This window comes from Roseovarius sp. B08 (assembly GCF_051417955.1).
In the GTDB taxonomy this organism is placed as follows: Bacteria; Pseudomonadota; Alphaproteobacteria; order Rhodobacterales; family Rhodobacteraceae; genus Roseovarius.
The window spans coordinates 4,081,595-4,189,634 of sequence record NZ_JBPRLW010000001.1 but is presented as its reverse complement, the minus strand read 5'-3'; the positions used below and the strand labels follow the sequence as shown (position 1 = coordinate 4,189,634).

Sequence of the window (108,040 nt, the reverse complement as noted above, 5' to 3'; positions counted from 1 at the left end):
AGTAGGCGGGTGACTGCTTTCACGAGTTGCAAATGGCGGCTTGGCTAGGCTTAAATCGCAGAAAAGACCTTTATGCTTGCAAGGCGCAGGTCTGCTCCGAACTCAATTTGCCGAATGTTGCACTGCGCACGAATGTCCGCTTTATGCATCGCAGCAGATGGTTTATCATGTGTTGAAATCCGATCCATAGCGGAGGTCACTCACATGCGGCAGCTTGTATCGAATGGAAACCCTATGGAGGAAATCGTCGGGTTCAGTCGCGCAGTTCGCGTAGGTCCCTACATTTCGGTAGGTGGAACTGCTCCAGTCGATGCGGAAGGTAAAACCGTAGGCGTCGGAGACGTATTTGCGCAAACGACCCAATGCTTTGAAATCATCAAAGCCGCTCTCGAACAGGCTGGCTCCGGTATCCACGATATCGTGCGGACAAGAGTTATTCTGACAGATATAGAGAACTGGAAAAATGCCATTGAGGCGAGAAAGAGATACTGCCTCGAAGCCCGGCCAGTGGATACGATTATGGCTGTAACCCGGTTTGTAAATCCGGAATGGTTAGTTGAGATTGAAGTTGACGCGGTAGTTTCAGGCGACACGGCAGAGTCGTGACCACATTGTCGTGTCTGAGCGAATAATCCAACGAGTTTGACACCAAATTAAGGCCGCCATTGGAACGGATAAAGCGATATTCCGGTCCTTCCCCTTCCCCAACTTTGGCTGGGGCGGCAGCAATCTCTTGGGATGAGCCCTTAGGGCTTTGATACAGAAACCGCTGACTCACCGGGGTTAATCGCTCCACGGTCATCCGTTCGGTGTCACGCACCCAAGTCTCTGAGGAAGCACGGGATGCCATACGTGGAACGGACCTTGATAAGGGGACGGTGCTGGACGAACTTAAGAAGGCAGAACCTGGAAGGTCAGCTAAGGCATCTCCTGCCGTTGAAAAACAGCGATAGGCGGAAAATGGTTCGAACAGTCTGCAGGATCGGGAGGCAATTGGCGCGACTCAATTTTTTATGGTACTCGTCGACCAAAAGATGCTGCCATGAAACATGCTAGTATACTCATTCTTGAAGACGAGCCCGTTATTGCCCTCGGGTTGGAAACGGCGTTGAAAGACTACGGCTGTAAGAGTGTGGTAGTCTGCAATTCAATTCGGGACGCCATCAGCGAAATCAAGGGCCATGTTCCAAAAGGCGCGATCATCAATTTGATTTCGGATGGGAGCGCTTCAAGTGTTGACGTTGCCCAGTGGTTGGTTCGGCAGTCTTGCGGTGTTGTATTCACGGCCGATTTCAAGGAAGAAGCCTGGGACGACCTGCCCTATAGGTTGCAAGACTGCGACGTTATTGAGAAGCCATACCGGGTTGAACACGTAATCGAAAAGCTTGATGAGATTGTCAGCCTCCCGAAAAAGGCGAATGCAAAGACTCTCAATTCGGCTTGCGGTTCGAAAGGACAGTTTCAGAACACTCCGAACCCTTATTCCCCTGCCATTTCGCGAAGTAGTCCCTGGCTTCGTCACTGAGGCCGTATTTCGCCGCGTATGACGCCAGGATCCGCTCTGCTTCTTCCAGTCGTTCTTTGGTCATCTGCGGCTCTCCTGTGCAGGACTGTCGCATCGAAAGGTTAATAAACCGTTAGCCTGGTGCACGTGTATCCTCATCCAATTGGCAATTGCTTGTGGAGGGCTGGAGAATGGCACGTGAGTTTGATCGGGAAGCGGAACGAATGGCGACAGTTGTGAAGCTGGCCGACATATCCAAGAACCACCGCGATGAACTGATACGAGAGTATCGAGAACGCTCTGAGGCTGCCTTCGCACCGACCACTCTGCGCAACTTTCGCCAGATCACTCACAATTTCCAGGTATGGTGCCGCGAGCATGGCTTCGACCCGGAGCCTCCCGTCGATCCGAGAGCCGTGGCCGAGTACGTGGATTCCCTCGGCGGCAAGGTTCGGTGCACCACCATTGAAACCAGGCTCTGGGCCATTTCGGAAATGCATCGAGCGGCGTTCCAACCGACGCCGTGTCGCCACAGGCTCGTTGAACTCGCCTTGAAGGGCGTGAAGCGGAAGTATGGCGCATGGGTGCGTCAGGCTCCACCACTGTGCAAGGCAGAGGTTTACCAGGCCATCGATAAACTGGGAAATTCCAGGCTCGAAACCCGCGACAAAGCGGTTCTCTGGATTGCTACGGATAGTTGGTGTCGTGCGTCGGAAATCATCGCCCTCAAAGTCCGCGACTTGATGCGACAAGACGATGGATCCAGTTTGCTGTTCATCGCAAGATCCAAGACCGATCAATTCGGGCACGGTGCATATGCCTACCTTTCGGAGGCGGGCACACAGGCAGTCCTCGATTGGATAGAACTCGCGAAACTCAAGAACGATGACCCTCTGGTCACCAAGCACCAGGCAAACGCTCAGGTCGGCCCGATGGACGCGGCCACGATTTCCCGGATCATCAAGCGCTGCACCGGACGCAAAGACGTCTCTGCTCACAGCATGAGGGTTGGCGGAGTACATGATGCCTTCCGCATTGGCTGCGACCTGTCCTCGATCATGGTGGCCGGGCGGTGGAGTTCACCTGAAATGCCAGCGCGGTATGGCAGAAGAATACTGGCCAGCAATTCGGCCGCCGCTCGGGTTTCCCAGGTCCTCGGTGCAAAACGGCAGCCGAAAGGCTAGGTCGTGCGCTTGACGTCCCTGAGGCGCTGGCTCGGGGTATCGTTCGAGGCACGCGCCCTGATAATGGCGTGTCGATGGGCCGCCGTTGCAGAGCGTCACCAAGCCGAGTTTGCACAGCAACCCCGCAGTATGGACAGCGCCGTTAAAAAGCCGCCGAAGTCTGGGGACGGACAACGGCGGCTCTAACCACAGCCAATCTTGGTATTCGGCAATGGATTCGGGATTGTTAGTGTCGGCCTTGGGAAGCCAGTTCAAGCCACCGACCGATTGAACAAGATATAGTCAAAATCCGACAACGTTCAGAACGTCTGAGGCATCGGGAGTACGAAACGTTCCGTCAGGGTTGGGCGAGACGGGAGTTCCGTTGCCCAGAACGTAGCGCTGCTCGCTTCCGTTTGACTGTTTAATAACGGTAAGAAGAGATCCGTTTCCAGATTCACACTCCAAGATTTGAAGGTTCGTCCATTCGGTCGACATGTTGCACTCCTAACATGATGAGTTGCTACTGCCCTCGTACCCTCGTGTACTTACAGCATTCATGATTCTCCATTTTCTCGCAAGGATCGGTTCTCGCAGTAGTTGTATGCAGCCAAAATTTGCTTACCCTGACCGCTGGCCCTTTAAGGAGTACCTGGGAACAGTTCCTGGTGACCAAAGGCATTCACGGCAAGGCCTAGGCCAATGCCGTTTTGCTTGGAGTTATGCCAATGTTCGTCAGCCCTTGTCGAACAACTTGCGAGTAGACTTTCTATTCTGGGCTATGACCCGACGGTTATGAACTGAGATTTCTTTCTCGCTCATCTCACAAGAACGCTTCACTTGCTTTTTCAATTGCTTCGCAAACCGTTCATCATCGTTGTCAGTCTCTAGCTGTTGGGTAGCACGTTTGAACTTGGCGCGTTGAGCCTTGTCGTTTTCCATGGGGCGAAGGTACCCCATCACGTCAAACATAAGAAGGAGCGGACTTCGAGCTGCCAGTGTTTAGCATCAATCCGCCGTGCCGCTTAGGGGCAACCTCTGCGGATGCAGATCCAGTCTACGGAGCCAGTTTGCGCTAAAAAGAGCGACCGAGACACGCCCGGTCGCAGTTATAAGGAGACAGGTGAGGCGGATTAAAATCCTCACCTATAAGTTTCCCACTATAGAATTTCTAAGCGGTGCGCCAGCCACTCTAGGTTGATAGCTGGTTTCCTTCGATGGCGTGGCAAGGCCGCAATTTTGTTTAATTGCTTTTACCTTCTACCCCCATTACTCTTCAAATCGATAACGCTTTGCGTTGAATTTGGTAACGGAAATGTTGAGCGGACATTTTCAACAAATCTGTTACCGCTCCACGTAATTTCCGTACTAGCACTCAGCTTCGAGCAAGGTTTGTCGATATGTGGAACGGTCTAGTGCCAGGCCGCTGACAAAGCGGCCTGGCGCACCTTGTATCTCCACTCAGTTAGCCGTCGTTCGCGCCGGTTGTAGCTTCTGCACCGGCCCGCGCCTCCAATTGAGCCTGGATGGTATCGCGGAAGTCTTGAGCAGCAATGCCGATGGAAACACCAGCCTCTGAACCGGCCTGCAGTCCAGCTGCGTCGACCGCAACCTGGTCAACTCCCAGGCCGAGAGCGGGATTTACGTTGATCACGGCTTGGGCAGTTCCCGTGGCGCTCGTGCGCGTGTCAGCAATGGTACCGATGGACTGACCGTCTGAAGATGCGACTTCAGCACCGACATCCACACCAGCGGCTGCGCCGTCAGTTGCAGGGTTGGAAGACGCGCTTGCGTTGGAATCAACACCGACATTTGCGCCGTTGGTGCTTGCGCCCGCGCCTACACCGGTTTCTGCGCCAACCCCACCGACACCTGCATCGGCATTTGCGCCAATGCCAACTCCGCCGACGCCAGCGTCTGCACCTATGCCTTGTGCATACATTGGCAGGGCGAGGGTCGAGGCCAATGCTGTGGTCAATGCGACTGTCTTGAGTTTCATCGTGCTAACCTTTCGTACTTTTCCAAGTAGCAGGCCAATCAAGTGGCTTGCTGCTCTAATGAATATGTACGCTTACGAGACTTTCGAGCACCTTGCGAACACTGACTGCCTGGGCAGCAGAAAGCTGCTTTTTCGTAGGGGAGTAACGGCAATTAATTGCAGAGCGAAAGGATCGGTCGAAACTTCTAATGCAGGTTCGCGGGCAGACTTCTTATCAAGCCGATTGCTGGCTCAGGCAGGAAGATTCTTTTTTCAAATGGGCGGATAGCCCCGGTCAGCGTGATACAATGTGCCTATCGTCCCAGAAGTTTTTGAGGTCTTCTGCGTAACGTCGGCTTTCGTTTTCGGCGCTTTGATGCGCGGCTGACAGGGCGTTCATTGCGCTGTCTCCACTTTTCCACACCAATCGGATGACATCGCCAGCAGACACTTTGACAGACATCGGCCTGCCGTCATTGAAATAGAGCCCTAGGTTGTGAATAGCTATATTCACCTTGTCGGCCAAAGCTTCTGCATCCGGTTGCCATCCGTCCTCAACAATGCATACAAAAGTGCCGTTCCCGGCATGAGATATCAAATGTGGATGTTCACTCAGACACATTGTGATGGCCTCGGCAACATCAGCCACGAGACATTCGTATTCATAGCGCGAGGTTTGTTGGAACAGATTTTCGATGTCGCGAATGCTGAACGCAAACACAGCCGAACCGAACAGCTTCTTGCGTGCCATTAGGGAAATGTAATTCTCAAGCGCCAGGTAGTCGATCATCCCGTTAACATTGCGCACGTGGAACGGTTCATGCAGGGCCAGTGGCGCGTCGATTTCGCTCGCACCTGTGTTACTCAAATCTGGCTGTTGTTTCTGCTTCTTTCGACTGACGACAATCTCTTCCATCAGTTTGATCCGCCCGCGCACATCATCGATTTCGAATGGTTTGGTGATGTAGTCAGTGGCCCCAGCCGAAAAAGCCCGGTCGATGTAAGACTTGTCCGACATTGCCGTCAGCATCAGGACTGGCGTGTTTTTGTGATCATGCCGACTGCGCAGGATCTTGCAAAGCTCAATGCCATCTGTTCCGGGCATCTGAATATCCACCAGGAAGCAGTCAACGGGCTCGGCGTCGGGCTGTGCCAACAAGTCAAGTGCATCAACTGCACATTCTGCAGTGGATATCGTGTGTTCTCCACTGAACTGAACCAACAACTCGATGAGTTGAAGGATTGCCGGTTCGTCATCTACAACAAGAAGGTGCATTTTTCCTCCCACAACTAGATACTCTTTGTACAGCGCGGTCAGATACGCTTCACGTGCGTCCTGCCCTCTCGGAACAACTGGAAGGAGAACTCGGCGATATTGTGACGACGAGTGGGAAAGAATGCAGCAAACACTTCCGTCCAGCCCTTACTCAGGACTGCGGTGCTCTAAATTTTCCGGCTTCACATCTGAAGACGTGGCTCTGTAGCTGCGATCAAGGCTTAATTCTCGCGCTCCGCCAAGCATGCATTCGCACCCTCGATCCGACCCGCGCTGTACCCCGTCGAATAGGCTGAGCTATCCCAGTCACCTTCTACGAGCGTGGCTCGGATCTCACAGGTGGTGTTGTAACCCTCAGCGTAGCCATCGCTATATCCGGTGTCGTAGCGTTCATCTTCGTCCTCGCGACAAGCGGCGACAACGAAGAAGACGCTTAGAGCAACAGCAACACGTAACACTATTCGATTTCCCGAAGCGCGACACCTGGCCCAGTAGCAACTTGACCGTCATCGAGGAATTGGATGCCCTGGCTTTCCAGGGTCTTTCGAATTGCCTCGGCGCTGGCATGTTGAAGTCCACCCTTCTCAGTCTCAAAGCGACTGATTGTCGTGAACGAAACTCCCGCCATTTCTGCTAGTTCTCGCGTGCCGATCCTTAAAGCATTTCGGGCCATTCTCAATTGCGCTGGCGTCACTGCTAACCTCGTATGTTATTTTGCATACAGGGTATTGACATCATGATGACCCTGTACCTATATTTATAACACAGTAAGCAAAGTCGCAACAAGGTAATCGAAATGCATTACGACCGCGCAGAAATCATGAAAGCCACCTGGGTCATCGTTCGTCGCTTCCAAGGAAATGGCGAGCCTTTCAATTCGCTGATGGCGCGCGCGCTTGTCTCCGCGTGGTTCACGGCCAAGCAAGAGGTTTCTGTTGCCCGTCGCGTGGAGCAGTCACGCCGAGAGGCTGAAGCGCTGGCCGCACGCCCTGCAGTCGAACTGGCTGCAGAAATTACCGGCCTCGAAAACCGTAGCTACCTTGGCCATGAAGGTCAGGAGAAGCTGCGAGCTCTAAGGACCGCCCACAAGGCCGCATCTGAACGTGAGGCGCAGGAGGACAAGCGCGCGATTATCGACAGCGCCAAGGGCCGGTTCGCTTCCGTCACCTTTACGAAGAAAGACGGCACAGAGCGTGTCATGCGCGTACAGCCCGCCACGCTCAAGTTTCACGTGAGGGGCGCTGCAGCCTCTGAGGCCGCTCAGAAAGCCGCACAGGCCCGCGCAGAGCGCCACCCGCACCTGATGCCTGTCTGGGATGCAGAGGCCCAAGCGCCGCGCTCTGTGAACCTCGCAACCATTTCTCGGATCGCAGTCAACGGTGCGGTCTACAACTTCGCAACCTAATGGAGGATAAAATGGAAAATGGAACTCGACCCGTTACCAACTGGGAAAACCAGAGTGTTGGAGGCATCGCGTTGTGCTCCGAGAGTCTCTTTCTTGATCATGTCGAGGATGCAAAAAGCTTCGCGAAAGACAGGCGCAGTACGAGGCGAGCCTGCCAACGGAGCCTGATGAAGCCATCCATTCTGCCCTACGGCTTTTACACCCGAACGGTGGCAACTACCCCGAAGGAGTCGAAGAAGCGCTGCAGCTTTCATGCGCACTTGCAGTGATCGTGAGACATGGCGATTTGGAAGTACCTTCGCCTGAAAGGGACGCGGCACTCTACCTGGCCGAACGGCTTGAAGATGCCACGCGCAAGGCGGTGGGGAAGCTTGATCGATTGTCAGATGTCCTATCCGCCAAGAGCCGACAGGAGCGTAAAGAAGCCGAGCGGCAGCGCTTATGGGAGCGTGAAGTTGCCTCGCTTCTTCAAGGTTTTGACAACGAAGAAACAGCAATGCTCCGGGAAGCACTCACTACAGCTGTAGAGGATGGCGGAAACCTCGAGCAGGAACTGGAAACGCTCAAAGCCAAAATCGAGGCCAAGCGAGCAAAAGAAGGCGAAGCGGTGGCTGAGAAGGGAGGTGAAAACTGAGGCCGCCCTTTTCCTTGTCGTCGGAGGCAGCCCGCAATCTTGGGCTGCCTTTCCATTAAGGCTATTTCAAACATGACATTTCAGTATGACATTAACCGCCAGTGGTCTGACCAGTTCATACCGCAGATCAAGAGCATCGTGGGCAGTCACCTGTTGCAGGCGGCTCCCGATATGCTCGACATGACCCAAGCTACGGATCTGGTGATGCTGGACGCTCGCGACATGCGGATTGCGGCACGGGTGCGCAGGCCGGGATATGCTGACCGTTACCCCTATCAGTTCACCGTCCGCTCCCGGGTTCCCTCAGGCGCAGAGACGGAGCTTTCCAAGATAGTGAACGGCAAGGGCGACTGGCTGTTCTACGGCCACTCAAACGCCTCTCAGACGGCTGTAGAGCGATGGTATCTGATCGACCTTAACGCCTTCCGGGCAGCGCTGATCCGGCAGGGTGCAGAGGGACTGGCTTGGGGTAACAAGTGCAATCCAGACGGAACGCGGTTCACCTGGTTTGATGTGCGCAGCTTTCCAGCTGATCCACCTTTGGTGCTGGCGAGTTCCTAACAGAAACCTCTCTACAAAGTAATCAGATACTCCCGTAGACTTACAATCCGATAGGTTTGTCTTCCGAATTGCCAAAATACGCCAAAAATTGGGCATAGTGGCACTTTGCGGTCACAATTGTAATTGCCAAAATTATCAGCATAGCAAGTGAGATTATTCGAATCACTTTTGAAGTCTGTGGCAACCTCACATGGGGGTTGCCACATTTGTAACAGCACGACTGTGTTGTCCGCTCGAGTATTGGAGGGGCGCAAGTGCACTGGAAAGAATGCGCCCGATTAAGGGATGCCGAAACTACGGGATCGCGGTTGAGCTGGCCATCGAACGGTTGGAACGGTTTCGACTGCCAACATGAACTCACCATTTCTGACGTGTGGGGAGGAATCTCGTGGCTTTGGACATGGCCGGGAGACTGGATCCTGTCGAGGGAGCCCCTGACGACTTTCTTTGAAATTGAAACGTCCACCGCCATTGGTACGAATGCATCCACAGCGCTGACCTGGATAATACTGTATTGGGCATTTTCACCCACCATCAAAGTTCTTGTAACGCAAAATCGCAGCAAAGCTTAAAGCGTGAACGGCCGTTGCGTAGGGTGGACTAAAAGGTGGATAGAAAATAAGTAAAATCGCACAAGCGACTGTTTTTGAATGGTTATTCGTGAAAAAGTGGTGCCGCTGAAGGGACTCGAACCCCCGACCCCATCATTACGAATGACGTGCTCTACCAGCTGAGCTACAGCGGCCCCGTGGAGCGCGGCTATAGCACTCCAATCCGTATCCGAAAAGGGCTATTTTTCGGTCTCTTCGAGGCGGGTATCCTCGACGATCTCGGCATCCGCGACCTCGGACTCGTCGGCCTCATTCGTGCCGGTCCTGTGCGTGTCGACCCCGCTATCCAGCGTATCCGCCGCGTTATCCGGATGGGATCCGACGATCAGGGGCAGCATCTCGATCCCGGTGGCGGAGGATACGGACGAGGCCGGCGGCGCCCGCCAGCTCAGCGTGTCGAAGGCGTTGCAATTGTCGCAGGACGGAGCCCACTGGGCGTGGATGTGATGGCAGTTTTCACACACCCATTGCGGCCCGCGCGGCGCCGACAGGGCGCGGGCGAGCCAGCCCTTCACCACGCTGTCCGACGCGCCTTCGCCGCGTTCGATGGCGGCCATTATGGTCAGCGCGCGGGCATCGGGGTCGACCTCGGCAAGATCGCCCAGCGCACGGCGGGCGGTGGGGAAATCCTCTGCGGCGAGGTGCAGTTCGGCATCGATCAGGCGAGTCTCGCGATGATCGGGATGGATTTTCAGCAGCTTGGAGAAGCGCTTGATCCGGGCCTGCGGCGTCTCTTCGGGTTCGATCTCGGCGAAGGCGGCGGCAAGGTCGGGATGAGGCTGGGCATCCCATGCCTTTTTGATCACCCGGGTGGCATGGCGCTTGTTGCCCTGTTCGATATAGCCGCGGGCGGTCAGAACGGCGGCCGGCACCAGGTCGGGCGAGAGCTTGTTCGCGGCGATGGCGGCCTCGCGGGCCTCGATGCTTTTGCCTTCGTCCAGAATGTCGCGCGCCTCGGACAGGGCCAGCACGGCATCGCGGCGGCGGTGAACGTCACGCGGCAGGTTGCCGGATTTCAGCTTGGCGCTGAGCGTTTCGCGCGCGCCCTTCCAGTCGCCGGTCTGGGCTTGCAGTTTCAGCAGCGTGTCCTGCACTTCCTCGTGTTTGGGTTTGAGCGTGAAGGCGGTCTTGGCGAGCTTCAGCGCGGTTTCGGTTTCACCATCGGCCAGCTTCTGGCGCAGGATGCCGCGCACGCCGACGAAGCGGGTCTTCTCGTTCGTCAGCAAACGCTTGTAGGTTTCCTCGGCCTTGCGGCGGTTGCCCGACATCTCGGCGGCCTGCGCGGTGATCAGGTTGGTGAGCGCGGGCTTGTTGAGATAACGTTCGGCCTTGCCAGCCTTGGCCATGGCCACTTCGCCCTCGCCGGACGCCAGTGCCATCATGCCCTCGGACAGTGCCTGATAGCCCTTTTCCTGCCGGTTGCGCTGGAAATAGCGCGACAGCGCGGTGTCATCGCCGTTGATGAAGTGCAGGACGGCAACCAGCAGCGAGACGATCTTCAGGATGAGCCAGACGGCAACCACCAGCAGGACAAGCGCGATCACCGCCATGAGCGGGGTCAGGTTGAATTCCTGTCCGGCCATCACGATGCGCACGCCGCCGTCGAGTTCCAGCAGATAGATCGCCCCCCAGCTGGCCGCGGCGACGAGGCCGATGAAGAGGACGATCTTGATTATGGACCACAACATTCTCTGACTTCCCCTGGCGTTTAATTCAATGTCTCGCTCAGCGACTGGGCCGCGCCCAGCGCCTCGCGCCGTTGTGTCGCCCGTCCGGCCCAGTCTGACAGCTCGGCGCGGCCTTCTTCGGGCAGGGCCTCGATCTCCGCCAGGGCGTCCTGCAGCCGGCCGTCGCGGATCGCCGCCTCGGCGCGCGACAGCACCGCGTCCGGGTCGCTGCCCTCACGTGGTTCGAGCGAACGGACCCCCAGTTGATTGCGGAGAAAGCCAGACAGGCCGGTTCCTTCGCCGGTCACGTCACGGGAGGCTTCGAGCGCCGCCCGGGCCGCATCGGGAAAGCTTTCCTGAAGGCTGGACAGCGTGGCGACACCGGATTCGGCGGTTGAGACGAGAATGTCGGGAACCTCGACGTCGGTATCCTGCAACTCGGCCACGGCCCCAGCGAAACCCGAGCCGTTGTCGAGCGCCGCCAGGATACGGCTGATTGCGGCGCGTTGCATCGCCGCGACCGCGGCTTCGTCTGCGGCGGTTTCGGTGTTCATCGCCTCGTCGATCAGGGCCTGCAATTCTTCGCGCTGGGCAGCGAGTTCCTGGCGGGCGGCGTCGAGTTCGGCCTCGTAGGCCGCGACGGCCGCGGAATCGGCACTTTCTGTGACCGGGCCCTGTTCGACATCGCGCAACCGCGCATCTAATGCCTCCAGCGTTTCCTCGGCCTCGGCGACGCGTTCGGACAGGGTGCCGAGCGCCTCGACCTGAGCCTCGAGCGCGGCGTCATCGGTGTTGGTGATGCCGCCGACCTTCTCGGAAAGGGATTTGATCGTGCCGGATTGGGCATCGACCCGGCGGCCCAGGTCGCTGACTTCGCTGGCGAGCGCCTCGTCGCGCAGAGGCTCTGTCTGCGCGAGGCCGAAATAGGCCGCGGCAAAGCCGATGGCGCCCGCGACGATGCCGCCCAGGACCAGCGCTGCGGCGCCCGGGCCCTTTGCCGGCTGCCGGGTGGTCGCGGGAAGCGCCGTGGCCGTGGTCGTGGTCGTGTCGGTGGTGTGATCTTCCGTACCGCTCGGTGGAGGCGCATCCTCGGGATCGGTCTTTTCGGCGGCTGCATCCGGCGCGACATCCTGAGCGGAGAGATCTTTCTGCGCGCTGGGGTCATCTGTGGCAGCCGGCTCTTCCTTGGCCGGGTCTTCGGATGACGTGACGTCGGCGGCAGTCGGGGCGGTGTCCGTCTTGCCTTCCTCCTGTGCCGTCTCGTCGGAGCTTTCGGTGGCTTCGCTCTTTTCTTCGGAAGTTTCGTCCGTTTGCGACGCATCCCGGTCGAACGTGTTCTTCGCCTTGGACGATGGTTTCTTTGCCACTTGAAAACCTCTTTCGAATCTTGCCGCTAATGCCCGGTGAGGCAAGCTTACTGTGGGCCGGTACTGCCCTCAAGCCGGTTGGCCTGAGACCATAGTGTTGCAACACAGGCGAGCATGGCCTGCCTGTCGGGTGACTGCGCGACCTCGATCCGGGCCGCATTTTCCGGGGCAAAGACCCCGGCCGCGGCATCGCTGATTGCCGCGATATGCAAGTTAGTGCCATTTGGAAGCGCATCTAGCAAAAGCTGAGCACTGCGCGGCGAAAAGACAGGTGCGATGACGGTTTCCGCCTGCGCGATCCGGGCGCGGGCATCGTCCGGCAAGGGGACCGCAACCTGCCGGTAGACCGTCGCCTCTGCAGTCTCTATTCCAGCGGAACTGAGGTGTCGGGCGATATCGAAAGCGATGTGGTCGCCGCGCAGGTGAAGGCAAGGCGTCGCGGGGGCGTCGTGACGGATCCGGGTTGCAAGCTCGCGCCCGGTTCCGGGGCCGACACGCGGAGACAGGCCGCAATCAAGCGCTTTTTCGGCGGTTGCCCTGCCCACGGCGTAACAGGTGAAATCCCGCGCCGATGTTGCCTGGGCAAAGCTGGCGACGGCATTGGCCGAAGTGAAGATCAGCGTGGGATAGCGCGTGAGGTCGGGCAGGTCCGTCAAATGCTGGGTCTCCAGCAGCGGGGCGATGCAGATGTCGGCCCTGGGTCCCAGTTCCGCCCGCACCGTGTCGGCGAAAGCCTTCGCCGCGTCGGCGGGTCTGGTGATCAGGATCAGCGGCGACATGCACGCTCCGGAGTTGTTTGTGCGTCCTTGCGGTGTTACCTGCCACGAAGGCGTGGCGCAACGGGCGTGAGATGACCGACAACCTGGTGATCCTTGGATTGGAAAGCAGCTGTGATGACACGGCCGCCGCGCTTGTGTCCGTCACTGCACGAGGCGCCGAGATCCTGTCGTCGGTCGTGCTGGGGCAGGACGCGCTGCATGATGCCTTCGGCGGCATCGTCCCCGAGATCGCCGCCCGCGCCCATGCCGAAAAGTTGGATATCGCGGTAAGACAGGCTCTGTTTCAGGCGAAAATGTCTCTGGCAGACGTGACGCTGGTGGCCGCGACGGCAGGCCCCGGTTTGATCGGTGGCGTGCTGTGCGGGGTGACGACGGCCAAGGCGATCGCCGCGGCGCGGGGGATTCCGCTGGTCGGGGTCAACCATCTTGCCGGGCACGCGCTGACTCCGCGTCTGACCGATGGGTTGCCTTATCCCTATGTCATGCTCCTGGTGTCCGGCGGGCACTGTCAGTTTCTTCTGGTCAAAGGCTGCGACGACTTCACGCGCCTGGGCGGTACGATCGACGATGCGCCGGGCGAAGCGTTCGACAAGTCCGCCCGCCTTCTGGGCCTTGGCCAGCCCGGCGGTCCGGCCATCGAGCGCGCGGCACGCGATGGCGACGCGGCGCGGTTTCGATTTCCTAGGCCCCTGCTGGATCGACCGGGATGTGACATGTCGTTCTCGGGTCTGAAAACCGCATTGTTGCGGGCCCGCGACACGGTGGTTGCGGAAAAGGGCGGACTGACGCGGCAGGACCGAGCCGATCTGTGCGCCGGTTTTCAGCGGGCGGTGGCGAACGTCTTGCAAGAAAAGACGCGCCGTGCTCTGACCGAAGCGGCTTTGGAACTGCCGGCGCCCCCCGCCCTGGCGGTTGCCGGGGGGTGGCTGCTAATGCCGAGATCAGGGCCGGATTAGAGACTGTTTCAGGCGAATTCGGCGTGCGGTTCGTCGCGCCTCCCCTTGCTCTATGCACCGACAATGCCGCGATGATCGCCTATGCGGGCGGGGAACTCTTCCGTTCCGGACGCATTGACGACATGACGCTGGCGGCGCGGCCGCGCTGGCCACTGGATCAACACAGTCCCGCCCTTCTGGGTGGCGGAAAGAAAGGGGCCAAGGCATGATCGCGGTGATCGGCGCCGGTGCGTTCGGCACCGCTCTGGCAGCATCGCTGGCACGCAACGGCCCGGTTGTTCTTTGGGCACGGGATGCGCAGCACGTCCAAGAGATGCAGGCCACGCGAGAGAATGCGCGACGGTTGCCCGGAATCACCTTGCCGACGGCCATCACCATTTCTGCGGATCTCGACGACGTTTCGGACGCGGACATCGTTCTGGTCTCTGTTCCGGCGCAAAAGCTGCGTGCATTTCTTGAAACCGCTGGGCCGCAACTGGCTGGCAAGCCCGTGGTGGCCTGTTGCAAGGGCATGGAGCGCGGCACAGGGCTGAGGCCGACGCAGGTGATCGCCGAGCACGTGCCGAAGGCCGCTACGGCGATGCTGACCGGCCCGTCCTTTGCGCAGGACATCGCAAAGGGCCTGCCCACCGCGCTGACCCTGGCCTGCGCGGATGACGCCATGGGCGGATACCTGCAAAAACGGCTGACAACGCCCAATATCAGGCTCTATCGCACCACGGATGTGACCGGCGCGGAACTTGGTGGCGCGCTGAAGAACGTGATCGCCATCGCCTGTGGCGCGGCCATCGGGGCCGGGCTGGGCGAAAGCGCGCGCGCCGCGCTGCTGACGCGCGGGTTCGCCGAACTTGTGAAGGTTGCACAAACGCATGGCGCCAGGGCAGAGACGCTGGCCGGCCTCTCCGGCTTTGGTGATCTGGTGCTGACCTGCACGTCGGCGCAATCGCGCAACTATCGCTTTGGCGAGAGTATCGGCGCGGGCGAGAACTTCGACAAGGGCGTGACGGTCGAAGGTGCGGCAACCGCGCAGGCGCTGGAGGAGATGGCGCGCCAGGCCGGGCTGGACCTGCCGATCACACGCGTCGTGACAGGACTGGTGCGTGGCGAATTGAACGTGCGCGACGCGATGGATATGCTGCTGCAACGGCCATTGAAGGAAGAATGAATGCTGATTGCCCTGATTGCCCGGGACAAACCCGGCGCCCTGCAAACCCGTCTGGATAACCGCGACAAGCACGTGGCCTACCTGAAGGACAGTGGCGTCGTAAGCCAGGCGGGTCCGCTGCTGGATGCTGATGGCGGGATGATCGGCTCGCTCGTGGTGCTGGAGGTCGAGGACATGGCACAGGCCGAGGCCTGGGCGGCGAACGACCCCTACAAGGCGGCCGACCTGTTTGAGAGTGTCGAGCTTATCCCCTGGAACAAGGTGATCTGAGCGATGCGCTATTGGCTGTTCAAATCCGAGCCGTCGACATGGAGCTGGGACCAGCAGGTTGGCAAGGGTGAAGCGGGCGAGGAATGGGACGGCGTGCGGAACTACCAGGCGCGCAATTTCATGCGCGAGATGGCGGTGGGCGACCGCGGTTTTTTCTATCACAGCCAGACGGAAAAGGCGGTGGTCGGCACCGTCGAAGTGATCGCCGAGGCCCATCCCGACAGCACGACCGATGACGACCGTTGGGAGTGCGTGGATATCAAGGCGCTCGAGGCCGCCAAGGCGCCCGTCACGCTGGACATGATCAAGGAGGATCCGCGTCTGGGGGAAATGGTGCTGGTGCGCAATTCGCGTTTGTCCGTACAGCCGGTCGCCGAGGATGAATGGAAAATTGTCTGTGAGATGGCGGGTCTGACGCCGTAGGCAGCGCCGCGTTCGGCCAGAATCTCATTAAAATTCGGACGGAGGGTACCTGCGCGTATCGACCGATACCCTCCGTTGCCCCACGTGCTCCCTACGCACCACACGTGTCTCTGGAATTGGTTTCGGCCATACTGGCGCGACAAGGTTGCTTCTAGCATTTCCGTCCGCGTTTGACAAAAACAGAGTGCCCTGCATTTTACTCGAATGCCTAGGGTTCCGGCCGGGCGCGGCCCGGTCGATTAAGCGGACAAGTTGATCTGTTAACGGTCGAGTAAGACGCCGTCTGCTAACGATTGTTTCGGGTGAGTGAATAGGTGGTGAGATGAGTGCGTCTGGTGACAATGCCGCGCCAGTCATCATTAAACGGAAAAAGGTCACGGGCGGCGACGGGCACCATGGCGGCGCCTGGAAGGTCGCAATAGCATAGTCCTTTTTCTGCGGCGCTTTTGCGCCGATACACGTTCACCGCCCTTGGCGGTGGTTTCAAAAGTCGTTCTGACGTTTGCGATGCACGGTCTCGGCATCGCGCCATCCGCCCTGGGACGCAGGCCGAGAAATGCCGGGAAAGTGCTAAGAGAATCCTAAATTCGACGGCCCGTATGACCGGCATTTAAAACAAATGCGCGTCGACCGCGTTGGAAGGCTCACGCCCGTTTTTCCAGTTGCCGCGTGATCTGGGCGTCGATCGTTCTCTTGCGCCCATCTTCGCCGTAAGTCTCCAGCGAGCGACGGACCTTTCTGACGGCGGACAGCCGCGCAGAGGCCTGCCGGATGCCCTGCAGGGCGCCATCGAGCAAAAGCTGGTTGCGCGACAGCTTGTCCTGGATTTCCGATATCATGGCGGCATCCGCCGCATCGAACTGGCTCAGCTGATCGATCAGTGCTTCCTTGCGCTCCGTCAGGCGCGACATCTCGTCGAGCTTGCCGTTCAGCACGGCCTTGCGTTCGGAGTCCAGAAGGGCATCCAGTTCATCGACCACCGCTTGCGCGGGGGAGTCACTCATTTGTCTTCTCCATCATTGATCTCAGGAAATGCTCGGCAAGGCCGATACCGCCGGCTGCCGCGATCTTGTCCGCGATTGCCTGGCGATGGAACGACGCGAACTGGTCCTCTCCCTCGCCACCGGAAAAGGTGTTCACCTGCTTGCCGAAACCGGCGGCCTTTAGCATCTCGGCAAGGAAGGTCGCCTCGAGCGTCTCGGCGGCCCTGCGCGCCGCCTCCGGAGAGGTCTGCGTCAACATGCGTGGCGCAGGCATCGAGCCTGCCACCGGTTTGATGGGTAAATGATCGGTCACCAGAATCCCTCTAATGCTGCGAACTTTCCGGTATCTGACAGCAAAGCGGTAAAGAACTGGTAATCACCGTCTGCGAAGTTCGATGAGCGAGGAAGAATCCCGGAGCTCTGGAATGCAGCACATGTTCACAAGCGAATTTGCCACGCCACCAACCGGCAGGCGCATGGCCGTGAAAACCGAAGCTGCGGCCACAGGCGACAAAGCCGATGGCAATCCGACCCGGCCGAGCTTTGCGACCGTTTTCGCGGAGGCCCGGTCGCGGCAGGCTTCGACGACCGATTCAGCGGCCGTGGAGCCCGAGGTCGAGCGTCCGTTGGAAGATGCGGAAATGCCCGGGGATGGGGCCGAAAGCGGCGCAACGGTGGCGCCTGAGACCGCTGGCGAGGTCGCGGACGACGATCCAACTGATGTTTCGGAAAGTCTTGTCGTTCTGGCAGAACCTCACGAGTCCGAAATCGCTGAACAGGATCGGATACTCCGAGGGGGTGGCGTGCAGGAGGATCAGCGTCCCGACGGCCCCTCGTTGTTGAAGAGAACGGAAAACGACGTGAGCCGGAAACCTGACGTGTCAGTCGATGTGGCGGCGACACGGGTAAAAGACGCAGCGGCCAGCGGTGACGTCAAGCGTCTGACCCTGCCCGCGTCCGAGACGCCGGCGACACTCCGACCTCCGCAAACGGTTCAGGACGGAACCGCCGAACGTGCGATCGCACAGGGTGCGGGCAGGTCTGAGGAGGCACCGCAAGCCCAGCCGCGTCCGGCGGTGGCATCGGTAGAAAGATCCGCCGCGGCGCCCCCGGCAACCGGGCGCGTGCCGCCATTGGCCGAAGAACTCCTTGCATCTGCCGCCCTGCCGCAAGGCGACCCCGGTCGCGCAGGCCGCACCGCGCCGGAGGCGCTGGATACCATCACCAGGTCGGACAGCAAGGTGATGAATCCCACGCAAACAGTCACAGGCGAAACCCGCGTCGATCAAACCGGCGACCTGCCTGCCGGGGTGCGATTTGTTTTCAGATCGAACCCTGCCGCGCAGCCGCAAGGACAGCCCCGCGCCGGTGATCGCAGATCGGCCCCGGTTTCGACGCAGGATATCCCGCCTGCTATACTTGCGTCCGGTCCGCACGGTTCCGCAAACCAACCTGCCCTTGAGAACCCTCCGACCGCCATGGCTTCTACGGCGCGCGTGATCTCGGACCCTTCCCCGGCCCGCCAGCCCAAGATGACAACAACGAAGGCAGGCGAGGACACAGCCCGCGCGATCGTTCAAACCTCCGGACAACAAGATCTGTCGCGGCCTGACGTGCCGCATCCTGAAGCGAGGTCTCGGGCACCCGCCGAACGGCCAATGATCCATGTTCCTGCCTCTCCTTCGCTGTCGCGGTCCGAGGCGCCAGGCCCGGCCACCGGGCCCGCAACGCACGGAATGGCGACATTGGCCCACATATCCGGCGCAAGCCGTGTCGGCGAGGAGTGGGTGCGGAGCATCGAGGCCGAAGTCGGCCGCTTTACTGCGGCCGGTGGCTTTGCCAGTCAGGTCGAGACCAGCGCACCGGTGCGCCCGGCTGCGTCCCTGACATCGCTGACGCCGGATTTGCCACGCCACGTGGCGGAGCAGCTGGCGAACGGGTTTCGCGGCGCCGTCGACAAGAGCGCCGAAATCATGTTGAATCCGGCCGAGCTCGGGCGTGTCCGTATCAGCCTGCACACCAGCGAAACCGGTGTCATCGTGACCGTGCTGGCCGAAAGGCCGGAAACCCTCGACCTGTTGCGCAGACACAGCGATAGCCTTGCCCAGGAATTCCACGAAATCGGCTATGGCGCGGCGGAATTCTCGTTCGGTCAGGGCGGTGACGCACAGACGGATCAGGGCGGCGATGACGGCCGCGAGACGTATCGTCCTGACGTGACCGTGTCCGAAAGCGATGCGCCGATGGGCGCGACACCCAGCCCGCCGTCGACGCGGATCGCGCTTGACCGTGTCGACATTCGTCTCTGATCAGCCCGAAAAGGACAACTTTATGGATTTCTCCACTCTTTCCGCGACCGCCGGTGGAACCGCCGCACGTGGCGCCGCGTCTTCGGCGGGCGGTTCATCCGTCCTGAGCTCGGATTTCGAGACATTCATCCGAATGCTGACCGTGCAGATGGAAAACCAGGATCCGCTCAACCCGATCGAGTCGACGGAATTCGCCACACAGCTGGCCACGTTCTCCGGGGTCGAACAGCAGGTCAAGACCAACGATTTGTTGTCGGCCCTGGGCGCACAGATGAGCCTGTTGGGCGTGTCGCAAATGTCCGGCTGGATCGGCATGGAAGGTCGCGCGATCGCGCCCGTCATGTTCGACGGCGCTCCGGTGCCCCTGACCATCTCCGGCGACGGTCTCGCCGACCGGCACGAACTGATCGTGCGGGACAGCAGCGGCAACGAAGTTCAGCGCCTTGCCGTTTCAGGCGACCGCGAAGAGATTGCCTGGCTGGGCAGTGACCCTGACGGAACACTGCTGCCGTCCGGAACCTACGACATCAGCGTCGAGTCCTATTCCGGCGACGAGATCGTGGCATCGACGCCCGCCCAGGTTCACGGCAGAATCATCGAGGCAAGGACGGAGGCAGGCCAAACCCTGCTGGTCATGGAAAGCGGTCAGGAGGTGGCGGCATCGGCCGTGCTTGGGCTCCGGTTGCCTCGATAAAGCGTTTCAACTCGGGCTTGAGGCATAAAGTCGAAATGCGCCTTTCGTTCGAACGCCGCGCGAGCGTCGCGAACAGCCCTGCCTCAGGCGACTTGGAAGGCTTCTGGTGAAAGATTCGGCGTAATGGCCACAGCAAAATAATAAACGCCGGATTCTTCGCCATCTGCTCAGATTGGGTTTTATTTTGTTCAACTTTATGGGATAAGCCACGTGAACAAGGTGCTTCGGCATCGTGCAACCTTATGACTTGGAGACTGTCATGAAGAAACTTACGACACTCATCGCAGCAAGCGCTGTCGTTGCAGCTTCGGTTGCGCCGGCCGTCGCCCAGAACGCCCCCGCGACCAACGATCCTTTCGTTTCGACGCAAGCGCAAGGCTCGCTGCTGTCCATCGGCGGCGTCACCTACGTTGTCGTCGGCGTCGTCGCTGCTGGCCTGATCGTGGCGCTGGCAGATGGCTCTTCCACCACGACGAGCCTCGTGCGCAACTGATCCGATCAAATATTCGATTAGACTGGCGGGCCTTTCGGGGCCCGCTTTTCTTTGGAACAAGGCGAAACTGGAAGGCGGCTGCAGAGAAAGCAACTGACTGCCGCCAGTGCCCGCGCCGAAGAGTTCGAAGTGCCGCGCTCAGCGCAGATGGCTCAGCGTGAAGTACCCCAGGCCCTCGCCAAGCCAGGTGCGCGCTTCGACGATCCGTCCGCCGTCGCTCACCAGATAGTAATTGTCGAACGTACCGGTGTCGGTCTTGCAAAAAACGTCGACGCGCGTCACCTGAAGCCGGAGCGCGCCGCCTTCGTAGGTCTGGCGCCCATCCGGGGTAAAGGCGCAATAGGCTTCGGTTTCCTCGACCTGGTTTTCGCCGTCCAGATGCCGCAGTACCTGTCGTTCGATCCCGTCTTCACGCCGCGACAGCATTCCCAGCAAACCATTTACGCTGGACGACATAAGGTCGGCGCCCAGTCCGCGGGTCGAGGTGATCACGCCGCCGCGTGTGGACACGCTGCGCCTTTCGGACGTTCCCCAAGCCGCCCAGGTGTTGTAGGGGCCATTGGTTTCGATCACACGGAGGACGGCGACGCTGCCGGTTTCCTCGATCCGCATCAGCGCAAACGGGCCGTCGCCGGACTGCAACGCGCGCTGCACCTCCCGCTGGACCACGCTGTCGGCGATCTGTTGTCTGGGCTGGTTCTGGTTGCGGCGGGAATCGATCAGGGTCTTGCCGACGGTCAGAAGCGAAACGCCCTGCCTGGTGTTCGTGCAGCCTGTCAAAGACAGCGCAGCCAGAACCCCGACCGCGAATAAAAGCGTCTTGCTCGGCCTCATCTCCAGTATTTCCCCCAGCTCTTGGCAACTTCCGGCCGGTGTGATCCGCGTACGGTTTCGTAAAGGCGCCCGTCGACTTCCAGCCGCTGACCGCCGTCACGGGTGAGCGGGCGCAGGACGCCGCTCGCCTTTTGCCTGGTCGGCTCGCCCACCAGCCAGGAAAACGGCACGGTAAACCGGATGCCCTTGTCAAAGGAGCCCTCGCCGAACTGGCTGGCGGACACGTCGGTGAAGGTGGCGAACGCGCCGACCTTCCAGCCGTTGGCGAATTCACGGTCGATCGTGATCGTGCCGCCCCAGTCGCCGGCCAGATAACGCCCCGCGTCGATCTGGCCGTGAAAGCCGTTCCCGAAATCGTAATAGGCCGACACGTGACCATTGAACTCCGGAATCGTGCCGCCCGGCGTCACCCGGGAACGCAGGCCGAACTGTTGGTCGAAGTCGCGCGGATGCGTGTAGTTGATCTCGGCGCCAAGCGCGAAACGGCTGTCCACCGGCTTCCACAGGACCTCGCCGGAGACGCCCGCATACATGCGTTCCAGATATCCTGCCGTGACACGGCTGTAGAAATCGGGCCAGAGGCGCCCGTATTTTGCCACGGTGAGATTTTCGAGGAAGGGTTCGTCGGTTCTGTTGTAGCGGGCCACGTCCGAGCGCACATGCGGCAGCTGCGAGTTGTTGGGTCGGACGGCCTCGTCGAGATTGCCGATCACCTTCTGGCCGAGAGAGCCGGCAACGACCCACCCGGATCCAAGGTGATACTTGGCCTTGGCGCGAATGCCGACATCGCCGCGCAGCGGGTTGCCGGGATCGAACAGCGAGGTGCGCAGGTAGGGGCCGATCGTCCATTCGAACCGCGGATAGGTCTCCGGGAACGGATCGGGATAATCGCCAAAGCGCAGCGTGTCGGTAAAGCGCGCGGCGGCAAGCGCCTCGCGTGCCGGCCGGTGCTCCAGGCGCTCCAGGTCGGTGCGGCTGAACGAGATTGTGCTCGCCGGGATGCCGTTCTCGATCAGCGTCACATGCAGCATCTCGACCGAGGGCGGCAGTTCGCGGCTCATGCTCCGCAGGGTCCGGCCCAATGCCTGGGAGGTGGCGTCATACTTTGCGTTGCGGATCCGCACATGCGCCGAGCGTCCGTTCAGGGTCAGCCCCTCAAGGTCGAGCTCGGATTGCTGAAGACTGCGATCCAGGGACGCGGTAATCGCCTCTTCCCGGCCCGGTTGCGTGGTCCAGCCCAGGTCTTCGGCGCTACGCGGACCGCGCACCGCGACGGGCAGCGGCGCCAACTCGGCCCCGCCCTTGACCGACGGGTTCTTCGGATTGAGGTTGAAGGTCAGCGCCGCGCCAAATTCTTCGCCATGCAGAGCGAAGGCCCGCAGCGATGTGTTCCGATTTAGCTGGTACGTCACGGCAAAGTTCCACGGGATCGACCGTTTCAGAATGCCGGCGGATTGCGCGGTGTCGTAGTTGTCGGAAGAATACTCGGCGCTCAGCAAAAGCTTGTCGGTCGCCTGATAGCTGGCCCCGCCAAAAAGGCGTAATCGCCCTGGAACCAGTCGTCGATATTGAACTGTCCGCCAGTGCCGCCTTGGGCAAAGCTGAACGGGGTGCGTGTCCCGAAGCTGCCGTCACTGGCATAGCTGCCGAATCGCCCGAAGCCCAGACCGCCGGTCACGCGCAGGCGGTCGCCGATCGACTTCGTGGCGACGATATATTCGCCGGACAAAAGGCCGGTCCCGACGAAATCCTGCAAACCGACCGAAACCGCGGGGGTGAAATCGGTCTCGTCGAACAGGCGGAACCGAAGGTCGAAACTGCGGTCGTAATAGGTCGAGAAGGCCGGGGTGATATCTTCCGTTCCGGCATAACGAAAGCTACCTGACAGCCGGTCGGTGATCTGGAAACTCAGCGTCGTGCGGAAGAACCCGTCGAAATAGGTGATGTTGGTGCTCAGCTCGCCATCCGGCGCCGTTTCCGCCGTGGGCATGTCGATCAGGCCGCCGGGCGTACCATAGTTGTTGGTCGTCAGCGTCGTAAGATCGTCGGCAATTGCCAAGGCCGGAAGGCCGAGCATCCCGAACGTGACCAAAACGCGTGTCGATTTGCGGATCACTGCGGGTTTCCCTCCATTGACGTCCCGTCGACGTTAGCCAACGCCACGCGATTCCGACACCGCCTGACGCGTCGTGACTTTCGATAGACGGCAGGAGTCACATCAATACCACGTCTTCAGAGAAATACCGATGCCAGCAAGGTCGTCATGGCACCCAGCGTGATGCCCAGCACAAGCCATAGCACGGATTTCCAGCGCAGGCCGCGCGTCGGTTCCGGTTCGGGCGAGGATTGGCGGATCAACGCGCTTTCGACGATCTTCGGCAGGCGCGGACCGTACCGCGACAGGACCATCAGCGTACGGCGCAGATCGCGCAGTGCGGCGCCGGGGCCGATGTTCTTGCGGATGTAATCCTCGACCACGGGCTTGGCGACCTGCCAGATATTGGTCTGCGGGTTCAGGCTTCGGGCGACACCTTCGACGACCACCATCGTGCGCTGCAGAAGGATAAGTTCGGTGCGGGTTTCCATCCCGAATCTCTCTGTCACCTCAAAGAGATAGCTCAACAGCCCGCCCATCGAGATCTTCGAGGCGTCCATGCCGAAAATCGGTTCGCCCACGGCCCTCAGGGCACGGGCGAACTCGTCCACGTCGCGGTCGGGGGGCACATAGCCCGCTTCGAAATGCACCTCGGCGACGCGTTGGTAATCGCGCCGAATAAAGCCATACAGGATCTCGGCATAGACCCGGCGGGTGTATTCGTCGATATGCCCCATGATCCCGAAATCAAAGGCGACGATATCGCCGTTCGGCGCAACCTTCAGGTTGCCCTGGTGCATGTCGGCGTGGAAGAACCCGTCGCGCAGGGCGTGCTTCAGGAACAGCTGCAGCACGCGCTCGGCAAGCTCCGCGCGGTCATGGCCCGCGGCATCGATCGCGGCGTTGTCGCCCATCGGTGCCCCGTCGGCCCATTCCATCACCATCACGCGCCGACCGGACATGTCCCAGTTCACGGCCGGAAGGCTGAAGCCCTTGTCCTCTGCGGTGTTTGCGGTGAACTCGCTGGCCGAGGCGGCTTCGAGGCGAAGGTCCAACTCTCCGATGACCACGCCCTCGAAATGGGCGATCACGTCGCGCGGTTTCAGGCGGCGGGCGGACGGGGACAGCACCTCGATCATGCGCGCCGCGAAATAGAAGGCGTCGATGTCCTTGCGGAAAGCCCGCTCGATACCGGGCCGCAGCACCTTGACCGCCACGTCCTGCCCCGTCTCGCGCAGCCGTGCCTTGTGCACCTGCGCGATCGAGGCGGCGGCAATCGGGTCGCTGAACTCCGAGAAAACGGCGTCGACCGGCTGGCCCATCGAGCTGGCGACACTGGCCTTGGCGACCTCCGCATCGAAGGGCGGCAGCTTGTCCTGCAACACTCGCAGTTCCTGCGCCAGCGCATCGCCCACGATGTCGGGCCGGGTCGAAAAGACCTGCCCGAACTTGATATAGGCCGGTCCCAGCGCCGTCAGCGCACGCAGGGCCGGCGGCATGCTGGTGTCGCCCTTGTAGCCCAGCCATTGGAACGGCCAGGCTAGGAACCGCATGGTCCCGCGCACCAGCGGCGGCGCGTCCATCGCATCCATGATCAGACCCATGGCGCCGGTGCGTTCCAGCGTGGCGCCCGTGCGGATCAGGCGCAGGAGGTTGTGCGGCCCGCGCATGGCTCAGATCTTCCAGCCGGAATGCAGACAGGCGATTCCCATGCTGAGGTTGCGGTACTTGGCCTGCTCGAACCCGGCCTGGCGCACCATGCCCAGGAACGTTTCCTGGTCCGGGAACTTGCGGATCGATTCCACAAGATACTGATAGCTGTCGCGATCCCCGGCAATCACCTGTCCCATCTGGGGAATGATGTTGAAGGAATAGAGGTCATAGACCTTCTGCATCAGGTAATTGGGGATCTGGCTGAACTCCAGCACCATCAACCGCCCGCCGGGTTTCAGCACGCGAAAGGCCTCGTTCAGGGCCTCCTGGGGGCGCGTCACGTTCCGGATGCCGAAGCTGATCGTGTAGACGTCGAAACTGTTGTCGGCAAAGGGCAGCGCCATCGCGTCGCCCACCACCCAGTCCAGACTTGCGGCCATCTGTTCCGCCTCGGCCCGCTTGCGGCCCTCCACCAGCATCGGCTCGGTCAGGTCCAGAACGGTGGCGTGGCCCGAGCCGGCGCGTTTCAGGAACCGAAAGGCGATGTCGCCGGTGCCGCCCGCCACGTCCAGCAGGCGCTGGCCCGCGCGCGGCGCCAGCCAGTCCATCATCGCGTCCTTCCAGATGCGGTGGATGCCAAAGGACATCGCGTCGTTCATCACGTCGTATTTCGACGCGACCGAGCCGAACACGCCGCGCACGCGGCCCGCCTTCTCCTCCTCGGGGATGTCCTCATATCCGAAATGCGTTGTTTTCCCGGTCATTTATCCCCGCGGCCTTGCCGTTTGATCCTCAAGTCCTTCTTATAGGTCGCCGGGGGCGGGTTACAATGCGCCCGTTTGGTCGCAGAGGGGGCGGAATGCCGGAATTGCCAGAGGTCGAGACAGTGCGCCGCGGGCTGGAGCCCGCGATGACCGGCGCCGTGATCGCGTCGGCACAGGTCAACCGCCCCGACCTGCGCTGGCCTTTCCCTCCGGGCATGGCCGACCGGCTCACCGGACAGCGTGTCCTGGGCCTGCGGCGGCGGTCGAAATACATCCTTGCCGATTTGTCGTCGGGCGAGACGCTTCTGATCCACCTCGGCATGTCCGGCCGCATCCTGATCTCGGGCGATCCGCTGGGGCAGTTCGTGCACGACCATCCCGCGACGGAGAAACATGACCACGTGGTGCTCGACATGGCCAATGGCGCCCGCATCACCTTCAACGATCCGCGCCGCTTCGGCGCGATGGACCTGATGGCCACTGCCAACGCCGAGGCGCATCCCCTGCTGGCCAAGCTGGGCCCCGAACCCCCTAGGCAACCAGTTCGACGAACCCTACCTGGTCGCCGCGCTGGCGGGAAAGAACACGCCGGTCAAGTCGGCCCTGCTGGATCAGCGAATCGTCGCGGGGTTGGGCAATATCTACGTCTGCGAGGCGCTTTTCCGGGCCGGTATATCGCCCCTGCGCCGCGCCGGTCGCATCGCGGCCAGGCGGGCCGCGGCCCTGGTGCCGATCATCCGTGCCGTGCTGAACGACGCGATTCTCGCCGGCGGATCCTCCTTGCGCGATTTCCGCCAAGCCGATGGAGAGCTTGGATATTTTCAGCACAGCTTTGACGTCTACGACCGCGAGGGCGCCCCCTGCCGCCGCACCGGTTGCCAGGGAAATGTGCGCCGTGTGGTGCAATCGGGCCGTTCCAGCTTCTATTGCGCGACTTGCCAAAGATAACCTTGATCCGACTGCCTCAAATGGTAATGACTCAACTCTGACAGAAACAAGCGAAAGCAGATTTCATGGCCTATGAGACGATCATCGTCGAAGTAGAAGACCACGTCGCCAAGATTACCCTCAACCGCCCCGATGCCCTCAATGCCCTCAACGACCAGTTGCTGGGCGAGCTTGTCGATGCGTTGCAGGATGCCGAGGGCAACGACAAGGTGCGCTGCATCGTGATCACCGGCTCGGAAAAGGCTTTCGCCGCCGGTGCGGACATCAAGATGATGGCCGAGAAATCCTTTGTCGACGTGTTCTCGGGCAACCTGTTCGGCTCCGAGGCGGACGCCATCGTGCGCATCCGCAAACCGATCATCGCCGCCGTGTCGGGGTATGCGCTGGGCGGCGGGTGCGAGCTTGCGATGATGTGCGATTTCATCATCGCCGCCGACAACGCCAAGTTCGGCCAGCCCGAGATCAACCTCGGCGTCATGGCCGGGATGGGCGGCAGCCAGCGCCTGACCCGGTTCATCGGTAAATCGAAATCCATGGACATGAACCTGACGGGCCGGTTCATGGACGCCGAAGAGGCCGACCGCTCGGGTCTCGTCAGCCGCGTCGTTCCCGCAAAGAAACTGATGGAAGAGGCCATGGCCGCCGCCGGCAAGATTGCCGAGAAGTCCATGATCACCGTCATGGCGGTCAAGGAAGCGGTCAACCGTTCCTACGAGGTGCCGCTGGCCGAGGGGCTCTTGTTCGAGCGCCGCGTCTTCCACTCCCTCTTCGCGACCGAGGACCAGAAGGAAGGCATGGCGGCCTTCGCCGAGAAACGCGAAGCGCAGTTTCGCGACAAGTAGAGCCGAGGGGCATCCTGCCCCCGGCCCCGTTTCAGATCACGAAATGCAAGGTGTCGAACCGCTTGCGTAACGCTTGAGTCCGCGATGCGACGGCCTCCGCGTCTCCGGTCAGGCCTTTGTGTATCAACGCCGCAAGTGCCGGCGCGTCCCCTGGCGTGACGCCCCAGCGCACCAGTTCCGGCGTGCCGATGCGCAGACCGTTCATATCGCCCGGCACCTCCGCGATGGGCAGGCCGATCCCGCAGGCCAGGAACCCGGCCTTGCGCAAGGTCTTGGACGCCGCTTGACCGCCGCCGTACCGTGCCGCCTCGACCGCGAACTGATGCGAACCGGTGTATCCCTGCGGCGTCTCGAACACCGGAATGCCGTGTGTCGCCAATGCCTCCGCCAGAGCCTTGGACAGGTCGATCATGGCCTGCGCGTAGGCCTGCCCGTGTTCGCGCCAGTCCAGCATCGACACCGCCAGCGCCGCTGACTTGGAGGCGTCGAAATTCGCGGTCATGCCGGGGAATGCGATGGCGTCCAGCCGTTCGGCCAACTCCGCCTCGTTGGTCACGATCACACCGCCCGCCGGGCCACCAAGGCTCTTGTAGGTGCTCATCGTCATCAGATGCGCCCCTTCGGAAAGGGGATTCTTCCATGCTCGACCGGCAATGATCCCGCATTGATGCGCGGCGTCGAACATGACCTTCGCGCCCACGCTGTCGGCGATGGCACGCACATCGGCCACCGGATGTTCGAACAGGTTCAGCGACCCGCCCACGGTGATCAGCGCGGGTTTGTGCTGTTGTGCAATGTCGCGCAACGCGTCCAGATCAATCGTGTATCCATCCGCATTGACCGGCGCCGGTACGGTGCGCAGGCCGAACAGGCCGGCACATCCATCGGCATGGTGGGTGACATGCCCGCCGATGGTGGCCGGTGGGGCGATGATCGTATCTCCCGGCCTGCAGGTGGACATGAACGCATATAGGTTCGCCAACGCCCCAGACGGCACGCGGATCTCGGCAAACTTCGCCTGAAAGACTTCGGCGACCAGCTCGGCTGCGATGACTTCGATCTCCTCGATGGCCTCCAACCCCATCTCATACTTGTCGCCCGGATAGCCCAGCGACGGGCGCGAACCGATGCCCGACGCCAGCAGCGCCTCGGCCCGCGGGTTCATGACATTCGTCGCCGGGTTCAGGTTGAAGCATTCGCGCTCGTGTATTTCGCGGTTCTGCGCGGCCAGCGCCTCGATCCGGGTGGCAATCGCAGCGCTGGTTTCCGAGCCTGTCCGGGTCGCGATGGTCTGAACCAGCGTCTCGCATTTCGCTGGCACCCAGTTCCGGTGGGCAAGGGTCATATTGGTCTCTCCGGTTACGTCGGTCGGATCATGCCGGGCGCACAGCGCGGGCGAAAGCGGTTTTCATCGATTCCCGCTTTGCTTTTGCGGCATTTGCCGCTATACGCCTGCGCCATACATGCGCGTGCGGCCCGCTCTGGCCAGAATCATTCCGGCCCCTGGCCTGCCGGAACGGGCTCGTCCGCGTGCAGATCTGAAACGTAACGACAGACCCGAAAAGGTTCACAGCATGGCCAATACTCTCCAGTCCAAGAAGCGCGCGCGCCAGAACGCCCGCCGCCTCGATGTCAACAAAGCGCGCCGCTCGCGGATTCGCACCTTCCTGCGCAAAGTCGAGGAAGCCATCGCGTCCGGTGACAAGGAAGCCGCACAAAATGCACTCCGTGCCGCGCAGCCCGAACTGATGCGCGGCGTTTCCAAGGGAGTGTTTCATAAAAACACCGCTTCCCGGAAAATGTCGCGACTGTCTTCGCGGGTCAAATCGCTGGGCTGATCCGCCAACCTAAGCTATTGAAGGAAAAGGTGCCGAATCGTCCGGCACCTTTTTTTTATGGCTATGAACGACTCGGGTCCGCGCGATTTTTTAACGGTAAAGAATGTGTCAAGCGCTAAGAACAGTTGCCGCCGCGCGGACTCAATTGCTAGTTTATCCGAGCGATTCACGCTTGGGGGGACAGGCGCCCGAACCGGAACAGACGATCTACTGCTCTGATCGTCCCGGTGCATCCGACTGGTGTCGGAGGGCATATTGTCCAACGGAATTGGCGCGATCCATGCGGCTTGCCTTACGATTGTGGGGACGACACAGGGCCAGCGCATGGGGGCGTCCTGACAACGGCCAGCAGGCTTCCCGCCCGGTACATCTATCGGGCGAAGGGGTGTGGCTTGTCGATTCTTGACCGAACCGGGAACGCATACTTGTGGGTGCGCCAGTCGAGGGCGTGCCGGGGCGAAACGACAAGACCGCGGAACGGGATAAAAATGACCAAAGATCAATGGGGCCAAATCAAGCAAGACCTGCTGAAGACCGTAGGCAAGAACAACTTCACCAACTGGATCGAACCGCTCGAACTGACCGCGATCGACGATGACGTCGTGACCTTCAAGGTTCCGACGACGTTCCAGGGCAACTACGTGTCCCGCAACTTTGGCGAGCTGATCCTGTTCAAGGTGAACGGATTTGCCCCCTCGATCCGCCGGATCGATTTCCAGGTCGCGGCGAATTCGTCGCAAAAACCCGCCGCCACCGCAAGCACTGCACCGGCCCCCACCGCCGCCGCCCCGGCGCGGCCGACTGCGCGCCTGTCGGAAGACGTGCTGTCCTCCGCCCCGCTCGACGAGCGGTTCACATTCGACCGGTTCGTCGTGGGCAAGCCCAACGAGCTGGCCCATGCCGCGGCCAAGCGCGTGGCCGAAGGCGGCCCGGTCACGTTCAACCCGCTGTTCCTCTACGGCGGCGTCGGACTGGGCAAGACGCACCTGATGCACGCCATCGCCTGGGACCTGCAGGCGGCGCAACCCGATCTGAACGTGCTGTACCTGTCGGCCGAACAGTTCATGTACCGCTTCGTCCAGGCCCTGCGCGACCGTCGCATGATGGATTTCAAGGAACTCTTCCGCTCCGTCGATGTGCTGATGGTCGACGACGTGCAATTCATCGCAGGCAAGGACAGCACGCAGGAGGAGTTCTTTCACACCTTCAACGCGCTGGTGGACCAGAACAAGCAGATCGTCATATCCGCCGACCGCGCCCCGGGCGAGATCGCCAACCTCGAAGAGCGTATCAAGTCGCGCCTGCAATGTGGTCTGGTGGTGGATCTGCATCCCACCGATTACGAACTGCGCCTCGGCATCCTGCAATCCAAGGCCGACCGCTTTGCCGAACAGTATCCCAGCCTTGAAATGGCTGATGGCGTGCTGGAATTCCTCGCGCATCGCATTTCGACCAATGTGCGCGTGCTCGAGGGCGCGCTGACCCGGCTCTACGCGTTTGCCTCGCTCGTTGGGCACCAGATCACGTTGGAACTGGCCCAGGACTGCCTGGCTGACATTCTGCGCGCGTCCGAGCGCAAGGTGTCGATCGAAGAGATCCAGCGCCAAGTGTCCGAACACTACAACATCCGTTTAAGCGACATGATCGGGCCCAAAAGGGTGCGCACGTTTGCCCGCCCGCGCCAGATCGCGATGTTCCTGTGCAAGCAACTGACGTCGCGGTCCCTGCCCGAAATCGGCCGGCGGTTCGGCGGTCGCGATCATACCACGGTGATGCATGGCGTGCGCCGGATCGAGGAACTCAGCTCGCAGGACGGACAGCTTGCCGAAGACCTCAAGATTCTGCGCCGCGCGCTCGAGGGCTGAAGGGCAATAAAAGGCTTGAGCATAAGGCGAAACTTGCTAACGTGCCGGTCCCGGTGCCCGTCAGAGGCACGCACGCAGGGAGCGAGGGCATGAAACTCAGCATCGAACGCGGAACGCTGCTAAAGGCGGTCTCGCAGGCGCAGTCCGTTGTCGAACGGCGCAACACGATTCCGATCCTTGCCAACGTGCTGATCGAGGCCGAGGGCGACGCGGTGCATTTCCGCGCCACCGACCTCGATATCGAGGTCGTCGACAAGGCCCCGGCCCAGGTCGAGCGCGCGGGCGCCACGACCGTCTCTGCCGTGACCCTGCACGAGATCGTGCGCAAGCTGCCCGACGGGGCGCTGGTGACGTTGACCGACGATGGTGCCTCGGGCCGCCTGACGGTCGAAGCGGGGCGCTCGAACTTTTCACTGGCGACCCTGCCCAAGGAAGATTTTCCGATCATGGCGTCGTCGGAATATTCCTGCAATTTTTCTGCCAAGGCGCCGGTGCTGCGCCGGCTGTTCGACAAGTCGAAATTCGCGATCTCGACGGAAGAGACGCGCTATTACCTCAACGGCGTCTACATGCACGTCTCGGACGCCGAGGGCGGCAAGGTGCTGCGCTGCGTGGCGACCGACGGCCACCGCCTGGCCCGGATCGACGCCGACCTGCCCGAGGGTGCCGAGGACATGCCCGGCGTGATCGTCCCGCGCAAGACCGTGGGCGAGCTGCGCAAGCTGCTGGATGACGACGACATGGCCATCGCCGTGTCGGTCAGCGAGACCAAGGTGCGCTTTGCCACGCCCAGTATCACGCTCACTTCCAAGGTGATCGACGGCACGTTCCCCGATTACACGCGCGTCATTCCCCAGGGCAACACCCGCAAGATGGAGGTCGACGCCAGCGAGTTCGCCCAGGCTGTCGACCGTGTGGCCACCGTCAGTTCCGAACGCTCGCGCGCCGTGAAACTGGCGCTGGACGAGGACCGTCTGATCCTGTCGGTCAACGCCCCCGACAGTGGTGCGGCCGAGGAAGAACTGGCCGTGGCCTATGGCGACGAACGGCTGGAAATCGGCTTCAACGCCAAGTACCTGCTGGAGATCGCCAGCCAGGTCGACCGCGAGAACGCCGTTTTCATGTTCAATTCCTCGGGCGATCCGACGTTGATGCGCGAAGGCAATGACACCTCGGCGGTCTATGTCGTCATGCCGATGCGCGTGTGAGGCAGGCCTTTTGGGCCTTAAGTTTCATCCCAAGCAAGGTTCAGTCGTAAGGGTTAGCTTCGACGCGGCATTCAAAGCGCCTGAGATGGTGAAACCGCGACTCTGCGTCGTGGTGTCCAAACCGATGAAGCCCCGTGCGGGCCTTTGTACTGTCGTCCCCCTCAGTACGACAGCTCCCAACCAGACCATGCCCTATCACTGCCAGCTTGATATTACTTTCGAACTTCCACCGCGCTGGGGTCGCAAGCAGCGTTGGGTAAAGGGTGACATGATCTATGCCGCCGGGTTTCACAGAATTGATCTACTCGTGCTCGGCAAGGACCACAGCGGAAAACGAATTTACCAGACTGAAACCATTCCGCATGATGATTTGCGCCGAATCCAACGATCCATTTTGAATGGTCTCGCGTTGCCAGAATTGACAAAACAGATCTGAACGCACATATATACGCTGTCGCGGCTCTGGAGACATCCGCATTAAGACCCCACCAGGGGCCATCAGGTCCTCCGGCGAAGCCAAGCCGCGGCCTGATGCTGAAAACCCCGCTTCGTTGCGGGGTTTTTTGTTGATCTCGTGTTCTTCAGGCCGGATTACTGAATTCAATGCCGCTATACCTGTCATCGCTCAGCCTGTCGCATTTCCGGTCGCACAAGGGCGTGCGGATTGAGGCGGATACGCGGCCCCTGGCGCTCTACGGGCCGAACGGGGCGGGCAAGACCAACATCCTGGAAGCCGTCTCGCTGTTCTCACCCGGGCGCGGCCTGCGTCGTGCGGCGGCACAGGACATGGCGCGGCGGCCGGATGCGATCGGCTGGAAGCTGACAGGGGTTCTGCGGTCGATGCACCAGGTGCACGAGATCGAGACCTGGTCCGAGGAGGGCGGCGCGCGGCAGCTCAGGATCGACGGCAAGGCCGCGTCGCAGGTGGCGCTGGGCCGTGTCGCGCGTGTGCTGTGGCTGATTCCGTCGATGGACAGGCTGTGGATCGAGGGGGCCGAGGGACGTCGACGTTTTCTCGACCGCATGACGCTCAGTTTCGTGCCCTCCCATGCCGAGGCGACGCTGGCCTATGAGAAGGCCATGCGAGAGCGCAACCGCCTGCTGAAGGACCAGGTGCGGGACGGGCACTGGTACGTGGCGCTGGAGCGGCAGATGGCCGAGGCGGGGACGGCGATCCACACGAACAGGGTGACGGCGCTGGAGCAACTGGCAACGGCGCAGGCGCAGGCCGAGACCGCGTTTCCTGTGGCCGAACTGGAACTGACCATGACCGAAGGCGAGATGCCCTGCACCCGGTCCGATTTCCGCGATGCCCTGTCCGAAAGCCGCTTTCGTGACATCGCCGCCGGGCGCACGCTGGTTGGCCCGCATCGGGCCGATCTCTACGGCGTATATGCCGCCAAGGGGGTCCCGGCGGCGGAGTGCTCGACGGGTGAACAGAAGGCGCTGCTGGTGTCGCTGATCCTCGCGAACGCGCGCGCGCTGGCTCAGGATTTCGGTGCGCCGCCGATCCTGCTTCTGGACGAGGTCGCGGCCCATCTGGACGCCGCCCGCCGCGCGGCGCTCTACGACGAGATCTGCGCCTTGGGCGCCCAGGCCTGGATGACGGGTACGGGGCCGGAACTGTTCACGGAACTGGGCGAACGGGCGCAGCTGTTCGAGGTGACCGAGGATGAAATGAGCTCGATCGTTACCCCTCGCTGAAACCGGAAAATCACACCGACGCGATACCACCCGGATACCGACGTGATACCGATATTAAGTTCCTGATCGTGAACCACAAAATCTTGTGCCTATTGCGTGACATTCCCCGCCGGAAATCGTATAAAATACGAAAATGAACGAAGGATAATCTGCATGGCAGAGCCCGCTGCGTCCCCCGAAGAATATGGCGCCGATTCCATCAAGGTTCTCAAAGGCTTAGAGGCAGTTCGCAAGCGCCCGGGCATGTATATCGGTGACACCGATGACGGCTCTGGTCTGCACCACATGGTCTACGAGGTCGTCGACAACGGCATCGACGAGGCTCTGGCTGGCCATGCGGACCACGTAAGCGTTTGTATTCACGGAGATAGTTCAATCTCGGTCAGCGATAACGGCCGCGGTATCCCGGTGGAAATGCACGAGGAAGAAGGCGTATCCGCCGCCGAGGTCATCATGACCCAGCTGCACGCAGGGGGAAGTTCGACAGCAATTCCTACAAGGTTTCCGGCGGGTTGCACGGCGTCGGCGTGTCGGTGGTGAACGCGCTGTCCGACTGGCTGGAACTGCGTGTCTGGCGCAGCGGCAAGGAGCACATCGCCCGCTTCGAGCGGGGCGAGACGGCCAAGCATCTCGAAGTGGTCGGCGACGCGGATGGCAAACGCGGCACCGAGGTGCGTTTCCTGGCCTCCCTCGATACGTTCTCGAACCTCGAATACAGCTTTGAAACACTTGAAAAACGCCTGCGCGAACTGGCTTTCCTGAACTCCGGCGTGCGCATCATCCTGCGCGACGAGCGCCCCGCCGAACCGCTGCAGACGGAACTTCATTACGATGGCGGCGTGCAGGAGTTCGTGCGTTATCTTGACCGCAGCAAGTCCCCCCTGATGACCGATCCGATTTTCGTCACCGGCGAACGGGACGATATCGGCGTCGAGGTGGCGATGTGGTGGAACGACAGCTATCACGAGACGGTTCTGCCTTTCACCAACAACATCCCGCAGCGCGACGGCGGCACGCACCTTGCCGGGTTCCGCGGGGCGCTGACGCGCGTTTTGCAGAAATACGCTGCCGAAAGTGGGATCGCGAAGAAGGAAAAGATCACCTTCACCGGCGACGATGCGCGCGAAGGGTTGACCTGCGTGCTGTCGGTCAAGGTGCCCGATCCGAAATTTTCCAGTCAGACCAAGGACAAGCTGGTGAGTTCCGAGGTGCGCCCGGCAGTGGAAAGCCTGGTCAACGAAAAGCTGTCGGAATGGTTCGAGGAGAATCCGAACGAGGCCAAGATGATCGTCAGCAAGATCATGGAAGCGGCGATGGCGCGCGAGGCGGCGCGAAAGGCGCGGGAGTTGACCCGGCGCAAGACAGCGCTCGACGTCAACTATCTCGCCGGCAAGTTGAAGGATTGCTCTGAAAAGGATCCGTCGAAGACCGAGCTGTTTCTTGTCGAGGGTGACAGCGCCGGCGGCTCGGCCCAGACCGGGCGGGACAGATCCACCCAGGCGGTTCTGCCCCTGCGCGGCAAGATCCTGAACGTGGAGCGCGCACGGTTCGACCGGATGCTGTCAAGCCAGGAGATCGGGAACCTGGTCATGGCGCTCGGCACGGGAATCGGGCGCGATGAGTTCAACATCTCGAAGCTGCGCTACCACAAGATCGTCATCATGACCGATGCCGACGTGGACGGCGCGCATATCCGTACGCTGCTGCTGACATTTTTCTACCGGCAGATGCCGGAGCTGATCGAGGGCGGGTACCTCTACATCGCACAGCCGCCGCTGTTCAAGGTGAGCCGAGGCAAATCCGAGGTGTATCTCAAGGATACACCGGCGCTCGAAGATTACCTGATTGCGCAGGGAACCGAGGATGCGGTCCTTCGGCTTGGTTCGGGCGAGGATATCACCGGGCAGGATCTTGTGCGCGTGGTCGAGGAGGCGCGGCAGGCAACGCGTATCCTAGACGCGTTTCCAACGCATTATCCCCGGCATATCCTGGAACAGGCGGCAATCGCCGAGGCGTTCGAATCGGGCCGCGTGGACGCCGATGTCCAATCGGTTGCCGACAGTGTGGCAAGGCGTCTGGACCTCATTGCGCTCGAGTACGAGCGGGGGTGGCAGGGGCGGCAAACCCAGGATCACGGTATTCGACTGACGCGTATCCTGCGCGGTGTCGAAGAAGTGCGCACGCTTGACGGTCCGATTTTGCGTGGTGGCGAAGCAAAGCGTTTGGGGCAACTTACCGAAGGGCTGCGCGAGATCTACAACGAGCCTGCGACCCTGCACCGCAAGGAGCGGTCACAGGCGATCTATGGCCCGCTCAACCTGCTCGATGCGATCCTGAAGGAAGGTGAAAAGGGCCTCGCCTTGCAACGCTACAAGGGCTTGGGCGAGATGAACCCCGATCAACTGTGGGAAACGACGCTGGATCCGGAGGCGCGAACGCTCTTGCAGGTGAAAGTCGATGACGTGGCCGAAGCGGACGATCTTTTCACGAAGCTGATGGGCGACGTGGTAGAGCCGCGTCGAGAGTTCATTCAGCAGAACGCATTGAGCGTCGAAAACTTGGATTTCTGATAACCGTTCATTCCGCGTATGGTCTTGTACACGGCGTCGGTGCGCACGGGCCCGGCATGGGTGACCTTGTCAGAACGATCAGGTCGGCAAACTCGATCTGGTCAGAAGGTGGCCCGCGTGCACTCGTCCTACTCGTCGAGGTCGCTCAGTAAGTCGTGGCCGGCATGGTCGTTCAGCAGTTTCACCGCGTCGCAACCGTCACCATTGTGTCGAGACGCGAGACGCCTGACAGGCTCGCGCCTGCTTTGTCGCGAAACCAGAAGGTCTTGCAATTCGGGCCGCCACGTGAAAGGCGTAGGATCAGGCAGCCAATCATCCGCTACCCAGGAAAAGATCAAATCTACTGGGGAATGGATATGCGCACTGTCACGCCGTATGCGTCGGCTATTTTCATCATCGGCACCGGGAGCGCGTTCGCGCAAGCGCCCGAACCGTTCGTTCTGGGCACGATCTATATCGGGTCTGACGCCACAACTTCCATCGGGATCGACAATGAGGACCTGACGCGCACGACGCCGAAGGATCTGCAGGAGGTCTTCAAGTCCGAGCCGTCGGTGTCGGTGGGAAGCTCGCTGCCGATCTCGCAGAAGATCTATGTGAACGGCGTCGAGGAGAACAACCTGAACGTCACCATCGATGGCGCGCGGCAGAACAACCGGATCTTTCACCACAGCGCCACGACCTATATCGACCCCGAATTGCTGAAGGCGGTGCGGGTAGATCCCGGCGTGGCGCCGGCGGATGCGGGGCCGGCGGCGATGGCCGGTGCGATCGCGTTCGAGACGAAGGACGTGGGCGACCTGCTGGAGGAAGGGCGCACGTTCGGCGGGCGGTTCATCACCGAATACCAGAGCAACGGCGATGTCTTTACCAACAGCCTGGCGCTCTTTGGCGTGTCGGGGCGGTTCGAATACCTGGCCTTCGGCAAGTATGCGGATGGGGGCATCCGCGAGGACGGCTCCGGCATGGATATCACCGGGTCGGGTACAGGACTGACCAGTGGCCTGGCCAAGGTGGCGTTCAATGCCGAAAATGGCGGGCGGCTTGAACTGGGATACGAGATCGTGCGCGACGATGCGCTGCGTCCCTTGCGGGCGGATTTCGCAGGCTTGCGCGGCGTGCTGGACACCCGGACCTACAGGCTCGAGCGGCAGAACCTGGTGCTGTCCTACGCGTTCGGGAATACCACCGCGATGTGGAACCCTTCGGTGCAGATCGCCTATAACTCGACCGATCTTTATACCGGGCCGATGCCGGGTGCGACCGACGCCTATTCGGGCGAGACCACGAGTTTCACCGGCAAGATCCAGAACGAGTTCCAGGTGGGGAATGGCACCGTGAATGCGGGCCTCGATTTCTACAGCGACGTGGCGGATATCAACGGCGAAGGCACGGCCGTGTTCTTTGCCGAGGAGAAGGCCACGAATATCGGCCTTTTCGTACAGGCCGAGCTGGACCTGACGGAGCGGTTCCGCCTGTCCACGGGCGCGCGCTATGATTTCCAGGAGTTCGAGGGCGTCGACGGCACGACCTATGACAATGACGGGCTCTCGGCGAATATCGCCGGGGATTTCGATGTCACCGATGCGATCACGGTCAGCGCCGGGGCCTCGCGCGTGTGGGGCGGTATCGCGCTGGCGGAAAGCTTCCTGTTCGATCCGGCCTGGGCATACCCCGCGTCGATCGAGCCGGTAACTTCCGAGAATTATTACCTGGGGGCGAATTACCGGGTGGGCAACTGGGACTTCAACGCCAAGCTGTTCAAGACCGATATCGACAACGCGCGCACCCTGCTGGACCCGACCACGGGTCTCTTCAATGGCGGGCCGGGGCAGGTTTCGGATCTCGACACCGAGGGGTATGAGATCGGCGCGGCCTACACGTGGTCGAGCGGGTTCGCCCGCATCGCCTATGCCGATATCGACACCAGGATCAACGGCGGCCCCGCCGACAGCTACACCGGGCGGTACCTGACCACGCCTTTGGGTGACAATCTTGTCTTCGAGGTAGCGAACACCTGGGATCGGCTGGGCCTGACGCTGGGCGCGGATGCGCAGATCGTGTTCGACAAGTCGGCGGCGGGCGCGCCGGGGGGCGAGATCGACGGGTTCGAGGTGGTCAATGCCTTTGCCGAGTATACGCCGCGCCGGATGGAGAACCTGACCGTGCGGGCGGAAATCGACAACATCTTCGACGAGACCTACACCGAGCGGGCGACCTATGGTCAGGAATTCGCGACGGTGACGCCGCTGCGGGAGCCGGGCCGGTCCTTCAACCTGCGGGCAACGCTGCGGTTTTGAACGACGTTCTGCCCGTGGGGGCGGGGTCCGTGAAAGGCGTGTTGATGATCGCGACCGTAAGGGTCGCGGTCATCGAAGCGCGTAGGTCTGATGGAGCTATTTGCGAGACAAAGGCGTCGCGCCCCCAGCCGGTTAACAGCCGCGAAGCGGCCCGGCCATCGTCAGCCCCTCCCATGGGCTGGCGATTTGGCGGAAGTTGGGCGCACCGATCATTCCGTGGATGTATTTGGCAGGCATAAAGTGCTTCATGATTACCGTCGGATCGCCACCCCAGGGGCTGACGATCGCCTCCGTCTGGAACGGCAGCAAAGTCCGCTGAGCGGACAGCCGTTGGGGGGGCGCGGCGCAGCACCAGGATCAGGCCGCGGCCCATTCCATGCCTTCGATCTTTTCGCGGTGCGCGAAGGTCACGAGGTGGTTGTCGATCACGCCCTTGGCGGCGGGCACGTTTTCGTCCTTGTCCACTTCGAAGCGGATCGTCAGGCCCTGCGGGTCGGCCTCCATGATCGCGGGGCCAAAGACGAAATCGGCCCGGCCGTGGTTGCCCTCCCAGGTGGCGTCGATCTTGTGGGCGAAATGTTTGCAAAGCTGGGCAAGGTATTTCGCGCCGTGCTCGGTTTCGATGCGTCCGATGAGGGTGGGCATGGCTGCTTCCTTTTCGTGATATGTTGGGCGTAGACTCTTCTTTTCCCCGCGGTTAAGCACAGCGCAACAGCGCCTGCAAAGCCAGACTTCCCAGCCATGCAGGTTTTTCAAGACAGAGGGAAGACATGCTCCGAATATTCGCTTTTGCGCTTTGCCTTGCGGCAGGGCCCGTGGCCGCGCAGGACGTCACCGTCGAGACGTACCGTGGCCCGGTTACCGTTGCGCAGACCCCGGAAACCGTCGCCGTATACGACATGGCCGCGCTCGATACGCTGGAGGCGCTGGGTGTCGAGGTCGATGGTACGATTTCCAACGTCTACCTGGACTACCTGGAGGATGTGGCGGAGGGCGCGGCGCGGATAGGCACCCTGTTCGAGCCGGACATGGAGGCGCTTTACGCGTTGCAGCCGGACCTGATCATTGCGGGGGGCGCAGCCATGACAAGGTGCCGGACCTTGCCAAGATCGCGCCGACGATCGACATGACGATCCATGTCGAGACGCTGGCGACGGGGCTGATGCGGCTGGAGGCCTACGGTGCTATTTTCGGCAGGCAGGATGAGGCGGCGGCATTGGCCGACAAGTTGACCCGCAAGCAGGCCGAAGTAACCGAGGCCGCCGCAGGCGCGGGCCGGACGCTGATCGTGATGACGAACGGGCCGAAGGTGTCGGCCTATGGCCCGTCCGGGCGGTTCGGCTGGCTGCACACGGCCTTCGGGCTGGAGGTGGCCGCAGAAGAGGTGAAGGGCTCGGACCACGGCGAGGCGATCAGTTTCGAATTCATCCGGCAGGTCGATCCCGATGTGATCCTGGTGATCGACCGCAGCGCCGCGATCGGCGACGTGGAGACGGCGACATCGACGCTGGACAATGTGCTGGTGCGCGAGACGAAGGCCTGGCGCAACGGCCAGGTCATCACCCTCGATAGCGCGCCGATCTACATCGCGGCGGGCGGGGTTCAGGCCCTCAATGCCACCATGGACCAGTTGCTCGCCGCATTTTCCGGAAGCTGAGCGATGGGCAAGATTGTCCTCGGGGTGGTGGCGCTGCTGGCGCTGTCGGTCGTGTCGCTCTTCATAGGCGTGATCGACCTTCGACCGGCTGCGCTGTTGCAGGACCCCGCAGCGCTGCAACTGATCGCGGTGAGCCGGGCGCCGCGCCTGTTCGCGGTGCTGATCACCGGGGCGTCGCTGGCGGTGGCGGGGACGGTCCTGCAGATGCTGGTGCGCAACCGTTTCGTCGAGCCGATGACGGTGGGCAGCGGCGAGGGTGCCGCGTTGGGCATCCTGCTGGTCACGCTTTTAGCGCCGGCGGCATCGCTCTTTGCCAAGATCGCGATGGCGTCGGCGACGGCGTTCGCTTCGACCGCCGGTTTCCTGGTCATCGCCCGGCGGCTGCCGCCGACGCAGCCCTACATGGTGGCCCTTGTCGGGCTGGTCTATGGCGGGGTGATCGGGGCGGCTGTGACCTTCGTGGCCTACCAGAACGACCTGTTGCAGATGATCGGCGTATGGGTGACCGGAGAGTTCTCGGGCGTGTTGCAGGGCCGCTACGAGACGTTGTGGCTGGCCGCCGTCGCTGCGGTGTTGTGCTTCGTGGCCGCCGACCAGTTCTCGATCCTGGGGCTGGGGCATGTGGCCAGCATCAACCTCGGCCTCAATTACCGGCAGGTGATGCTGTTCGGGCTTCTGGCCGTGTCGCTGGTCAGCGCGCTGACCGTTGTGAGCGTGGGGATCATTCCGTTTGTCGGGCTGATCGTGCCCAACATCGTGTCGCGTATGATGGGCGACAACCTGCGCCGCACGCTGCCGGTGATCGCGATGATGGGCGCGGTGCTGGTGCTGGTGGCGGATATCGTGGCCCGCGTGCTGCGCTATCCGTTCGAAATGCCCTCGGCCACGGTGCTGGGGGTCGTGGGCGCGGCCGTTTTCATCTGGCTGCTGTACCGTCCGGCGCGCCATGCTCCGTAGGCGGCTGATCGTTCTTGCGGTGCTGTTCGTGGCGTCGGCGGTGGCCTACATGACGGTCGGCGCGCGGGGCAACTGGGGCTTCGTGCTGGAGTTTCGCGGTGCGAAACTGGCGGCGCTGTGCCTTGTGGCGGTGGCGCTGTCGACCTCGACCGTGCTGTTTCAGACGATCACGCAGAACCGCATCCTGACGCCGTCGATCATGGGCTTCGACGAGCTGTTCGTGCTGATCGTGGCGATCGGCGTCTTCGTGTTCGGGATGACCGATTACCTTGTCGTCACGTCGTGGGTTCAGTTCGTCGTGTCGCTGGTGCTGATGACCGGCGCGTCGCTGCTGCTGTTCGGAACGCTTCTGCTACAGGAGCGGCCCGACCTGATGCGGATGATCCTGACCGGGCTGGTGCTGACCGTGCTGTTCCGGTCGCTGCGCACGCTGCTGGTGCGGATGCTGGACCCCAACGAGTTCAGCGTGGTGCAGGTGTCGTCCTATGCCCGGTTCCACCAGATCGAGACCGGCCTGCTGGCCATCGCGGCGGCGACCATCGGCGCGGCGCTGGTCGGCGCATGGGTCATGCGGCACCGGCTGGACGTGCTGTCGCTGGGGCGCGAGGCGGCGATAAACCTGGGCGAGGACGTGCGGCGCGGCACGTTGCAGGTGTTGTTCCTGATCGGCGTGCTGGTGTCGGTGGCGACAGCGCTGGTCGGGCCGACGGCGTTCCTGGGCCTGCTGGTGGTCAGTATCGCCCACGTGGTGACGCCTACAGGGCGGCACGCGGTGCTGCTGGTCTCGGCCGCGCTGATTTCGGGCACGACCCTGGTCGGGGGCAGGCCCTGCTGGAGCGCGTGTTCGGTCTGGTGACGCCACTGACCGTGGTGATCGACCTTGCGGGCGGCGTGCTGTTCCTGGTGCTGGTGATGAGAGGATTGAGACGATGATTTCCGTGACGGGCGTGAGCCACGAATTGGGCGGCAGCACGGTGCTTTACGATATCGACCTGGAGATTCCCAAGGGCAAGGTCACGGCGCTGATCGGGCCGAACGGGGCGGGCAAAAGCACGCTGCTGTCGTTGATTGCGCGGCTGGCGCGGCATCGCACGGGGCGGATCATGGTGGACGAGCTGGAGGTGGGAGTCTGCGCGTCGAACACGCTGGCGCGGCGGCTGGCGATTCTGCCGCAAAGTTCCGAAATCGCGCCGCGGCTGACTATCGAAGAGCTGGTGGCGTTCGGGCGCTACCCGCACCACCTGGGGCGGCCGGGCAAGCACGACCGCGAAAAGATCGCCGAGGCGCTGGCCCTGTTCGACCTGGACGCGCTGGCGCAGCGGACGCTGGACACGGTGTCGGGCGGGCAGAGGCAGCGGGCGCTTCTGGCCATGATCTTTGCGCAGGACACGGATTACATGCTGCTGGACGAGCCGCTGAACAACCTTGATATCGCGGCGTCACGGTCGCTGATGGCGCTTTTGCAAAGGCTGGCGCGAGAGCACGGGCGCACCGTGGTGATCGTGCTGCACGACATCAACTATGCCTGTGCCTATGCAGATCATATCGTGACCATGAAAGGCGGGCGAATCGGCCCGCAGGGGGATGCGACCACCCTGGTGGACGGCAGGCTGATGCACGAGGTTTTCGCAACCGACGCCGTCGTGCACAGGATCGGCGGGCGGACCTTCGTGGGGGTCTGAGCCTTCGGCACGGCGACATTGATGCAAAAATGCCAGACCGGCCTGTGCTTTGCACGGGATGGTGCTTGCACTTTGCGCGCAGGGGCTTAAACGTCGCCGGATCACCGCCAGGGAAGCATGACTGCACGTACCCAGCTTCGACACGATTGAAATGGGACACAGTCATGAACCTCTCTCGCCTCGGCATTCTGTTGATCACGACCGCTTTCCTGCCCGTGCCTGCCGCCTTTGCGCAGGACGCCGAAGGCGCCACTTTCCTCGGGACGATCCGCATCGGCTCGCCGGAAGCGCAGGCGCTTCTGGGCAACGACGAGATCTCGGAAGAAGAGATCGAGCAGCGCAATCCGCAATCCCTCCGCGACGTGTTCGACGGGGAAACCTCGGTCACCACCAGCGGCGGGGCGGCGATTGCCAACAAGGTCTTTGTCAACGGCATCGAGGAAAGCCTGCTGTCGGTCACCATCGACGGCGCGCGGCAGAACAAGTCGGCGTTTCACCATACCGGGAACGTGCTGATCGACCCTGCGCTGCTGAAGTCGGTCGAGGTCAGCAAGGGGCTGGCGCCGGCGGATGCGGGACCGAACGCGCTGGCCGGTTCGCTGGCCTACGAGACCAAGGACGCCGCCGACCTTTTGGAGGATGGCGACAATTTCGGCGGCATGACGACGCTGACGTTTGGTACGAACGAGGACCGGATCCGCGCCGGGCTGACGCTGTTCGGGCGCAGCGGCGGGTTTGAATACCTGCTGAGCGGCACGCGGTCCGACAGTGGCAGTTACGAGGACGGCAGCGGTGTGACCGTTCCCGGCTCGGGGGCGGATCTGACCAGCTACCTGGGCAAGTTCGCCTATACGTCGCCCACGGGGCACCGCCTGGAATTCGCGGCGTCCCAGACCGAGGACACCGGCCTGCGGGCCGGACAGGCGGGACCGGGCGGCATCATCTTCATCCGGCCCGACTTTGCAGGCGTCACCGGACGGCCCAGCGTTCTGGTGCCGGCGTTGTCGAAGCGCACGTCCTATACGCTGACCTATACCAAGGACAGCGCCACGGACTGGTTCGATCCCTTCTTCCAACTCAGCTATAACGAACAGGAAATCGACGCGTCGGGTGTCTTCGGCACGAACGAAAGCTTCAGCGGGACGTTCAAGAACCGCTTTGCCATCGCCGGAGGGGACCTGGCGGTCGGTGTCGATTTCTTCGACGAGTCCGCCTCGGGCTTCGGTCGCGGTCCGGGCCCGTTCGGCAGTTCCGGGCGCGAGGATCATTGGAACATCGGAATTTTCGCGCAGGCGCGGCAGGATGTCGGCGAGCGGGTGTCGGTGTCGTATGGCGCACGCTATGACTGGCAGGAGTTCGAGGCCGCCAACGGCCAGACCTTCAAGGATGACGGGTTCAGCGCCAATGGGTCGGTCGATTACAAGATCACCGATGCGCTGACCCTGAACGCGGGCTACGCCCATAGCTGGGGCGGGTACGAGCTGGGCGAGGCGGCGCTGATCAATTTCGGCGGGGCGTGGACCTATAACGGGTTCACCACGTCGCGGTCGGATGCGGGCCGGATCGGTCTGCGCTACGAGCGGGGGCCATGGCAACTGAGCGGTGCCTATTTCGAGACCTACGTGAACGACATCAACGCCGTGCTGCCTACAGGCGGCGACCGGGGTGCTATCGCCGACCTGTCCTCGAAAGGTTGGGAGGCATCGGTCGGCTACACCTGGGCCAATGGGTTCATCCGGGCCAACTACACCGATGCGGATGTGGACCTGAACAGCACGACAATCGGCTCGACCGCCTATTACCTCGGCCGCCCGGTCGGCAAGGCGATCGCACTGGAAGGCGCTGTCGATGTCACCGACGAGTGGACACTTGGCGGTACGGCAGAGATTGCATTCAAGAACCGCGACACGCCGGTACCGCTGTCGGGCTACGAGGTCGCCAACCTTTACGCGACCTATACGCCAAGCAGCTTCGACCGGTTGCAGATGCGGCTGGACGTGCGCAACATCTTTGACGCGACCTACACGAGCCGCTCGTCCGACGGGGTCGGGCTGGGGAACGTGATCGCGTTGACGGAGCCGGGGCGCTCGGTCAGCCTGACGGCAAACCTCGCGTTCTGAGACGCGTTCGTTTGCATGAAAGGCTGCCGCTACTGGCGGCGGCCCTTTGCATGAGGCTTAGCGAGAGAACGTCCTCCCCTTCACGGCCGATAAGGGTCGCGCAGCGCATGGCTGCATCCGCCCATGCTGTTAAACGAAGGTTCAGTTGATTGTGCCTGTCAGACCTTCGGGTTGTCCTGTCACGACAAACGTCAGCTTGTCGGGAAGAAGCCGTTCACGGGCAACGCGATTGATGTCCTCAAGGGTGACAGCATTCACCTTATCGTTGCGGTTGGCGATGTACTCGGTGCCCAGTCCGTCCATTTGCATGCCTACGGCAATGTTGGCGATCGTCCCGTTGCCGTCAAAACGCAGCGGGTAGGCGCCGGTAAGATATGTTTTGGCATCGTCCAGTTCTTCCTGGGTGACACCGTTTTCGCTAATCCGCTTCCATTCGGCTGCAATGACTTCGACCGCCTCTGCGACGCGGTCATTGGCGGAGGCCACGCTGCCCATCCAGACCTGGGCGTCGTCCCGGTCCGCGAGATAGGAATAGACACCGTAGGTCAGGCCGCGTTTTTCACGGACTTCCGTCATGAGACGGCTTTCGAAACCGCCACCGCCAAGGATATGGTTCAGGACGAAGGCCGCGAAGAAGTCCGGATCTTCGCGCTCCAGACCGGGTTGGGCGAACAAAGCAACGGATTGCGGCGTGTCGTAATCGACAACCTTAACCCCCCGGGCAGATTCAGTGTGGCATCCTCGGGGAGAGGAGCGCCGGTTTCAGGCAGATCAGACAAGAGCTCGTCCAGCAACGAAGACAGCTCTTCGGCTGTGATGTCGCCGGCGGCGCTCACGTAGAGCCGATCCCGCGCGATGGTGTTCTCATGTGCCGCAAGAATGTCCTCGCGGGTCAAGGCGCTAACCGTTTCCACCGTGCCATTTTCGTCGCTACCGTAGGGGTGATCACCATAGAGCAGAGAGGAAAAGCTCGCGCCGGCAATTTCCTGCGGATCCTTTGCGTCCGATTGGATAATGGAAATCACCTGCGCGCGCACACGCTCGATCGCTTCTTCGTCGAAACGCGGATCGACGAGCGTATCTTTCAGAAGGTCCATCGAAGCTTCCCGGTTCTCGGTCAGGAAGCGGGCTGAAACGCCCAGCGAATCCGGACCGGCGTCGTAGGAGAATGTGGCGGCCAACCTATCGGTCTCACGGGAAAACGCCCGGGCGTCCAGGTCGCCGGCGCCTTCTTCGAGAAGGGCTGTCATCAGGTTGACGGCGCCGCGCTTGCCCGGAGCATCCAGGGACGTACCGCCGCGAAAGCGCAACTCGAGGGCGACGAATGGAATCGAATGATCCTCGATCAGCCAGGCGTCGATACCTCCTGGCGTGGTAATTTCCTCGATTTCGACTTCGGCGCGGGCCGGGAGCGCGGCCAGCAAAAAGATGGCGGACAGGATGAAAGCGGTCAGGCGTTTCATTGGGTCACCTCCTTGGCGGTGATGTAGCCGGTGACGGAGTTGTTATCCTGGGCAAAAAGTTCCCGCGCGGCGTTCATGACGTCCTCTGAAGTGACGCCTTCCAGGATATCGGGCCAAGCTTGGATATCTTCTACTGTGAGGCCCTGGGTCAGTCCCCTGCCGTAGCGATTGGCGATCGAGCCGACATCGTCACGCGCGTAGATTTGCGAAGCACGGATTTGATTCTTGATACGCTCGAGGCGTTTCGGCTCGAAGCCCTCGTCAAGAAAGGTTGCGATCACTTCGTCCATCGCGGTTTCTGCCTGTTCGAGCGTTATGCCGGGAGCGGGGACGACTGTAAGGTTGAAGGTGGTGTCGTCGAGTGACGTGCCGCCGTAGTACGCGCCTGTATATACAGCGGTGCGTGTATCAAACTGCAACTTTTCGTTCAGGATCGAGGTCGTGCCATCTCCAAGAATGTCAGCGAGTATCGTCAGCGCCGCGGCGGTCTCCTGGTCCCCGGAATCCCGCTCCGGCGCCAGGTATGAACGTTGCAGGTACGGTTGCGCGACGCGGGGATCCTCGTAATAAACGCGGCGTTCGGCCAACTGACGAGGCTCCTGCGGCCGACTGCGTTCCGGCAGGTTCGGGTTGGCCGGGATCGGTTCATAGTATTTTTCGGCCAAGGTACGAACTTCGTCTGGCGTTACGTCACCCGCAACGACCAGGATGGCGTTGTTGGGGGCGTAGTAGGTCTCGTAGTAGTCCAGCGCGTCGGCAAGTGACAGATCGACCATCTCGTGCTGCCAGCCGATGATAGGGACGCCGTACCGGTGATTGAGATACTGTGCCGCGCCCTGCTGCTCGCGGAAAAGGGCAGAAGGATTGTTCTCGATGCGTTGGTTGCGCTCTTCGATGATGACATCGCGTTCGGTCAAGATATCCTCTTCGTCGAGCTGGAGGTTGACCATGCGATCGCTCTCCATCTTCATCATCAGTTCAAGGCGATCCGCGGCGACGCGCTGGAAATACGCTGTATAGTCATAGCTCGTGAACGCATTGTCCGAGCCTCCGTTGCGGGCCACGGTGGAAGAAAACTCTCCCGGGGCCATGTTTTCCGTACCTTTGAACAGTAGATGTTCAAGGAAATGCGCCACGCCCGAAACGCCGGGTTTCTCGTCGGCGGAGCCGGCGCGGTACCACACCATGTGCACAACCACCGGAGCGCGGTGATCCTCGATCACGACGACTTCCATCCCGTTCTTAAGCGTGAAGCTGGTAACCATGTCATCAGCCACAGCTGTGGTCGCACCAATAATCAGTAGGCATAGGCCGGATAGCCAATTGCGCATAAATTTCTCCCCTGCAGTCAGCATAACGTTGCACTGAAGATACGCTGCGCCAAAGGCGATTCAACTGTTCTGACTTTGTTGTGAGCGCGCGAGTGGCGTCAGCGGCGTCCAGCGTCCGGCGGGTACGAGGGCGTCGGAACCCCGATCCGGCGCAGTCGGGTCGCCTCGGCGTTCGAATCCAGCCACTGGCGTCTGTACGCAAGGTTGTAGTCGTCGTTCCTGCCGATGTTCAGGATGTTGACGCGGCCGCGCTGGCGGCGGATCTCGACATCTTCGCGGGCAAGGGTCTGACGAATGCCCGGCACCACCCCAAAGCGGTTGGCATAGTTGACAAGCCCGCCATCGGCTTGGCCGATCCCGGTATTGGCAAGCGCGGCGGGATTGCCGCCAAGCGCGGCCACGCCATCACCTCGGGGGTCGGATCGGTGATATTGCTCCCGCCGGGCGTGGGGGCGGGCAGGGTCGAATAGCTGTCGGGCGCCTGAAGGGGTTTTCCGGGGACGATGTTGAACTCCTCGGGTCCATTGCCCGTGTTCTTGATCCGCGAAAGCGTGATGTCCCTGTCGCGTCCACCGCAGGCGGTGACCGCCATCGCGAGGGTCAAGACCAAAATCGCCGGAAGTTTCATTATTCACTCCTGCTTCGTTCCGTCAGCCATATCGCATTCGGCTTGGAACGTCACGCCGCCTTTTTGCTGTCCGCGCTGAAGATTACCATGCCGAAGGCGCCTATGAAAACGGCGATATCTGCAACGTTAAAAGAGGTCGGGTTGGTGAAACCGCAACATGACATGTTGAGGAAATCAGCAACGGCGCCATAGATCAGGCGGTCGATGACATTGCCCAGGGCGCCTCCCACCAGGAGACCAGCCGATATCTGTTGCCATCGGCCATGCGGGTCAGACCAGACCCACCACAGCACGGCGGCAACAATCACAAGTGCCACGGTGATCCATATCCAGGGGCTGGCTCCCGCGAACGCGCCAAAGTTGATCCCCGTGTTCCAGGCCATCTCGAGATTGAGGTAAGGCGGCAAGACCTCTATCGAGCGGACGGTCTTGAGGTCGAGCACCTGAACCACCCAGTATTTCGTGATCTGATCGATCACGAAGATGAAACTGGCTACCCAGACTAAGGTGCGCATGCTGCTCTCCTTCAGGGTCAGCTTGTACCCGCCAACCGTATTTTAATTAGATCCTTAGTGCCGGAAATGGCGCATACCGGTCAAGACCATCGCCAGGCCGGCCTCGTCAGCGGCGGCAATGACCTCATCGTCGCGCATTGAGCCGCCTGGCTGTATGACCGCGGTGGCCCCCGCCTCGGCCGCGGTCAGCAAGCCGTCGGGAAAGGGGAAGAACGCGTCGGAGGCAACCACGCTGCCCTGGGTCAACGGTGTGGACAGTCCCAGTTCGGCGGCCATATCCTCGGCCTTGCGGGCGGCGATGCGGCAACTGTCCACACGGCTCATCTGGCCGGCGCCGACGCCCACGGTCGCGCCGTTCTTTACGTAGACGATGGCGTTGGACTTCACGTGTTTGGCCACTTTCCAAGCGAAAAGCATATCGGTCATCTCCTGATCGGTCGGGACGCGTTTGGTCACGACCTTCAGATCGCCTGCCGATATCTGTCCGCTGTCCTTGTCCTGCACCAGATAACCGCCCGAAACCTGCTTGAGCATCAGCGCGGCCTCTGCCGGGTCGGCAATGCCATCGGTGGTGAGCAGGCGCAGGTTCTTTTTATTGGCAAACACACTCATCGCGTCGTCGTCTGCCCCCGGGGCGATCACGACCTCGGTGAAGATGCCAGCGATCTCTTCCGCTGTGGGCCCGTCAAGCGGCTGGTTCAGGGCAATGATGCCGCCAAAGGCGGAGGTACGGTCACAGTCGAAGGCGCGCATGTAGGCCTCTTTCAACGTACCGGCGCGGGCCACGCCGCAGGGATTGGCATGCTTGATGATTGCACAAGCCGGGCCGTCCGATGCCGCAAATTCGCTGACTAGCTCGAACGCTGCATCGGTGTCGTTGATATTGTTGTAGCTGAGTTCCTTGCCTTGCACCTGCCGAGCGGTGGCCACACCGGGGCGGGCGGAGCCATCGGTGTAGAATGCAGCGCTCTGGTGCGGGTTTTCGCCATAGCGGAGGGTCTGGGCAAGCTCTCCGGCCACAGCGCGGCGGCGCGGTGCGGGCTCGTTCAGTGCCTTGGCCATCCAGCCCGAGACAGCGGCATCATAGGCGCCTGTGCGGGCATAGGCACTGAGTGCCAGTTTCTGGCGGAAGGCATAGGTCGTCTGGCCGTCATTGGCATTGAGCTCGGCCATTAGCGCCTCGTAATCCCGGACATCCACTACGACGTTGACGAAGGCGTGGTTCTTGGCCGCCGCGCGGATCATGGCGGGACCGCCAATGTCAATGTTCTCGATGCAGGTGGCGTAATCCGCGTCCTTGGCGACGGTTTCCTCGAACGGGTAGAGGTTGACGACCAACAGGTCGATCGGTGCGATCCCGTGTTCCGTCATTGATGAAAGGTGCTCGTCATTGTCGCGCAGTGCCAGAAGGCCACCATGCACCATCGGGTGCAGCGTCTTCACCCGGCCGTCCATCATCTCGGGAAAACCGGTCACTTCTGCAACATCGCGCACGTCGAGACCCGCGTCGCGCAACGCTTTGGCGCTTCCGCCGGTCGACAGAAGCTCGATGCCGCGTTCAGCCAGGGCACGCCCCAGATCGACCAGTCCGGTCTTGTCGGATACGGAAAGAAGGGCGCGGCGCACGGGGGCGAGATCGGTCATTAAGCAAGTCTTCCTTGTGGCAGTCTTCGGGTCAGGTCAACTGAGAGCCACCGGCGTTTGCCCGTCCTCTGCCAGATCGCGCACGCCGATCGGAGAATCCTGCGGCTTGGCCAGTGACCATCTCGTACGCGTCGCATACTCCATCGCGCGACCGGATAGAACGATTTGTTTGGTCGCACGTGGCTTCAGCCGTCCGGTTTCAAGGTAAACGCTTGTTTCGACAGAGAGGCTGGCGGACCCATCACCGCGGAAAATCCAGATCTCGCCGCTTTTTAGGGCCATGGAGACGGCCGTTCCGCCCAAATCGACCGAGACGTCTACATCAGGATGCAGGTGAAACCGGATGTCGAAGGGTATGCCTCGCAGCTTCATACCGTCGAGTGCACGGTCAAAGCGCCGTTTGTGGGCAGCGTCCAGCGCCAGAAGCATGTCTTCGCCCGCGATGCCGCGACCGTCAAACGTCATCTCCAGCTTTCGCACGTGGGTCAGGCCATATCCATTGACATAGCCGTCATGCCCGCCTTCGAACGTTAGACCGTCCGGCGCGTGGTTGACGCGAATTGGGACGTCAGACGGGCCGTCGACCAGCAAATCCTGCTTCTGTGGCCCCTTTCCAAGGCGGCTGCTGGATTGACCGTTCAAGATCAGGGTGGAATGCGAAGGGGTCGCCCGTCCGGCACGCCGCCACGCGGCGCCGAAACTGGCGCCGGCGCCGCAGTTCACGATCAAAGGTCGGCGACCCGCCGTCAGTTCGAACGCCAGAGTAGAAGCATGGGCATTGCTGGAGGCCTTGCCCTCGGGCGGCACGGCCGCGTCTACGATCAGAGAGCTGCGCCCGGCGCTCAGCCGCGCGAACCCCATGGAGAGGCCGCTGGCGTGGCGACCCTTGATCTGACTGGCGGCGAGTGCCGCATCGAGACGCCCGTCCAAGCCGCGCCCACCGCCATGGAACCGCGCCAGTCCGCCATCGGAATGGCGCAGGGTTCGCAGCGTTGGACTTATCCGTTCGATCGCGGCCCAATGCGCCGACAAGGGGCTTTGTCCGGCCGCGGTCAGGGTTTCTGCGGCCCAGGTCAGCAAAGTAAATACTTCGAGCAACTCTTCGGGGTTGCGGGTCGCCAAACCACCCTGATCGTCGATCTGACGGGCGCATTCCCGGGCCAAGGCGCTCGACGCGGGGCCGACATGCGCGGACATGCCTTCAAGCGAGAGGCCTGCGTATACCAGACCGGTCAGTGCCTCGAACCGGGGCAGTCCGGGTGCCGTAGCCCGCCAACGACGCGCGAGAAACAGTGTCTGCTGTGAGAGTGAACGCAGGAATTGATCCGATTGGGCCTGTGTACGGCCCGCCAGCATAAAGATCGCATGGTTGATCCAGCGAATGATGCGCCGGCCTGCCAGATCTGGTGTCCAACCGGGGCCGCGTCCGCGTCCATAAAGCTCGATCCAGCGCCAGAGCCAATCCTGCGCACAGGTGCGTGCGGTGGTGTCACCGGCAGCAGCGAGATCATCAAGCCAGGTGAAGCCATGTACTTCGCGTGAGAAAGCGGCGTCGGCCGGGGGAATATCCCATGGGGTCTTGCCGGGGTCGCGCACGAGATGCCCCGAAAACAGGAAGTTTCCGGCGCATAGCTGCCGGCCGCGGGCGAAACTGCCGATGGTGCGGGGGTCGGGCTGTGAGACGAACGAGGTCACCCGGCCGCCGAACGTCGCCCGACGCGCAGCGAGACGGTTCAGAAACCGCGTGACGCGCGGTAGATCTTGATTGGGTGTCGACATCGAATCCCGGCCTCGGCACGCTCTTCCTGGCGTTGTAGGCGCAGTATACTCCGCCCTGCCGTTCAAGTCACGGCGGAACGCGAACAGCATATCATTCCCGGCGCAGGACCGCGATATAGAACCCGTCCATTCCGCCGAGGTCCGGCCAGTAGTCTGGCCGCAGGCGCAGCCCGCCTTCCTCGGTGCGCCAGGCCGGGTCGACCCCGGGCAACTCGAGCGCCGTTATGTCGGTCCGCAGGCCGACATGGCGTGCTAGCGCCTCTTCGACCTGTACCTCGCCCTCGTCTGGCAGGAGCGAGCACGTGCAAAAAACCATCCGACCGCCCGGCGCCAGAAGGGTGAGAGCATGGTCGAGCATCTGTGCCTGCAAAGCAATCAGCGCCCCGAAATCCGACCCATCCTTTGCATAGGGCAGGTCGGGATGGCGACGGATCGTGCCGGTCGCCGAACAGGGCGCGTCAATCAAGACAGCATCGAAAGGGCCGCCTTGGTAGCCGAGGCCGTCGGCGACGACGATATCTGCGGACAGGTTTGTTCGGGCGAGGTTTTCCGTCACGCGCTCCATGCGCTTTTCCGAGATATCGAGCGACGTGACGGAAGCTCCCGCCGCAGCAAGTTGCAACGTCTTGCCCCCCGGCGCGGCGCAGAGGTCCAGAACACGCTCCCCCGTCCTTGGCGCGAGAATGCGCGCCGGCATGGCAGCGGCTGCATCCTGGACCCACCAAGCGCCATCCGAAAAGCCGGGCAGGGCCGAGATCTGCCCGGACTCCCTGAGGCGCAGTGAACCGGTCGGCAAGGCGACCGCGCCAAGGCGGTGCGCCCAATCTCCCGGGTCCTGGCCCGGCTTCAGTGTCAGATCGACGGGAGCGCCGGCAAACTGCGCTTTCTCCATCGCCGAGACGGCGCCGTTTCCCCAGGCCGAGACGAGTGGCTCACGCAGCCAGCCGGGCATGCGGGGAACGCGCAGGTCTTTCCATGGCTTTCCGGCGTCGCCTGCCATCTGGCGCAAGATGGCGTTCACGAGCCCCCGCAGCCGTTTGTAACGTGGATGGGCGCCGACGAGAGAGACCAATTCGTCGACCACTCCGTGGGCGTCGCCACCCATGCAAAGTTCGACGGTGCCGAGGCGCAGGATGTTCATCACATGCAGCTGCGGCGTCTTTCGAAGTTGTCGGGACAGCAGGCGGTCCGCCCTGTCCAATCCACGCAGCGTGTCACCTGCCAACCGCAAGGCGCGTGCGCGATCTGCCGGTGCAAGACGCGACAACGGCGCATTGAGTTCTGAAAGAAGACGGCCTTCACCCAATACCTTGTCGAGCAGGGCCACGGCAGTGCTGCGGGGAGTGGGCGCGGGCATGGGCTTTCCTTGGCCTTTGGACAGAACGCGCCTATATCAGCCTCATTCAAACGAAGGAAGCCCGACGATGACGGATGACCACAAGGAATTGCCACCGGAAGCGATCCGCGCTTTGGCCGAAGCCGAGGAACGGCGCAAGGCCGCCGAACAGCTTGAAATGCCCAAGGAACTGGGGGGCCGCAAAGGTCCCGAGCCCGTCCGCTTTGGAGACTGGGAAAAGAAGGGCATAGCGATCGACTTCTGAGGCACGCCCCAGCCTTGGCTGCTATTGCAACCTCAGGTCGGCATACTCGCCAGTGCCCTGATCCGAAATGAAACGGACAGTAGAGCCCTGAACCCTGACCGCTTGGCAGTTCGGGCCAAGATTGCGCTGACCCCAATAAAGGTCGCGACAGAAATACCCCGATTTCCACTGCCATGCACCCGTCACCGGGCGCCCAAAGGCCTTGCCTTTGATCTGCCCGGAAGGCGTTACAGTCAGATTGATGCCAAGCCTGGTAAGGTTCCGGTCGGCCACGACCGACAGAAATTCTGACTTGTCGTCAATCTGGTTGAATTCCTCTGCAATGGCAGGGCCACCGGCAATGGCGGCGATAATCGCGAAAACAGTCAGGCGCATTTTCTGGCTCCCGTTACAAACAATACCTGTTACGGGCCGCCGGAGCGAATGGATCAGTTTTCGTTAAGGCCGAGTACGTCGAGCATGTCGTATTCGCCGGGTTTGCGCCCTTGTCCCCACAAGGCGGCCTTGAGCGCGCCGCGAGCGAATACCGCGCGGTCAGAGGCGATGTGACGCAGGATGATACGCTCGCCCGCCGTGGCGAACATCACGTCATGTTCGCCCACGATATCGCCCCCGCGAATGGCCGAGAACCCGATATGGCCGGCAGTGCGGGCGCCGGTGATGCCGTCTCGGCCCCGGTCCGAGTATTGTTGAAGTGACACGCCGCGTCCATCGGCAGCGGCTTGTCCCAGCATCAGCGCCGTCCCGGAGGGCGCATCGACCTTCTTGTTATGATGCGTCTCGATCACCTCGATGTCGTAATCCTCGTCGAGGGCGGCAGCGACCTTCTTGGTCAACTGGACCAGAAGATTGACGCCCAGGCTCATGTTGCCCGCACGGATGATGGTGGCATGGCGCGCGGCGGCGTTTATCTTCGCCAAGTCCTCATCGGCAAGTCCAGTGGTGCCGATCACATGGACGCAGCGGGCTTGGGCCGCCAATGACGCGAAATCGACGGTCGCGGCGGGCGCAGTAAAGTCCAATACGGCGTGCGCTTGCGAGATTTGTTCCAGCGGATCGTCCGATACAACGACACCGATCGGCGCGCCTCCCATTGCCTCGCCGACGTCGGCGCCGATCCAGGCGTGACCGGGTCGTTCCAGAGCACCGATCAGCTGCGCACGTTCCGAAGCTGTCACGATCTCGATCAGCATACGTCCCATGCGCCCGGAGGCGCCGGTTACCACAATCCCCGGCAGGTCGGTCATGTCACTCTCCGTTTTCCTTTCCGAACTCCATAACCCGGTGATCATCGCTTGGCAAAGACATGCACAGGGCTTAGATGCTGTGACATGGCAAAGAACAAGTTTCATGATGGGCCCGGACCCTCTCAGCGGCAGTTGCGCGTCGGGGAACTGATCCGCCGCACGCTGGCCGATGTGCTGGCGCGCGGCGACATTCACGACCCCGAACTGAACCGGCTTTCGGTCACTGTGGGTGAGGTGCGCACCTCGCCGGATCTGAAGGTTGCGACCGCTTACGTTCTGCCGCTCGGCGGTGAGGGGAAGGGCGACGTGCTGGAGCTACTGGGCCGCAACAAGGGCGAGTTGCGCCGGATCGTCGCTAAGAAGGTTGGCCTGAAATTCGCCCCGGAGCTGAGGTTCCGGCTGGATGAAACCTTTGACCAGCTGGACGAGACACGACGCCTGTTCGCGCAGGATGCCGTTCGGCGCGACGTCGAGAACTGAGCCCATGTGGCGGGGGGTCCTTGTGGCACTGGTGCTGTTGGCGGGGCCCGCTGCGGCGGTGGAGTGCCAGCAAATCAGCTATGATGGCGCGCGCTACACGACTTGCAAGGTTGACGTGAACAGAGAGAAGCTGCGGCTGTTTCTTAATGACCCGATGACCGGCAAGCCGTTGGGAAGTTTTTCCAGCGTAGAGCGCCAGGTGCGCGGTGAAGGCGGCGCGTTGCTGTTCGCAATGAATGCCGGCATGTACCATCAGGATCGCAGCCCGGTCGGCCATTATGTCGAGGCCGGCAGGGAGACGAAATCGCTGGTGACACGAGAAGGTCCGGGCAATTTCGGATTGCTGCCAAATGGCGTCTTTTGCGTGCAGGACGATAGGGTCGACGTATTCGAGACGCGGCGCTTCGAGAAGGACGAACCTTCGTGCAATTTCGCAAGCCAGTCGGGGCCGATGCTGGTGATCGATGGTCAGCTTCACCCACGGTTTCTGGAGAATAGCGACAGCCTGTATGTGCGCAACGGCGTGGGCACCTCGGCGGACGGGCGCACGGCCTGGTTCGTCATTTCAGAGGATAGGGTTAATTTTCACGCTTTTGCGCGCGTCTTTCGCGACGTGCTGAAGACGCCGCAGGCGCTCTATTTCGATGGAAATATCTCGCGGCTTTATGCGCCGCAGTTGGGCCGGCACGATGGCGGCTTTCCGATGGGGCCGATCGTGGGCGTGGTCGCGCAGTAACAGAGCGGTGCTGAATTGACTTGTGCGGGGCGCTGCGATACGCGGCAGCCTTTACGCACGAGAGGGACGACAAGACCATGGGGCGCAAACGCAAAGGACGCGATATCTCAGGCTGGTTGATTGTCGACAAGCCGGCCGGAGTGACGTCGACCGCAGTCGTCAACAAGGTGCGTTGGGCGTTTCAGGCCAAAAAGGCCGGACATGCCGGAACACTGGACCCCGATGCGACCGGCGTGCTGGCGATCGCTTTGGGAGAGGCGACGAAAACCGTACCATTCATCACCGATGCATTGAAATCCTATCGATTCCTGATGCGGTTGGGTCAGGCGACCAACACCGATGATGCCGAAGGCGAGGTCATCGCAGAAAGCGCTGAACGGCCGTGCGACGAAGATATAAAGAATGCGCTCTCGGGCTTCGTGGGCGATATCCAGCAGGTGCCGCCGAAATTTTCGGCGGTAAAGATCGACGGCGAACGCGCCTACAAACGCGCCCGCGACGGCGAGGATTTCGAGGTCTCCGCCCGGCCGTTATGGGTGGAGGAGTTGCTGCTGACCGATCGACCGGACGCGGACACTGTCGAACTTGAGCTGGTCTGTGGAAAGGGCGGGTACGTGCGATCCGTTGCTCGGGACTTGGGCGAAGTGCTGGGGTGTTTTGGCCACGTTCTGTCGCTGCGCCGGGTCTGGTCCGGACCGTTTCGTGCCGATGATGCTGTGTCGATGCAGCAGATCGAGGCGTTGGCACATGATCCTGCGCTGGACGCGTATTTGCGGCCGCTGGAAGAGGGGCTGAGCGATCTGCCGTGCGTCAGTTGCAACGAGATGAGTGCCGCGCGCCTTCGGCACGGAAACCCGGCGCCGGTCATCGGCGGAGATGTCGAATACGGTGAAGAATGCTGGGCCGCAGTGAAAGGTCAGGCCGTGGCGGTTGGACATTTTAAGGGCGGGGAGCTTTATCCCAGCCGAGTCTTCAACCTGGCTCCGCAATGACGCAAACAGCGCATGATCCGGGCGGCAAGGTGCGGCTACGGCTGCCTGACGGGGTGGTGGGCGGAGCACGATTTTCCAAATGCGGACAATACCGGCAAGCCCTGACGCGAGACTGGACGCCAAAGGGTGCAGCGCCTCGCACCGTTCTGTTCGTCGGGATGAACCCGTCGGTGGCAGACGCGGCAGCATCGGACCCGACATGTCACCGCGAACTGATGTTTGCGCGTGACTGGGGCTTCACCCGCTATCTCAAGGGGAATGTCTTGGATTGGCGCGCGACGTCGCCCAAGGATATCCCACACGATCCCGCGATAGCGTGCAGTGCCGAGAATATTCCCGAACTGGTCGAAATGGCGCAACAGGCGGAATTGGTGGTCTTGGCTTATGGCAAGCTCCACCAACGCTACGCCGCCTTGGTGCGGGAGGCGGTGTCTGCCATCGCGTCGACGGGACGGCCTTTGAAATGCTTGGGATTGAACAAGGACGGATCGGCCAAACACCCGCTTTACCTGCGCAAGGACACACGCTTGCAGGATTTCCCGATGCCTCGCTGAACGGGGGAGAGTTGGTACGAAAACGGGCGCTCTATCCGAGCGCCCGTTCGGCTTTCGATCTTTTAGCCCGCTTTACTCGGGCTCGTCTTCCGACGCTTCCAGCGACAGCGCGACGAAGCGCGGCTCGCCAGCCCGGCGGACGAGAAGCAGGATAGACTTGCGTCCCGCTTCCCGCGCATCTTCGATCCGGGCTTCGAGATCCGAAATGCTGGACAGTTTTTGCTGCCCTGCCTCGGTAATCACGTCGCCGGCGCGCATGCCTTTCTCGTAAGCTTCGGACAGATTGTCGATGTCGGACACAACCAGACCGCTCGCATTGTCGTCCAGCTCGAGTTGGCTGCGCAGATCATCGTCGAGCTGCGTCAAGGTCAGACCAAGGATCTCGGTCTCGGACGGCTCTTCGCTCTCGCCCGGCTGGGCTGCCGGAACCACACCCTCGGCGGCCTCGCGGCGACCAAGCGTGACGCGAAGCGTCTGGGTCTTGCCTTCGCGGAAGACGACAACGCGGACAGTCTTGCCGACCTCAGTATTCCCGACGCGGCGTACGAGCGTCCGCGTATCCTCGACTTCGTAGCCGTCGAATTGCGTGATCACGTCGCCCGCCTGCATGCCGGCTTCTTCGGCAGGTCCTTCGGGAACGTCGGTAACCAGGGCGCCGGCGACTTTCTCGAGGCCCATGGCCTCGGCCACGTCATCGGTCACGTCCTGGATGCGAACACCGAGCCAGCCGCGGCGGGTTTCGCCGAATTCCTGCAGCTGATCTACAACGCGTGTCACCACGTTGGACGCCATTGAGAAGCCGATGCCGATCGAGCCGCCATTGGGCGACAGGATCGCGGTGTTCACTCCGACGACCTGACCGTCGAGATTGAACAGCGGGCCACCCGAGTTGCCACGGTTGATGGCTGCGTCGGTCTGGATGTAATCGTCATAGGTGCCAGAAAGCTCGCGGTTGCGGGCAGATACGATCCCGGCCGAAACCGAGAAGCCTTGGCCCAGCGGGTTGCCCATCGCAATAACCCAGTCCCCGACGCGCGCAGTGTCGCTGTCGGCAAAGCTGACGAAGGGGAGCGGCCCGTCGGCCTCGACCTTCAACAGAGCAATGTCGGTCTTCGGGTCGGTGCCGATCACCTCTGCCTCGAGCTCGCGGCCAGAGAAAAACTCGATAATGATCTCGTCGGCGGTTTCGATAACGTGGTTGTTGGTGACGATGTAACCGTCTTCGGAAATGACGAAGCCCGAGCCGAGCGCGGATGTGCGGCGGGGCCGGTCACCATTGTTGTTCCGATCCTGGAAGTCCCGGAAGAAATCCTCGAACGGAGAGCCTTCGGGCACGATGGGCGAGGGCCCGGTGCCTTGCGCGACGACGGTCGAGGTGGTGATGTTGACGACGGCCGGGCTGACCTCCTGTGCCAGATCGGCAAAGCTTTCGGGCCGTGCATTTGCGCTGATCGCCTGAGCGATCAGCAGAGCCATCGCCAAGGCCGTAAGCCAGAGCGCACGGATCGCGGCTGCCGGCGTCAGATGTTGTGAGAGAGTTTGTGCTTTCACGCGAGACCACTCCTTGATCGGTGTCTGAAATAGAGAGGCCTGCCGCTTGCGCGAGCGGCCTGCCCGTCCTGGTGCTTATTTAGGGACGCCGTACGCAAACGCCAAATTCACAACAGGATGTCACGTCCATGTGAACGTTTTGTGCGGCAACGTGCAATAGGGACGCGTCACGCCCCCAGCATTTTCGCGCACCACACCAGCACGGCGCCGAACGCCAGCGCCGCAAGGCCGATCAATCTGCGCTGTTCCTCTGGCAGGGCGCGCAGTGCGGCGAGTAGCTGCTCGACAAGCGAAGGGGCCAGTGCGTACACCAGCCCCTCGACGATCAGAACAAGCCCGAGGGCAAGGAACATCGTTGCAATCAATTTGTAACGTCGTCGCTAACGGGATCATCGTCTTCCGTCGTGATATCCTGAGGCGCATCTTCTGTTGGCGCCTCTTCATCAGGACTTTCGTTCTCGGCCTCTTCCTCTTCGGCCGCCGCTTCGGCCTCTTGACGCGCTTCCTGTTCGGCGGCGTCTTCTTCCAGGCGTTGCCGCTCGCTCTCCGGCAAGTCTGGCGAGATTTCCGTTTCAGGCGCCATCTCGCGCAGGCGTTCCATATCGAACTCCTCCAGCGCGACCTCTCCCAGACCGTCGGCACGCACGGCCTCGAACATCTGTCCGAGGAACCCGCTTTGCGGCGAGAAGACGATCGTGGAGTTCTCTTCGTTCATCGACCTTTCCAGTGCGGTAAGCGAGCGATAGAATGCGAAGAAATCCGGGTTGTTGCCGAATGCTTCGGCATAGATGCGATTTCGCTCGGCATCGGCCTCGCCTCGTGTGATCTCTGCTTCGCGTTCCGCGTTCGAGACGGTCTCGACCACGGTACGATCCGCCGCGGCACGCACACGTTGCGCGGCCTCGTTACCACGGGCAATCTCGTCGGCAGCCTCGCGTTCACGCTCTGCCCGCATCCGTGCAAATGTCGCCTCGAGGTTCTGCTGGGGCAGGTTGGTCTGTTTCAGGCGGACGTCGACGATCTCCAACCCCAGGCCGGCGGCACTGGCACGGGCCTGCTCCAGTATGCGTACGGCGAGGTCACGCCGCTGTGGCGAAAGGATCGTGTCGGATGTCACCTGATCGGCACCCAGCACCTCACGGATCTGGGCATTCAGAACCGAGGCGAGGCGATCTTCGGCAACGCGTGTGCCGCCAATACCCACGGCCTGCCGGAACTGGACGACATCGGCAATACGGTAGCGCGTGAAGGCATCGACCACGAGGCGGCGGTCATCCGAAGGTGTCACCTCGATCGCATCGGTATCGAGCGACAGGATCCGGCGGTCATATCGTACCACATCCTGAATGATCGGGATCTTGAAACCAAGACCCGGCTCTTCGACCACTTTCTTGATCTGGCCGAATTGCAGCACCAGCGCTTTCTCTCGTTCGTCCACGATATATAGCGACGACAGAAGGCCCATGACCGCAACGGCCAATACGGGAAGAAGAAGGGCGGATTTACGCATCAGTTCGATCCTCCGTTTCCGGACTGGCCAGAGCGGCGCAATTGGTCGAGGGGCAGGTAGGGCAGTACGCCCTCGCCGGACGCCCCGGTGGATTCATCAAGGAGGATCTTCTCCATTTTGCCGAGCGTACGTTCCACGGTTTCGAGGTACAGGCGACGCTGTGTAACTTCCGGTGCCTCGTTAAACTCCTGTGCCACGGCGATGAAACGGCTAGCTTCACCGATGGCTTCGTTGACAACGCGTGCGCGGTAGCCCTCGGCCTGTTCCAGCACTTGCGCAGCTTCACCACGAGCCTCGGCCAGAACGCGGTTGGCGTAGGCGTCGGCCTGGCGTTGCAGACGATCACGCTCTTGTTCGGCGGCCTGCACTTCGCGGAAGGCATCAATCACCTCGCGCGGCGGATCGGCGGTGTCGAGGTTGACCCGGACGATGTTGATGCCGCTGTCGTATTCGTCGAGCGTGGACTGGATGTTCTCACGCGCGGTATCGGCGATGATGCCACGGTCCCGGTTGAGGATCGGCGCCAGGTTCGTCGCCGCGATGATCTCACGCATGACGGCCTCGGACACGGCCTGAACCGTCAGTTGAGGGTCACGAATGTTGAATAATAGCTTGGCGGGATCGTTGATGTTCCACACGACCTGAAAGTCGATGTCGACGATATTGGCGTCGGTGGTCAGCATAAGCCCGTCGCCGCCTGCGGCACTGCTGCGCCCGCTTCCGATATTCTCGGTGCGTTCAGAGGTGACGTTCACGACCTCGGCCGACACCAGTGGCCACGGTGCGAAATTCAAACCAGGGTCCCCGGTCGAGTAATATTCGCCAAGAAAGAGTTCCACGGACTGTTCTTCCGGCTTGACGGTATAGAAGCTCGCGGCTGCCCATAGCGCCACGGCAATCAAGGCACCGATCACAATCGTGCCGCGGCCAAATCCGGGTCCGCCGCCGCCATCGCCGCCTACGCCGTTCCCGCGGCCCCGGCCGCCGCGACCGCCCATCAGAACGCGAAGCTGGTCCTGACCCTTGCGCACCAGCTCGTCGATTTCGGGGATCTGCGAGCCGCCTTCGGGCGGGCGCCGGTTGCCGTTGCCGCGGTTGCCGCGATCGTCGTCACCGCCACCGCCCCGGTTGCCTCCACCGCCGCCCCACGGGCCGCCAGAATGTCCAGCCATGAAATCTCTTCCCTTCATCCAAACGCGCAGAGCGCCATCCCTGTGTCATAACTGTGCACAACAGTCAAAAATTCAACCGCTCCGCATGGGGTCCCGCATCGTCACGATCTCTTCGGACATCGTCGGGTGTACGGCAACGGTGCGGTCAAAATCGGCTTTCGTCGCACCCATCTTGACTGCGATGCCAGCCAGTTGGATCATTTCGCCCGCATTCGGTGCGACGATGTGGCAGCCCATGACCCTGTCGGTTTCCTTGGAAACCACCAACTTCATCAACACCCGGTAGGGCTGTCCGGCAAACGCCGTGCGCATCGGGCGGAACGATGTGCAGTAGACGTGCACGGGTTCTTGCTCCTGGGCTTCTTCCTCCGTCAGGCCCACCGTGCCGAATTCGGGTTGGGTAAACACCGCCGACGGTATCAGTTCGTGATCGACCGGCGTCGGGTTGTCTTTGAACACGGTCTCGACGAATGCCATTCCTTCGCGGATCGCGACGGGGGTCAGATTGACCCGGTTGGTCACATCCCCGATGGCGTAGATCGAAGGGACAGACGTCTGACTATACTCGTCCACGACGATTTGACCGCGGCGACCCAGTTCGACGCTCGCCTCCTCCAACCCCATGTCCATGGTGTTCGGAGCGCGGCCGATGGCAAAAAGGACCGCGTCGAATTCAGCTTCCTTGCCGTTGGTGGCCTTCACCCGGATCGGGCCCTTATAATCGTCCGGAACGTCGGCTTTATGTGAAAGCTCTCCTGCCGGAGCCCCCATCGAGGCTTCCGATTCGGTGAATTCAGTCTCAGCTGGGCGATCCTCGCTTGCTGGCGCCATTTCCACGATATTGGTGCCGAAATGTAGGTCAATGCCTCTCTCGCTCATGCCTTCTGCGATAATGCCGCGCGCCTCTTCGTCGAATCCGCGCAGGATCTGCGCGCCGCGATAATACAGCGAAACGTTCACCCCGAGCCCGGCCATAACGCAGGCAAATTCACAAGCGATATAGCCGCCGCCGACGATCAGGATGGACTTGGGCAGCTCCTCCATATGGAAGATGTCGTCGGACACTATCCCGAGTTCGGCATTGGGCAGGTCCGGGCGTATAGGGTGACCGCCCGTGGCAACGAGGATATGTTTCGCCGTAACCTCCTCGCCCGTAGACATGATGATCGTGTTGGCATCCTTGAGACAGGCGCGACCGTCGAACATCGTGACGCCGGAATTTTCCAGAAGGCTGCGATACACGCTTTCGAGCCTGTCGAGTTCGCCGTGCAGGCGATTGCGGAATCCGGGCCAATCGAAGGCACCCAGCTTCATGTCCCAACCATAGGCTGCGGCTTCGGCGGGGAAGGTCGAAAACTCCGATGCGAAAACCATCAGTTTCTTGGGGACGCAACCGCGGATCACGCAGGTGCCGCCATAGCGGTCCTCTTCGGCCAAGGCGACTTTGGCGCCGCTGGCGCTGGCCACACGCGCCGCCCGGACGCCACCGGAGCCGCCGCCGATGACGAAAAGATCAAAGTCGAATGCCATCGCCATTGTGCCCTCAGTCCTGCAAGTCGGTGAAAAGGTTGTCGGTCTCTATAAAGTCTAGCCGATCTTCCTCGACCGTGCCTTCGTTGATGTCGCGCGTTTCAACACGCCCGTCGCCGTAGCCGAGTATAACGACGTCGCAAATGTCGATGAACAGGCCATTCTCGACGACACCGGGCATCTGGTTCAGAACCATTGCCAATTGATGGGCGTTCCCGATGCGACCGAGGTGAAGATCAAGAATGTAGTTGCCCTCATCCGTAACGTAGGCGCTGTCGCCGTTCATGCGCAAGGTCGTGTCCCGGCCTAGAACATCCATCGAAATCAGCATTTCTTCGATCAGTGACTTGGTTGTCTGCCATCCGAAAGGAATGACTTCGACTGGCAAGGGGAAGGCGCCGAGTTTTTCGACCTCCTTGCCGACATCGGCGATGACGATCATCTGATCCGACGCCGTCGCCACGATCTTCTCCTGAAGGAGCGCTCCGCCGCCACCTTTGATGAGGTTCAGGTTGCCGTCGAATTCATCCGCCCCGTCGATGGTCACGTCGATCCAACGAGCCTCGTCGAGGCTGATGACCTCGATGCCGACCTCGCGCGCAAGTTCAGCCGTTCGCGTCGATGTCGGGACACCGCGGATCTTGAGGCCGTCTTCCCGAACAAGTTCTCCAAGACAGCGTACCATCCAGGCCGCCGTGGATCCGGTTCCGAGCCCGACGCGCATGCCGTCCTCGACATAGTCGACGGAGCGTTTCGCGGCCACGAATTTGGCTTTGTCGATCGGTGACAGCTCTCCGGTCATGCGCATCTCTCCATCAGGCAGGCATTGTGGCCCGCGTTATAGGGAGTTTGCGCGTCAGGGGCGAGGGGTCATTTCAAGACCAAGGCAGTTCGCCCCTATTGTGTCCGGATCGTCGCCGGATCCGAAGAAATCGCGGAAGGAAAAGTTTTCGTACTGGTCGACTCGCCGCCGAAAAAGACAATGACGCCTGCGGCGAGAAGTAGGATGAACCCTGTTGTCTGCATTTCCGTGCTCCAAAATCGGAGTGAACGTGATGTTTTAGCGAACGTGTCAAACCGTTCGTGGTTCCACTATGACGTGAGTCGGTTAACTGAACGTGAAATTAAACACGGCAATGGCGTGGATTGCCGGACCGGCGTCGGTTTTGGGCGGCTTCGGATATGCGATGCATCCTAGTGATCGCTTGGGCGAGGGCCCCGAATGTTCTAGGTTCGCAGCCATGTTTCTCTCTGTATTTGATATGTTCAAGATCGGAATCGGTCCGTCCTCCTCGCACACGATGGGGCCTATGGTGGCGGCCGCCAGATTTCTGGACCTGATGCGCGCCTCACCATTTAAGTTTCATGGCCTGCGCGCAAGCTTGCACGGATCGCTCGCCTTTACCGGGGTTGGACATGCAACTGACCGCGCGACGATCCTCGGCCTCGCCGGGTTCCGCCCCGAAACATATGACAATGAAGAGGCCGAAGCGGTCCTTGCGGAAATCCGCGAAACGGGCACGGTGACGCCGCCGGGCCTGCCATCCCTACATTTCCATCCCAAAGAGGACCTTCAGTTTGATTTTGGCCCGAACCTGCCCGGGCATGCCAACGGAATGATCCTCATGGCGATCGACAGACAGGGCGACGTGATCCTGCAAGAGACATACTATTCGGTCGGCGGCGGGTTCGTCCTGACGGCTGATGAACTCGCCGCAGGTCGTGATACCGACGATGGCCCGCCGGTACCCTATCCTTTCAAGAGCGCGGCCGAAATGCTGGAAATGTCCGAAACCAGCGGCAAAACCATCGCCGAGATGAAAAGGGCCAACGAGATCTCGCGCGGCGGCTCCAAAAATCTGCAAAGCGGCGTGGCGCGCTTGTGGCAGGTTATGGACGACTGCATCGAACGCGGTCTCGCCAATGACGGAATCCTGCCCGGAGGTCTTAAGGTGCGTCGCCGGTCCAAGGCCATCTACGAGGCGCTTCTCGCGGAGCGCGGCACGAACCTGAACGCGCCACACAAGATCAACGACTGGATCAGCATCTATGCCATGGCCGTGAACGAGGAAAACGCCGCGGGAGGGCAGGTCGTGACAGCGCCGACCAACGGCGCGGCAGGGGTTGTGCCGGCAGTCATCAAGTACTGGCTGGAGCATGTGCCTGGGGCCAATGAACGCGACATCGAAACGTTTCTTCTGACCGCAGCGGCGATCGGCGGCCTGGTGAAGTTCAATGCGTCGATCAGCGGTGCCGAGGCAGGTTGCCAAGCCGAAGTCGGCAGTGCGTCCGCCATGGGCGCTGCTGGGCTGGCTGCGGTGCTGGGCGGCACACCCGCTCAGATCGAGAATGCGGCCGAAATCGCGTTGGAGCACCACCTTGGCATGACATGTGACCCGGTGAAGGGGCTGGTGCAGGTACCTTGCATCGAGCGTAACGGGCTTGGTGCGATCAAGGCTGTAAGTGCCGCGAGCCTGGCCCTCCGCGGTGACGGGGTCCATCTTGTGCCGTTGGATGCTTGCATTGAAACGATGCGCCAGACTGGCGAGGACATGAGCGAACGTTACAAGGAAACCTCGCTGGGCGGTCTTGCCGTCAACGTGCCGAATTGCTGAACGGGCCCGTCTCTAGAAAGCTGTCTGCTGCGGTTAAGGGCTTGACGCCGCATCATTTCTGACACGCACTAGCGCCTGTTTCGCGTGAGGCGGTGACGCCTCTCAATCCGATAGGTCTTCATGTCAGAAAACGCTCCCAGAACAACGCTCGGAATCCTGCTAATGGTGGGGTTTTCATTGATCGCGCCCGCGATGGATGCGTCGGCCAAGCTGATCGGCGATGCGTTGGCCGTGGGCCAGATCGTTGCGGCGCGGTTCGGCATACAGGCGGCGATACTCTTACCGCTGGCCCTGTCCATGGGGTGGTTGCATCGCCCCGGGTTCGGCGAAAGCGCTTTGCATCTTGTGCGCGGGGCCTTGATCCTGCTGGCGACTGCATGCTTTTTTCAAGCGCTGCGGTTCATGCCCATTGCGGATGCAATCGCGGTGTTCTTTGTCGAGCCTTTCATTCTGACACTTTTGGGTGGAATCCTGCTTGGTGAGCCAATCGGGCCGCGGCGCTATGCGGCGTGCGCTGTCGGGTTCGTAGGCGCGCTTTTCGTCATTCAGCCTAGCTTCAGCGAGGTGGGGCCGATCGTGATGTTGCCGTTGGTCACGGCCGTCTGCTTTGCCTTCTACATGATCCTGACCCGAAGGATGGCGGCCCGGATGCATCCGATTTCCATGCAGGCCTATACCGGGCTTGTCGCGCTGCTTCTTGTGCTGCCGGTCCTGTGGATATTCGATGGCTCCGGCGTCGCGCCGTTGGACCCGTCTTGGCCCGGACAGCGCGAAATGCTTTTGCTCGTTGCGGTAGGGCTTATCGCGACGGCCAGTCACGTCTGTATCAGCTTCGCGCTGAAGCTGGCACCCGCATCCGTGCTCGCGCCTATCCAGTATCTCGAAATCGTCGGTGCCAGTGTTCTGGGCTATATCATATTCGGCGATCTGCTGGATGCCACGACGCTATTCGGTATCGCGCTGATCGTTTCGGCAGGGCTTTACGTCTTCGTTCGCGAAAGGCGGCTGGAGCGTCGCCCTATGCCGGCCCCCTGATATGTCATGCAGTGGATGCCGTGGCCGACCAGGTGGCGGCATTCTGCAGGAGCACATCGACAGCCGCTTCGAAAGCTGTGGCGGGCAGGATCAGCAGCATTTTCGGTGCGGTGACGTGAAGCGAAACGGGGCCCGTCGCTCGGTTGGATGTTCCGACACGACCATCCGGGGTGAATGTCAGCCCCGAGATCGGCCATTCCAGCCCTTCTGACATCCCCTCCACTATGCCGAGCGGAAAGAGGGACACAGGTGTGCCCGGGGGAAGATCCAGGGCAATGGAAGGTGGCGCGAGGAACACGATGTCGGTGCCGTCCAGCAGAATGCAGCGGCGGTGCGGATAGCGTACCAGCGCATTGAGGTTGGCCAGGTGGTGGTCGATGCGGCGACCTGTGAACCCGACACCAAGGATCAGCGGCGCGTCGACGTTGCGCAAGCATTTCTCGAAATCGGTGCTGTCCTGCTCAGAAATGTGATACAGTCGGTCTGGCGACAAAGTGGCGCGCGTCTCATCGCTCAACGAATCGAAATCGCCGATTACGGCGGAGGGAACCAGGCCCGCTCGTTTGACGCTGTCAGCACCACCATCTGCTGCAACGACATGGTTACCGACGGCGATGGCGCGCTTCAGATCGTTTTCGCCAAGCTGGCCACCTCCCACCAGCGTAACAGGGTTCAATTGGTGAACAATCACGATGAATTTCCGACATTAACCACTATTTTGGAAACAAGACACATTCTGGCCTCGAAATGATACGGTAAAGTTCTAAGAATCGGGCCGCTTTCGTCGCTGCGATCATGGTAAAAATTATGATTGCAGGCAAAGTAGAGCGAGCGAAAAATGGTAAGTACAAGCAAAATTCTGACCGTATCTTACGGCACGTTCTCGTGCACGTTGGAAGGTTTTGACGATTCGTTCGAAACCATGAAGGCGATTGCAGAATATTTCCGCGACTTGGCCGCTGACGACAGATACTTCGGAGCAGAGCCGCCGACCCCGGACGCAGAAATGCTCGCCCGCATTGCCGAGCGCGAGATTTCCCGCCGCGTAGAAGCCCGGGAAGAGCAAGGACAAATCCATCTGCGCGCAAATGAAAGCCAAGGCGCCGCCGAGGCTCTGACCCATGCCGCTCCGGTCGCTGCGCCTGCAACGGAGGAACCAGCCCAGACCGCGCCTTACGCGGAAAGCGCTCAGACTGAGGAAGAATTCGCGGCCAAGAAAAGCCCCGAGGCGCCAGAAGCTCCGGTGAACGATGCCTCCGAAACGGACTCCGAGACTCCGGAGATGGCGAAAGACCTCTCGTCTGCCTCCGAGGAGCCTGACGAGGAGGTTTCCCAAGAAGCGATGCAGTCCGACCCAGAAAAAGAGATCGCGTCGGAAGAAGATGACCCCACGTCTGAATTTGCGGATGAAAGCGAAGCGAAAGAAACCGAAATTGCTTCCGAAACGGAAGAGGTTCTCGCCGGGATCGAAATAACGGACGAGGCGCTTCCCGATGTTGAGGAAGCCCAGGCTGATCATTCCGAAGATGGCTCGCAGGAACACGCCCGGCAGGTTCCGCAAAATGAGGTTGGAAATCAAACTCCTGTGGAGTCAGGAGCAGAGGAAGCCTCTGAACAAGAAGACGATTACTCGTACGATGCCGACCTCGAGGCGTTCATAGCCGATGCCGCTGTTGACGAGGCTGGTGCCTCGATGCCGGATGAGCCCGGGCAAGATGAGAATTTTGCCGCTTCGGTTGTCGATGAAGCCGCCAATGCCGCCGCTGAGGCGGATGCCCCCGATATTTATAAGGAAGAAAAAAAGCCGGACGCGGAGTTCGATGGCGAGTTTGTCGAAGCTCCGGTCGTCAACGACGATACTGACAGCGTGGCGGAAAAGCTTCGCCGGATCCGCTCCGTCGTGTCGCAAAGCCAATTGGACTACGGAGCGTCCGAGTACAGCGAGGACGAGCACGCCTACGGCACGATGGGCAGCGCGTCCGACGAGCTGGATGAGTTGCTGAAGGGGCCCTATGACGAAAGTTACGAAGAGGCTGACGACGCTGCTCCGACGGATGTGGCAGTCTCGGTGAAAGACGCTGGTGACGGTGCGCTCGAGCCTGAGCCCGCGTACGATGACGCCTCGGAGCATACTGTCGCCAAAGACGGCAGCGACGCAGCGGCCCATGAAGATCTACCGTCGGAAAAAGCCGACACGTTGCAGACGTTTGTCGAAGATGTGGCTGATGACGACCTCACCGACGAGGATGAGGCCGAAGATATGCTGGAAACGGACCTCGACGCCGCTGTGATCGTGGATGACGACACTCTTTCGCAACTGCTGGCGGATGCCGCGCCCGAGGGACCCCGGCGCGCCGAAGTGCCCGGCATTGCAGAGAATTTGGAAGACTCCCCTGCTGAAGTTATCGAAGACGGCAACGCTCCGGAATCTCTTTTCGCCGACCTTGATGACGCGCTCGAAACACATGTTCCTGCATCGGCAGACAGAGGTGGGGCGCCGTTCGTTCTGGGCAATGACGCCCGTGTCGCAGAGCGCGATGAGGAAACGGCTTCGCGACCGCTGAACGCTCGCGTACTCAAGATGAAAAAGTCCGAGTTTGAGACGGCGGTCACGCAAGGCATGATTGTGGAAGAGGTCGAGGCGGTTGAAGCCACCCACCTTGGCGACGAAGCAATCCTCAGCCCCGAAGAAGAAGCTGATCTGCAGCGCGAACTGGCCGAGGTCGAGGCGGAACTGGCCGAACAGAACCCGCAGAGCGACGGCGATGCGAAAGACGATCTGTCGAACGTGGCGCACGCGGAAGAAGCCCAGGCAGACGAGGATGATCTTCAGGACGAGCAAGGCCCGAAAGATGCCGCTTCAGACACCGTCGATGACGACATTTTGACGGATGAAACCTCCGCATCGGAAATTCGGGCAGAAGCCTCGACTTATTCTGAAGACGAGCAATACGATGCGCTGCCCGCCGCCGAAAACCGTGTAGCATTCGACGCGCTGGACGAGACTGAAGCAGTCGATGAGGAATTCCCTGCCGACGACACCCGGACCGAAGAGACGGCAGACAAGCCCCGCCGCGGACTGTCGCGCTTCCTTGGAATGGGAAAACGCGCCCCTGAGGACGAAAAGCGCATATTCGAGGAAGCCGACAGCCAGATGGGCGACAAGGATGCCAGCATGCGGCGAACCGCAATTCAGCATCTGCGCGCTGCCGTAGCCGCGACCAAGGCCGAAAAAAGCGCCGGGGTCGACGTTGACCTCGGAGTAGACGAGACGCCTTATCGCTCTGACCTGGCCGAAGTGGTTCGCCCGCGCCGCCCCAACACAGCAGCGCCAACAACCCGGTCGGCGCGCCCGAACGAACAACGCCCCGCACCGCTCAAACTGGTGGCCGAGCAACGTGTCGATACCGAACGTGCCCCCGTGCGTCCGCGTCGTGTCGTTTCAGTGCCCGCGTCGATGCCCGCGGCAAATGAGGGTGGCTTCACAGCGTTCGCGGAAGAGATGGGCGCGACCGGACTTTCCGATCTGCTCGAGGCGGCGGCCGCCTACATGTCTGATGTCGAGGGCCATTCGGAATTCACCCGACCAATGCTCATGGGTAAGCTAAAGGAAGTGAACCGCGGCGATTTCAGTCGCGAAGATGGCCTGCGCTCCTTCGGCCAGCTTCTGCGGCAAGGGAAGCTGCGCAAGGTTCGGGGCGGACGTTTCTCTGCCACAGACGAGACCGAGTTCCGGGCCGAAGCCAGAAACGTCGGCTAATTGACTCCAAACTTGTCGTTGAGGGCCCCCGGTCCATCTGCCGGGGGTTTTTCCGTATCAGTGAATGCCGTGGAACGCCCGTCGCCGTACATCGCAAGGGGGCTCGCCGTACCTTCTTTGGAACCAACGTTTCATGAGGGTGACGTTGGAGAAACCGCATGCAATGGCGATTTCGCCCAAAGGCAATGCGGTTTGTGTCACGAGGTCATGGGCTCGGTCGAGACGCAGGTCGCGATAAACCTTGAGCGGAGATCGCCCCAGCTTCTCGGCGAAGCCGCGTTCGAGCTTGCGGGCTGAAATGCCGATAATGTCAGCGACTTGCGAGACGCTCAGGGTATCCTCGATGTGGTCCTCCATGATCTGGAGCGCATCAGAAATCATGTCGCACCCTTCGGCCCGCCGGTGCAGGCGCCATCGTTCGCCCGAGCAGTTACTGTCCTGCGTATCAGGGCTTTGAATGCCCAGATCGCGGGCCAGTGCAGCTTCGGTGAAATTCCCTTCTCGTGCACCGATCAGTTCGACCATCATGCGGATCGCCGCCGCCGGGCCGGTGGCGCTGCTGAGCGCTTTGTGATGGCAAGTCGTGTCGCTGTGCAACTCCAGACTGGCGCAGGTTTCCCGTACGGCCGCATGGAATGCGGCGTGGACTGACAAGCGTTTGGCCCCCAGCACGCCCGTTGCCAAAGGCACAAAAACGGCACCCCCAACCACACAAACCCGCGCGGCGTTCCTGATCGCGGCGCGCAGCTTCGATACTTCCGACCTTGCGGGTCTCCAGGGCATGTCCACGCCGCCTACCAGCACCAGCACTTCATCCGGTGCACAGCTGAGTGTTGCCCGCCTCGAAACCGTGGCATCAACGCAATTCCAGCTATAGATTTCTTGACCCAGAATACTATTGGCGCGTCGCAGGACATGGATGCAAGTTTCCGCGACGAAAGCGTTTTCTGCATTCTGCACGACGAAAACGAACTTGTCCGAAAGGCTGCGCTGGTCGCGCAGCGGGCGCGGGTCGGATGTACCGACGGGATCGAGGTTTGAGAGGTACATGTCTTGATTGACTTTCCCTGTTGCGAACGGATCCCTGAATTCCGTGCTTGATTTCTGACCTTTAAGTTACGTTGACGAGCGAGGTTTCGACCGCGTGCAGAAAGGACCCTGCCGAAGAGGATGCGGAGAGGAGAAGATAGGCGTCTGGGCCAGTACGAAGGATCAGTACGCCAAGATGTTCCATGACCGTGCGCGCGGCGGCACCTTCGACAAAGGCGTCGGGGTGCAGGTCGATCGGACAGATACGCTCCAGCGCGGTGCGAGCCAGCGGACCGTCGAGGACGAGGCCGGTCCAGACGTCAGTCTGGTCGGTCGTGTAGGCTGCGCCTTTCAGCAGGGTCTGCACATGCGGTTCGGCATCCGGCATGGTGCGTGTGAAGATCGCGAAGGCCTGATCTGTGCCGAGGCGTACAATGCGGGTGTCATCCTTGCCCATCACGGACTGACCAGGTGCGGGCAGATCGGCGTCGAAGGCGGTCTTGATCGCCCTGAGCGCGGTATCTTCTCCGCCGAGCGGCAGCGCGATGGACACGATCGCCAGATCGGCGGGCGCGTATAGCCGCGTCTCGCCGAAGCTGTGGTCGAAGCCCTTGAGGGGCGGTTCGGCAGTGAGGATGAAATCAGCCACGCAGACGCTCTCCTTCCGGGTCGACGAAATGGGCCGAAACGATTTCGACCTCCATCTCGGTGCCGTGCACGGGGCTGACCGCGCGGACGATTTCGCCCATACGTTCGTGCCCGCTCTTGATGAAGCCCAGGCCGATATGGTGGCCGAGGTTGGGCGAATAGGCGACAGAGGTCATCCAGCCCTGGTCATGCTCCATGTCGGCGGGGGCATGCTTGTTCAGGAAATGCGAGCCGGCGATCAGTTTCCTGTCGCGGTCGACGGGGCGGAAGCCGACCAGCCGCACGGCGTCTTCGCGGGTCAGTTCGGGGCGTTGCGCCAGGACCTGGCCGATGCATTCCTTCTTCTGGCTGACCATCTTGCCCAGCCCGATATTGTGGGCGGTGGTCTGGCCGTTCAGCTCGTTGCCGGTGCAGTGGCCTTTCTCGATACGCATGACGCCCAGCGCCTCGGTTCCATACGGTGCCGCATCGAACTCCTTGCCGGCCTCGTTGAGCACCGCCATCATGGAGTTGCCGTACCGCGCGGGCACGGCGATTTCATACGCCATCTCGCCCGAGAAAGAGATTCGGAAGAGCCGCGCGGGCGTGCCGCCGCAGACGGTGACGTGACCGCAGGCCATGAAGGGGAACGCCTCGTTCGAGATGTCGTGGTCGGCGTCGATCACCTTGCGCAGAAGGTCGCGGGATTTCGGCCCGGCGACGGCGAACTGCGCCCAGCCGTCGGTGGTGGAGATCAGGTGCACGTCCATGTCGGGCCAGAAGCACTGGCGCGCGAATTCCAGACGGCGGAAGACCGTGACCGCGTTGGCGGTGGTGGTGGTCATCACGTAGTGGTTTTCGTCCATCCGCGCGGTGGTGCCGTCGTCGTAGCAGATCCCGTCCTCGCGCAGCATCAGGCCATAGCGGATCCGGCCGACCTTGAGGGTCGAGAAGGTGTTGGCATAGACCTTGTCGAGGAAGGCGCCGGCATCCTTGCCCTGGATGTCGATCTTGCCCAGCGTGGTGACGTCGCAGATGCCGACACTCGTGCGGGCCGCCCGGGCCTCGCGGTCGACGGAATCGCGCCAGCCCTTCTCGCCCGGACGCGTGTACCATTCGGCGCGCAGCCAGTTGCCCACGGTGACGAAGCTGGCGCCGTTCTCCTCGGCCCATTTGTGGCTGGGGGTCAGGCGGTAGGGGCGGAAATCCTTGCCGCGCGCGCGCCCGGCCAGCGCGCCGATGGGCACGGGCGTGTAGGGCGGGCGGAAGATGGTGGTGCCGACCTCGGGGATGGTCTTGCCACGTTCCTCGGCCAGGATCGCAAGGCCGGCGATGTTCGAGGTCTTGCCCTGGTCGGTGGCCATGCCCATCGTGGTGTAGCGCTTGAGCAGCTCGACCGAGCGGAAACCCTCGGTGTTGGCGAGCTTGATGTCCTTGACGGTGACGTCGTTCTGCAGGTCGACCCAGGCGCGGTGCCTGCTTTGTTTGACATGCCAGAAGGCGGCGGCCTCGCGCGGTTCATCCTCGGCCTGCGGCAGGTCGGTGGCGTTGGGTTTGATCCCGAGCGCATCGAGCTGTGCGGTGGCCTGGGCCTGCCCCTCTGCCAAGGCGGCGGCGAGGGTCATGGCGCCGTTCGCCGCCCCGGCGACGGCCATGCCGACGGGCAGGTCGCCGCCCGGCACGAAAGCGCAGAGGTCGTCGCGCCACGTGGGGCGGCCGCGTTGATGGCAGGTGAGGTGCACGTTGGGGTTCCAGCCGCCGGACACGGCCAGCGCGCCGACGGGAATGACCTGGCCGTTGGTGAGGGTGATCGATTTCACGCCCTTGCGCCCGATGGTGTTCATCACCGCCTCGCCCGCGACGTGGCGCACGCCGGGCAGGTCGATGGGGGCGGGCCTGTCACGGCTGTCGACGACGACGGGCACCTCGACGCCCTTGGCGATCAGGTCGGCGGCGGTGCGCCAGCCGTCATCGTTGTTGGTGAAGACGGCGACGTGCTTGCCCGGGGTGGCGGCATAGCGGTTGGCATAGCTGCGCACGGCGCCGGCCAGCATGATGCCGAGGCGATCGTTGTTGCCAAAGGCGATGGGGCGCTCGGTGGCGCCTGCCGCCAGAACGGCGCGCCTGGAATAGATGCGCCACAGGACCTGGCGCGGCTTGCCGGCGCCATCGGCAAGGTGATCGGTGCAGCGTTCGAGCGCGCCGTAGACGCCGTGATCGTAAGCACCGTAGACGGTGGTGCGGGGCATCAGGCGGACGTTGTCCATCGACGCCAACTCGGCGGCGGTCTCTGCCGCCCAGTCGGTGCCGGACATCCCGCCCAATTCCAGCGTCTCGGAGTTGAGGCGGCCGCCGGGGCGGAAATCCTCGTCGGCGAGGATCACGCGGGCGCCGGAGCGCGCGGCGGTCAGCGCGGCCATCAGGCCCGAGGGACCCGCGCCGATGACCAGCAAGTCGCAATGCAGGAAGCCCTTGTCGTAGGTGTCGGGGTCGTCCTTCATCGACAGGCGGCCAAGGCCGGCGGCGGAGCGAATGATCGGCTCGTAGAGCTTTTCCCAGAACGCCTTGGGCCACATGAAGGTCTTGTAGTAGAAACCCGCCGACAGGAAGGGCGAGAAGAAGTCGTTGACCGCCAGCAGGTCGTATTCCAGCGAGCCGCGATGGTTCTGCGAGGTGGCGTTGAGACCGTCGAAGAGCTCGACCATCGTGGCGCGTGTGTTCGGCTCCTGATAAGCGCCGTCGCGCAGGTGGACCAGCGCGTTGGGTTCCTCGGAGCCGTCGGTGAACACGCCGCGCGGGCGGTGATACTTGAACGAGCGGCCCACAAGAAGCTGGCCGTTGGCCAGAAGCGCCGAGGCGAGCGTGTCGCCCGGGTGGCCACGGAACCACTTGTCGTTGAAGCGGAACTTGATTTCTTTCGAGCGGTCGATCAGGCCGCCTTCGATGCGGTTCGTCCCTGTCATTTGCCGCGTCCCCGTTTGCGTGCCACGTCGCGGGCCAGTTCGACCGCCGTGATCTCGTGCGTGAGGGTGTTGCGCGTGACCACCAGCCACGAGCGGTCACCCTGTTCGTGGTACCATAGCTCCTCGTGCTGGCCTGCGGGGTTGTCGCGCAGGTAGCCGTAGCTGTGGAACTGTTCCATCGCGTCGTCGGCCTGCCAGTCGGGCCGGTCGATGAGGGCGGCGTCGCCGAGATAGACGAATTCGGCGGCGTCGCGCGGGCCCAGAAGGGGATGGTCGATGATCATGTCTGTATGCCCCTCAATGCAGGTTGGGCTGGTTGCCCATGCCTTTTTCGTCGATCAGGTTGCCGGTCATGAACCTATCCAGCCGCATTTGCGTGGCGGTGGGGTGCGGCTCGTCCCTGGCAAGCAGGTGGGCATAGCAGAAGCCCGAGGCGGGCGTGGCCTTGAACCCGCCATAGCACCAGCCGCCGTTGAAATAGAGCCCGTCGATATGGGTCCTGTCGATGAAGGGCGAGCCGTCCATCGACATGTCCATGACGCCGCCCCACGACCGCAGCAGGCGGGCGCGGCCGATCATCGGCATGATCGCCATGCCGCCCTCGCAGACATCCTCGACAACCGGAAGATTGCCGCGCTGGGCGTAGGTGTTGTAGCCGTCGATGTCGCCGCCGAAGACCAGCCCGCCCTTGTCGGACTGGCTGACGTAGAAATGGCCGGCGCCGAAGGTGATCACGCCGGGGAGCGTCGGCTTCAGGCCCTCGGACACGAACGCCTGCAATACGTGTGATTCAATGGGCAGGCGCATGCCGGCCATCGCGGCGACACGGCCGGAGGAGCCGGCGACGCACATCGCCACTTTCTTGGCGCGGATGGGGCCGCGCGAGGTCTCGACCCCGAGGCAGCGGCCATTCTCGATCTGAAAGCCGGTGACTTCGCAGTTCTGGATGATGTCGACGCCGCGGCTGTCGGCGCCGCGGGCATAGCCCCAGGCGACGGCGTCGTGCCGGGCGGTGCCGCCGCGGCGCTGGAACAGGCCCCCCTTGATGGGGAAGCGGGCGTTGTCATAGTCGAGGAACGGCAGTTCCTTTTTCAGCTGCGCGGCATCGACCAGTTCGGCATCGGCGCCGGCCAGGAACATCGCGTTCGCGCGCCGCACGAAGGCGTCGCGCTGGCCGTCTGTGTGGATCAGGTTCAGGATCGACCGCTGCGAGACCATCGAGTTGTAGTTCGTGTCCAGCTCGAGGTTTTCCCAAAGCTTCATCGAGAATTCGTAGAACGGCTCGTTCCCTGGCAGCAGGTAGTTGGAGCGGATGATCGTGGTATTTCGCCCGATATTGCCCGAACCCAGCCAGCCCTTTTCCAGAACGGCGACATTGGTCAGACCGAACTCCTTGGCGAGGTAATAGGCCGTCGACAGGCCATGCCCGCCGCCGCCGATGATGACGATGTCGTATTCCGCCTTGGGCTCGGGCTCGCGCCAGACGCGCGTCCAACCCTTGTTGCCGGTCAGGCCTTCCCAGAGGACCTTGAACCCACTGTAGCGCATAAGATGATTTCCCACGGTTGCTGTAATCATTTTGCGGTATTCGCGGTGAATGGACTTTTCCAAAAAAGACGGATAGTTTCCGATTGTGGACAATATTGGTTCAAATTTGGATGCTTCCCGCCGAATCGGGGTCCTGCCGATTCCGGGGTTCGCGATGATGTCCTTCGCCGCGCTGACCGAACCGATGCGTGCGGCGAACCTGCTGGCGCGGCGGGAGCTTTACCACGTAATTACCGTAGGAAGTGACCTGGATCCGGTGCCGAGCTCCGGGGCGGGCATGGTTTTGCCCGAAGTCGAAGTGGGAGAGACCGACGTGTTCGATTACCTCTTCGTCGTCGCGGGTGGGGATCCCACGCTTTATAACGACCGCGCGGTGCTGAACTGGCTGGCGCGGCTGGCGCGGGCGGGTGTGCCACTGGGCGGGGTTTCGGGCGGACCGATCATTCTGGCGCGGGCGGGGCTGATGAACGGGCGTCGCATGACGGTCCACTGGGAACATGCCGGTGCGCTGGCAGAAATCTCGCCCAGCCTGGTACTGGAACGCTCCCTTTATGTGATCGACCGGGACCGGGTGACCTGTGCGGGGGGAACCGCGCCGATGGATTTGATGCACGCGCTGATCACACAGCATCACGGCGCGCATTTCGCCCGGTTGGTTAGCGACTGGTTCATGCATACAGAGGTTCGCCCTTCGGCCGGGCCGCAGCGGTCGGGGTTGGTGGAGCGTGTAGGGACGACGGTGCCTGCAATTCTGGACGCAGTAGAGGCGATGGAGGCGAACGTGGCCGATCCGCTGGAGCTATCTCGGCTGGCGCAGGTGGCCGGGCTGTCGCCCCGGCAGTTGAACCGACTGTTTCACGACAAGCTGGGGAGGTCGGTGATGCGCTATTACCGCGAATTGCGGCTGGAGAAGGCGCAGAGCCTCTTGCGCAACTCACCGTTGAGCCTGACCGAGATCGCTTTGGCCACGGGCTTTGCAAGTTCAGCGCATTTCTCGCGCGCATACAGTGCACGCTTCGGGCAGCCGCCTTCGGCCTATCGCTAGGTTTGCGTCACGTGGTGTTCGGTTTGCGCCCGATGGCTTGTCATGGTCGCGCGGCACGTTAAGGTTCGGCAAAGCAAAGGTGAGGGTCCCAATGCATATTCTGGTCCTGCAACATGAACGCGTCGAGCATCCGGCCGTTTTCCGCAAGTTTCTCAAGGAAGACGGTCACACCTGGGATGCGATCGAGTTGGACGAGGGCGAGGCGTTGCCCGAGAGCATGGACGGCTACGATGCGCTGTGGGTCCTTGGGGGGCCCATGGACACGTGGCAGGAGGACGAGCACCCTTGGCTGAAAGCGGAAAAGGCTTTCATCCGCGAGGCGGTCGAGGGGCAGGGCGTGCCGTATCTTGGCCTTTGCCTCGGCCATCAGCTGCTGGCCGATGCGCTTGGCGGCGCCGTTGGCCCGTCGAAGACGCCCGAGATCGGAGTGCTGGACGTGCAATTGACCGAGGCTGGGGCAAGCGGCGTGTTCTTCGATGGGCTGCCCGAGGTATTTCAAGCCTTGCAATGGCATTCGGCCGAAGTGACCGCGCTACCCGAGGGCGCTCAGGTGCTGGCCACGTCCCCTGCCTGCCCGGTGCAGGCGATGAAATGGGGAACGCGCGCCTTTTCGATGCAGTTCCATATCGAGATCGAACATGACACGGTGCAGGCTTGGGGTGAAATTCCCGAATACGCCCAAGCTCTGGAAAAGGCTCTGGGTCCGGGTGCGCTGGACGCGTTTCAGGAAAACTGCTCCAAGCGCATGGGTGAGTTCAACGAGATGGCTGAGCGTATCTACATCAACTGGCTACAGGCGACGGCGCGCACCTGAGTCGGGTAATACAATGAACTCGTAGAGCCGGCGAAACGGCGGCTCAAGGATCCTGGCCCCACCCCTCGGATTGCATTTCGCGCAGGCGGCTTGCGGTACGTTCGAACTCGAAACTGCCCTCGCCCTCGACATAAAGATATTCGGGCGCTGCGGCGGCGGAACAGATAAGACGCACCTTCGCCTCGTAGAGTGCGTCGACCAGGGTCACGAAACGTTTGGCCTCGTTGAAATTCGACCGGCCGAGTTGTGGGATGTTCTCCAGCACAAGCACGCGGGCCGCCTGGGCGAGTGCGAGGTAGTCCGCAGGCCCCAAAGACCGACCGCACAGGTCATAGAAAGTGGCCCGCGCAACACCGTTGTGAAAGGCGGGTATCTCGACCTCGCGTTTGTTCACCACCAGGGTCAGCGGCTGACTTTTGCCTTCGGTCAGATCCTGCCAGATCGCGTTGATCTTGGCGCGCGCTTCGGGGTTGTTTGGTGTGAAATAGGTCGGACTGCCAGCAAGGCGCCCCTGCCGGTGATCGGTGGGGCTGATCATTTCGTGGATGACCATCCTTTCCTTTAAGTGCTCGATGAAGGGCAGGAAAAGTTGCCGGTTGAGGCCATCTTTGTAAAGGTCGTCGGGCACGCGGTTGGAGGTTGTCACCACGGCGACGCCGGAATCGAACAGCGACTCGAACAATCGGCCAACGATCATCGCGTCGGTGATATCCGTGATCTGCATTTCGTCGAATGCGAGACAGCGCACCGAATCGGCGACGGACTTGGCCACCGGGGCAAGCGCATCCTCCTTCACTTCGGCGCGCGCCTTGTGCATGCCGGCATGAATTTCTTGCATGAAGGCGTGAAAATGCACGCGGCGTTTTGGGACCGTCAATGTGTCGACAAACATATCCATCAACATGGATTTGCCGCGGCCGACGCCGCCCCAAAGGTAAAGGCCCTTGGGAGCTTCCACCTGCCTGCGGAAAAATCCCTTCTTCTGAGGTTGCGCAAGGTCGGCGCGAAGCCGTTCCAACTCTTCCACCGCGGCGACCTGTGCTTCGTCACGCTTCAGAACGCCTTCGGACACCAAACGCTCATATCTGTCGGGCACAGTCTCCATGCACTCTGGATATCGAAGCGGCGCAGGCGTGGAAAGCACGAAGCAGATCGCGAAACGGAATTGTGTGCATCACAATCCATAAATTGACGGCGGGTCGGGCTCGGGTAAATCTGCGCGGGTTGTTCGGAGGATGCGATGCAGAAAGCGGCGCCACTTTTCACTTCTGTCCTTGTGGCGGGCTGCCTGATCATGCTCGTTTCGTTCTCGATCCGGGCAGCCTTTGGCGTGTTCCAGATCCCGATTGCCGAGGAATTCAACTGGCTTCGCGTGGAATTCAGCCTGGCCATCGCGGTACAGAACCTTGCCTGGGGCATCGGCCAGCCAATTTTCGGCGCGATTGCCGAGAAAGTCGGGGACCGCAAGGCGATCGTGCTGGGCGCGTTGATGTATGCCGCGGGGCTGGTCCTGTCTTCCTTTGCCACGACGCCGCTGGCGCACCAGCTTTACGAAGTGCTGGTGGGCTTCGGTATCGCGGGCACCGGATTCGGCGTGATTCTGGCCGTGGTGGGGCGGGCCAGCAGCGACGAGAACCGCTCGATGAGCCTTGCCATTGCAACGGCGGCCGGATCGGCTGGGCAGGTGTTCGGCCCGCCGATTGCGGAGTGCCTGCTGTCGATCATGGGCTGGCAGTCGGTCTTCCTGATCTTCGCGGCGGCGATCCTGGCGGTGCTGGCCTGCCTGCCGCTGATGCGGGCGCCGGAGCCTGTCAGCACGGCGGAGCTGGAAGAGACGATGGGCCAGATCTTGGTCAAGGCGTTCCGGGATCCGAGTTACACGCTGATCTTTATGGGCTTCTTTTCCTGCGGCTATCAGTTGGGGTTCATCACGGCGCACTTCCCGGCCTTCGTGACGGAGTATTGCGGGCCGATCGCGGCCGGCAGCGTGTTGCACAACATGGGGGTGACCACGACCTCGGCGCTAGGGGCGGTGGCCATCGCGCTGATCGGGCTGGCCAATATCGCGGGGACGCTGACGGCGGGATGGCTGGGCAAACGCCATTCCAAAAAGCTGTTGCTGGCCGGAATATACACCGGGCGGACGCTCGTCGCGGCGGCCTTCATCCTGTTTCCGATCACGCCGACCAGCGTGCTCTTGTTCTCGGCGGCGATGGGGTCCCTTTGGCTGGCCACTGTGCCTCTGACCAGCGGGCTGATCGCGCATATCTACGGTCTTAGATACATGGGCACGCTTTACGGGATCGTTTTCTTCAGCCACCAGTTAGGCAGTTTCCTGGGTGTCTGGTTAGGGGGGCAGTTGTATGATATGTATGGCAACTATTCGCTTGTCTGGTGGATTGGCGTAGGAGTGGGCGCATTCTCGGCCATCGTACATCTTCCGGTGAAAGAACGAGTCCTGCCGCGCGGTGCCTTGGCCTGACGGCAGTCCTTTTTCTTGCTGCGGTGGCTGTCCCTGCCGCGGCAGATGTCGACAGCTGGATCGCAACCCAGCCCGAACGCTATCGGGCCGCCCTTCAAGCGGGACAGGACGACCCGGTCTTTGCCACCTATCGGGATCAATGCCCGGCGGACGTCTACCGGACCCCTGAACAGGACACCAGCGGTACGCGGGATTGCACGGATCGGCCCGGATGGTGCATGGCTTTGTGTCGCGCGGGGCAGGCAAAGGCGTGTTTCGGGCTGGCGCGAGCGGTCGAGATCGAACTTGACGTCGACGGTCAGGCCAATGTCAAGTTCCCCTTCTTCATGGCAGCCTGTGCCGCGGGCGATGCCAACGGCTGCACCAATGCCGGGGCGACCGCGAAGAAAGGCAACTGGATTCAGAACACTCGCCCCGATGCGGCCGCGACATCGCATTGTCAGGTCCGAACCTATGAAACAGCCTGCGATGCCAAAGCGCCTTGGGGGTGCTTCATGCTGGGGATGGAGTACGAAAGCAGCGGGGCAGAATCCGGCAAGACGCGCGATGCGTTGGAGCGGGCGTGTGATGTCGACCCGGATGGCAGCGCCTGCGATGCCGCAAGGGCACGGCTGGGTCAGCTCTCCGAGTGATCGGCCACGCGAAGACTGTCCAAAATGGCGGTCACTTCGGAGACGTGAGTGTAGGCCAGCGCATGACCCGCCCCGGATATGACCACGTTGCGGGCTGACGGGTTCAACTCCGACAGCCGGTCGCGGCCCGAGAGGGGGATCACATCGTCTTTTTCTCCCCATATTGCGATCGTGGGTATTCGCGCCTCGCCTATGGTCCGGTGCGCAAGTGTCATATCCTCGTCCATGATGCCGCGCAGCGAGGCCATGACGGCTGGCGCAAAGCCGTGCTTGCGACTTTCTGCGATCTGCATGTCCACCATATCGGGAATGGCTGAGGGCAAAGCGCGCTCGGCGTCCAGCGCGCGACGGAGACTGCGGCCATAAAAGCCCAGCATCATCCACCGGCCAAGTGCGGGGTGGCTGACAGCCATATCTGCCACCGGCCCAAGATCGTGGCCCAACCCGGCCGGTGCGATGAGGCAAAGCTGGCGCAGACGGTCGGGGTGACTTGCTGCAAAGCCGGATGCGATGGCGCCGCCCATCGAATACCCCAAGACCGTTATGTCACCTTCAACGCCCTCGTGATCGAGCAGCGCGAGGAGCTGGGCATTGAAAAAGCCGCTGTCCTGCACCCCCTTCGGACGCGCGGAAAGGCCCCGGCCATGAAGATCATAGACCAGAACGCGAAACCCCATATTCGTCAGGTGCTCGGCGATTGGCCCCCAGACGAAGCTCGGTGTTGTTAGCCCGTGAATACAGACCGCGACCGGACCATTCTTCGGTCCCTGCCAACTGAAGAATGTCGCGCCGCACGGCAAATTTGCCGTCTGGCCAGAGGCGACGGCGCGGTGTCGATCGCCGACGCGGGAACGGACGGCTTCGGCCGCGAAGGGTGCCGCCGCGATTGCGGCGCCGGCGGCAACAAGCGCCCAGCCGATCAACCGCCGGCCTGCCAGGCGTCGAGGATGTACCGGCTGGTCATCAGGTCCAGATGCGCGCCTCCGCCATTCTTGAACAGCGTGATCTCGTCTTCGCAGCGCCGATTGAACAAATTGGGCTCGTAATAGTCGGCCACGAGGTGGCCACGGTTGATCGCACCGGCCTCGAGCGGGATCTTGATCTCGCCGATATGACCGACCGTTGTGTCATAACTGTCGACGAAGACGCGGGCGCGTTGCAGGGCGGCGTCGTCGGCCTCTCGCATGTCGGGGCGATAGGCGCCGATCAGGTCGATATGCTGGCCGGGTTGGAACCAATCGCCCTTGAGCACCGGCTCGGTGGACATGGTGGCCGAGGTGACGATGTCAGCGGCGCGCACGGCGGTCTCCAGGTCGTCCGCGACGCTCAACCCGGGGCAATCTTCGGCCATAGCCTCGGCATTGGCACGGGTGCGGTTCCAGACGGTGAATCGCGCGTCGGGAAATCCCGCGCTGTAGGCCTGAAAGAGCGAGCGGCCCACGGTGCCTGCGCCGACGATCAGGATATTGCGGCTGTCGGGCCGGGCCAGGCGGCGGGCGGCAAAGAGGCTGTCGCCCGCGGTTTTCCACTTGGTCACGAGGTGGAAGTCGATGACCGCCTCCAGACTGCCAGTCGTATCGGAAAACACGCTGACCGATCCGTTGATCATCGGTTGGCCCATGTCAGGGTTGCCGGGAAAGATCGTGGCGGATTTGACGGCCAGACCCATACCGTCGATCCACGCGGACCGGCTGAGCAGCGTGTCGGGGTCGCGGTAGAGGAACGTGTCGCCGATCTCGGCCTTGGGGCGCATGTGCCCGGCTTCGAAGGTGTCGCACAGTGCCAACCAGTTCAGTAGCGCCTCGCCTTCGTCGAAGGGAATGATGGAAATGCTCATGGGGGCGCTCCTTGCTGGTTGTTTCGCAAGGTATGCGTGCTGGCGCGGTTGGCGTCAAATAGTGCGGCTGTCAAAGGTGGCGGGGCTCATCGCTGGCGACGATCTGGTCCTTTCGGGATTCGCGCCAAATCAAATAGAGACCGGAGCCGAGGATCAGCGCGATGCCGATCCACGCGGTACGGTCCGGCCATGTTCCGAACACGGTGACGCCCCACATGATGGCCATGGGCATGGCGACGTATTCGAAGGGTGCGGCGAACGCGGCCTCGGAAATGCGGTAGGCCTGGCTGATGAAGAAGCCGCCCGTGACGCCGCTGACACCCAGCATGATGAGGATCCACCAGTCATGCGCCGCGATCGGCCCCCACGCTCGGAAAAGGAAGGCCAGTGACGCGTGATCCTGTTGGGCGAACTTGCCGTCGCCGATGGAGAGGCCGATGAAGGTGCAGGCAATGATGAAGGTGATCTGGATATAGACCGCCATGGTGGCCGCGGATTCCGTGCCGCCGACCTTGCGGGCGACCATGTGGATCACAGCGTAAAGGACCGCGGCAGCCATGGGTAGGAGGGCGGCCACCTGGAAGGCCGAGGTGCCGGGTTTGACGATCACCAGAACGCCCAAAAATCCCACGGCGATGGCGGCCCAGCGGCGGGCGCCCACGGTTTCGCGCAGGAAGATCACCGAAAAGACGGTGATAACCAGCGGCGAGATGAAGAACACCGCCACCGCGTCGGCGATAGGCATGGCCGCCAAGCCGAGGAAGAGGCAGGAGTTGGCGCCGACCACGCAGACCCCACGCAACAGGTGCGCGCCGGGGCGCCGCGTGCGTAGCACCCGCAGCCCGTAGAGAGGCAGGAAGATCACCGCGAAGGTCAGCAGCCCGATGGCTGACCGGAAGAATACGATCTGGTGCAAAGCATAATCGTCCGACAGGAACTTGATGCCCACGTCGTTCAGCGAAAAGCATATGACAGCCAGTAGAGCACAGCCCGCTCCGGCAAGGTTCGTGCGCGACACGCTCATCCCTGCGCTGCCTGGCGGACCATGCGTTCCAGCGCGTCTAGAAAGCGCGAGCGGTCGGCTTTGGTAAACCCCTTGCCGCCGCCCTGCCGGAACGGATCGGCGGAGCGCAGGTCGCTCATGAGGTCGCGGGTGGCCAGCGCGTTGCCGATATTGGCTTGGGTCAGCGCCTCGCCGTTATGTTTCAGTACCAGCGCGCCGGCCTCGACGCATTTGGCCGCGAGGGGGATGTCGCCGGTGATGACCACGTCGCCCGGCCCGGCACGCTCGGCGATCCACATGTCGGCCACGTCCGGCCCGTCGGGCACGATGATGGTTTCCACCAGCGGATTGCGCGAGGGGCGCAGGCCGCCGTTGGAGACGATGAAGATCTTCTGCTTGTGACGGGTGCCCACCCGCTCGACCTCGTCCTTGACCGGACAGGCATCGGCATCGACGTAAAGCGGCATGGCCTATTCCGCCGCCTTGGCGCCGCGCGCGACCTTGTATTCCTCAGGAATGGGCATGCGGTTGAACGCGTCGAGACCGGCGATCTTGTAGGCCTCGGCCAGCGTGGGATAGTTGAACGTGTTCTGCACGAAGTAATCCACCGTGCCCTTCAGGTTCAGCACGGCCTGCGCAATGTGGATAAGCTCGGTCGCGCCTTCGCCGACGATCTGGACGCCCAGCACCCGGCGGGTCTTCAGCGACACCAGCATTTTCAGCATCCCATGTTCCAGACCCATGATGTTGCCACGGGATGTTTCGCGGAAGCGGGCGATGCCGACCTCGTACGCGATGCCGCGCTCCTGCATTTCCTCCTCTGACATGCCGCAGGTGGAGATCTCTGGCACGGAATAAATGCCGTACGGGAACCACGGGCTTTCGGGCAGGGTGGGCGTGTCGAGCGCGCGGCAGGCGGCAATGCGGCCTTGCTGCAAGGAGGTCGAAGCGAGCGAGGGGTGCCCGATCACGTCGCCCGCGGCGTAGATATGCGGCACGCTGGTCTGGTAGGTCTTGCGATCGACCTCGAGCCGGCCGCGGTGGTCGGTGTTCAACCCGGCTTTGTCGAGCCCCAGCCGATCCGTGGCGCCCATGCGCCCGGCGGCGAAAAGCAGCATCTCGGAGCGGACGTGCCGCCCGTTGGCCAGCGTCGTCTCGATATGCTCGCCCGCGTCCTCGATCGTCTCGATGGCCGAGCCGAGCCGCAGGTCGACGCCGTTCTCGCGGATCTGGTGGGTGAAATCGTCGATCAGGGTCTTGTCGATGAAATCGAGGAAACTGTCGCGCGGTTCGATCAGGGTCACGCGCACGTCGAGGGCCGAGAACATGGTGGCGTATTCAACGCCGATAACGCCCGCCCCCACTACCACGAGGCTGCGCGGGATCTGACCCAGTTCGAGGAACTCGTCGCTGTCCACGACCGTATTGCCGTTGAAAGGCACGTAGTCGGGGCGATAGGTCTTGGTGCCGGTGGAGATCAGGAAGCGGTCGGCGGTGAGAGACATGGTTTCACCCGCCTCGGTTGCAACATCCAGCGCATTGGGCCCCGTAAAACTCGCCATCCCGTGGAGGGTATCGACGTGGTTGCGGTTGAACTGGTGCTCCAGGACATCAACCTCGTAATCCAGCGTCTTGTGCAGTCGCATCTTCAGGTCCTGCGCGCCGATATCCTCTTTCACGCGGTATGAGCGGCCATAAAAGCTGCGCTCGCGGTAACCCGAGAGGTTGAGCACGGTCTCTCGCAGAGTCTTGGACGGGATCGTGCCGGTATGCACCGACACGCCACCCAGCCTGTCCTTGCGGTCCACGACCAGCACCCGGCGTTTCAGCTTGCCCGCCTGGATCGCGGCAGAGCGTCCGGCGGGGCCGGAGCCTATGATGATGAGGTCGTAATGGCTCATGTCTTACCCTGCGTAGAGCGCTTCGGCGTGGAAGGCGATGTGTTCTTCCATGAAGGAGGAAACGAAGAAATAGCTGTGGTCGTAACCGGGCTGCATCCGCAGGATGGATTGCTGGCGTCGGGTGGCGCAAGCCTTGGCAAAGCTTTCGGGCATCAGCAGGTCCAGAAACTGGTCCGAGGTCCCGGTATCGCACAAAATCGGGCCATCGAAGCCCTTTTCGTTCATCAGAAGCGTGGCATCATGCTTGGCCCAGAGGCTTTCGTCCGAGCCCAGATAGGCGCCGAACTGCTTGCGCCCCCAGCTGCTTTGGGTGGGGTTGACGATGGGCGAGAAGGCCGAGACCGAGGCGAAGCGGTCGGGCATGTTCATCGCGATGGTCAGCGCACCATGCCCGCCCATGGAGTGGCCGGTGATGGCCTGCCGGGCGCTGTCGATGGCGAAGTTTGAGGCGATCAGCACTGGCAGTTCCTCGGTCACGTAGTCCCACATGCGGAAATGCGGCGCCCAGGGGTCCTGCGTGGCGTTGACGTAAAAGCCCGCGCCCTGGCCCAGGTCAAAGGCGTCGTCATTTGCCACGCCCTCGCCCCTTGGCGAGGTGTCGGGGAAGACGAGCGCGATGCCCTGTTCGGCCGCCCATTGCTGGGCGCCGGCCTTGGTCATGGCGTTCTCATGGGTGCAGGTCAGGCCAGACAGGTACCACAGCACGGGGACGGTGCCCCATTTCGCCTCTTCCGGCAGAAAGAGGCCAAAGGTCATGTCGCAATCGCAGGCCTTGGATTTGTGGGTGTAGACACCTTGCGTGCCGCCAAAGCAGGCATTTTCCGAAACGGTTTCCATCACGATCTTCCTTCTGTCCTTAACGCGGTGAGGCGCCGGGTCGGCATTATCCGGCGACTTTCGCGCGGACCGTATCATGCCCAGCCCTGCGGCCAACCGCGAATTTGCTCGGCGCCGGCATAGCGCCAACAGGTTTCAGTTTCACAAATGCCAGTCTGCGGGCGCGGCGCTACTGGTAGAGACCGGTGACCCAGCCAATGACGATCGACACGGTAATGACCGCTACGGCGGTCGAGATCAGGATCGAGGCCGAGACCCGCTGGGGCGCGACGCGGTAATGCTCGGCCAGGATGTAGACGTTACCGGCCACGGGCAGGGCGGCGGCGGTGATCATCACGGCGGCCGGGTAGGGGTCGACCGGGAAAAGATAAAGCGCGGAAAAGGCGACGAAGAGCGGATGCAGGATCAGCTTGTTAAAGCTGAGCCAGCCAGCGACGAAGGGGCGTTCGGCGGACTTTGTGGCCAGCGACGCGCCGATGGCAAAGAGCGCGCCCGGGGTCGCCGCGCCGCCCAGCAGGGACAGGAAATCGTTCATCACGTTGGGGATCGGCAGGTCGAAGGCGGACCAGGCGAGGCCGAGCGTTATCGACACGATCATCGGGTTTTTCACGAGGCCGATGCCGACGGTGCGAAAGATTCCGAAGCTCATCCGACCGTCGCGGGTGCCGGTGACGACGATCACGATCAGCGAGCCGAAGACGATCAGGTCAACAGCCAGCACCAGCATGACTGGTCCGATCGCGTCCGGCCCGAGAAGCAGGGTCAGCATTGGCACGCCCAGAAAGCCTACATTGCCGATCACGCCGCATTGAGCCTCGAACGCGGCTTCCTCTGCCTTGAGCCGGCGGACGAAGGCGACCAGCGTCACGAGCCCGTAAACAAAGGCGGTGCCCCAAAGGTAGGCCATGACGAACCGCCAGTCGAAGATCTCGCTCATGGTCAGGTTCGCGGAGAACCGGAACAGCATGGCCGACAAGGCGAAGTAGAAGACGAATTTGGTGAGGTAGGCGGTCGCCTCTTCGCTGAAGAACCCGGTGCGCCCTGCCCAGTAGCCAAGCCCGATCAGCAGGAAGAAGGGCAGGGTTTGCAAGAAGATATCCAGCATGGACCGGTCCTAGCATGTTGGCGGGGGGCGTCAATCTTATTGGGTGGACGCCGGGCCAATCGAGAATGAATAGCGAATATTCGAATAAGTAAACTGGTTTGTTTATTTCCCAGGTTGCAAAATGAACTGATCTGTTTAGATCGATAATGAGAACTGAATGGTTCAGAAAGGGAACATGATATGAAATCTCTTCTTTTGACAATGGCGCTTGTCGCGTCTGCATTTGCAGGGCCTGCCATGGCGGTAAGTGTCGATATGTCCAGCCTGACGCCGGTTCTGACCTTCCCGGAACCCGCGCCCGAGCCGGTGACGCAAGGCGATGGTGGCATCGCGTCCCAGTAACTTTTGCGCATCACGTCTGCGGGCAAGCCATCCTCTTCTCCCCCGCTTGCCCGTAGACAGGCTTGCAGTTCGCCGCGTCGGACCTGTAAGCTGACAGGAACAGGCAGGAGGACTTGCATGACGGCCATGGACGCCGAGATCAAGAAAGGTCGGAAATTCGACCAGGTGCTTGAAGGCGCGCGGCAAATCTTCATGCGAGACGGATTCGAAGGCGCCAGTGTGGATGACATTGCCCGTGCGGCAAGCGTGTCGAAGGCGACGCTTTACAGCTATTTCCCGGACAAGCGGTTGCTGTTTTCCGAGGTTGCGCGGGTCGAGTGCAACCGGCAGGCCGAAGAGGCGCTGCAACAGATTGGCCACGCTGTGTCTATCGAGGACGCCCTGCACGAGACGGCGAGTCGGGCCGTGCGGTTTTTCCTGTCGGATTTCGGTCAGCAGATGTTCCGCATCTGCGTCGCGGAATCCTATCGTTTTCCGGAACTGGGCCAACGGTTCTATGCTTCCGGTCCGGCGCTGTTCAGCGAACGGATCGGACGTTTGCTGGCCCCGTACGTGGAGCGCGGCGAGCTGAAGATCGAAGACATGGACCTGGCCACCAAGCAGTTCGGAGAACTGTGCAAATGTGACCTGTTCGTGCGCTGCCTGTGCGGCGTGGAATGCGACAAGTCCGAAGATGCGATAGAGCGCATCGCGACCGGCGCGGTCGAAACCTTTCTGGCGCGGTACGGCGCCTAGCGCTTTGATAAAGCGCCAGCCGGTAGGTGTCTCTCCAATTCCCGTAACCGTCGCTTACAACAATTGAGAAAAGTTTAACGGGGCGCTCAGGCGCCCACGTCGATGATTGCCTTTGCCAGCAGCGGCACGGTGTTGGCATTCAGGCCCGCGATGTTGATCCTGCTGTCGCCGACCATGTAGATTGCGTGATCGCGGCGCAGCGCCTCGACCTTGTCAGGCGCGAGACCCAGGCGCGAGAACATCCCGCGGTGTTGCGCGATGAAGCCAAAGCGGTCGGACCCCGAGAGCGTGCGCAATTCTTGGGCCAGTTGTTCGCGCAGTCCCAGCATCCCGCGGCGGACCTCTTCGAGTTCGGCCTGCCAGTCGGCGCGCAGGGCGTCATCGTTCAGCACCAGCGAAACGAGCCGCGCGCCGTGATCCGGCGGGAAGGAATAGTTCTGGCGGTTGAGATAGGCGAGGTTCGCCTGCGTTGTCGGGCGACGCGCGCTGTCCTGGCAGACCGCCATCAGGAGGCCGGTGCGCTCGCGGTAGATGCCGAAATTCTTGGAGCAGCTGGCAGCGATCAGGACCTCGGGGCAGGAGGACACGACGTGGCGCGTGCCGGCCGCGTCGGCATCCAGGCCGTCGCCAAACCCCTGGTAGGCGATGTCGATCATCGGGATGGCGCCTTTGGCATTGGCCAGGTCAGTCACCTCGCCCCATTGCTGCATCGTCAGGTTGGCGCCGGTCGGATTGTGACAGCAGCCGTGCAGGAGGATCACGTCGCCGGCTTTGACGCCGTCCAGATCCTGCATCATGCCATCGAAATCGACGCCGCCGGTTTCGTTGTCGAAATAGCGGTAGGGGACGTGTTCTATCCCCATGTGCTTGAGGATGCTGAGGTGGTTGGGCCAGGTCGGGTCCGACACGAACACGCGCGCGCCGGGGTTGGCCATCTTCACCAGGTCGAACGCCTGCCGCACCGCGCCGGTGCCGCCCGGGGTGGCCACGGCCGCCACCGCATCGCTGGGGGCGGCATCGTCGAGAATGAGCTTGACCATCGCGTCGGAAAAGGCCGGGTCGCCGGCGAGGCCGACATAGGCCTTGGTCTCTTCCTTCTTCCACCATTCCTTTTCGGCGGCCTTGACGGCGCGCATGATCGGCGTGCGGCCTTCGGCATCCTTGTAGACGCCGACGCCGAGGTCGATCTTGGTCTCGCGTGGATCCTCCTTGTAGGCCTCCATCAGTGCCAGGATCTTGTCGGCGGGTTGCTCTTTGAGGTGTTCGAACATCAGGCTTCTCCGGTGGCGACGGAAACGGTGGGGAAGGCGCCCCATTCGGTCCAGGATCCGTCGTAGAGCGCATGGTCGGTCTTGCCGATCCGTTCCAGCGCAAGGTTGATCACCGCGGCGGTCACGCCGGAGCCGCAGCTTGTGATGACGGGCCTGGTGAGGTCCGCGCCGGCGGCGTCGAAGATCGCGCGCAATTCGTCGGGGGACTTCATCGTTGCGTCATCGTTGAGCAGTGTGCTGTAGGGCACGTTGCGGGAATTGGGGATATGCCCGGCCCGCAGCCCTTTGCGCGGCTCGGGTTCGTCCCCGCGGAAACGGCCCGGGGCGCGGGCGTCCAGGATGGTGTAGTCGCCCAGCTTCGATGCGGCCGCGACTTGCGTCACGTCCTTGACGCGGTGCGCTTCGCGCCGGACAGTCATGTGCCGGTCTCGGATCATCGGAGGCAGATCCTCGGTCGGGCGGCCCTCGGCCAGCCATTTGTGCAGTCCACCATCCAGGACGGCGACATCTGTCTGGCCCATCAGGCGGAAGAGCCACCATACGCGGGCCGCCGAGAACAGGCCGTGGGTGTCGTAGACCACCACCTGGTGACCGTCGCCCACGCCCATCTGACGCATGCGAGACATGAATTTTTCCACCGGCGGTGCCATGTGCGGCAGGTCGGAGCGGTGGTCGGAAATATCGTCAATGTCGAACAAGCGTGCGCCGGGGATGTGCGCCTGATCGTATTCCGCCCTGGCATCGCGTTCGACGCCGGGCAGGAAATAGGTGGCATCGAGGACCCGCAGGTCGGGATCGCCCAGATGCGCGGCAAGCCAATCGGTGGATACCAGTGTTTTCGGATCGTCGTTTGCCATGACAGCCCCCAGAAACCGTTGCGAATGACGTAGCGCGGGATGCGGGCCAGTGCAAGCCGACGGGCGATTGCCGCACCGACTTCAGCGGGCGACCAGATTGCGCAACAGGCCCGCGACCAGAAGGCAGGCGGCACCACCAAGGCCCCCTGCGGCGAGCTCGATGGCAAGGGCGGTGGGGTCGAGCGCGGCGTCGTGCGGCGCGGTCTGTGCCAGCCCGCCGAGCGCCATAAGACCAAGGGCCTGGCCGCCCATTGCACCGCCGAGAGTGCCGGCAAGAGAGTTGACCAGAAAGCCGAGGTTGAGCGTGCGCACGAGGCCGCCGGCGATGTTGCCGCCAATGGCGCCGGCAATGAGGCTGATCAGTAGGTCCATGCGGTCCGGTCCCTCGTGCAACCGCGCGCGTGGCGCCCGGAACGAGAGGGATGATAGCAAAAGGCCCGACACCCGCAGAGGCCGAAATCGGAACGGATTACATACCGTGGCGCAAAAGCCGCTGCTTCTGGCGGTTCCAGTCGCGCTTGGCCTCGGTCTGGCGCTTGTCGGTGTTCTTCTTGCCCTTGGCGATGCCGATCTTGATCTTGGCGATGCCGCGGTCGTTGAAATACATGACCAGCGGCACGAGGGTCATGCCCTTGCGCTGGGTCTCGTTCCACAGCCGCGCCATTTCCTTGCGCGAAACCAGTAGCTTGCGGCGGCGCCGGTCCTCGTGGCCGAAAGGCACGGCCTGCTCGTAGGGCGCGATGTAGCTGTTGACCAGCCACAACTCGCCATCCTCCACCGCGGCGTAGCTTTCGGCGATGTTGGAGCTTTTCTGGCGCAGGGATTTGACCTCGGACCCTTCGAGCACCATGCCGCATTCGAGGTCGTCCTCGATGGCATAGTCGTGCCGCGCCTTGCGGTTCTCGGCGACGACCTTGTAGTTGGGATTGATCTTGGGCTTAACCATCTCAAAATGCCTTCCGGGCGGTGCGAAGGATGAAGATAGCGCCTGTGTCGGAGGCTTCCAACCCCCAGAAACGACTCGAAAGGTGAACGGGGCGGCGAGGGGCAGATCGGCACGTCGGTATCACGTCGGTATCCTGGCAGTATGGCGACGGTGCTATTTTTCGCAAATGGCATGATTAACCGGGCGGGCGTTGCGCCGCGCCACCGCAGTTGACAGGGCCGCCGCCGTGCCTATCGTCCGGGGATGAGCCAGGGGCGCCTTCGGGCTGAGATGCACCCTTTGAACCTGACCCAGATCATGCTGGCGGAGGAAGGCGCGACCGGAACCGGTCGGACCCAGCCTTTCGACGCCGCGAAAGGAGCCGGATGAAACCCCAGACAAGGAACACAGCCAAGGGCCGGATCGCCAACGTCCTGTCGATCGCGGGGTCGGACCCGTCGGGCGGTGCGGGCGTGCAGGCCGATCTCAAGGCAATCTCGGCGAACGGAGCCTATGGCATGGCGGCGCTGACCGCGTTGACGGCGCAGAACACCCAAGGCGTGCAGGGCGTGCACCTGGTGCCGCCGGAGTTCGTGGCCGACCAGATCCGTTTGGTGGCCGAGGATGTGCGGATCGACGCGGTGAAGATCGGGATGATTGCCACGGCAGAGATCGCGCGGGCGGTGGCGGACGCCTTGCCCGAGGCGCCGGTGGTGCTGGACCCGGTGATGGTGGCCAAGGGGGGCGCGTCGCTTCTGGCCGAGGACGCGGTGGCGGCGCTGCGCGAGGCGCTGGTGCCGAAGGCGGCGGTGATCACGCCGAACCTGCCGGAGGCGGCGGCGTTGCTGGGCTGCGACGAGGCGTTGACGCGCGATGCGATGGCCGAACAGGCGCAGGCGTTGCGGGCGCTGGGCTGCGCGGCGGTGCTGCTGAAGGGCGGGCACCTTGTGGGCGAGGACAGCCCGGACGTGCTGGCCGATGCGGACGGCGTGCATTGGTTCGAGGGCGCGCGGGTGGCGACGCGCAATACCCACGGGACGGGATGCACCCTGTCGGCGGCGCTGGCAGCCCGGATCGGGCGTGGTGAGGCGCTGCCCGAGGCGGTGGCCGAGGCCAAGGCCTATGTCGCGCGGGCGATTGCCGGGGCCGGGGCGCTGGATGTCGGGTCTGGGCATGGTCCGACGCATCATTTTGCCGGGATGTGGGCGTGACCGTCGTATCGGGGCGCATCCCGCCCCGGACCTGATCCGGGGCCTCTGGCGCGATGGAAACAAGCCCGCATTTGGCGGATCCGGATCGGCCAATTCCCGCTCTCGGGAATCGCGCCGGGACGTGGTAGTTTTGCGCGAACCATGCGGAGCCCCGTGTCATGCCTTCCCCCTGCGTCAGCCTTCTTGTCGGCACCACCAAGGGTGCCTTTATCCTGTCGGCCGGTCCGGACCGGAACGGCTGGGACGTCACCGGCCCGCATTGTGATGGCTGGTGCATCAACCACATGGCGGGCGATCCCGACACCGGCACGATCTGGGCCGGGGGTGGCGGTGCGTTTCACGGGGCGGGCATCTGGCGCTCCGAGGACTATGGGCGGTCATGGACGCTTGCCCGCCTGACCCGCGGCCAGATGGACGAGTGGGCCGCGCAGGATCCGGGCTTTGCCGAGATGATCGGTTGGACCGACACGCCGCTGCCGTTCGAGGATGGGTTCGAGCAGATCTGGTCGCTGGGGTTCGCGCACGGGACGCTTTATGCCGGAACGAAGCCCGCGAATTTGCTGAGCAGCGGCGATCACGGTAGGACGTGGAGTCGCGTCGATGCCCTGACCGATCATCCATCGGCCAAGGACTGGAACCCCGGTGCCGCGGGGCTGGTTTTGCACACGATCGTCTTCGACCCTGATGAACCCCGGAAGCAGTGGATCGGGATTTCCGCCGACGGGGTGTTCGCCACCGAGGATGGCGGTGCCACCTGGGCGCGGCGCAACCGGCTGTCGAATGCCGAGGCCTGTGGCGCACACGATCATCCAGCCGGGCCGAGCAACGGGGAAACCGGGCATTGCGTGCACAACATCATGCGCGCACCGGGCAAGACGGACCTGCTCTATCAGCAGAACCACCACGGGGTCTGGCGGTCGTCCGATGGCGGGCGGTCGTGGGACGACATAACCCTGGGTCTGCCGTCGACCTTCGGCTTTCCGATCCGGGTGCATCCGCGCGATCCGCGCACGATCTGGACGTTGCCGCTGAATGGCGACATGGCGGGGCGCTACCCGCCCGATGCGGCCTGTGCTGTCTGGCGTTCGCGCGACGGGGGCGAGACGTGGGAGGCGCTGCGCGAGGGGCTGCCGCAGGAGAACTGTTTCTTCACCGTGCTGAGGCAGGCCATGGCGGGGGATACGCTGGACGCGCCGGGCCTGTATTTCGGGACCAACTCGGGGTCGGTCTTTGCCAGCCTTGACGAAGGCGACAGCTGGCGCGAGATTGCGCGGCACATGCCCACGATCCTGTCGGTCGAGGCGTTCGAGCCGGGCGCTTGAGCGCGCAGAACGGGAATTGAACGAATGTTCATTTTCCTTTATGCACGCCCCGACCCCTTGCACGACTTCGGGAGACAGCCGATGCCCCAGCGCCCCGCCTTTGCCAAATGGCTTGACGACACCAACGACGTGACCGCCACTTTCCTGGCCGCCGGGCGCATCCCGGGGCTGGTCAACCTTGGCGGTGGCCTGCCGGGGACCGAGATCTGGCCGGTCGAGGACATGACGAAACTGGCGACGTCTGCCGTGGCCGATCATGCGGACGAGACGCTGGCCTATGCCCCTGTCGCGGGCCTGCCCAAGCTGCGCGACCTGATCGCGGCGCGGTATTCGGAAGGGGACCTGACACTGACCCGCGACAACGTGCTGATCACCGCCGGAGGGGCGCAGGCGCTGAACCTGATCGGCACGGTGTTGCTGGAGGAAGGCAGCGTGGTCGCCTCGCAGACGCCGGCCTATCTGGGGGCGCTGGACAACTGGCGGCCACGCCAGCCGGTCTATCGCCCGATGCGGCTGGAGGCGAACGACCTTGACCCGGCGGCGGCGATGACCGGAGCGCAGTTTGCCTATACGGTGCCGAATTTCTCGAACCCGACGGGCAAGCTGGTGAATGCGGCGACGCGGCGGCGGCTGGTGGATGCCGCGCACGAGACAGGCACCTGGCTGATCGAGGATGACCCCTACGGCACGCTTTATTATGACGACGCGCCGATGCCGCGGATGCTGACGCTGTCTGCCGAGCGGGCCGGGGCGCCCTATGACGGGCCGGTGATCTATCTTGGCACCGTGTCCAAGGAGCTGGCGCCGGGGCTGCGCATCGGCTGGATCATCGCCGCGCCCGAGATGATCGAGGTGCTGAAAGCCGCCAAGCAGAGTGCCGACATGTGCACCAGCGGCCTGTGCCAGCAGATCACCCATGACGCCTTCGCCACCGGGCTGGCCGATGACATGCTGCCGACGATCCTGGATCTTTACCGCGCGCGGCGTGATGCGCTGTGCGCGGCGATGGACGAGCATCTGCCCGAGATGTTCACCTGGGAGCGGCCCACGGGGGGCATGTTCGTCTGGGCCACGGCGAAGGACCCCGCGCTGGATACCAACCGGCTGATGGAGGTGGGGCTGGAGCATGGGGTGTGCATCTCGCCCTCGTCGGTGTTCGATCCGGAGGGGCGCGACCACAGCTCGATCCGCATCAACTTTACCTACAATACCGAGGACAAGCTGGTGACGGGAATCGAGCGCCTCGCCACCGCGACCCGCGCCGCGCTTGCGGAGACCTGACCACTTTGCTCTAAGAGGCGGCGCAACTACGCCGGGAGGCCGCCCATGGTCGACATCGCAACCCGTGTCTGGAACCACAAGTGGAAGATCGACCCGATCGTCCGCTCGCTGATCGACACCGATTTCTACAAGCTGCTGATGTGCCAGTCGGTGTTCCGCAACCGGCCGCACACCACGGTCACCTTCTCGCTGATCAACCGCAGCAAGGACATTCGACTGGCCGAGCTGGTGGACGAGGGAGAGCTGCGCGAACAGCTGGACCACATCCGCTCGCTGTCGCTGTCGCGCGGGGAGTCCACGTGGATGCGGGGCAACACGTTCTATGGCAAGCGGCAGATGTTCACGCCCGAGTTCATGGACTGGTTCGAGAAGCTGCGTCTGCCGCCCTACCACCTGGAAAAACGCGACGGGCAGTACGAGCTTACGTTCGAGGGGACCTGGCCGCAGGTGATGCTTTGGGAAATTCCCGCGCTGGCGGTGCTGATGGAGCTGCGGTCGCGCGCCGTGCTGCACGACATGGCCCGGTTCGAGCTTCAGGTGCTTTATGCCCGTGCCATGACACGCCTGTGGGAAAAGACCGAGATCCTGCGCGACACGCCGGGCCTGCGCATCGCCGATTTCGGCACGCGGCGGCGGCATTCCTTCCTGTGGCAGGACTGGTGCGTGCAGGCGATGACCGAACGGCTGGGCGAGAATTTCGTGGGCACCTCGAACTGCCTGATCGCCAAGAACCGCGACCTGGAGGCGATCGGGACCAACGCACATGAGCTGCCGATGGTCTATGCCGCGGTGGCCGAGGATGATGCCAGCCTGGCCCGCGCGCCCTACGAGGTGCTGTCGGACTGGCATGACGAGCACGACGGCAACCTGAGGATCATCCTGCCCGATACATACGGCACCGAAGGGTTTCTGGAGAAGGCGCCCGACTGGCTGGCCGGGTGGACCGGCATCCGGATCGATTCGGGCGACCCGGCGACCGGGGCCGAGATCGCGATCCGGTGGTGGAAGGACCGTGGCGAGGATCCGACGCAGAAGCTGATCATCTTTTCCGACGGGCTGGACGAGGAGAAGATCCTGTCGCTGCACAAGCAGTTCGCGGGCCGGGTGCGGGTGTCGTTCGGTTGGGGGACGCTCTTGACCAACGATTTTCGCGGCCTGACTCCGGGGGACGCGCTGGCGCCGTTCAGCCTGGTCTGCAAGGCGGTGGCGGCCAACGGACGCCCGACCGTCAAGCTGTCGGACAACCCGCGCAAGGCGATGGGGCCCGCCGACCAGATCGACCGCTACAAGCGGGTGTTCGGGGTGGGGGACCAGGAGGAGATGGAGGTGGTGGTGTGAGCGCCCTCATGCTCGCCGGTCTGAAAATAATCGAGTTCGAGGGCCTTGGCCCCGCGCCTTTGCCGCCATGATGTTGGCGGATCTGGGCGCGGAGGTCACCGTCGTCCAGAGGCCCGGGCCTGCCAATCCGACGATGGGCGCGCACAACGCGCTCGACCGGGGCAAGCGGGCCGTGGTGCTGGACCTCAAGGATCCCGGTGCCATGGCGGTCGCGAAGGCGCTGGTGAACGAGGCCGATGCGCTGATCGAGGGGTTGCGGCCCGGGGTGATGGAGCGGCTGGGACTGGGGCCGGAGGCGTTTGCGCAGAGCAATCCGAGGCTTGTCTATGGCCGGATGACCGGCTGGGGGCAGGACGGGCCGCGGGCGCACCTGGCGGGGCATGACTATAACTATATCGCCACGGCGGGGGCGCTTTACTATGCCTCGACCCCCGGCGATGCGCCGCTGACGCCGCCGACGATCGTGGGGGATATCGGGGGCGGGGCGCTGTACCTGGTGGCGGGCATCCTGAGCGGTCTGTTGAATGCGCAGCGGACGGGCCGGGGCACGGTGGTGGACGCGGCGATCACCGACGGGTCGGCGCACATGATGGCGCTGTTCATGGCGATGGCGGGGGGTGGGAACCTGTCGCGGGAGCGGGGGCAGAGCCTGCTGGACGCGCCGCCCTGGGGGCGGACCTATGCCTGTGCCGACGGGCGGTACCTGTCGGTGCAATGCCTTGAGCCGCAGTTCTATGCGATGTTTCTGGATCTTCTCGGGCTTGATGACGACCCGCTCTTTGCCGCTCAGTACGACCGCGCCCAGTGGCCGGACCAGACGGCGCACCTTTCGCGGCTGTTCGCCGAGCACCCCGTGGCCCACTGGGCCGCGCTGTTTGAAAATTCCGATGCCTGTGTCGCGCCGGTGCTGAGCCCGTGGGAGGCGGCCGCGGATCCGCATATCGCGGCGCGCGCGATCTGGCACGCGTCGGAGGGCGACGTGCTGCAACCCGCGCCGGCGCCGCGCTTTGACGGGAAAGCCCTGGCGCCGAACCCGACCCCGGCGCGGGGGCAGGATACGGAGGCCGTCCTGAAGGACCTGCGAGCGCGCGGTTTGATCTGACCGGCGTGCGTAAAACAAACGGTAGCGTATGTTGAGCTGCGCGATCCCGGACTTGATCCGGGATCTCTTGCCGCGAGAGTCCCCGGATCAGGCCAGGACGGAAGCCGCGACAGGGACGTCTCAGCCGTTATGAACCTGTTTGCTGTCCTCGGGGGCTTCGTCGCGTTGATGCATGCCGTAGTCGCGGATGACCGACACGACGCGCAGGCGGTAATCGTCGAACATCATTTCGCGGCCCGCGCGCTGGGCGCCGCGGTGCGCCTCGAGCCGGCGCCATTCGTCCAGCGCGGCCTCGTCGCGCCAGAAGCTGAGCGAGAGAAGCTTTTCAGGGTTCACAAGGCTTTGGAAGCGCTCAACGGAAATGAAGCCGTCGATGCTTTCGGCCAGAGGCTTCATCTTCGCGGCCATGGCGAGATAGGCGTCTTTCTGGTCGGGGTGCGGCATGACCTCGAAAATGACGGCGATCATCTGGGCTCTCCTGTGCTTAGTGTCGAAACACATTTCAGGAAGGTTCGTTCCTCGCGCAAGAGGAACTTCTCGGATTGGGCAAAAGCGTCGTTTTCTCGCGCCAAGGAGATGACGGAGAAGGGACGCGGCCTTGTGACCGGGTTCGGGATCGATCCAAACGGTTTGCCGCAATCGCGGGCGCCCTTGTGCCGGCGGCTGCGTTCGCGGAGGCCTTGGACGGCGCGTGGGTTTTCACCCACCCTACGTGGTCGGTCGGCGGCATCGCCGCTTCCGGCACCTGGGGCGGGACGGCTTTGCGTTCGAATGCGCGCGGGGTGAGGTTCGGCCCGGTTCAGACCTGGCGGCGTTTCTCGACCATGTCGCGGAAGGCATCGGTTACGCTGTCATCGACATGGTAGCTGTGGTCGTCGTCGGGAAAGGCGCCGGACCGGACGTCGGCGGCGTAGTCGGACAGGCCCTTTACCGCGACCTCGGTCAGGTTTGCGTAGCGCTTGGTGAACTTGGGTTTGAAATCGGTGAATACACCGAGAAGATCGTAGCTGAGCAGGATCTGTCCGTCGGTGCCGGCGCCGGCGCCGATGCCGATGGTGGGGATCTCGAGCTCGGCGGAGATGATGCGGGCGATCGAGGCCGGCACCGCCTCGAATTCAAGCATGAAACAGCCGGCGTCCTGGATGGCGAGCGCGTCCTGCAGGATGTCCATCGCGTCCTCGGGCGTCTTGCCCTGTACGCGGAAGCCGCCATACATCGCGACGCGGTGCGGGGCCATGCCGATATGGCTGGCCGTGGGGATGCCCGCCGCGACGAGAGCCTTGAGGATGTCGGCCTGGCTGCGGCCACCCTGGGGTTTCACCGCATCGCAGCCGCCATCCTGCATGAAGCGGGTGGCGTTGGTCAGGGCGCGGTCCACGGTATGATAGCTCTGATAGGGCATGCAACCGAGCGAGAAGGTGTTGGGCGCGCCGCGGCGGATGGCCTGGGCGTGCATGATCATCATGTCCATCGTCGCGGGCACGGTCGAGTCGTGGCCGTGGGCGATCATGGCGAGGCTGTCGCCGACCACGACGACATCGACGCCCGCCGCCTCGGCCCATTGCGCCGAAGTGTAATCAGGCACGGAGGTGTAGACCATGCGCGTGCCGTCATGTTTCGAGGCCCTGATCTGGGTGATTGTCCGTTTTTTTCGTTCGGTCATGTGGCCGTCCTCCCTTGAGCCATCGATGTGCCGCGCCGCAGCTGGCACCGTAGTGTCGGCAATTGATATATCATCAAGATATTAAATGGCAACGGCAGAATCAGCCGAAATGCCGATCGGTCCAGATTGCCGCGACGATGGGGCCAGTGTAGGATCCCGCGCATGGCCATATCGGTGGAAAGCTTTTTCCTGTCGCCCGAGGCGGAAGGGACGTTGCAGGCGCAGATCCAGCAGATGATCGCGCAGGGCATCCTGTCGGGGCGATTCCGGAAAGGCGAGCGGCTGCCGAGTTCCCGCAAGATGGCCGAACATCTTGGGGTGAGCCGGATCACGGTGACGCTGGCCTATACCGAGTTGCAGGCCAACGATTACCTGGAGAGCCGGGACCGGTCGGGGTATTTCGTGTCGCAGAACGCGCCGGAGCCGCCAGCGTTCACGCCCAGTGCGGCGAAGGGCGACCTGATCGATTGGGGGCGGGCGATCGGGCGGCGCTATACCGGCGGAGCGACCCCGGAGAAACCGCGGGACTGGTCGGACTATCCCTATCCGTTCATCTTCGGGCAGACCGATCCGAGCCTGTTCGATCACGCAAGCTGGCGGCATTGCGCGCTGCGGGCGCTGGGGCAGAAGGAGTTCCAGGCGCTGGCGGCGGATGCGTATGACCAGGACGATCCCAAGCTGATCGAATTCATCGCGCGGCATACCCTGCCGCGGCGGGGGATATTGGCGGAGCCGGGGGAGATATTGCTGACGATGGGGGCGCAGAACGCGCTGTGGCTGACGGCGCAGGTGTTGTTGACCCAGCGGCGGACGGCGGCGGTGGAGGAGCCGTGTTACCACGCGCTGCGCGATATCCTGACGCAATCACGCTGTCATATGGCGCCGGTGCCGGTGGATCGTGACGGGTTGCGGCCACAGGATTTGCCGGAGCGGGCGGACGTGATCTTTACCACGCCGAGCCACCAGGCGCCCACGAATGCCACCATGCCGCTGGACCGGCGGCAGGAGTTGCTGGCGCGGGCGCGCGACATGGAGGCGCTGATCGTCGAGGATGATTACGAGTTCGAGATCAGCTTTCTGCGCGCGCCGCTGCCGTCGCTGAAATCGCTCGATAGCGACGGGCGGGTGATTTACGTGGGCAGTTTTTCCAAGTCGATCTTTCCGGGGCTGCGGCTGGGGTATCTGGTGGGGCCGCAGGCGTTCATCCGTGAGGCGCGGGCGCTGCGGGCCAGCGTTCTGCGGCATCCGCCGGGGCATGTGCAGCGGACCACGGCCTATTTCCTGAGCCTGGGTCATTACGACAGCCTGATCCGGCGGATCGGCAAGGCCTATGCGCGGCGGCGGCAGGTGATGGAGGCGGCGCTGGACGATCAGGGCCTCGGCGTGGAGGGACGCGGCGTGTTCGGCGGAAGTTCGATTTGGATGCGGGCGCCCGAGGAGGTGGATACCGAAGAGTTGGCCCACCGGTTGCAGGCCCGGGGCGTTCTGATTGAGCCGGGACGGCCGTTCTTTGACGCTGCGAATGCGCCGCGGAATTTCTATCGGCTGGCCTATTCCTCGATTCCCTCGGAGAGGATCGCGGCCGGGATCGGGATACTGGCAAATGAGCTGGGTTCGTGAGGCCGGTTACGGTCGCGCCGCCGGAAGGTGAACGCGCCTTGCATGACAGGGCGTAAAGTCCCTCGCGGAATCACAAAAGAGTTCCGGAGTGCGAATAAATGAGACCAAAAGTCTCAATAAAAATAAACTCTGGCTATAGTCTGCGCGGGAAACTGGCCCTAGAATGGGGGTGACTGCGAGGGTAGCTTCCCCCCAAGCCGCGCCGGTGGAGGACCGGCCTTTTCCAATGTTCAGGAGCACTGTCATGAAGATGACCACCGAAGAAGCCTTTGTCAAAACGCTGCAACGTCACGGGATTCAGCACGCGTTCGGGATCATCGGGTCGGCGATGATGCCGATTTCGGACCTGTTCCCGAAGGCCGGGATCACGTTCTGGGATTGCGCGCATGAAGGCAGCGCGGGGATGATGGCCGACGGTTATACCCGCGCGACCGGCAAGATGAGCATGATGATCGCGCAGAACGGGCCGGGGATCACCAATTTCGTGACGGCCGTGAAAACCGCCTACTGGAACCACACGCCGCTGTTGCTGGTGACGCCGCAAGCGGCGAACAAGACGATCGGTCAGGGTGGCTTTCAGGAAGTCGAGCAGATGAAGCTGTTCGAGGACATGGTGGCCTACCAGGAAGAGGTGCGCGACCCGACACGGGTGGCCGAGGTGCTGGCGCGGGTGATCAGCCAGGCCAAGCGCCTGTGCGGGCCGGCGCAGATCAACATTCCGCGCGATTTCTGGACACAGGTGGTGGATATCGAGATTCCCAGTGCGATCGAGTTCGAGGTGAGCCCCGGTGGCAGCAACTCGGTGGCCGAGGCGGCCGCGCTGCTGTCTGACGCCAAGAACCCGGTGATCCTGAACGGGGCTGGCGTGGTTCTGTCGAAGGGCGGGATCGAGGCGTCGATGGAGCTGGCCGAGCGGCTGACCGCGCCGGTCTGCGTGGGCTATCAGCATAACGACGCGTTCCCCGGCTCGCATCCGCTGTTTGCCGGGCCGCTGGGCTATAACGGCAGCAAGGCGGGGATGGAGCTGATCAAGGACGCGGACGTGGTGCTGTGCCTTGGCACGCGTCTGAACCCGTTCTCGACCCTGCCGGGGTACGGGATGGAATATTGGCCCACGAATGCCAAGATCATTCAGGTGGATATCAACCCGAACCGGATCGGCCTGACCAAGAAGGTAACCGTCGGGATCGTGGGCGATGCGGCCAAGGTGGCGCAGGGCATCCTGAAGAACCTGGGCGAGACCGCTGGAGATCACGACCGCGAGGCGCGCAAGGCGAGGATCGCCGAGACCAAGAGCCGTTGGGCGCAGCAGCTGGCCAGCATGGACCACGAGGACGACGACCCCGGCACCACCTGGAACGAGCGGGCGCGCAAGGACAAGCCCGACTGGATGAGCCCCCGCATGGCGTGGCGGGCGATTCAGGGCGCGCTGCCGCGCAACGCGATCATCTCCAGCGATATCGGCAATAACTGTGCCATTGGCAACGCGTACCCGGATTTCGACGAGGGGCGGAAATACCTGGCGCCGGGGCTGTTCGGCCCCTGTGGCTATGGCCTGCCGGCCATCGTTGGCGCCAAGATCGGCTGTCCGGACGTGCCCGTGGTTGGCTTTGCCGGGGACGGCGCGTTCGGTATCGCGGTCAACGAGCTGACGGCCATTGGCCGGAGCGAGTGGCCGGGGATCACGCAGATCGTCTTCCGCAACTACCAGTGGGGCGCGGAGAAGCGGAACTCGACGCTGTGGTTCGACGACAATTTCGTGGGTACGGAGCTGGATGACGATGTCAGCTATGCCGGGATCGCCAATGCCTGCGGGTTGAAAGGTGTCGTGGCGCGGACGATGGACGAGCTGACCGACGCGCTGAACACCGCGATCAAGGAGCAGATGGAGAACGGGACGACCACGCTGATCGAGGCGATGATCAACCAGGAGCTGGGTGAGCCGTTCCGTCGGGATGCCATGAAGAAGCCGGTGGAAGTGGCCGGGATCAGCGCCGACGACATGGTCGAGCAACGGGTCTGAGACGTCGCAATCCTGTGGCCCCGCGGGCATACTCTTGCCACGCGGGGCCGATCAGGGCCCTGGACAGAGCGACAGGACAAGACATGACAGACCGATATCCCTTTCTCGCCGCGAGTGAGCCCACCTGCCCGCCTTCGTTGTTGAAGCAGGCGCAAGGCTTGCCGCGGCCGCGCGTGGCGCTGGTGAATGCCGGTGCGCCGAACCCGTTGCGGGGCATCCGCGAGGCGGCCGAGGCCGGGCTGGCCGACCCGGTGCTGATCGGGGACAGCGACAAGATAAAGGCCACGGCGAAAGAGATCGGGTGGGATATTTCCGGTCTGCCGCTGATCCACGCGCCGAAGGAGAGCGCCGCGCCGGTGGCGGCCGAGATGGCGCGGGGCGGCGAGGTGGGCGCGATCATGAAAGGGCAGATCCATACCTCGACCTTTCTGAAGGGGTTGCTGCCGTCGGCGGCGGGGCTGCGCGAGAAAGGCACGCGTTGCGGGCACGTGTTTCACATCACCATGCCGGGGTCGGAGCGGCCCTTGCTGCTGACCGATGCGGCGTTGAACGTGGACCCGGACGTCGAAACGCGGCAGGCCTGTCTGAGCCATGCCGTTACTCTGGCGCGCAAGCTGGGGATCGAGCGGCCAAAGGCGGGGATCCTGGCGCCGACCGAGGACCCCATTCCGACTGTGCCCAACACCATGGAGGCGCAGGAGATCGCGGAGTGGGCCAAGAGCGCGCTGCCGGGGGCGGTGGTGCAAGGGCCGATGGCGATGGATTTGATCCTGTCGGAGGCGGCGGCGGAGGCGAAGAATTACGAGTCCGAGGTGTCGGGCGATGCCGACATCATGCTAACGCCGAACATCACCACGGGCAATGCGCTGTTCAAGCTGATGTCGTTCGGCATGGGCTGCTGCTGTGCCGGCGTGGTGCTGGGGGCCAAGGTGCCGATCCTGCTGACCAGCCGGGCGCAGGGCGCGGAGGAGCGCATCGCCTCGGCGGCGCTGGGCGTGATCGGGGGGACGGCATGATACTGGTGGTCAATGCCGGGTCGTCCTCGATCAAGGTGGAGCTGTTCACGCCTGCTCTGGAGTCGGTTCTGTCGGGCTCGGTGACCGAGATCGGCGGGCAGGGGCGGCTGAGCCTTGGGGGTGACAAGCAGGACGTGTCTGTTGCTGACCATACGGCTGCGTTGGGTTTGATCCTGGAGAAGCTGGAGGCGGCGGGGCATCCGGTGTCGTCGCTCGCGGCGGCAGGTCATCGCGTGGTGCATGGCGGGGCGCATCTGACGGCGCCGGAGCGGCTGACCGACGAGGTGATTGCCAGGATCGAGGCGGTGGTGCCGCTGGCGCCGCTGCACAATCCGCATAACTTGTCGGGGGTGCGGGCGCTGGCCGGGCTGGCCCCGGACCTGCCGCAATTCGCGAGTTTCGACACGGCGTTTCATGCGACCAATTCCGATGTGGCGGTGACCTATGCATTGCCGCGCGCGGAGCGGGACAAGGGCATAAGGCGGTACGGGTTTCATGGCCTTTCCTATGCCGGGATGGTGGCGCAGTTCGGGGATGACCTGCCGCGGCGGTTGCTGGGGCTGCACCTTGGGAACGGGGCCAGCCTGTGCGCGATTGTCGACGGCAAGTCTGTGGCGAACTCGATGGGGTATTCGCCGCTGGATGGTCTTGTAATGGGCACGCGGACGGGGTGCATCGACGGGATGGCGGTGCTGCGCCTGGCCGAGGATCATGGGATCGACGAGGCGGGCACGATCCTGAACAAGGAAAGCGGGCTGAAGGGGCTGGCCGGTACGAATGACATGGCCACGCTTCTGAGCCGCGACGACGAGGACGCGCGGTTCGCCGTCGAGCATTTCTGCTACTGGGCGGCGCGGCAGGCCGGGTCGGCGATTGCCGCGATGCACGGCGTGGACGCGGTGGCGTTTACCGGCGGCATTGGCGAGAATGCCGGCACCATACGGGATCGTATTATGGCACACTTGGAATGGCTGGGGGATATGCCCGTGCACGTGGTGCCCGCCGACGAGGAACGGCAGATCGCGCGGGATGTGGTCGGGCTGTTGCCCGGCTGAGCGCATGAGATTTTCGGCTTTCCCGACAGAGCGCTGCGGGAAAGCGAACGAACCGAGATAAGCGGTCGCGGGGCGGTGCGAACTGGCCTAGCGTGACCGGGACAAGCAAAGGGAGGCGACGACTTGCTGGATCAGCCCAAACTGGACACCTCGCCCAAGGTGTCCGACGAGGTGCGCAAGACCACCTGTTACATGTGCGCCTGCCGCTGTGGGATCAACGTGCATATGAAGGACGGCAAGGTTGCCTATATCGAGGGCAACCGCGACCATCCGGTGAACAAGGGCGTTCTTTGCGCCAAGGGCAGCGCGGGGATCATGCAGCACAACGCGCCGGCGCGCCTGCGCGCGCCGTTGAAGCGGGTCGGGCCGCGGGGGTCGGGCGCGTTCGAGGAGATCAGCTGGGACGAAGCGCTGGAGATCGCCACCGGATGGCTTGAGCCGCTGCGGCAGGAGGCGCCGGAGAAGCTGGCGTTCTTTACCGGGCGCGACCAGAGTCAGAGCTTCACCAGTTTCTGGGCGCAGAATTTCGGAACGCCGAACTATGCCGCGCATGGCGGGTTCTGCAGCGTCAACATGGCGGCGGCGGGCATCTATACCATGGGCGGCGCGTTCTGGGAGTTCGGGCAGCCGGATTGGGAGAACACCAAGCTGTTCATGATCTTCGGCGTGGCCGAGGACCATGACAGCAACCCGATCAAGATGGGTATCGGACGCGTCAAGGAGCGCGGCGCCAAGGTGATCGGGGTGAACCCGATCCGATCAGGGTACAACGCCGTGGCGGACGAATGGGTCGGGATCACGCCGGGGACGGATGGGTTGTTCATCCTGGCGCTTGTGCATGAATTGCTGCGCGCGGGGAAGATCGACCTGCGGTACCTGGCGGAGTATACCAACGCGCCGGTGCTGGTGAATTGCGATGCCAGCTCGCCGGAGCAGGGCCTGTTGATGCGCGACGCCGATGGCAAGCTCTTGGTGATCGACCGGGCGACGGGGGAACCTGCGGCGTTCGACAAGAAGGGCGTGAAGCCGGACCTGTCG

The 108,040-nt window shown here is 62.3% G+C and carries 94 protein-coding genes, 1 tRNA gene, 7 pseudogenes and 1 riboswitch (1 of these 103 only partly in view); of the genes and pseudogenes, 52 read left to right on the top strand and 50 right to left on the bottom strand.

Annotated elements, in window-relative coordinates; translation table 11 throughout:
- Positions 1 to 234: 234 nt before the first annotated feature.
- From ACSQ76_RS21265 to ACSQ76_RS21255, 3 genes are all read left to right on the top strand, one after another.
- A complete protein-coding gene (locus ACSQ76_RS21265; RefSeq protein WP_437158126.1) occupies positions 235 to 606 on the top strand; it encodes a Rid family hydrolase in 372 nt (123 codons plus the stop codon).
- Between the two features lie 436 nt (positions 607 to 1,042).
- Positions 1,043 to 1,525 carry a hypothetical protein gene (locus ACSQ76_RS21260; protein ID WP_437158125.1) on the top strand — a complete coding sequence of 161 codons (483 nt, stop codon included), beginning with the start codon at positions 1,043 to 1,045 and terminating at the stop codon, positions 1,523 to 1,525.
- A gap of 170 nt (positions 1,526 to 1,695) precedes the next feature.
- Positions 1,696 to 2,688: a tyrosine-type recombinase/integrase gene (locus tag ACSQ76_RS21255; RefSeq protein ID WP_437158124.1), complete on the top strand. Its 993-nt coding sequence runs from the start codon at positions 1,696 to 1,698 to the stop codon at positions 2,686 to 2,688.
- A 714-nt stretch (positions 2,689 to 3,402) separates the two neighbouring features.
- Here ACSQ76_RS21255 and ACSQ76_RS21250 read toward each other — a convergent pair.
- The 3 genes from ACSQ76_RS21250 to ACSQ76_RS21240 form a co-directional block, all read right to left on the bottom strand.
- Positions 3,403 to 3,609: a hypothetical protein gene (locus ACSQ76_RS21250; protein WP_437158123.1), complete on the bottom strand. Its 207-nt coding sequence runs from the start codon at positions 3,607 to 3,609 to the stop codon at positions 3,403 to 3,405.
- A 523-nt stretch (positions 3,610 to 4,132) separates the two neighbouring features.
- A complete protein-coding gene (locus ACSQ76_RS21245; RefSeq protein ID WP_437158122.1) occupies positions 4,133 to 4,666 on the bottom strand; it encodes a hypothetical protein in 534 nt (177 codons plus the stop codon).
- Positions 4,667 to 4,940: 274 nt separating this feature from the next.
- Positions 4,941 to 5,921 (bottom strand): response regulator transcription factor, encoded by a 981-nt coding sequence (locus tag ACSQ76_RS21240; RefSeq protein ID WP_437158121.1) that lies wholly within the window; start codon positions 5,919 to 5,921, stop codon positions 4,941 to 4,943.
- A gap of 796 nt (positions 5,922 to 6,717) precedes the next feature.
- Here ACSQ76_RS21240 and ACSQ76_RS21235 point away from each other — a divergent pair.
- From ACSQ76_RS21235 to ACSQ76_RS21225, 3 genes are all read left to right on the top strand, one after another.
- Positions 6,718 to 7,326, top strand: a complete 609-nt coding sequence (locus tag ACSQ76_RS21235) for a hypothetical protein (protein ID WP_437158120.1) — start codon at positions 6,718 to 6,720, stop codon at positions 7,324 to 7,326.
- A gap of 271 nt (positions 7,327 to 7,597) precedes the next feature.
- Positions 7,598 to 7,960, top strand: a complete 363-nt coding sequence (locus tag ACSQ76_RS21230) for a hypothetical protein (RefSeq protein ID WP_437158119.1) — start codon at positions 7,598 to 7,600, stop codon at positions 7,958 to 7,960.
- Positions 7,961 to 8,032: 72 nt separating this feature from the next.
- Entirely contained in the window at positions 8,033 to 8,521 is a 489-nt protein-coding gene (locus tag ACSQ76_RS21225) for a hypothetical protein (RefSeq protein ID WP_437158118.1), read from the top strand.
- 669 nt (positions 8,522 to 9,190) lie between these two features.
- Here ACSQ76_RS21225 and ACSQ76_RS21220 read toward each other — a convergent pair.
- The 4 genes from ACSQ76_RS21220 to ACSQ76_RS21205 all read right to left on the bottom strand — a co-directional run bounded on the left by ACSQ76_RS21220 (position 9,191) and on the right by ACSQ76_RS21205 (position 12,945).
- A tRNA-Thr gene (locus ACSQ76_RS21220) sits at positions 9,191 to 9,266 on the bottom strand.
- A 45-nt stretch (positions 9,267 to 9,311) separates the two neighbouring features.
- Positions 9,312 to 10,820: a heme biosynthesis protein HemY gene (locus ACSQ76_RS21215; RefSeq protein ID WP_437158117.1), complete on the bottom strand. Its 1,509-nt coding sequence runs from the start codon at positions 10,818 to 10,820 to the stop codon at positions 9,312 to 9,314.
- Between the two features lie 20 nt (positions 10,821 to 10,840).
- The gene (locus ACSQ76_RS21210; protein WP_437158116.1) at positions 10,841 to 12,166 is read right to left on the bottom strand and encodes a COG4223 family protein; all 1,326 of its coding nucleotides are present in this window, start codon (positions 12,164 to 12,166) and stop codon (positions 10,841 to 10,843) included.
- Positions 12,167 to 12,213: 47 nt separating this feature from the next.
- Entirely contained in the window at positions 12,214 to 12,945 is a 732-nt protein-coding gene (locus tag ACSQ76_RS21205; protein ID WP_437158115.1) for a uroporphyrinogen-III synthase, read from the bottom strand.
- Positions 12,946 to 13,016: 71 nt separating this feature from the next.
- Between ACSQ76_RS21205 and tsaD the strand changes: the two are divergent.
- The 5 genes and pseudogenes from tsaD to ACSQ76_RS21180 form a co-directional block, all read left to right on the top strand.
- Positions 13,017 to 14,110: pseudogene (tsaD, locus tag ACSQ76_RS21200) on the top strand (tRNA (adenosine(37)-N6)-threonylcarbamoyltransferase complex transferase subunit TsaD).
- Positions 14,107 to 15,066 carry an NAD(P)H-dependent glycerol-3-phosphate dehydrogenase gene (locus ACSQ76_RS21195; RefSeq protein ID WP_437158114.1) on the top strand — a complete coding sequence of 320 codons (960 nt, stop codon included), beginning with the start codon at positions 14,107 to 14,109 and terminating at the stop codon, positions 15,064 to 15,066. The pseudogene tsaD and the gene ACSQ76_RS21195 overlap by 4 nt, the downstream one beginning before the upstream one ends.
- Complete coding sequence (locus tag ACSQ76_RS21190; RefSeq protein WP_306127333.1) at positions 15,067 to 15,336, top strand: YciI family protein; 270 nt, start codon at positions 15,067 to 15,069, stop codon at positions 15,334 to 15,336. It abuts the gene before it with no gap.
- 3 nt (positions 15,337 to 15,339) lie between these two features.
- Positions 15,340 to 15,759: an EVE domain-containing protein gene (locus tag ACSQ76_RS21185; protein ID WP_437158113.1), complete on the top strand. Its 420-nt coding sequence runs from the start codon at positions 15,340 to 15,342 to the stop codon at positions 15,757 to 15,759.
- 322 nt (positions 15,760 to 16,081) lie between these two features.
- Positions 16,082 to 16,183 (top strand): annotated as a pseudogene (locus ACSQ76_RS21180) (chemotaxis protein MotB); the annotation flags it as partial.
- Positions 16,184 to 16,403: 220 nt separating this feature from the next.
- Here ACSQ76_RS21180 and ACSQ76_RS21175 read toward each other — a convergent pair.
- Complete coding sequence (locus ACSQ76_RS21175; protein ID WP_437158112.1) at positions 16,404 to 16,763, bottom strand: flagellar protein FlgN; 360 nt, start codon at positions 16,761 to 16,763, stop codon at positions 16,404 to 16,406.
- Positions 16,756 to 17,055 (bottom strand): rod-binding protein, encoded by a 300-nt coding sequence (locus ACSQ76_RS21170; RefSeq protein ID WP_437158111.1) that lies wholly within the window; start codon positions 17,053 to 17,055, stop codon positions 16,756 to 16,758. The genes ACSQ76_RS21175 and ACSQ76_RS21170 overlap by 8 nt, the downstream gene beginning before the upstream one ends.
- Positions 17,056 to 17,167: 112 nt before the next feature.
- Here ACSQ76_RS21170 and ACSQ76_RS21165 point away from each other — a divergent pair, with 112 nt between their 5' ends.
- The 3 genes from ACSQ76_RS21165 to ACSQ76_RS21155 all read left to right on the top strand — a co-directional run bounded on the left by ACSQ76_RS21165 (position 17,168) and on the right by ACSQ76_RS21155 (position 20,238).
- Positions 17,168 to 19,051 carry a flagellar hook-length control protein FliK gene (locus tag ACSQ76_RS21165; RefSeq protein WP_437158110.1) on the top strand — a complete coding sequence of 628 codons (1,884 nt, stop codon included), beginning with the start codon at positions 17,168 to 17,170 and terminating at the stop codon, positions 19,049 to 19,051.
- A gap of 22 nt (positions 19,052 to 19,073) precedes the next feature.
- Entirely contained in the window at positions 19,074 to 19,745 is a 672-nt protein-coding gene (locus ACSQ76_RS21160; protein ID WP_437158109.1) for a flagellar hook capping FlgD N-terminal domain-containing protein, read from the top strand.
- A 259-nt stretch (positions 19,746 to 20,004) separates the two neighbouring features.
- Positions 20,005 to 20,238, top strand: coding sequence for a hypothetical protein (locus ACSQ76_RS21155; protein WP_306127339.1), 234 nt, complete (start codon positions 20,005 to 20,007; stop codon positions 20,236 to 20,238).
- Positions 20,239 to 20,376: 138 nt separating this feature from the next.
- Here ACSQ76_RS21155 and ACSQ76_RS21150 read toward each other — a convergent pair whose 3' ends face one another.
- From ACSQ76_RS21150 to ubiE, 4 genes and pseudogenes are all read right to left on the bottom strand, one after another.
- Entirely contained in the window at positions 20,377 to 21,072 is a 696-nt protein-coding gene (locus tag ACSQ76_RS21150) for a YjbF family lipoprotein (protein WP_437158108.1), read from the bottom strand.
- Positions 21,069 to 23,062 (bottom strand): annotated as a pseudogene (locus ACSQ76_RS21145) (YjbH domain-containing protein). Before ACSQ76_RS21145 ends, ACSQ76_RS21150 begins: the two are co-directional and overlap by 4 nt.
- 242 nt (positions 23,063 to 23,304) lie before the next feature.
- Positions 23,305 to 24,837, bottom strand: coding sequence for a 2-polyprenylphenol 6-hydroxylase (gene ubiB / locus ACSQ76_RS21140; protein WP_437158107.1), 1,533 nt, complete (start codon positions 24,835 to 24,837; stop codon positions 23,305 to 23,307).
- Positions 24,838 to 24,840: 3 nt separating this feature from the next.
- Positions 24,841 to 25,584, bottom strand: a complete 744-nt coding sequence (ubiE, locus tag ACSQ76_RS21135) for a bifunctional demethylmenaquinone methyltransferase/2-methoxy-6-polyprenyl-1,4-benzoquinol methylase UbiE (RefSeq protein ID WP_437158106.1) — start codon at positions 25,582 to 25,584, stop codon at positions 24,841 to 24,843.
- Positions 25,585 to 25,679: 95 nt separating this feature from the next.
- Between ubiE and mutM the strand changes: the two are divergent.
- Both mutM and ACSQ76_RS21125 read left to right on the top strand, forming a co-directional pair.
- A pseudogene (mutM, locus tag ACSQ76_RS21130) lies at positions 25,680 to 26,532 on the top strand (bifunctional DNA-formamidopyrimidine glycosylase/DNA-(apurinic or apyrimidinic site) lyase).
- A gap of 65 nt (positions 26,533 to 26,597) precedes the next feature.
- A complete protein-coding gene (locus tag ACSQ76_RS21125) occupies positions 26,598 to 27,374 on the top strand; it encodes an enoyl-CoA hydratase (protein WP_437158105.1) in 777 nt (258 codons plus the stop codon).
- Between the two features lie 31 nt (positions 27,375 to 27,405).
- Here the strand turns inward: ACSQ76_RS21125 and glyA are convergent, their stop codons facing one another.
- Positions 27,406 to 28,719 (bottom strand): serine hydroxymethyltransferase, encoded by a 1,314-nt coding sequence (gene glyA / locus ACSQ76_RS21120; protein WP_437158104.1) that lies wholly within the window; start codon positions 28,717 to 28,719, stop codon positions 27,406 to 27,408.
- Positions 28,720 to 28,948: 229 nt separating this feature from the next.
- On the opposite strand from glyA, the gene rpsT reads away from it, so the two are divergent.
- The 7 genes and pseudogenes from rpsT to ACSQ76_RS21085 all read left to right on the top strand — a co-directional run bounded on the left by rpsT (position 28,949) and on the right by ACSQ76_RS21085 (position 38,859).
- Complete coding sequence (gene rpsT, locus ACSQ76_RS21115; RefSeq protein ID WP_306127347.1) at positions 28,949 to 29,212, top strand: 30S ribosomal protein S20; 264 nt, start codon at positions 28,949 to 28,951, stop codon at positions 29,210 to 29,212.
- A gap of 488 nt (positions 29,213 to 29,700) precedes the next feature.
- Positions 29,701 to 31,077, top strand: coding sequence for a chromosomal replication initiator protein DnaA (gene dnaA, locus ACSQ76_RS21110; RefSeq protein WP_437158103.1), 1,377 nt, complete (start codon positions 29,701 to 29,703; stop codon positions 31,075 to 31,077).
- Between the two features lie 89 nt (positions 31,078 to 31,166).
- A complete protein-coding gene (dnaN, locus tag ACSQ76_RS21105; protein WP_437158102.1) occupies positions 31,167 to 32,285 on the top strand; it encodes a DNA polymerase III subunit beta in 1,119 nt (372 codons plus the stop codon).
- Entirely contained in the window at positions 32,242 to 32,721 is a 480-nt protein-coding gene (locus ACSQ76_RS21100) for a type II toxin-antitoxin system PemK/MazF family toxin (RefSeq protein WP_437158101.1), read from the top strand. Before dnaN ends, ACSQ76_RS21100 begins: the two co-directional genes overlap by 44 nt.
- A gap of 167 nt (positions 32,722 to 32,888) precedes the next feature.
- Positions 32,889 to 33,989 (top strand): DNA replication/repair protein RecF, encoded by a 1,101-nt coding sequence (gene recF / locus ACSQ76_RS21095; protein WP_437158100.1) that lies wholly within the window; start codon positions 32,889 to 32,891, stop codon positions 33,987 to 33,989.
- Between the two features lie 153 nt (positions 33,990 to 34,142).
- A pseudogene (gyrB, locus tag ACSQ76_RS21090) lies at positions 34,143 to 36,559 on the top strand (DNA topoisomerase (ATP-hydrolyzing) subunit B).
- A gap of 356 nt (positions 36,560 to 36,915) precedes the next feature.
- Positions 36,916 to 38,859 carry a TonB-dependent receptor domain-containing protein gene (locus ACSQ76_RS21085; RefSeq protein WP_437158099.1) on the top strand — a complete coding sequence of 648 codons (1,944 nt, stop codon included), beginning with the start codon at positions 36,916 to 36,918 and terminating at the stop codon, positions 38,857 to 38,859.
- Positions 38,860 to 39,216: 357 nt separating this feature from the next.
- On the opposite strand, the gene ACSQ76_RS21080 is transcribed toward ACSQ76_RS21085, so the two are convergent.
- On the bottom strand, positions 39,217 to 39,504 hold the full coding sequence (locus tag ACSQ76_RS21080) for a DUF2218 domain-containing protein (RefSeq protein ID WP_437158098.1): 288 nt from the start codon (positions 39,502 to 39,504) through the stop codon (positions 39,217 to 39,219).
- Between the two features lie 125 nt (positions 39,505 to 39,629).
- Between ACSQ76_RS21080 and ACSQ76_RS21075 the strand changes: the two are divergent.
- The 5 genes and pseudogenes from ACSQ76_RS21075 (at position 39,630) to ACSQ76_RS21055 (ending at position 45,275) form a co-directional block, all read left to right on the top strand.
- A pseudogene (locus tag ACSQ76_RS21075) lies at positions 39,630 to 40,516 on the top strand (siderophore ABC transporter substrate-binding protein).
- Between the two features lie 3 nt (positions 40,517 to 40,519).
- Positions 40,520 to 41,473: an ABC transporter permease gene (locus ACSQ76_RS21070; protein WP_437158097.1), complete on the top strand. Its 954-nt coding sequence runs from the start codon at positions 40,520 to 40,522 to the stop codon at positions 41,471 to 41,473.
- On the top strand, positions 41,463 to 42,329 hold the full coding sequence (locus tag ACSQ76_RS21065) for an iron chelate uptake ABC transporter family permease subunit (RefSeq protein ID WP_437158096.1): 867 nt from the start codon (positions 41,463 to 41,465) through the stop codon (positions 42,327 to 42,329). The genes ACSQ76_RS21070 and ACSQ76_RS21065 overlap by 11 nt, the downstream gene beginning before the upstream one ends.
- A 73-nt stretch (positions 42,330 to 42,402) precedes the next feature.
- Positions 42,403 to 43,155 carry an iron ABC transporter ATP-binding protein gene (locus tag ACSQ76_RS21060; protein ID WP_437158095.1) on the top strand — a complete coding sequence of 251 codons (753 nt, stop codon included), beginning with the start codon at positions 42,403 to 42,405 and terminating at the stop codon, positions 43,153 to 43,155.
- A 164-nt stretch (positions 43,156 to 43,319) separates the two neighbouring features.
- Positions 43,320 to 45,275 carry a TonB-dependent receptor domain-containing protein gene (locus tag ACSQ76_RS21055; RefSeq protein ID WP_437158094.1) on the top strand — a complete coding sequence of 652 codons (1,956 nt, stop codon included), beginning with the start codon at positions 43,320 to 43,322 and terminating at the stop codon, positions 45,273 to 45,275.
- A 141-nt stretch (positions 45,276 to 45,416) separates the two neighbouring features.
- Here the strand turns inward: ACSQ76_RS21055 and ACSQ76_RS21050 are convergent.
- The 7 genes and pseudogenes from ACSQ76_RS21050 to ACSQ76_RS21020 form a co-directional block, all read right to left on the bottom strand.
- Positions 45,417 to 46,738 (bottom strand): annotated as a pseudogene (locus ACSQ76_RS21050) (M16 family metallopeptidase).
- The gene (locus tag ACSQ76_RS21045) at positions 46,735 to 48,069 is read right to left on the bottom strand and encodes a M16 family metallopeptidase (protein WP_437158093.1); all 1,335 of its coding nucleotides are present in this window, start codon (positions 48,067 to 48,069) and stop codon (positions 46,735 to 46,737) included. The pseudogene ACSQ76_RS21050 and the gene ACSQ76_RS21045 overlap by 4 nt, the downstream one beginning before the upstream one ends.
- A gap of 98 nt (positions 48,070 to 48,167) precedes the next feature.
- The gene (locus ACSQ76_RS21040; RefSeq protein ID WP_437158092.1) at positions 48,168 to 48,704 is read right to left on the bottom strand and encodes a DUF3035 domain-containing protein; all 537 of its coding nucleotides are present in this window, start codon (positions 48,702 to 48,704) and stop codon (positions 48,168 to 48,170) included.
- A gap of 43 nt (positions 48,705 to 48,747) precedes the next feature.
- Positions 48,748 to 49,212 carry a signal peptidase II gene (lspA, locus tag ACSQ76_RS21035; protein ID WP_306127362.1) on the bottom strand — a complete coding sequence of 155 codons (465 nt, stop codon included), beginning with the start codon at positions 49,210 to 49,212 and terminating at the stop codon, positions 48,748 to 48,750.
- Positions 49,213 to 49,266: 54 nt separating this feature from the next.
- Positions 49,267 to 50,856 (bottom strand): bifunctional phosphoribosylaminoimidazolecarboxamide formyltransferase/IMP cyclohydrolase, encoded by a 1,590-nt coding sequence (gene purH, locus ACSQ76_RS21030; RefSeq protein ID WP_437158091.1) that lies wholly within the window; start codon positions 50,854 to 50,856, stop codon positions 49,267 to 49,269.
- Positions 50,857 to 50,892: 36 nt separating this feature from the next.
- On the bottom strand, positions 50,893 to 52,635 hold the full coding sequence (locus ACSQ76_RS21025; RefSeq protein ID WP_437158251.1) for a heparinase II/III family protein: 1,743 nt from the start codon (positions 52,633 to 52,635) through the stop codon (positions 50,893 to 50,895).
- Between the two features lie 91 nt (positions 52,636 to 52,726).
- On the bottom strand, positions 52,727 to 53,992 hold the full coding sequence (locus tag ACSQ76_RS21020; protein WP_437158090.1) for an RsmB/NOP family class I SAM-dependent RNA methyltransferase: 1,266 nt from the start codon (positions 53,990 to 53,992) through the stop codon (positions 52,727 to 52,729).
- A gap of 67 nt (positions 53,993 to 54,059) precedes the next feature.
- On the opposite strand from ACSQ76_RS21020, the gene ACSQ76_RS21015 reads away from it, so the two are divergent.
- Complete coding sequence (locus tag ACSQ76_RS21015) at positions 54,060 to 54,236, top strand: DUF1674 domain-containing protein (RefSeq protein WP_306127366.1); 177 nt, start codon at positions 54,060 to 54,062, stop codon at positions 54,234 to 54,236.
- A 21-nt stretch (positions 54,237 to 54,257) separates the two neighbouring features.
- Here ACSQ76_RS21015 and ACSQ76_RS21010 read toward each other — a convergent pair whose 3' ends face one another.
- Both ACSQ76_RS21010 and dapB read right to left on the bottom strand, forming a co-directional pair.
- A complete protein-coding gene (locus ACSQ76_RS21010) occupies positions 54,258 to 54,611 on the bottom strand; it encodes a dihydrodipicolinate reductase (protein ID WP_437158089.1) in 354 nt (117 codons plus the stop codon).
- A gap of 53 nt (positions 54,612 to 54,664) precedes the next feature.
- Positions 54,665 to 55,483, bottom strand: coding sequence for a 4-hydroxy-tetrahydrodipicolinate reductase (gene dapB, locus ACSQ76_RS21005; protein WP_437158088.1), 819 nt, complete (start codon positions 55,481 to 55,483; stop codon positions 54,665 to 54,667).
- A gap of 84 nt (positions 55,484 to 55,567) precedes the next feature.
- On the opposite strand from dapB, the gene rbfA reads away from it, so the two are divergent.
- The 4 genes from rbfA (at position 55,568) to ACSQ76_RS20985 (ending at position 58,245) form a co-directional block, all read left to right on the top strand.
- Positions 55,568 to 55,963, top strand: a complete 396-nt coding sequence (gene rbfA / locus ACSQ76_RS21000) for a 30S ribosome-binding factor RbfA (protein WP_306127369.1) — start codon at positions 55,568 to 55,570, stop codon at positions 55,961 to 55,963.
- 4 nt (positions 55,964 to 55,967) lie between these two features.
- Positions 55,968 to 56,699: a phosphodiester glycosidase family protein gene (locus tag ACSQ76_RS20995; protein ID WP_437158250.1), complete on the top strand. Its 732-nt coding sequence runs from the start codon at positions 55,968 to 55,970 to the stop codon at positions 56,697 to 56,699.
- Between the two features lie 77 nt (positions 56,700 to 56,776).
- The gene (gene truB / locus ACSQ76_RS20990; protein WP_437158087.1) at positions 56,777 to 57,691 is read left to right on the top strand and encodes a tRNA pseudouridine(55) synthase TruB; all 915 of its coding nucleotides are present in this window, start codon (positions 56,777 to 56,779) and stop codon (positions 57,689 to 57,691) included.
- Positions 57,688 to 58,245 carry a DUF1643 domain-containing protein gene (locus ACSQ76_RS20985; protein WP_437158086.1) on the top strand — a complete coding sequence of 186 codons (558 nt, stop codon included), beginning with the start codon at positions 57,688 to 57,690 and terminating at the stop codon, positions 58,243 to 58,245. The genes truB and ACSQ76_RS20985 overlap by 4 nt, the downstream gene beginning before the upstream one ends.
- Before the next feature lie 72 nt (positions 58,246 to 58,317).
- Here the strand turns inward: ACSQ76_RS20985 and ACSQ76_RS20980 are convergent, their stop codons facing one another.
- The 6 genes from ACSQ76_RS20980 to rpiA form a co-directional block, all read right to left on the bottom strand.
- Positions 58,318 to 59,721, bottom strand: coding sequence for a DegQ family serine endoprotease (locus ACSQ76_RS20980; protein ID WP_437158249.1), 1,404 nt, complete (start codon positions 59,719 to 59,721; stop codon positions 58,318 to 58,320).
- 242 nt (positions 59,722 to 59,963) lie between these two features.
- Complete coding sequence (locus tag ACSQ76_RS20975) at positions 59,964 to 60,149, bottom strand: DUF2065 domain-containing protein (RefSeq protein WP_306127373.1); 186 nt, start codon at positions 60,147 to 60,149, stop codon at positions 59,964 to 59,966.
- An 8-nt stretch (positions 60,150 to 60,157) separates the two neighbouring features.
- Positions 60,158 to 61,306, bottom strand: a complete 1,149-nt coding sequence (gene hflC, locus ACSQ76_RS20970) for a protease modulator HflC (RefSeq protein WP_437158085.1) — start codon at positions 61,304 to 61,306, stop codon at positions 60,158 to 60,160.
- Complete coding sequence (gene hflK / locus ACSQ76_RS20965; RefSeq protein ID WP_306127375.1) at positions 61,306 to 62,478, bottom strand: FtsH protease activity modulator HflK; 1,173 nt, start codon at positions 62,476 to 62,478, stop codon at positions 61,306 to 61,308. The genes hflC and hflK overlap by 1 nt, the downstream gene beginning before the upstream one ends.
- 72 nt (positions 62,479 to 62,550) lie before the next feature.
- Entirely contained in the window at positions 62,551 to 64,008 is a 1,458-nt protein-coding gene (locus ACSQ76_RS20960; RefSeq protein WP_437158248.1) for an FAD-dependent oxidoreductase, read from the bottom strand.
- Positions 64,009 to 64,021: 13 nt separating this feature from the next.
- Complete coding sequence (gene rpiA / locus ACSQ76_RS20955) at positions 64,022 to 64,810, bottom strand: ribose-5-phosphate isomerase RpiA (protein WP_306127377.1); 789 nt, start codon at positions 64,808 to 64,810, stop codon at positions 64,022 to 64,024.
- A gap of 439 nt (positions 64,811 to 65,249) precedes the next feature.
- On the opposite strand from rpiA, the gene ACSQ76_RS20950 reads away from it, so the two are divergent.
- Together ACSQ76_RS20950 and ACSQ76_RS20945 are read left to right on the top strand one after the other, a co-directional pair.
- A complete protein-coding gene (locus ACSQ76_RS20950; RefSeq protein ID WP_437158084.1) occupies positions 65,250 to 66,623 on the top strand; it encodes an L-serine ammonia-lyase in 1,374 nt (457 codons plus the stop codon).
- A 120-nt stretch (positions 66,624 to 66,743) separates the two neighbouring features.
- The gene (locus ACSQ76_RS20945) at positions 66,744 to 67,658 is read left to right on the top strand and encodes a DMT family transporter (RefSeq protein ID WP_437158083.1); all 915 of its coding nucleotides are present in this window, start codon (positions 66,744 to 66,746) and stop codon (positions 67,656 to 67,658) included.
- 4 nt (positions 67,659 to 67,662) lie between these two features.
- Here the strand turns inward: ACSQ76_RS20945 and ACSQ76_RS20940 are convergent, their stop codons facing one another.
- A complete protein-coding gene (locus tag ACSQ76_RS20940; RefSeq protein WP_437158082.1) occupies positions 67,663 to 68,349 on the bottom strand; it encodes a thiamine diphosphokinase in 687 nt (228 codons plus the stop codon).
- 147 nt (positions 68,350 to 68,496) lie between these two features.
- Here ACSQ76_RS20940 and ACSQ76_RS20935 point away from each other — a divergent pair, with 147 nt between their 5' ends.
- Entirely contained in the window at positions 68,497 to 71,418 is a 2,922-nt protein-coding gene (locus tag ACSQ76_RS20935) for a hypothetical protein (RefSeq protein WP_437158081.1), read from the top strand.
- 57 nt (positions 71,419 to 71,475) lie between these two features.
- On the opposite strand, the gene ACSQ76_RS20930 is transcribed toward ACSQ76_RS20935, so the two are convergent.
- The 5 genes from ACSQ76_RS20930 to ACSQ76_RS20910 form a co-directional block, all read right to left on the bottom strand.
- Positions 71,476 to 72,468 (bottom strand): helix-turn-helix domain-containing protein, encoded by a 993-nt coding sequence (locus ACSQ76_RS20930; protein WP_437158080.1) that lies wholly within the window; start codon positions 72,466 to 72,468, stop codon positions 71,476 to 71,478.
- Between the two features lie 61 nt (positions 72,469 to 72,529).
- Positions 72,530 to 73,096, bottom strand: coding sequence for a sarcosine oxidase subunit gamma (locus ACSQ76_RS20925; protein ID WP_437158079.1), 567 nt, complete (start codon positions 73,094 to 73,096; stop codon positions 72,530 to 72,532).
- A complete protein-coding gene (locus ACSQ76_RS20920; RefSeq protein WP_437158078.1) occupies positions 73,089 to 76,037 on the bottom strand; it encodes a sarcosine oxidase subunit alpha family protein in 2,949 nt (982 codons plus the stop codon). Before ACSQ76_RS20920 ends, ACSQ76_RS20925 begins: the two co-directional genes overlap by 8 nt.
- A complete protein-coding gene (locus ACSQ76_RS20915; RefSeq protein WP_437158077.1) occupies positions 76,034 to 76,321 on the bottom strand; it encodes a sarcosine oxidase subunit delta in 288 nt (95 codons plus the stop codon). Before ACSQ76_RS20915 ends, ACSQ76_RS20920 begins: the two co-directional genes overlap by 4 nt.
- 13 nt (positions 76,322 to 76,334) lie before the next feature.
- Positions 76,335 to 77,585 carry a sarcosine oxidase subunit beta family protein gene (locus tag ACSQ76_RS20910; protein WP_437158076.1) on the bottom strand — a complete coding sequence of 417 codons (1,251 nt, stop codon included), beginning with the start codon at positions 77,583 to 77,585 and terminating at the stop codon, positions 76,335 to 76,337.
- 154 nt (positions 77,586 to 77,739) lie between these two features.
- On the opposite strand from ACSQ76_RS20910, the gene ACSQ76_RS20905 reads away from it, so the two are divergent.
- Positions 77,740 to 78,630, top strand: coding sequence for a GlxA family transcriptional regulator (locus ACSQ76_RS20905; protein WP_437158075.1), 891 nt, complete (start codon positions 77,740 to 77,742; stop codon positions 78,628 to 78,630).
- Positions 78,631 to 78,721: 91 nt separating this feature from the next.
- Positions 78,722 to 79,444, top strand: coding sequence for a type 1 glutamine amidotransferase (locus ACSQ76_RS20900; protein ID WP_306127386.1), 723 nt, complete (start codon positions 78,722 to 78,724; stop codon positions 79,442 to 79,444).
- 43 nt (positions 79,445 to 79,487) lie between these two features.
- Here the strand turns inward: ACSQ76_RS20900 and zapE are convergent, their stop codons facing one another.
- Positions 79,488 to 80,549, bottom strand: a complete 1,062-nt coding sequence (zapE, locus tag ACSQ76_RS20895; protein ID WP_437158074.1) for a cell division protein ZapE — start codon at positions 80,547 to 80,549, stop codon at positions 79,488 to 79,490.
- A gap of 135 nt (positions 80,550 to 80,684) precedes the next feature.
- On the opposite strand from zapE, the gene ACSQ76_RS20890 reads away from it, so the two are divergent.
- Together ACSQ76_RS20890 and ACSQ76_RS20885 are read left to right on the top strand one after the other, a co-directional pair.
- Entirely contained in the window at positions 80,685 to 81,926 is a 1,242-nt protein-coding gene (locus tag ACSQ76_RS20890) for an MFS transporter (protein ID WP_437158073.1), read from the top strand.
- A 23-nt stretch (positions 81,927 to 81,949) separates the two neighbouring features.
- Positions 81,950 to 82,558: a hypothetical protein gene (locus tag ACSQ76_RS20885; RefSeq protein WP_437158072.1), complete on the top strand. Its 609-nt coding sequence runs from the start codon at positions 81,950 to 81,952 to the stop codon at positions 82,556 to 82,558.
- Here ACSQ76_RS20885 and ACSQ76_RS20880 read toward each other — a convergent pair.
- The 7 genes from ACSQ76_RS20880 to ACSQ76_RS20850 form a co-directional block, all read right to left on the bottom strand.
- Positions 82,543 to 83,481: an alpha/beta fold hydrolase gene (locus ACSQ76_RS20880; protein WP_437158071.1), complete on the bottom strand. Its 939-nt coding sequence runs from the start codon at positions 83,479 to 83,481 to the stop codon at positions 82,543 to 82,545. The two genes, ACSQ76_RS20885 and ACSQ76_RS20880, sit on opposite strands and share 16 nt — an antisense overlap.
- Positions 83,478 to 84,395, bottom strand: a complete 918-nt coding sequence (locus ACSQ76_RS20875) for an ornithine cyclodeaminase family protein (protein ID WP_437158070.1) — start codon at positions 84,393 to 84,395, stop codon at positions 83,478 to 83,480. The genes ACSQ76_RS20880 and ACSQ76_RS20875 overlap by 4 nt, the downstream gene beginning before the upstream one ends.
- A 70-nt stretch (positions 84,396 to 84,465) precedes the next feature.
- Positions 84,466 to 85,419, bottom strand: a complete 954-nt coding sequence (locus ACSQ76_RS20870; protein WP_437158069.1) for a DMT family transporter — start codon at positions 85,417 to 85,419, stop codon at positions 84,466 to 84,468.
- Positions 85,416 to 85,865 (bottom strand): YaiI/YqxD family protein, encoded by a 450-nt coding sequence (locus ACSQ76_RS20865; RefSeq protein ID WP_437158068.1) that lies wholly within the window; start codon positions 85,863 to 85,865, stop codon positions 85,416 to 85,418. Before ACSQ76_RS20865 ends, ACSQ76_RS20870 begins: the two co-directional genes overlap by 4 nt.
- A 3-nt stretch (positions 85,866 to 85,868) precedes the next feature.
- On the bottom strand, positions 85,869 to 87,299 hold the full coding sequence (sthA, locus tag ACSQ76_RS20860) for a Si-specific NAD(P)(+) transhydrogenase (protein WP_437158067.1): 1,431 nt from the start codon (positions 87,297 to 87,299) through the stop codon (positions 85,869 to 85,871).
- A gap of 3 nt (positions 87,300 to 87,302) precedes the next feature.
- Positions 87,303 to 88,136: an S-formylglutathione hydrolase gene (gene fghA, locus ACSQ76_RS20855; RefSeq protein ID WP_437158066.1), complete on the bottom strand. Its 834-nt coding sequence runs from the start codon at positions 88,134 to 88,136 to the stop codon at positions 87,303 to 87,305.
- 169 nt (positions 88,137 to 88,305) lie between these two features.
- The gene (locus ACSQ76_RS20850) at positions 88,306 to 89,241 is read right to left on the bottom strand and encodes an AEC family transporter (protein WP_437158065.1); all 936 of its coding nucleotides are present in this window, start codon (positions 89,239 to 89,241) and stop codon (positions 88,306 to 88,308) included.
- 180 nt (positions 89,242 to 89,421) lie between these two features.
- On the opposite strand from ACSQ76_RS20850, the gene ACSQ76_RS20845 reads away from it, so the two are divergent.
- Both ACSQ76_RS20845 and ACSQ76_RS20840 read left to right on the top strand, forming a co-directional pair.
- Positions 89,422 to 89,583: a hypothetical protein gene (locus tag ACSQ76_RS20845; RefSeq protein WP_437158064.1), complete on the top strand. Its 162-nt coding sequence runs from the start codon at positions 89,422 to 89,424 to the stop codon at positions 89,581 to 89,583.
- 117 nt (positions 89,584 to 89,700) lie between these two features.
- Complete coding sequence (locus ACSQ76_RS20840) at positions 89,701 to 90,318, top strand: TetR/AcrR family transcriptional regulator (protein WP_306127398.1); 618 nt, start codon at positions 89,701 to 89,703, stop codon at positions 90,316 to 90,318.
- Positions 90,319 to 90,404: 86 nt separating this feature from the next.
- Here the strand turns inward: ACSQ76_RS20840 and ACSQ76_RS20835 are convergent, their stop codons facing one another.
- The 4 genes from ACSQ76_RS20835 to smpB form a co-directional block, all read right to left on the bottom strand.
- Positions 90,405 to 91,589, bottom strand: coding sequence for an aromatic amino acid transaminase (locus tag ACSQ76_RS20835; RefSeq protein WP_437158063.1), 1,185 nt, complete (start codon positions 91,587 to 91,589; stop codon positions 90,405 to 90,407).
- Positions 91,589 to 92,446, bottom strand: a complete 858-nt coding sequence (gene sseA / locus ACSQ76_RS20830; RefSeq protein WP_437158062.1) for a 3-mercaptopyruvate sulfurtransferase — start codon at positions 92,444 to 92,446, stop codon at positions 91,589 to 91,591. The genes ACSQ76_RS20835 and sseA overlap by 1 nt, the downstream gene beginning before the upstream one ends.
- Before the next feature lie 81 nt (positions 92,447 to 92,527).
- Complete coding sequence (locus ACSQ76_RS20825; RefSeq protein ID WP_437158061.1) at positions 92,528 to 92,818, bottom strand: hypothetical protein; 291 nt, start codon at positions 92,816 to 92,818, stop codon at positions 92,528 to 92,530.
- Positions 92,819 to 92,915: 97 nt separating this feature from the next.
- The gene (smpB, locus tag ACSQ76_RS20820; RefSeq protein WP_437158060.1) at positions 92,916 to 93,392 is read right to left on the bottom strand and encodes an SsrA-binding protein SmpB; all 477 of its coding nucleotides are present in this window, start codon (positions 93,390 to 93,392) and stop codon (positions 92,916 to 92,918) included.
- Positions 93,393 to 93,632: 240 nt separating this feature from the next.
- A riboswitch (TPP riboswitch) is annotated at positions 93,633 to 93,721 on the top strand.
- A 36-nt stretch (positions 93,722 to 93,757) separates the two neighbouring features.
- Between smpB and thiD the strand changes: the two genes are divergently transcribed.
- The 5 genes from thiD to ACSQ76_RS20795 all read left to right on the top strand — a co-directional run bounded on the left by thiD (position 93,758) and on the right by ACSQ76_RS20795 (position 99,625).
- A complete protein-coding gene (thiD, locus tag ACSQ76_RS20815) occupies positions 93,758 to 94,582 on the top strand; it encodes a bifunctional hydroxymethylpyrimidine kinase/phosphomethylpyrimidine kinase (protein ID WP_437158059.1) in 825 nt (274 codons plus the stop codon).
- Between the two features lie 158 nt (positions 94,583 to 94,740).
- Positions 94,741 to 95,904: a WD40/YVTN/BNR-like repeat-containing protein gene (locus tag ACSQ76_RS20810; protein WP_437158058.1), complete on the top strand. Its 1,164-nt coding sequence runs from the start codon at positions 94,741 to 94,743 to the stop codon at positions 95,902 to 95,904.
- Positions 95,905 to 95,985: 81 nt separating this feature from the next.
- Entirely contained in the window at positions 95,986 to 97,185 is a 1,200-nt protein-coding gene (locus ACSQ76_RS20805) for a PLP-dependent aminotransferase family protein (protein ID WP_437158057.1), read from the top strand.
- A gap of 45 nt (positions 97,186 to 97,230) precedes the next feature.
- Entirely contained in the window at positions 97,231 to 98,523 is a 1,293-nt protein-coding gene (gene pncB / locus ACSQ76_RS20800) for a nicotinate phosphoribosyltransferase (RefSeq protein WP_437158056.1), read from the top strand.
- Positions 98,524 to 98,590: 67 nt separating this feature from the next.
- Positions 98,591 to 99,625, top strand: a complete 1,035-nt coding sequence (locus ACSQ76_RS20795) for a CaiB/BaiF CoA transferase family protein (protein WP_437158055.1) — start codon at positions 98,591 to 98,593, stop codon at positions 99,623 to 99,625.
- A 120-nt stretch (positions 99,626 to 99,745) separates the two neighbouring features.
- Here the strand turns inward: ACSQ76_RS20795 and ACSQ76_RS20790 are convergent, their stop codons facing one another.
- Both ACSQ76_RS20790 and panB read right to left on the bottom strand, forming a co-directional pair.
- A complete protein-coding gene (locus ACSQ76_RS20790; protein WP_306127407.1) occupies positions 99,746 to 100,093 on the bottom strand; it encodes an antibiotic biosynthesis monooxygenase family protein in 348 nt (115 codons plus the stop codon).
- A gap of 331 nt (positions 100,094 to 100,424) precedes the next feature.
- Positions 100,425 to 101,288 (bottom strand): 3-methyl-2-oxobutanoate hydroxymethyltransferase, encoded by an 864-nt coding sequence (gene panB / locus ACSQ76_RS20785; RefSeq protein WP_437158054.1) that lies wholly within the window; start codon positions 101,286 to 101,288, stop codon positions 100,425 to 100,427.
- Between the two features lie 162 nt (positions 101,289 to 101,450).
- Between panB and ACSQ76_RS20780 the strand changes: the two genes are divergently transcribed.
- From ACSQ76_RS20780 to ACSQ76_RS20760, 5 genes are all read left to right on the top strand, one after another.
- Positions 101,451 to 102,908: a PLP-dependent aminotransferase family protein gene (locus ACSQ76_RS20780; protein WP_437158053.1), complete on the top strand. Its 1,458-nt coding sequence runs from the start codon at positions 101,451 to 101,453 to the stop codon at positions 102,906 to 102,908.
- Between the two features lie 244 nt (positions 102,909 to 103,152).
- Positions 103,153 to 104,931, top strand: a complete 1,779-nt coding sequence (gene xsc, locus ACSQ76_RS20775) for a sulfoacetaldehyde acetyltransferase (protein WP_437158052.1) — start codon at positions 103,153 to 103,155, stop codon at positions 104,929 to 104,931.
- Positions 104,932 to 105,014: 83 nt separating this feature from the next.
- Positions 105,015 to 105,947: a phosphate acyltransferase gene (locus ACSQ76_RS20770; RefSeq protein WP_437158051.1), complete on the top strand. Its 933-nt coding sequence runs from the start codon at positions 105,015 to 105,017 to the stop codon at positions 105,945 to 105,947.
- Positions 105,944 to 107,002 carry an acetate/propionate family kinase gene (locus tag ACSQ76_RS20765; protein WP_437158050.1) on the top strand — a complete coding sequence of 353 codons (1,059 nt, stop codon included), beginning with the start codon at positions 105,944 to 105,946 and terminating at the stop codon, positions 107,000 to 107,002. Before ACSQ76_RS20770 ends, ACSQ76_RS20765 begins: the two co-directional genes overlap by 4 nt.
- 123 nt (positions 107,003 to 107,125) lie before the next feature.
- Positions 107,126 to 108,040, top strand: the 5' end (the start) of a protein-coding gene (locus ACSQ76_RS20760; RefSeq protein ID WP_437158049.1) for a molybdopterin oxidoreductase family protein. 1,911 nt of this gene lie beyond the right edge of the window; the window shows 915 of its 2,826 coding nt (coding positions 1-915); its start codon is at positions 107,126 to 107,128; its stop codon lies off the right edge, out of view.

Coding starts and splice junctions, on each gene's coding strand:
- ACSQ76_RS21265 (WP_437158126.1), top strand. CDS start 235: ATGGAGGAAATCGTCGGGTTCAGTCGCGCAGTTCGCGTAGGTCCCTAC.
- ACSQ76_RS21260 (WP_437158125.1), top strand. CDS start 1,043: ATGAAACATGCTAGTATACTCATTCTTGAAGACGAGCCCGTTATTGCC.
- ACSQ76_RS21255 (WP_437158124.1), top strand. CDS start 1,696: ATGGCACGTGAGTTTGATCGGGAAGCGGAACGAATGGCGACAGTTGTG.
- ACSQ76_RS21250 (WP_437158123.1), bottom strand. CDS start 3,609: ATGGAAAACGACAAGGCTCAACGCGCCAAGTTCAAACGTGCTACCCAA.
- ACSQ76_RS21245 (WP_437158122.1), bottom strand. CDS start 4,666: ATGAAACTCAAGACAGTCGCATTGACCACAGCATTGGCCTCGACCCTC.
- ACSQ76_RS21240 (WP_437158121.1), bottom strand. CDS start 5,921: ATGCACCTTCTTGTTGTAGATGACGAACCGGCAATCCTTCAACTCATC.
- ACSQ76_RS21235 (WP_437158120.1), top strand. CDS start 6,718: ATGCATTACGACCGCGCAGAAATCATGAAAGCCACCTGGGTCATCGTT.
- ACSQ76_RS21225 (WP_437158118.1), top strand. CDS start 8,033: ATGACATTTCAGTATGACATTAACCGCCAGTGGTCTGACCAGTTCATA.
- ACSQ76_RS21215 (WP_437158117.1), bottom strand. CDS start 10,820: ATGTTGTGGTCCATAATCAAGATCGTCCTCTTCATCGGCCTCGTCGCC.
- ACSQ76_RS21205 (WP_437158115.1), bottom strand. CDS start 12,945: ATGTCGCCGCTGATCCTGATCACCAGACCCGCCGACGCGGCGAAGGCT.
- ACSQ76_RS21195 (WP_437158114.1), top strand. CDS start 14,107: ATGATCGCGGTGATCGGCGCCGGTGCGTTCGGCACCGCTCTGGCAGCA.
- ACSQ76_RS21190 (WP_306127333.1), top strand. CDS start 15,067: ATGCTGATTGCCCTGATTGCCCGGGACAAACCCGGCGCCCTGCAAACC.
- ACSQ76_RS21185 (WP_437158113.1), top strand. CDS start 15,340: ATGCGCTATTGGCTGTTCAAATCCGAGCCGTCGACATGGAGCTGGGAC.
- ACSQ76_RS21175 (WP_437158112.1), bottom strand. CDS start 16,763: ATGAGTGACTCCCCCGCGCAAGCGGTGGTCGATGAACTGGATGCCCTT.
- ACSQ76_RS21165 (WP_437158110.1), top strand. CDS start 17,168: ATGCAGCACATGTTCACAAGCGAATTTGCCACGCCACCAACCGGCAGG.
- ACSQ76_RS21160 (WP_437158109.1), top strand. CDS start 19,074: ATGGATTTCTCCACTCTTTCCGCGACCGCCGGTGGAACCGCCGCACGT.
- ACSQ76_RS21155 (WP_306127339.1), top strand. CDS start 20,005: ATGAAGAAACTTACGACACTCATCGCAGCAAGCGCTGTCGTTGCAGCT.
- ACSQ76_RS21150 (WP_437158108.1), bottom strand. CDS start 21,072: ATGAGGCCGAGCAAGACGCTTTTATTCGCGGTCGGGGTTCTGGCTGCG.
- ubiB (WP_437158107.1), bottom strand. CDS start 24,837: ATGCGCGGGCCGCACAACCTCCTGCGCCTGATCCGCACGGGCGCCACG.
- ubiE (WP_437158106.1), bottom strand. CDS start 25,584: ATGACCGGGAAAACAACGCATTTCGGATATGAGGACATCCCCGAGGAG.
- ACSQ76_RS21125 (WP_437158105.1), top strand. CDS start 26,598: ATGGCCTATGAGACGATCATCGTCGAAGTAGAAGACCACGTCGCCAAG.
- glyA (WP_437158104.1), bottom strand. CDS start 28,719: ATGACCCTTGCCCACCGGAACTGGGTGCCAGCGAAATGCGAGACGCTG.
- rpsT (WP_306127347.1), top strand. CDS start 28,949: ATGGCCAATACTCTCCAGTCCAAGAAGCGCGCGCGCCAGAACGCCCGC.
- dnaA (WP_437158103.1), top strand. CDS start 29,701: ATGACCAAAGATCAATGGGGCCAAATCAAGCAAGACCTGCTGAAGACC.
- dnaN (WP_437158102.1), top strand. CDS start 31,167: ATGAAACTCAGCATCGAACGCGGAACGCTGCTAAAGGCGGTCTCGCAG.
- ACSQ76_RS21100 (WP_437158101.1), top strand. CDS start 32,242: ATGACACCTCGGCGGTCTATGTCGTCATGCCGATGCGCGTGTGAGGCA.
- recF (WP_437158100.1), top strand. CDS start 32,889: ATGCCGCTATACCTGTCATCGCTCAGCCTGTCGCATTTCCGGTCGCAC.
- ACSQ76_RS21085 (WP_437158099.1), top strand. CDS start 36,916: ATGCGCACTGTCACGCCGTATGCGTCGGCTATTTTCATCATCGGCACC.
- ACSQ76_RS21080 (WP_437158098.1), bottom strand. CDS start 39,504: ATGCCCACCCTCATCGGACGCATCGAAACCGAGCACGGCGCGAAATAC.
- ACSQ76_RS21070 (WP_437158097.1), top strand. CDS start 40,520: ATGGGCAAGATTGTCCTCGGGGTGGTGGCGCTGCTGGCGCTGTCGGTC.
- ACSQ76_RS21065 (WP_437158096.1), top strand. CDS start 41,463: ATGCTCCGTAGGCGGCTGATCGTTCTTGCGGTGCTGTTCGTGGCGTCG.
- ACSQ76_RS21060 (WP_437158095.1), top strand. CDS start 42,403: ATGATTTCCGTGACGGGCGTGAGCCACGAATTGGGCGGCAGCACGGTG.
- ACSQ76_RS21055 (WP_437158094.1), top strand. CDS start 43,320: ATGAACCTCTCTCGCCTCGGCATTCTGTTGATCACGACCGCTTTCCTG.
- ACSQ76_RS21045 (WP_437158093.1), bottom strand. CDS start 48,069: ATGCGCAATTGGCTATCCGGCCTATGCCTACTGATTATTGGTGCGACC.
- lspA (WP_306127362.1), bottom strand. CDS start 49,212: ATGCGCACCTTAGTCTGGGTAGCCAGTTTCATCTTCGTGATCGATCAG.
- purH (WP_437158091.1), bottom strand. CDS start 50,856: ATGACCGATCTCGCCCCCGTGCGCCGCGCCCTTCTTTCCGTATCCGAC.
- ACSQ76_RS21025 (WP_437158251.1), bottom strand. CDS start 52,635: ATGTCGACACCCAATCAAGATCTACCGCGCGTCACGCGGTTTCTGAAC.
- ACSQ76_RS21020 (WP_437158090.1), bottom strand. CDS start 53,992: ATGCCCGCGCCCACTCCCCGCAGCACTGCCGTGGCCCTGCTCGACAAG.
- ACSQ76_RS21015 (WP_306127366.1), top strand. CDS start 54,060: ATGACGGATGACCACAAGGAATTGCCACCGGAAGCGATCCGCGCTTTG.
- ACSQ76_RS21010 (WP_437158089.1), bottom strand. CDS start 54,611: ATGCGCCTGACTGTTTTCGCGATTATCGCCGCCATTGCCGGTGGCCCT.
- dapB (WP_437158088.1), bottom strand. CDS start 55,483: ATGACCGACCTGCCGGGGATTGTGGTAACCGGCGCCTCCGGGCGCATG.
- rbfA (WP_306127369.1), top strand. CDS start 55,568: ATGGCAAAGAACAAGTTTCATGATGGGCCCGGACCCTCTCAGCGGCAG.
- ACSQ76_RS20995 (WP_437158250.1), top strand. CDS start 55,968: ATGTGGCGGGGGGTCCTTGTGGCACTGGTGCTGTTGGCGGGGCCCGCT.
- truB (WP_437158087.1), top strand. CDS start 56,777: ATGGGGCGCAAACGCAAAGGACGCGATATCTCAGGCTGGTTGATTGTC.
- ACSQ76_RS20985 (WP_437158086.1), top strand. CDS start 57,688: ATGACGCAAACAGCGCATGATCCGGGCGGCAAGGTGCGGCTACGGCTG.
- ACSQ76_RS20980 (WP_437158249.1), bottom strand. CDS start 59,721: ATGGCTCTGCTGATCGCTCAGGCGATCAGCGCAAATGCACGGCCCGAA.
- ACSQ76_RS20975 (WP_306127373.1), bottom strand. CDS start 60,149: ATGTTCCTTGCCCTCGGGCTTGTTCTGATCGTCGAGGGGCTGGTGTAC.
- hflC (WP_437158085.1), bottom strand. CDS start 61,306: ATGCGTAAATCCGCCCTTCTTCTTCCCGTATTGGCCGTTGCGGTCATG.
- hflK (WP_306127375.1), bottom strand. CDS start 62,478: ATGGCTGGACATTCTGGCGGCCCGTGGGGCGGCGGTGGAGGCAACCGG.
- ACSQ76_RS20960 (WP_437158248.1), bottom strand. CDS start 64,008: ATGGCATTCGACTTTGATCTTTTCGTCATCGGCGGCGGCTCCGGTGGC.
- rpiA (WP_306127377.1), bottom strand. CDS start 64,810: ATGACCGGAGAGCTGTCACCGATCGACAAAGCCAAATTCGTGGCCGCG.
- ACSQ76_RS20950 (WP_437158084.1), top strand. CDS start 65,250: ATGTTTCTCTCTGTATTTGATATGTTCAAGATCGGAATCGGTCCGTCC.
- ACSQ76_RS20945 (WP_437158083.1), top strand. CDS start 66,744: ATGTCAGAAAACGCTCCCAGAACAACGCTCGGAATCCTGCTAATGGTG.
- ACSQ76_RS20935 (WP_437158081.1), top strand. CDS start 68,497: ATGGTAAGTACAAGCAAAATTCTGACCGTATCTTACGGCACGTTCTCG.
- ACSQ76_RS20930 (WP_437158080.1), bottom strand. CDS start 72,468: ATGTACCTCTCAAACCTCGATCCCGTCGGTACATCCGACCCGCGCCCG.
- ACSQ76_RS20920 (WP_437158078.1), bottom strand. CDS start 76,037: ATGACAGGGACGAACCGCATCGAAGGCGGCCTGATCGACCGCTCGAAA.
- ACSQ76_RS20915 (WP_437158077.1), bottom strand. CDS start 76,321: ATGATCATCGACCATCCCCTTCTGGGCCCGCGCGACGCCGCCGAATTC.
- ACSQ76_RS20910 (WP_437158076.1), bottom strand. CDS start 77,585: ATGCGCTACAGTGGGTTCAAGGTCCTCTGGGAAGGCCTGACCGGCAAC.
- ACSQ76_RS20905 (WP_437158075.1), top strand. CDS start 77,740: ATGATGTCCTTCGCCGCGCTGACCGAACCGATGCGTGCGGCGAACCTG.
- ACSQ76_RS20900 (WP_306127386.1), top strand. CDS start 78,722: ATGCATATTCTGGTCCTGCAACATGAACGCGTCGAGCATCCGGCCGTT.
- zapE (WP_437158074.1), bottom strand. CDS start 80,549: ATGGAGACTGTGCCCGACAGATATGAGCGTTTGGTGTCCGAAGGCGTT.
- ACSQ76_RS20890 (WP_437158073.1), top strand. CDS start 80,685: ATGCAGAAAGCGGCGCCACTTTTCACTTCTGTCCTTGTGGCGGGCTGC.
- ACSQ76_RS20875 (WP_437158070.1), bottom strand. CDS start 84,395: ATGAGCATTTCCATCATTCCCTTCGACGAAGGCGAGGCGCTACTGAAC.
- ACSQ76_RS20870 (WP_437158069.1), bottom strand. CDS start 85,419: ATGAGCGTGTCGCGCACGAACCTTGCCGGAGCGGGCTGTGCTCTACTG.
- ACSQ76_RS20865 (WP_437158068.1), bottom strand. CDS start 85,865: ATGCCGCTTTACGTCGATGCCGATGCCTGTCCGGTCAAGGACGAGGTC.
- sthA (WP_437158067.1), bottom strand. CDS start 87,299: ATGAGCCATTACGACCTCATCATCATAGGCTCCGGCCCCGCCGGACGC.
- fghA (WP_437158066.1), bottom strand. CDS start 88,136: ATGGAAACCGTTTCGGAAAATGCCTGCTTTGGCGGCACGCAAGGTGTC.
- ACSQ76_RS20850 (WP_437158065.1), bottom strand. CDS start 89,241: ATGCTGGATATCTTCTTGCAAACCCTGCCCTTCTTCCTGCTGATCGGG.
- ACSQ76_RS20845 (WP_437158064.1), top strand. CDS start 89,422: ATGAAATCTCTTCTTTTGACAATGGCGCTTGTCGCGTCTGCATTTGCA.
- ACSQ76_RS20840 (WP_306127398.1), top strand. CDS start 89,701: ATGACGGCCATGGACGCCGAGATCAAGAAAGGTCGGAAATTCGACCAG.
- ACSQ76_RS20835 (WP_437158063.1), bottom strand. CDS start 91,589: ATGTTCGAACACCTCAAAGAGCAACCCGCCGACAAGATCCTGGCACTG.
- sseA (WP_437158062.1), bottom strand. CDS start 92,446: ATGGCAAACGACGATCCGAAAACACTGGTATCCACCGATTGGCTTGCC.
- ACSQ76_RS20825 (WP_437158061.1), bottom strand. CDS start 92,818: ATGGACCTACTGATCAGCCTCATTGCCGGCGCCATTGGCGGCAACATC.
- smpB (WP_437158060.1), bottom strand. CDS start 93,392: ATGGTTAAGCCCAAGATCAATCCCAACTACAAGGTCGTCGCCGAGAAC.
- thiD (WP_437158059.1), top strand. CDS start 93,758: ATGAAACCCCAGACAAGGAACACAGCCAAGGGCCGGATCGCCAACGTC.
- ACSQ76_RS20810 (WP_437158058.1), top strand. CDS start 94,741: ATGCCTTCCCCCTGCGTCAGCCTTCTTGTCGGCACCACCAAGGGTGCC.
- ACSQ76_RS20805 (WP_437158057.1), top strand. CDS start 95,986: ATGCCCCAGCGCCCCGCCTTTGCCAAATGGCTTGACGACACCAACGAC.
- pncB (WP_437158056.1), top strand. CDS start 97,231: ATGGTCGACATCGCAACCCGTGTCTGGAACCACAAGTGGAAGATCGAC.
- ACSQ76_RS20795 (WP_437158055.1), top strand. CDS start 98,591: ATGATGTTGGCGGATCTGGGCGCGGAGGTCACCGTCGTCCAGAGGCCC.
- ACSQ76_RS20790 (WP_306127407.1), bottom strand. CDS start 100,093: ATGATCGCCGTCATTTTCGAGGTCATGCCGCACCCCGACCAGAAAGAC.
- panB (WP_437158054.1), bottom strand. CDS start 101,288: ATGACCGAACGAAAAAAACGGACAATCACCCAGATCAGGGCCTCGAAA.
- ACSQ76_RS20780 (WP_437158053.1), top strand. CDS start 101,451: ATGGCCATATCGGTGGAAAGCTTTTTCCTGTCGCCCGAGGCGGAAGGG.
- xsc (WP_437158052.1), top strand. CDS start 103,153: ATGAAGATGACCACCGAAGAAGCCTTTGTCAAAACGCTGCAACGTCAC.
- ACSQ76_RS20770 (WP_437158051.1), top strand. CDS start 105,015: ATGACAGACCGATATCCCTTTCTCGCCGCGAGTGAGCCCACCTGCCCG.
- ACSQ76_RS20765 (WP_437158050.1), top strand. CDS start 105,944: ATGATACTGGTGGTCAATGCCGGGTCGTCCTCGATCAAGGTGGAGCTG.